Raw genomic sequence first — 88,638 nt, forward strand, 5'->3', positions numbered from 1 at the left:
TAAAGCGAAGCAGTCCCACACCCCTGCCCCTCCGGCCCGTCACCGCACCCCGACAGCCCCGCGCAGCGGCCCCGCCCGCCGCAGGCGCAACGGCGAGAAACAACCACGGCGGGACAGCCGAAAACGTGGGAAGCGGACCAAACGCAACGGCGAGAAACAACCACGGCGGGACAGCCGAAAACGTGGGAAGCGGACCAAACGCAACGGCGGGAAAGCCCCACGGCGGGAGAGCCGAAAACGTGGTGCGGGCCACCCGCCACCGCGCGCTGGCAGACTGGAACCATGCCCATTCACGAAAACCTGCTCGGGGGACCGCCCCCGACCCATCTGCCCGACGATCCCGAGCCCCGCGAGCTGCTCGCCGCGGGCACGGCACCGTCCGATGTCGCCGCGAAGTACCCGACTTCCTCCCTGGCCTGGGCGCAGCTCGCGGACGACGCGTTCGAGGGGGGCCGGGTCGTGGAGTCGTACGCCTACGCGCGCACCGGTTACCACCGCGGACTGGACTCGCTGCGCCGGGCGGGCTGGAAGGGCCACGGCCCGGTGCCTTTCGAGCACGAGCCCAACCGCGGCTTCCTCCGGGCGCTGCACGCCCTCGCCCGCGCCGCCCAGTCGATCGGTGAGCAGGACGAGTACGAGCGCTGCATGACCTTCCTGCGGGAGTCCTCGCCGACCGCGGCCGACACCCTCTCCTGACGGGCCGCCGCCGGTCCCCGTGCCGGGGCCGTCAGTGCTCCTGCCGGGGAGCGCCCAGGTCACAGGGCCGGCCGCGTGATCGCGGTCGGCCCTTGCGCGGTCGCTGCCCAGCACGGATGATTTCAGTGGGCCGGGCCATCCCGTGCCCGAGGGGACCGGGGCTCCCGAGCCGACGAGGAAGGGGCGGACCGCTACCCGGTAGTTCGCACCTGAGGAGTCCCTCATGTCGCAGCCGTCTCCCATCGAACCCCCGGACCGCGGGTCGACCGCGTCCGCCGTGGGCCCGGTACCGGCCGACGCTGCCGAGTCCGACCCGCCCTTCGCCCCGAATCTGGGCATCGGCAGCAACAGCACGACCCCGTACGAGGACTATGTCCAGGCGGGCGTCCTCACTCATCTGCAGCACCCGCTCTCCGACGACCCCGGCGAGATGGTCTTCCTGGTCACCACCCAGGTCATGGAGCTGTGGTTCACGGTCATCGTCCATGAGTGGCGCACCGCGGCCGAGGCGCTGCGGCGCGACGATCTGCCGGTGGTCATGGAGGCGCTGCGCCGTTCCACCTACGAGCTGGAGGCGCTGAACGCCGCCTGGAAGCCGCTCGCCCGGCTGACCCCGGCGCAGTTCAACGCCTACCGCAGCGCGCTCGGCGAAGGCTCCGGTTTCCAGTCGGCGATGTACCGGCGGATGGAGTTCCTGCTCGGCGAGAAGTCCGCGTCCATGCTGGTGCCGCACCGTGGTGCGCCGCGGGAGCACGCCGAGCTGGAGAAGGCCCTCCAGGAGCCCAGCCTGTGGGACGAGGTACTGCGGATGCTCGCCCGGCGCGGCTGGGCGGTCCCCGAGGCCGTGCTGGAGCGGGACCCGGCGCTGCGTTACGAACCGGACCCGGCCGTCGAGGCCGTCTGGGCCGAGATCTACGCCGGTTCGCAGGAGTCCGAGCTGGTCCGGCTCGGCGAGGTACTGACCGATGTCGGCGAGCTGATCCGCCGCTGGCGCAACGACCATCTGGTCGCGACCTGGCGGGCGATGGGAGCAAAAATGGGTACCGGCGGTTCCGCGGGAGTGGCCTGGCTGGAGAAGCGGGCCCGCAAGAGTGTCTTCCCCGAGCTGTGGACGGCGCGAAGCCATGTCTGAGACCTCCGGATTCCCCGAGGCCACCGGCCGCACCGAGCCCTCCGGGGCCCGTGAACAGGCCGTGCGCGCCGCGGAGTTGGACGCCGCCGATCCGCTCGCCGCGATCCGCGACCGCTTCGTCCTCGACCCCGCGCCCGATCACGCGTCCGGCGATGCCGATGTCTATCTCGACGGCAACTCCCTCGGCGCGCTGCCCCGCGGGGTGTCCGACCGCATAGCCGATGTCATCACCCGCGAGTGGGGCCGGCTGCGCATCCGGTCCTGGAACGAATCCGGCTGGTGGACCGCGCCCGAGCGGATCGGCGACAAGATCGCCCCGCTGATCGGGGCGGGGCCGGGCCGGGTGGTGGTCGGCGACTCGACCAGCGTCAACCTCTTCAAGGCCCTGATCGGCGGCGTCCGCATGGCCGGCAAGGGCTGCACGGAGATCCTGGTCGACGCCACGACCTTCCCGACCGACGGCTATATCGCCCGGTCCGTGGCCCGGATGACCGGTCTCGCGGTGCGGCCGGTCGAGCCCGCGCGGATCGCCGACGAGGTCACCGAGCGGACCGCGCTGGCGCTGGTCAACCACGTCGACTACCGCACCGGGCGGCTCAACGACCTGCCCGGCATCACCCACGCGCTGCACTCCGCGGGCGCGCTCGCCGTCTGGGACCTGTGCCACAGCGCCGGCGCCCTGCCGGTCGGCCTCGACGCGCACCACGTCGACCTCGCCGTCGGCTGTACGTACAAGTACCTCAACGGCGGCCCGGGTTCGCCCGCGTACCTCTACATCCGCGAGAGCCTCCAGGAGCGGTTCGAATCGCCGCTGCCGGGCTGGAACTCGCATGCCGATCCGTTCGCCATGGACCCCTCCTACGCCCCGGCCGAGGGCATTCTGCGCGGCCGGGTCGGCACCCCCGACATCCTGTCGCTGCTCGCCCTGGAGGCGGCGCTGGAGGCCTGGGACGGGGTGTCCATCGAGGAGGTCCGCACCAAGAGCCTCGCCCTGACCGACTTCTTCCTGGAGTGTGTGGCGGCCTATGTGCCGCCGGGCCGGGTGCGTTCCGTCACGCCGTCCGACCATCAGTGGCGCGGCAGCCAGGTGTCGCTGGCGTGTTCCCCCAGGCTCTCCGCCGCGGACGCGCAGGGCGGCACCCCGCTCGCCGGTGAGGTGATGGACGAGCTGATCCGGCGCGGCGTGGTCGGCGACTTCCGCCACCCCGATGTGCTGCGCTTCGGCTTCACTCCGCTCTACACCTCCTTCGCGGACGCGGAGCGGGCGGCGCGGGTGCTCGGTGAGGTGCTGGGGGCGCTGCCCGATGTGGAGTCGGGGGCGTCCGGGGCCGCCGGGTGAGGGTGGCGGACGAGGAGTCGGCGCTGCTGGGGCTCGCCCCGGTGGCGCCGGACCGGACGGTGGCGTACGGACCGCATCCGGACCAGATCGTCGACGTCTACGCGCCGCGGGCGGGTGACGGCGGGCGGGCGGCGGTCCGCGGACCGCTGGTCGTCCTGCTGCACGGCGGGTTCTGGCGGGCCGCCTACGACCGCCGCCATCTCTCGCCGCTCGCCGCCGAGCTGGCCGGGCAGGGGATGCCGGTCGCGCTCGCCGAGTACCGCAGGGTCGGCGCGGGCGGCGGGGCGCCGCAGACGTTCGAGGACGTGACGGGGGCCGTCGGGGCGGCGTACGCGGCTCTGGCGGACACCGTGGCCGACCAGGACCCCGCCGTGGTCCTGGTCGGGCACTCGGCGGGCGGTCATCTCGCGCTGCTCGCCGCCGCCCGCCCCGGCACCCCGGTGAGCCGCGTCCTCGCGGTCTCTCCGGTCGCCGACCTCGCCCGCGCCCATGAGCTGGGCCTGAGCGCCGGCGCGGTCGCCGAGCTGCTCGGCACCGGGCCCGGCTTTGCGGAACGCCTCGCCGCGGCCGATCCGGCGCGCCATCCGCCGGCCGGTATCCCGGTCACGATCCTGCACGGCACCGACGACCCGGACGTCCCCGTGGACCTCTCCCGCCGCTACGCCGCGCGGAGCCCCGGCACCACGGACCTGCGTGAGCTGCCCGGCGTCGGCCACTACGCCCCCGTCACCCCCGGCAGCCCCAGCTGTCACACACTTGTCGGTTACCTGAACCGACCATGTAGTACTTGAGGCGGAGCTCACCAGATCCTCACTGGTGGGGACGCCCGCGACGACCGCCGTTGCTTACCGTTGTCAGCGTGAACCAGAGGACCCAGAAGCAGGACTCGTTGCACTCGGAGGCACGGATAGCCCATGGCGTGCTGCACCGGCTGCGCCAGGACCTGTTCGTCGACGCCTTCGCCTTCCGCCCGATGCCCCCACTGGAAGATGCCAAGATCTCCCGGTGGGTGCCGTGGCTGCCCGAGCGGCTGCGAGGCTGGGCGCGCTGGCTGCCGCATGTGACCGTCGGCTTCTTCTCGGTTTTTGTCCTCCTGGTGGATCTGGCCAGCTCCGGCCCCGGACCGCTGCACGGCATGGTGGCCGCCGGCTTCGCCCTGCTGCTCGCCGCGCCGCCGATGCTCACCCTCTTCCGCCCGGTGGGCGCCTACTGGCTGTCGTTGGCCGCGTTCGCCGTCGGGGCGTTCGCCGAGGCGGGCACCCCGTACGCCAACCTCTTCGTGAGCGGCGCCTTCCCCACCCACGTCATGGTGATGGTTCTCGTGGTGCTGCGCACCCGGCCACGGCTGGCCATGGAGATGTGGCTGGTCACCTTTGCCACGGCGGTCGTCCTGACGGTGCTCACCGGCACGGACGCGGGTGACATGCCGCCGGTGGCGGTCTTCTGCGGAGTGGTGCTGATCTCCGCCGCCGCGATCCGTGCCTGGCGCGAGGAGCGCCAAGAGGTCGTCAAGACGCAGACCGTCACCGAGGAGGAGCGCACCCGGCGGACGCTCCTGGAGGAGCGGGCCCTGATCGCCCGCGAGCTGCACGATGTGGTGGCCCACCACATGTCCGTCATCGCCATCCAGGCCGAGGCGGCTCCCTACCGCGTCAAGGACACCCCGCCCGAGCTCGCCACGTCCTTCGCGACGATCCGGGAGAACGCCGTCGCCGCGCTCGCCGAGCTGCGCCGCATCCTCGGTGTGGTGCGCTCCGCGGACCCGGACGCCTTCGCCGAGAGCGACCCGGAGGCCCCGCAGCCGACGCTCGGCCACCTCGACTCGCTGCTCGACAGCGTCCGCAGTGCCGGGCTGACCGTCGAGGCCGTGGTCACCGGTTCGCCCCGGCCGCTGCCGCAAGGCGTCGAGCTGTCCGCGTACCGGATCGTGCAGGAGGGGCTGAGCAACGCGCTGCGGCACTCGCCGGGCGCCGATGCCCGGGTGGAGATCTCCTATGTGCTGGGCGGGCTGGGTGTGCGGATCGTCAACGGTGCGCCGAGCCGGCTGGCGAAACCGTCCCCCGGGGCGGGGCACGGTGTGCTGGGCATGCGGGAGCGGGTACAAATGCTGGGCGGCGAAATGACGGCCGACCACACCGAGGACGGCGGCTTCGAGGTCGCGGCGTTCATCCCGGTGGCGAACACGACGGGCGAGACCAAGGCGGGGGGAGCGCGCGCATGATCCGGGTATTGATCGTCGACGATCAGGTGATGGTCCGGGAGGGCTTCTCCGTCCTGCTCAACGCCATGCCGGACATCGAGGTCGTCGGGGAGGCGGTCGACGGCCGCGAGGCGGTGCGCAAGGTCGCCGTCCTCAAGCCCGATGTCGTCCTGATGGACATCCGGATGCCGGAGATGAACGGCCTGGAGGCGACCCGCGAGATCGTGGCCGCCGACGAGGCTGCCAAGGTCCTGGTGCTGACCACCTTCGATCTGGACGAGTACGTCTACCAGGCGCTGCGCTCGGGGGCCAGCGGCTTCCTCCTCAAGGACGCCTCGGCCGGCCAGCTCGCCGACGGCGTCCGCATCGTCGCCTCCGGCGAGGCGCTGCTCGCCCCGACCGTCACCAAGCGCCTGATCTCCGAGTTCTCCCGCCTCGGCACCCCCCGCGCCCCCGCCCAGGAGCGCATCGCCGATCTCACCGAGCGCGAGACCGAGGTCCTGGTGCTGGTCGCCCAGGGCCTGTCGAACGGGGAGATCGCCGAGCATCTGGTGGTCGCCGAGTCCACGGTGAAGACGCATGTCAGCCGCATCCTGGTGAAGCTGGGGCTGCGCGACCGCACTCAGGCCGCGGTGTTCGCGTACGAGGCGCGGCTGGTGACGCCGGGCGGCTGAGTGCCCGGGACGGGACGCGTGAGGGCTGCCGGCGGACGGGTCCGGCCGGCGGCCCGGCACGCCGGCCCTTACGGCTGCGGGACCTCCCGCACCAGCTGCGAGCTCCAGGGGCACCAGATCAGTCCGGGCAGGAACGGGCCGCCGGCCTCGTCCAGATGCTCTTCGACATAGGGCGTGGTGGCGTCACAGACCTCGATGGCGAAGTCGAAGAAGTCGATCGTCTCCGGGCGGAGATGGAAGCTCCAGCGCCAGTTGTACGGGGCGGGGCGCTTGTCGATCCGGCCGATGACATGGGGCTCCGAGCTGGTCGCACCGCTCAGCAGATCCCGGGCGTGCTGGATCTTGCGCGGGTCGGTGAGCTTGATGACGAATTCCTCGCGGGTGACGTCGGTCATCACGAAGTAGGCCGCCGCGTCGGCCCGGGTGCGCTGCGCCGCGTCGCTCGTCTGCTGCCCCTGGGCGGGTCCGGCCGCCGTGACGGCGAGCAGTGCCGCCGCCGCGAGAATGCCGATCTTGGTGGTGATACGTCGCATGAACCCCTCCGGTGCCGCGGGTCGTGGTCACGACCGTGCACACGGAAAGTAACGGGTGGGTCACCAAGTGCTCCAGAGTTACTGCGAGTTATTACACCGCCAGGTGAAATGGCGAACAGTTACTGGCGGTTGGTCACGTCATGTGCTGTATCCACACCCTGTGGACAGTGCGGTGCCGCCGCACCACCGCGTACGGAAGTGCGCCGCCGGAGTCCGCTACAGCTCCGACGGCGCACGTCTCCAGGGGCGGCCGGCCGTGGGGCGACGGGCCGCCGGGGTGCTCAGCCGATGTCGCGACGGCGCACGCCCACCAGGCCCACGAGGGCGAAGAGGGCGGAGAGCGCCAGCAGCCAGACGAACGGGGCGGCGGTGGCGTCGGCGCCGGGGAGCTTGGGGAGATGGCTGTACGGGGAGAGATTCATCGCCCACGCAGGGAGCTTGAGCGCGGGGCCGATCCAGCCGACGGCCAGGCAGCCGCCGACGAGCGCCCAGACGGCGGCGGTGGCCTTCGGGAACAGCCCGAAGACGAGGACCGCCAGACCGGTGAGCGTCCAGACCGCCGGGACCTGGGAGAGCGCGGCGGTCAGTACCGGGCCCAGTTGGCCGCCGACGTCGTCGACCGAGACGCCGTACGCCAGGCCCAGGGTCAGGCCGCCGAAGGCCAGGATGACGACGGTGCCCCCGTATGCGACGGCCAGATGGCTGCCGGCCCAGCGGAGCCGTCCCACCGCGCCGGCCAGCACCGGCTCCGCGCGCTCCCCGGTCTCCTCGCCGCGCAGCCGGAGCACCGCACCGGCCGCATAGAGCGACGCGACCATGCCGAGCAGCCCGGTCATCGTGGCCAGGAAGGCGTCGGTCAGGCCCTGTTGGCCGCCCATCCGCTCGACGATCTCGCGGGTCTGCTGATTGCCGCCGACCAGGTCGGAGGCGCCCTTGGCGATCCCGCCGAAGAGCGCACCGGCGCCCAGGAAGCCGCTGGTCCAGCCCAGCAGGGTGGTGCGCTGGAGCCGCCAGGCCAGGCCGAACGGGCCGCTCAGGGAGCGCGGGGCGACGGCCGGTCCGGGGCGGGCGGGCAGGAAGCTCATGCCGAGGTCGCGGCGGGCGGTCAGGGCGTAGGCGGCGGAGACGGCCAGGGCGGTTGCCGCCAGGGAGAGCAGGAGGGTCCACCAGCGTTCGCCGGCGTACGGGCGGAGGTTCTCCGACCAGCCGATCGGTGAGAGCCAGGTGAGCGGGGAGGAGGCATCGGCCGTCGCGGCGTCGCCCGCGGCGCGCAGCGCGAAGGCGAGGCCCAGGACCGCGCCGGTCAGCCCCTTGGCCAGCCGTGCGCTCTCGGTGAGTTGGGCGGCGATGGCGGCCAGGCCGGCGAAGAGCGCGCCGGTGCCGCCGATGGCCAGGCCGAGGGCGAGCGAACCGGCGGCCGGCCGGCCGGACAGGGCCGCCGCGCCCACGATCAGCACCGCGAGCAGGGCGTTGGCGGTCAGCGCGGTCAGCAGGGCCGCGGTCAGCGGCGCCCGGCGGCCCACCATGGCGGCGGAGAGCAGCTCCTGACGGCCCGTCTCCTCCTCCTCGCGGGTGTGCCGGACCACGATCAGCAGGCTCATCACCGCGGCGAGGACGGCCCCGAAGCCGGCCATCCGCCAGGCGACCAGCCCGCCGAGGGAGTCGCTGAAGACCGGTCCGTACAGCGCGCGCATCGAGCTGTTGTTGTTCATCGAGGCGGCCAGTCCGGCGCGCTCGGCGGCGGTGTCGTAGACCGCCTCGAAGGACGAGCCCGTGGCGGCGACGGTCAGGCCCAGGGCCAGCACCCAGGCCGGGATCATCATCCGGTCACGGCGCAGCGCGAGGCGCAACAGGCTGCCGGTGCCCGCCAGATGACGGGGGCGTGCGGTGCGGGCGGGAGGGGCCGCGGTCACGGCGGTCATCGTGCGACCGCCTCTTCGGTGCGGGCGCCGTCCTGGTAGTGGCGGAGAAAGAGCTCCTCCAGGGTGGGCGGGGTGCTGGTGAGGCTGCGGACGCCGGAGGTGCCGAGCGAGTGGAGTACGGCGTCGAGCTTGTCGGTGTCGACCTGGAGGCGGACGCGGTGGCCCGCACTCCCCCGGATCGGCTGGGTGGACAGGCCGTGGACGCCGGGGAGCGCGGCCAGCCCGTTGGGCGGGCCGGCGAGTTCGGCGATGACCGAGGTGCGGGTCAGATGCCGCAGCTCGCCCAGGGAGCCGGATTCGACGGTCCGTCCCTTGCGGATGATGCTGACGCGGTCGCAGAGCGCCTCGACCTCGGACAGCACATGGCTGGAGAGCAGGACCGTACGGCCGCGGTCGCGCTCCTCGGCGACGCAGTTCTGGAAGACCTCCTCCATCAGCGGGTCGAGCCCGGAGGTCGGCTCGTCGAGGATGAGCAGATCGACGTCGGAGGAGAAGGCGGCGACCAGAGCGACCTTCTGACGGTTGCCCTTGGAGTACGTCCGCCCCTTCTTGGTGGGGTCGAGTTCGAACCGCTCCAGCAACTCGGCCCGGCGCGCGGTGTCCAGTCCGCCGCGCAGCCGGCCGTAGAGGTCGATGACCTCACCGCCGGAGAGATTGCGCCACAGGGTCACATCGCCGGGGACATAGGCGATCCGGCGGTGCAGCTCGACGGCGTCCTGCCAGGGGTCCTTGCCCAGGAGCCGGGCCGTGCCGCCGTCGGCGCGCAGCAGGCCGAGCAGGACGCGGATCGTCGTGGACTTGCCGGCGCCGTTGGGCCCGAGGAAGCCGTGTACCTCACCGGCCGCCACCTGCAGATCGAGGCCGTCCAGCGCATGGGTGCGGCCGAAGGACTTGTGGAGACCGTCGACCCGGATTGCGGGGGCGGTGGAGATTGCCGTGGTCATGATTTTGAAGCTACGCTAACTTCACAAATTTGTGAAGTTAAGAAACCGTATAAACTTGGGGTGGGTGGCTCTGATCAGGGGAGATGATGCGGATATGAGCGAGCAGCCACAGCAGAGTGCGGACCGGACGGACGACACCCGCCAGGACGGCGATGACGGCCGGCGCGATGACGAAGCGGTCTCGCAGTTCGTCGAGCGGTTCGCCTCCCAGTTGGTCGACGCCGGGATGCAGCGGATGTCGGCCCGGGTCTTCGCCTGTCTGCTGGCCTCCGACTCCGGTGTGCTGACGTCCGCCGAACTCGGCGAGCGCCTCCAGGTCAGCCCGGCCGCCGTCTCCGGCGCGATCCGCTATCTCGCCCAGGTCGACATGGTCAGCCGGGAACGTGAGCCCGGTTCCCGCCGCGACCGCTACCGCGTGCACAGCGACCAGTGGTACGAGGCCATGGCGCGCCGGGACAACATGCTCACCCGCTGGGAGGGCACCCTGCGCGAGGGGGTCGAGAGCCTCGGCGAGAACTCCCCGGCGGGCCGCAGGATGGGCGAGACGCTGGTCTTCTTCGAGTTCCTGCAGGAGGAGCTCGCCGGGCTGCTGCAGCGCTGGCGCGAGCACCGCGACCAGCTGCGGGCCGAGTTCGAAAGCGCCGGCCGCTGAGCTGCCGGGCGGCGCTCAGCCCCGCGGCAGCTGCAGCCGCCAGGCCGCCGGCTGCACGGTCCACGTACGGGTCCTGACCGGCCCGCCGACCACCGCATCCGCCCGGTAGTGGAAGTCCGCGCCGGACACCGTCACCGCCCGCGCCCGGGTCCGTACCGGCCGTCCCCCGCCCGGCCAGTGCACCACGACCTCGGCCAGCTCACGGCCGTCACCGGCAGCGGCACCCGGCCGCGGCCCGTCCGTCCCGGTCTGGCCGCCGGGCACCACCGACACCCCGCGCACCGGCCGGTCCAGATCCGCCAGCAGTACGCCGTCCGCCTCGATCCGCAGCCGCTGCCCCGGCACCCGGGCCCGCCGTGCGCCCAGTCCGGCCGCCGGTGCCGCCAGCAGCGCCAGCGCCGTACGGGCGGTCCGCGCGGCCGGCCGCCACCACGGCCGGGGCCGGTCGAGGCCGTCCGCCAGGCCGCCCCGTCCGCCCAGGGCGTCGGCCGGGTCGACGGGGGCCGGTGCCGGGGCCGTCCCCGGCACGTACGCCCCGTGCCCCAGCCGGGTCGCCTCGCTCCCGCAGGGGATGCGCAGGCCGCCCAGCACAATGCCGTCGCTGTCGTCCGTGAGCAGATCCATCGGCCGCTCCCCGCCGTCCAGGACGGCCCGCGCGGCGGCCACCGTGTCCGTGGGGACGCCCAGCGCGCGGCTCAGCGCGACGGCGGCCGGGGCGCCGACCGGGACCATCGACAGCGGCACCGTGGCCAGCTCGCGTTCCTTGTGCAGCAGGCCCACGACCCGCAGCAGTGTCCGGTCGTCACCGATCACCACCGGCCGCCGGTGTCCGCGGCGGGCGAGCATCCGCGCGAATTCCTCCGGCCCCTCGGGAAGACAGATTTTCGCGCCCGCGCCCGCGCACAGGACATCCTTCGCGATCCGCACGGACTCGCCGTCCGTACTGCGGGCGACCGGGTCGATGACCACGAGCAGGGGGTACCCCCGAACGGAGTCCACGGGAGAGTGCCCAGAAGGCTGCGCCGACACCTCGGTCCTTCCTCAGGTAGCATCTCGGTGCAAGAGCCCCTTGCGCTATTGCGCCAGGGGCTTCGTCTATTCCGGGGCACCGGTCCGACGGCTCTAGCGATGACGTACGCGTGAACAGGCACGCCGACGCCATCCACGCACGTTGGACATGCCCCGCCCGGAAGGGGTGTACGCCTGTGCCCGCACTTGTGCTGCTCGGTGCTCAGTGGGGTGATGAGGGCAAGGGAAAGGCCACCGACCTGCTCGGTGGATCCGTTGACTATGTGGTGCGCTACCAGGGCGGCAACAACGCCGGCCACACGGTCGTCGTCGGCGACCAGAAGTACGCGCTGCACCTTCTCCCTTCCGGAATCCTCTCGCCGGGGTGCACCCCGGTCATCGGCAACGGTGTCGTCGTGGACCCGGCGGTCCTGCTCTCCGAGCTGAGCGGACTCAACGAGCGCGGCGTCGACACGTCCAAGCTGCTGCTCAGTGGTAACGCGCATCTGATCACGCCGTACAACATCACCGTCGACAAGGTGACGGAACGGTTCCTCGGCAAGCGGAAGATCGGCACCACCGGGCGCGGTATCGGCCCGACCTACGCCGACAAGATCAACCGCGTCGGTATCCGCGTGCAGGACCTCTATGACGAGTCGATCCTGGAGCAGAAGGTCGAGGCGGCCCTCGACGTCAAGAACCAGCTGCTCACCAAGCTCTACAACCGCCGCGCCATCGAGGCCGGCCAGGTCGTCGAGGAGCTGCTGGGCTACGCCGACAAGATCAAGGGCTATGTCGCCGACACCACCCTGATCCTCAACAAGGCGCTCGACGACGACAAGGTCGTGCTCTTCGAGGGCGGCCAGGGCACGCTGCTGGACATCGACCACGGCACGTACCCCTTCGTCACGTCCTCGAACCCGACCGCGGGCGGCGCCTGCACGGGTGCGGGCGTCGGTCCCACGAAGATCAGCCGCGTTATCGGCATCCTCAAGGCCTATACGACGCGCGTCGGCGCCGGTCCGTTCCCGACCGAGCTCTTCGACGAGGACGGCGAGGCGCTGCGCCGCATCGGCGGCGAGCGCGGCGTCACCACCGGCCGGGACCGCCGCTGCGGCTGGTTCGACGCGGTCATCGCCCGCTATGCGACGCGGGTGAACGGCCTGACCGACTTCTTCCTGACGAAGCTCGACGTGCTCACCGGCTGGGAGCAGATCCCGGTCTGTGTCGCGTACGAGATCGACGGCAAGCGCGTGGAAGAGCTGCCGTACTCGCAGACCGACTTCCACCACGCCAAGCCGGTCTACGAGATGCTCCCCGGCTGGTCCGAGGACATCACCAAGGCGAAGTCGTTCTCCGACCTCCCCAAGAACGCCCAGGCGTACGTCAAGGCGCTGGAGGAGATGTCCGGCGCCCCGATCTCCGCCATCGGCGTCGGCCCCGGCCGCGACGAGACGATCGAGATCAACTCGTTCCTGTCCTAGGGGCACCGCCCGGGGGACCTCCGCGGCCCCCGGCAAGCGCAGCAGACAGCCGCGCGGCTACTTCACCCTGGAGTAGCCGCGCGGCTGTCTGTCGTCGCCCAGGAACTCGCGGTGCAGGGTGCCGTCGCCGCCCAGACTGAGCACGGAGGTGCTGCTCGGTGTGCAGCCGGGCGCGGCCCGGTCGACGACCGACGGGCCGGCGGTCAGCTTGCCGCCCTCCACCGCGTAGAGGGCGGCGTGCGCCGTGCAGCGGCCGCCGCGGCCGACGACGACGGTGCTGAGGACCGTGCTGCCGGGCGGGGCCTGCTTGACGGTCAGCTGCTGGCTGCCGTAGCCGTCGTCGTTCGGCCGCTGCCAGGTGCCGAGGAAACCGTCCGGGACGGTGCCGTCGGCCGGGGCGACGCGGTGCAGCGTCGCGGTGCGCCCGGCCGCGGCCCAGGTCAGGGTGCCGCCACCGCCCTCCTCCAGGGTGTGCTCGCCCAGCGCGGCGCAGCGGCCGGCCGGGACGGAACGGACGACCTTGGTGTCCAGCCGCAGCGCCGGGTGCCCGTCCTGCCGGGTGACGGACACCAGCTTGCCGTCGCTGCGGCATTCGTAGGTCGCGCCGAGGCTGGTGCTGTTCGCGACCACCTCGCCGACCGTGCCGTGGGTGATCACGAACCGCCGCTGCTGCCCGGTGGGTTCCCCGTCCCGCAGCACCGGCCCCGACCAGGTGCCGACATAGCCGGCCGGGATGTCGGACGCGCTGCCCTCGGCGCCCGCGCCCTCGCTCAGCAGCGGCACCGCAGCGGCGGCCGTGGCGGCCGCGAACACGGCGGTGGCGATGACGGGAAGCCAGCGACGGCGGCGGCGCCGCTCCGTCGCGGTGGGCGGCGGGGGCGGTGCCGGGCTGGGCGAGACCCTGGTGGTCAGCAGCGTCGGCGGCTGGCCTCCGGGCGGGGTGTCGGTGTCCAGGAGGAGGACGGCGTGCTGCCCCAGGCGCGCGATCAGCTCGGCCGGCAGCCAGGGCGCGGCCGACGGGCCCCCGGGCACCGGCCCGAGACGTTCGGCGAGCTCCTCGGGGGTGGGCCGCGCCGCCGGGTCCTTGGCCAGGCAGTCCAGGATCAGACCGCGGATCCCGTCCGGTGCCGCGGCCACGTCCGGCTCCTCCTGCGCGATCTTGAACATCACCGCGTGGACGCCCGAGGCGGGATTGCCGAACGGCTGCCGCCCGGTCGCCGCGTACGCCAGCACCGAGCCCACACAGAAGACATCGCTGGCCGGGGCGACGCGCTGCCCCGTGACCTGCTCGGGCGACATGAAGCTGGGCGAGCCGAGCACCGTGCCGGCCCGGGTCTGGGTCTGTTCCCCGACCGCGTCCAGGGCCCGCGCGATACCGAAGTCGATGACCCGCGGCCCGTCGATGGTGAGCAGCACATTGGACGGCTTGAGATCGCGGTGCACCAGGCCGACCCCGTGGATGTCGCGCAGTGCGCAGGACAGTCCGTACGCCAGCCGCCGCAGCGAATGCTCCGGCAGCGGGCCGTAGCTGCCGGTACGGGTGTACGAGCCGACGACCTCGCTCAGTGTGGGGCCCGCGATATATCCGGTGGCGACCCAGGGGACCGCGGCCTCGGTGTCGGCGTCCAGCACCGGCGCGGTCCAGCGCCCGCCGACCCGCCGTGCGGCCGCGACCTCGGCGCGGAAGCGGTCCCGGAACTCTTCCTCCACGGCGAGTTCGGCCTTCACCAGCTTCACCGCGACGGTCCGGCCGCCCTCGGAACGGGCGAGGTAGACCCGCCCCATTCCACCGCTGCCGAGCCGGCTGAGCAGCCGGTAGTCCCCGATCCACTGCGGATCGTCGGCCGTCAGCCCCCGCAGGCCGTCCATCGGTGCGCATCCCCCGTCTCGTTGCTGTGCCTGTGCCGCTCTCCGGCGGCAGGCGTCCCGTCCACACGAGAGTAGGCGGCGCGGGTCGTGCAACGGACGCCAGACCGTTACGAGGGGGGAACGATCTGGGTGGCTGCATGCACGGGCCTGCGCCGTCACCCGTCTTCCGGTACGACAGCGCTGAGACCGACCGGTGGGCCCGGGCTGGTGAGCGTGGCCGCCTGTGCAAACGGCCCCCGTCAGGCAGAGACGGGGGCCGTCTATCTGACTTCTGGTCAGCCGTGAATCATCGTGCAGGCATGCTCGGAGTCTCTGGCCTTGACCCCTGCCTTTTGCAAGAGCTTTATGCATGTATTGCGGCGATTACCGTCAGCGGGGTCTCCCGCATAATCGCAAGCCTTGATGGCCTTAGGGCCTATGGGATAGCCCTTTGCTGAAAGCTTCTTTATGCACCAGTAGGCGGCGTCGGAATCCGCTGCGACGACCTTTGCTGACGTTGTCAGCGGCGTGACCTGCAGGCTTTCCGCTGCAGCGCTTCCGGCGGCCGCGACCGGAGTTGCTAGTGCGGTCAAGGTCACCGCCACTGCGGCGAGTGAGCGCTTCGCCTTTGAATTATTCATGCTGCCGCGCGCCGGAACTGGAGCTCATCGAGGGGTGACGGGGAAACGACGGACGCGTGACCAGGCGGTACGGCCGAACTGCCCGCGCCGCGGCGCCGCCGGACGCCGCGTCACCCTGCCCTGGCGGCCGTCACCCCGCCTGGCTGGCCGTCACCCCGTCTGGGTGGCCGTCACCCCGTCTGGGTGGCCGTCACCCCGTCTGGGTGGCCGTCACCCCGGTCCTGCGGTATGACAGCGCCTTCCCGTCGTCGGAGACGCGGCGCAGCTTTCCGCCCACCAGCTCCAGGGTGCTCGACTCGCCGGGGCTGCAGCCGGACGGTCCGGAGACCACCGTGGACGGGCCGAGGCGGACCGGGGGACCCGGGCTGGTCAGGGTGGCCGCGAACGTGCAGCGGTAGGCCGGCCCGGTCGCCGTCATCGTCAGCACGGTGTCACCGGTCGTGCCCTGGGTGAGCGTGAGGCGCCGGGCGTTGAGGGAGGAGCCGCCGAGGGTGGTCTCCCAGGTGCCCAGGTAGTCCGTGGGAATGCCCCCGTTCGTGGCGGGCCGCGCCGAGTCCTTGCCGGTGCCGCCCGTCGCGTCCTCCGCCCGTACGCCGTCGTCGTCGCCGTGGAGCACGGTGTACGCGGTGGCCGCACCGGCCGCGCCCAGCACCAGTGCCACCGCGGCGAACAGGGCGGCACCGGCACCACGGCGACGGCGCGACGCCGCGGCCGGGGCGGGCACCGGGGCCGCGGGGTCGTGGTGCTCGCGGGCGGCAGGTGGCGCGTACGGCGCCGGACTTGGCGCGACGGGGCGCGGGGGCGGCGTCGCCGGAGTGTGGCCCGGTGCGGGCGTGCGCGAGACGGCGGTGGGCAGCGCATGCACCCCGGGGTCCTGGGAGAAGGCCGACGGGGCCGCGGACGGTGCGCCGCTCAGGTCGCCGCCGTGCGCGTTCCCCGCACCCTGCGGGTCCTCCGCCTCCAGCAGCTCCACGGCATGCCGCCCCAGCCGGGCGATCAGCGCCCCCGGCAGCCAGGGCTCGTCGTCCGTGCCCGGCCCGTCCCCGGTGCCGCCCGCCGCCTGCGCCACCAACTCCGCGGGCGTGGGCCGCTGCCCGGGGTCCTTGGCCAGGCATCCGGAGACCAGCTCACGCAGCCCGTCAGGCAGTGCGGAGAGGTCGGGCTCCTCCTGGGCGATGCGGTACATCAGCACATGCGCGATGCTGTCCTCCGTGCCGAACGGCTGCCGTCCGGTCGCCGCGTAGGCCAGTACGGACCCGAGGCAGAAGACGTCGCAGGCCGGGGTCAGCGGCTCACCGCGCACCTGCTCCGGCGACATGAAGCCCGGCGAGCCGACCGACGTGCCGGTACGCGTCACCCCGTTGCCGGTGACCGCCTCCAGCGCCCGCGCGATACCGAAGTCGATGACCCGCGGCCCGTCGATGGTGAGCAGCACATTGGACGGCTTGAGGTCGCGGTGGATGATCCCAGCGGCATGGATCGCGCCCAGCGCACGGGCCAGCCCGGCGGCCAGGATCCGCACGCTCCGCTCGGGCAGCGGCGTGCCGCTGCCGCCGACGACCCGCTGCAGGGAGGGGCCGGCGATATAACCCGTGGCGACCCAGGGGGTCTCGGCCTCGGTGTCCGCGTCCAGTACGGGCGCCGTCCACTCTCCGCCGACCTGCTGCGCCGCCCGTACCTCCCGCCGGAAGCGGGCCCGGAACTCCTCCTCGCCGGCCAGCTCCGTGCGCACCAGTTTGACCGCGACCGTACGGCCACGGTCCGAACGGGCCAGGAACACCCGCCCCATGCCGCCCTCGCCGAGCCGCCCGAGCAGGCGGTAGTCCCCGATCCACGGCGGATCCTGCGCACCCAGCGGCCGCAGCCCTCCGGGCCGCTCCGCGCGCCCCGGCCGTCCCAGCTGCTCAGCGCGTATTGGCTGTTCCACGATCCCGTCGCCCTTTCCCCCGAAGCCGCCCCGCGGGTGCGTGGACGCCGGCGCCTCCGCACCCGGTGCTGCCCGCGCCACTCGTCCGCGGTGAGGATATCGAGCGCCCGCCGCGGCCCGGCAGGCCCGTCGGCCTCTCAAGCCTCCGTGCCCGGTGGGGCCTTCGGCGGGCCGGACAGCTCGTCCAGCGCCGCCGACAGCTCCTCCAGCGCGGTGGCGACCCGCCGGAACTCAGCTGACCCGCCGAGCTGTTCCCGCAGCCGGGCGGCGAACTCCCCATGGCCGGGGGTGATACGGGCGACGGCGGCCCGGCCCTCCTCGGTCGGGGCGAGGAGTTTGGCCCGGCGGTGCGCGGGATTCGGCCGGTATGCGGCCAGGCCGCGGGCCACCAGGAGGTCGGCGATGCGCTGCACGCTCTGGCGGGTGATGCCCATCGCGCGGGCGATACCGGCGACCGGCAGCGGCTCGGGCAGGACGGCGCCCAGGACCTGCCACCAGGCGGCGGTCAGCCCGGCCGGACCGGCGAGGCCGTCCGCGACGGAGAGGAACTGGCCGTTGAGCCGGAAGACGGCGAGGGCGGTACGGCTGAGGAGCTCCGGGGCCTGGGGGCCGTCGGTTGCCAGGGGCTCGGTGGACCGGGGCCCGCCGGGCCGGGGCGCGCTCATACGGGCCCGCCCTCGGAGCCGGCCTCGGCCCCGCCCTCGGCCTCGGAGCCGGCCGCCCCCGCCGTCATCAGCACGGGGAAGGCATCGGCGTCGGAGTGGGCGAACAGGCGGTACCAGGCGTCCAGGATCCGCGGCTCCATGACGTCGAGTTCGGCGAAGATCTCCCGGGCGAAGGCCACCGGCGCGGTCGGTCCCGCGGTGATCAGACCGCGGGCGCGCACCGCCTCGGCCTCGCGGTAGTGGTCGCCGCCCCGGTAGCCGGGCTGCGCGGCGAGGTACGGGGCGGCGCCGCTGGTGTGCGGACGGTCGTCCAGCAGACCTGCCCGGGCCAGCCCCGCGGTCGCGCCGCAGATCGCCGCGACCGGCACCCCGGCGGCCAGGAACTCCCGGGCCTTGGCGGCGAACGGCACCAACTCCTCGCCGGTGTCCCACAGTTCGGCGCCCGGGAGGATCAGCAGCGCACTGTCCTCGGGGCGCAGGGCGTCGAGCGCGAGATCGGGCACGATCCGCTGCCCGCCCATGGTCGTCACCGGCCGGCCGGTGGTGGCCGCGACGGTGACCACGTCGTATGCGCCCTGCGCCGGGCGGAAGTAACTGCCGCTGCGGAGATGGCCGATGGCGTGGCCGTACTCCCAGTCGGCGAGCGTGTCGTAGGCGGCGAGGTGCACGGTGCGCGGGGTCATGAGAACTCCTTGGCCGACAGCGAGCCGGAAACCCGGTCCGCCGTTCCCTGTGTCTCGATGACAGCATGCTGCCCTTTCGGCAGCATGCTGTCAATCAATCTCTGGATGCCGCACCGGACCGACTGTGGCCGGTATGCACCGCTGACGGATGTCCCTTTCCACGTCCCGGAACTCCCCCGGGAGGCGGAACGTAGAACGCGTACCGCGTCCCGCATACCGCGCCCCGCAGTACGCCGCACCGCCCACACACGACAGCACAGCACCCCCGTCCCGCCCGCTCCCCGTCCCGCCCGCTCCCCGCCCCCGTCCGCCCGTTCATCCGCCTGTCCATCCATCCATCCATCCGCCCGCCCGCCCGCCAAGGAGTCCGTGTGATCCCCGCCGTACGCGCCCTCGCCCGCGCCGCCATGGCCGCGCGCCCCGTGCCGCTCGCCGAGGTCCAGGCGCGCGCCGAACTCCGTACCCGCTTCGACCGCAGCTACCTCGTCCCGGTCGACGTCTTCGCCGCCTTGGCGGCCGGACTTACCGGCCACCACAGGCCGGGCGGCCCGTTCGCGGCGCTGTGCGTCAACGGACGCCGCTGGTTCCGCTATCACTCCGTCCACTACGACACCCCCGATCTGCGGTCCTTCCACGACGCCCGGCAGGGCAACCGACGGCGCTACCGGATCCGCGAGCGGCGCTACACGGACACCGGGGAGCGGCAGTTCGAGATCAAGCTGACGGGACGGCAGGGCGAAACGGTCACCCACCGCCGGCCACTGCTGCCGGATGCCGCGCCCCTCGGGGCGTCCCCGCGCGGCTTCCTCGCCTCCGTACTGGACCGCTCCTACGGCATCGCGGCCCCCACCCCGCTGCTCCGCACCATCGAGACCGAGTACCTGCGGGCCACCTTCGTCGCGGACGGGCAGCGCATCACCTGCGATGCGGCGCTGCTCTGCCGGGACCCGGCGACCGGCCGGACGCTACGGGCCGACGGCGGACTGCTCCTCGTCGGGACCCGGACCGCCGGCCGGCTGACGGAGGCCGACCGGCTGCTCGCCGGCTTCGGCATACCGGCCACCGGATTCACCAAATACTGCGGCGGGTTGGCGGCGCTGCGCCCGGACCTGGTCGGCGGCCACTGTCCGCGCACGGTACGGGCGGCGTTCCCCGCGGCCGGCTGATGAGGGTCGTCGGCAGCCCTCCGCACGGAGGCACCGCCACCGGCGCAGGAAGCCCGCGATTCCGGACAGAGTGTCCGTAAGCCGTGGGTGGAGTCACACACACTGTCGGTACCGGGCGCCGGGCGGTGATCCCTAGTCTGAGGGCGTTCGCCGCGACCGTCCCCGGCGGACCCGAGCGACCCGATCCGAGGTACTGACCGTGACCACGACGCCCTCCGCCTCCGCCGCCGACCCTGCTGCCGGGGCAGCCGTGAAGGCAGCCGACCGCGCACACGTCTTCCACTCCTGGTCCGCGCAGGGCCTGATCGACCCGCTGCCGATCGCCGGCGCCGAGGGGTCGTACTTCTGGGACTACGACGGCAACCGCTACCTCGACTTCTCCTCGCAGCTGGTCAACACCAACATCGGCCACCAGCACCCCAAGGTCGTCGCGGCGATCCAGGAGCAGGCCGGGAAGCTGTGCACCATCGCGCCCGGCTTCGCCGTGGACGTCCGGTCCGAGGCCGCCCGGCTGGTCGCCGAGCGCACCCCCGGCGACCTCGACAAGATCTTCTTCACCAACGGCGGCGCGGAGGCCGTGGAGAACGCCGTCCGGATGGCCCGGCTGCACACCGGCCGCACCAAGGTGCTGTCCGCGTACCGCTCGTACCACGGCGCCACCGCCACCGCGATCAACCTGACCGGCGACCCCCGCCGCTGGCCCTCCGACACCGCCTCGGCGGGCGTGATCCACTTCTGGGGCCCGTTCCTCTACCGCTCGGCCTTCCACGCCGAGAACGAGGCCCAGGAGTGCGAGCGCGCCCTCGCGCACCTGGAACAGACCCTCGCGTTCGAGGGCCCGCAGTCGATCGCGGCGATCATCCTGGAGACCGTCCCGGGCACCGCCGGGATCATGGTCCCGCCGGCCGGCTACCTCGCCGGGGTCCGCGAGATCTGCGACCGCCACGGCATCGTCTTCATCCTCGACGAGGTCATGGCGGGCTTCGGCCGCACCGGCCACTGGTTCGCCGCCGACCACTTCGGCGTCACCCCCGACCTGCTGACCTTCGCCAAGGGCGTCAACTCCGGCTATGTCCCGCTGGGCGGCGTCGCGATCAGCGCCGAGATCGCCGCCACCTTCGACCAGCGCCCCTACCCGGGCGGCCTGACCTACTCCGGCCACCCGCTGGCCTGCGCCTCCGCCATCGCCACCATGAACGCGATGGCCGAGGAGCGGATCGTGGAGAACGCCGCCGACATCGGCGAGCGGGTCATCGGTCCCGCGCTGCGCGAGATCGCCGACCGCCACCCGTCCGTCGGCGAGGTCCGCGGCCTGGGCGTCTTCTGGGCCCTGGACCTGGTCCGCAACAAGGAGACCCGCGAACCGCTGGTCCCCTACAACGCGTCCGGCGCCGCCAACGCTCCGATGGCCGAATTCGCGGCGGCCTGCAAGCGCGGCGGTCTGTGGCCGTTCGTGAACATGAACCGGACGCATGTCGTCCCGGCCTGCACGGTCACCGAGGCCGAGGCCAAGGAGGGCCTGGCCGCCCTCGACGAGGCCCTGACGGCGGCCGACGCCCACACCGTCTGAGCCGCCGGCCGCCCCTGGCCCGCGGTCGGAACCGCAGGTCACGGGCGGTGCGCGCGAAATGTTCAGGGCCACCTCGACCGGTCGCCCGGCGCGGTCCTCGCCTATCGTGGGCGGGGGCCGCTCCCCTTTGCGCGGTCATGGACGTCTAAGGAGACGCACACGATGGCCGCCGGCGGAGACAGCTCAGTCATACGACGCAGCACCCTGCGCCAGCAGATCGCCGATGCCCTGCGCGACGAGGTCCTGGCCGGCCGGCTGCCGTCCGGCCACCCCTTCACCGTCAAGGAGATCGCCGAGCAGTACGGCGTCTCCGCCACACCGGTGCGCGAGGCGCTGCTCGACCTGTGCGCCCAGGGCCTGCTCGACGTCGAACAGCACCGCGGCTTCAAGGTGCACGCCTTCACCGCCGAGGACTTCCGCGCCATGGTCGAGGCCCGCACCCTGATCATCGAGGGCATCTTCCGCAGCGGCGCCGACCAGGCGCTGCGCACCACCTCCGCGGGCGTGCTGATCTCCATCCGGCGCCGCGCCGACGAGGCCGAACGGGCCGCGCGGGCCGGCGACCTCGACGTCCTGATCGGCTACGACCTGCGGTTCTGGCGCGAGCTGAGCAGCATCGTGAACAACGCCTACATCAGCGACTTCCTCGACCGGATCCGCGTCCAGACCTGGATGTTCGCGGTGCCACTGCTGCGCCGCAAACCGGATCTCAAGGGGCTGCTGTGGCAGGGCCACAGCGCGCTGGCCGATGCCCTGATCCAGCATGACCTGGCCGCCGCCCAGCGGCTGATCGCCGAGTACAACGAGCACTCACTCGCTCTCGTCGGAACGCGCGGCTAGCACTACGCTGTCCCGACCATCGGCCGTAATGGGCCGTACCCGTAGCTGTACGTGCGCCGGTGTCCCTGTCCCCGACCGGAAGCGAGCCCACACTCGTGGCATGTGACCTGTGGCTGGTACCCCTCGTCGATGTGCTGTGCCACAGCCCCGACAACCCGTTCTCCGAAGAGATCGCCGCCTACGACAAGGCCCTGACGGAAGCGGGCCTGCCACCGGTCCCGGTCTTCAGCTATATGCCCGGCCTGTCCGGTGACGTCGCCCCCGTCGCCGGCTTCGACTACGACGCCCTGCACTTCCTGCGCCGCGCCTACCTGCTGCGGCTGTGCGGCCTGGAGGTGACTCCGGTCGACGAACTGGGCGGCGACTACGAGCAGTTGCTGGAGATGTTCGAGGCCACCGCGCAGCAGTCCCACCTGGTGTGGCACTACGACCACGCGGGCGCGTACGTCCCGGTCGACTTCCCGCACCCGCTCGCCAACGAGGAGCTGCTGGAGGGCGGCGGCCCGCTGGGCTCCTCGCACGGCCTGCTGCGCGACCTCGAACTGGTTGCGCCATCCCTCGGCATCGATCCGGCCAATCCACCCGCCGCCCCCGCCCCACCGGCCGGCCCCACCTCTCTGGACGAGCGGGCGGGCGCCGCACCCCTGGACGACAGCCCCTTCGCCCGGGAACGCCATGTCTGGCTAGGCCTCCACGCCGCCGCCACCAGAAGCCTGGCCCAAGGCTCCATGATCGTCTTCAGCTGACCCCCAGCACTCTCTGCCGCGCACCCGCCGCCCAGCACTCTCCGCCCAGCCCCCGCCGCCCCTCACCGACCCCACCCACGCCCCTTCCCCAACCCAGCCCCCTTCCCCAACCCAGCACCCTTTCCCCACCCACCACCGTTTCCTCGCCCACCACACCTTTCCCACCCACCACCTTTTCCCCACCCACCCACGGGAGGGGACGGGCCGGAGGGGGAGGGGTGTTGGACGTAAAGCGAAGCAGTCCAACACCCCTCCCCCGGAGGCCCGTCACCGCACCCCAACAGCCCCGCGCAGCGGCCCCGCCCGCCGCAGGCGCAACGGCGGCATAGCCGAAACGTGCCGAGGCCCACGCAGCGGCCCGGCCCGCCGCAGGCGCAACGGCGGTACAGCCGAAACGTGCTGAGGCCCGCGCAGCGGCCCGGCGCGCCGCAGGCGCAACGGCGGCGAGCCCACAAGCCCAACCGAGCCACAGCCCGCCCCGCGGACATCGCCCGCCGCAGGCGAAACGGCGAGAAGCCCCCACGGCGGGCCACCCGAAATCGTGGGAAGCAGACCAAGCGCAGCGAACCCGCGCAACGGCGAGAAGCCCCCACGGCGGGCCAGCCGAAAACGTGGGAAGCAAACTCACCGCGGCGCCTCAGGCGGCCGCTGCCGAGGCATGTTCGGCCGCGCCCGGTGCGGCACCGCAAACCGCCCCGGCACCCCCGAGCCCTCCTGCCGCGGAGCCATGGCGGCAGAGCCGCCCCCGCCCCCGTCCGCGGCGAAGCGCAGCGCATCGGCGCGGAACTCCGCCATCCAGTCGGCCGTTTCGGCCCGCACCAGCTCCCCGAGGTCCTCGTTGAACCGCCGCAGCACCCTCAGACAGCGCTCCGCCGCCTCGCCCGCCGTGCCCTCGGCCGGCCCGAGCACCTCCCGTACGCTCTCCGTCGCCCAGTCGAACTGCAGCGCCTCCAGCCGCCGGTGAATCGCCTGCGCGGTCGCCAGGTCCCGCATCCAGCCGGCGGTCACTCCGAAATACCGGTCGCCGCCCACACACACCGCCGCCAGCAGCAGCGACAGACAGCCCCAGGACGCCCCGCCCTTCCAGACCCCGGCGAGATCCAGCAGCGGCAGCGCCCCGCCCACCGTGACCCCGGCCGCGGCGCCCAGCCGGAGTGCCCGCGCGCCGCGACGCTTGGCCAGCCGGTCGTGCAGGTACCAGTCGGCGGCGCGTAGCGCGCCCTCCTCGGTCCAGAGATAGAGCGCGTCCAGGCGGTCGGCCGGTTCCCCCCAGTCGCCGAGCGGGAAGACCCGTCCCGCGAGGTCCCTCCGGCCGGGGCCCCGGCCGCGGCTCTCCCGAGTGGGGCGGCTGCTCTCCCGAGGGGGTCCCTCGGGCTGCATCTCCGGCTGACTCACCCGTGCACTCCCTCTCTCCGCTCTCTACAGATACGTGCGGTGCACGCGTGACATACGGGACGGCCGTTGCGCGCGCAGCCCCCTTCCTACCGCCGAACGGCTGGCGTCGGCCCCACGATCACGCTCTTTCCGCCCGGAAGTGGTGCGGGATCGGGTATAAGGCCGCCGGGCATCTCACCCGAAAGAGTGGCCAACGCGGTGACGCACGGTTTCCGGCCGCCCCGGCGCCGCTCGCCACCCGGGCCCGGCCGACGTCCGGGAGTCCGGGGCTCTCGTCTAGGCTGCCACCGTGAAGGTCCTCGTCATCGGCGGCGGCGCCCGCGAACACGCCCTGTGCCGCTCTCTGTCCCTCGACCCCGACGTCACCGCGCTGCACTGCGCTCCCGGCAACGCCGGCATCGCCGAGGTGGCCGAATTGCACGGGGTCAACGCCCTCGACGGCACGGCCGTCGCCGAACTCGCCGTCGGCCTGGAAGCCGATCTGGTCGTGGTCGGTCCCGAAGCCCCCCTGGTGGCGGGCGTCGCGGACGCCGTACGCGACCGCGGCATCCCGGTCTTCGGCCCCTCGGCCCAGGCCGCCCAGCTGGAGGGCTCCAAGGCCTTCGCCAAGGACGTGATGGCCACCGCGGCCGTCCCCACGGCCCGCAGCTATGTCTGCACCACCCCGGAAGAGATCGACGAGGCCCTGGACGCCTTCGGCGCGCCGTACGTCGTCAAGGACGACGGGCTGGCGGCCGGCAAGGGCGTGGTGGTCACCGAGGATGTCGCGGCCGCCCGCGCCCACGCGCTGGCCTGCGACCGCGTGGTCATCGAGGAGTTCCTGGACGGCCCCGAGGTCTCTCTCTTCGCGGTCACCGACGGCGAGACCGTCGTCCCGCTGCAGCCCGCCCAGGACTTCAAGCGGGCCTACGACGGCGACCAGGGCCCCAACACCGGCGGTATGGGTGCGTACAGCCCGCTGCCCTGGGCCGACCCCAAGCTGGTCGACGAGGTCATGGCCACCGTCCTGCAGCCCACCGTCGACGAGCTGCGCCGCCGCGGCACCCCGTTCTCCGGGCTGCTCTACGCGGGCCTGGCGATCACCTCCCGCGGGGTGCGCGTGATCGAGTTCAACGCGCGCTTCGGCGACCCGGAGACCCAGGTCGTCCTCGCCCGCCTCAAGACCCCGCTCGCCGGCCTGCTGCACGCCGCGGCCACCGGCACCCTCGCCGCCCTCCCGCCGCTGCGCTGGAGCGACGGCGCGGCGGTGACCGTCGTCATCGCCTCCCACAACTACCCGGACACCCCGCGCACCGGTGACCCGATCGACGGCCTCGCCGACGTCGTGGCGGAGGACGGCCCCAAGGCGTACGTCCTGCACGCCGGCACCAAGCGCGACGACTCCGGCGCGGTGCTCAGCGCGGGCGGCCGGGTGCTGTCCGTCACCGCCACCGGCTCCGACCTCACCACCGCCCGGCAGCGCGCCTACCGGGCCGTCGGCCGGATCTCCCTGGACGGCTCCCAGCACCGCACGGACATCGCCGCCAAGGTCGCGGACGACGCCGCGGAGGCGCAGGGCGCCTAGGTGCCCGGACAGCACCCCCAGGGCGTGCCCGATGGGCCGGCCTGAGCCCGCGGCGCCTGGCGCCGCGGGCTGATCCACGCCGGCCCATCGGACAGCTCCTGGCCGCGACGGCGCGCGCGGTGCATAGGCATGCCCGTCGCGCCCGTCGTGGTCGGTGACATCTCCCCTGGGACACATGGCACATACCGTGGCATATGCCCCAGGCCTGTGGGTGCATACCGGGCCGAATCGCCCGCGGCCCCTCCCCTTCCGGCACCGGTTCCCGGCTTTGCCCAAAGCCATTCCATCGAGTGACCGCACCAAGTAACCGGCTGACGAGACGAAAACCCCCAACTAGGGTGCCGCGCAAGCGTCCTGCGGTGGCCGTGCCGGATTCCGGCACGGCGATCACGGTGGCGTCCGGCAAGTGGCTCACCGGCATTGCGATGTCAGTGGCCGGTGCCACAGTGGGTGGGGAGTGAGCTCGCTCCACACAACGCGCAATTCTCGTACGTCCGTCCCGTGTTCTCTCCGTCCGGCTCCATCAGGACAGCAGGGGGTGTACAGGCTCGTGGCAAGTCCGGAAACAGGCGTCCTGGCGGCGCGTGCCCGCGCCCTTGCCGTGCTGCGGATCCGCAGCACGGCGCTGGCCGTGGCACTGCTGCCCGCGGCCGTGGCCGTGGTGCTGCTCGCCGGCCGGGTGACCGGCCATCTCGGCGCGGGCACCGGCTGGGACCTCGCCCGCTGGATCGCCGGCGGCCTCGCGGTGCTCAGCCTGCTGCTGGCCGCGCTGGTCGCCGTGGTCGTCGCGCGCGCCAGACCCGCCCTCAGCCCGTCCGTCCCGATCTCCGAGAAGTCGGCCCCCGATCTCTACCGCCTGGTACGTGATCTCGCCGACCGCCTGGAGGTCCCCGCGCCCTCCGCCATAGCGCTCACCCCGGACTGCGACAGCTGGCTTGAGGACCGTACGCACCGCGCCCACGGCCCGCCGCGCCGCGGTGGAGCACCGGCCGGCGGGGAGCGCCGGGCGCCCGAGGCGCCGGTCCTGGTCATCGGCTCACCGTTCCTGTGGTGGATGCGGGTCGCCGAGCTGCGCGCCCTGCTGGCCCCCGTCGTCGCCGGCACCGGCCCGTCCGCCCACCCGGACATAGCTGCCGCCCGCCGCTTCATCCGCGGCCTGGACGCCGCGGTCGCGGTCGCCGCCCGCGCCCGGGGCCCGGTGCGGGGCCTCCCGCTCCGCTTCGTCGGCCGGGTGGCGCGGCTGCTGCTGCGCGCCGGCCGCGAACACGCCACGATCATGGAGCGCGCCGTCGCGGCCGCCGCCTCCGAGCGCGCCCAGACCGTCGACTACGGCCTGCGGATCGTCGCCCAGGAGCAGGTCGGCCTCGCGTACGCGGGCTGGGACCGGCTGCTGACCCGGGTCGCGCTGCCCGCCTGGCGGATGGGCCGCTGGCCGTCCCGGCTGGACGCCGGCGTGGTCTCCGCGCTCACCGAGCTCTCGCGCCGTGACCGCCTCGCCGACGGCTTCGCCTCCCGTCTCGGCGAGCGCCCCGCCTGCGACCTCCTGGAGGAGCCGGGCGCCATCGACCGCGCCGCCTCCCTGCTCGCTGCCCGCCTCTTCCACGGCGGCCCGGCCGAGCCCGGGCCCGACTGGTCACCGGTCGGCTGGAACCAGTACCCGGAAGAGGTCGTGGACCGGAAATGGCGCCTGGAAGCCGCCCGCCTCCACCGCGTGCTCGACAACCTCCCGGCGACCGCGCTCCCGGCTGCCCCGCCCGTACCGGCGGCCCCGGCCCAGGACCCCGCCGCCGCCCCGCCCCTCTCGTACGCCCGCACCGCGGCCCGTACGCCCGGCACTCGCCCGGCCGAGCGCCCGCCCGCCGACGATCCCGCCATGGGCTTGCCTGCCGACGATCCCGGCATGGGCCCGCCCGCCGACAAGCCCGGCATGGGCCCGCCCGCCGTCGACCGCCGTGACGAGCAGCAGCCCGCACCGGCCCCCGGCCCCACGCTGGCCCGCGTCATCGACCGGCTCACCCATGACGAGCGGGCGGGCGATCTCGTCGCCGCCCGGCTGGGCGCGGAGGTCGAGCGCGAGGAGCGCGAGGAGGCGGCCCGCCAGGCCGCCCGCGGTACCTCGCAGCAGGACGCCGCCATCGGCGTGGCCTGGGGCGACGGCATGGTTGAGGGCGGCCTCCCGCTGTTCCCGCTGCAGCCGCCCCGTACGGGCCGTGAGCTGCTCGCCGACCACGTCACCGCCATGGTCTGCTGCGCCGCGGTCGACACCGCCGGTGCCGCCCCGGGTCTGGACTGGCTCGACGGCCCGGCGCTGCTGGTCGACGGTGCCCGCCGGGCCGACCTCGGCCGCCCGGTGCTCAGCCTGGTCGACGACGGCGATGCGGGGCCGCTCCGCGGCTGGCTGACGACGATCGGCGTCCGCCCGGAAAAGCCGGTCCGCTTGGTGTGACCCAGGGCCCGCGGCGGCCGGCAGGGCGCCGCCCCTCGCGGGCAGCCCGCTCGACCGGCTGAATGTTCCCTTCCAGTTCGCATTTCGGGGGCGGTTGCATCTAAATTCACGACGAAGGGTGACGGAGTGGGTGCGTAATGTGATGTGCTGGGGGACGGCCGGCCGGGTTCGCCCCGCCGGCGCAGCACCGGCCCGAGGGGCGCGGCCGATGGGGGACGCGGGAGGGGAGTGGAAGGTGGCGACCGATCAGATCAGGCGCTGGGAGTCGGGCGCCCTCGCTCACGCGGTCACGGACCCGTTCGGGCAGGGCCCGCTGCCCTGGCTGCGCGGCAGCGAGAACTACTTCGATTCCGGCCGCATCATCCCCTGGTACGTCGACCCCGCCGTCGCCCAGGGCGATCTGAGCGAGCCCGCCCCGCACAAGCACAACGGCCCGCGCACCGCCGATGACGTGCACCGCCAGATCAAGGGCTTCGCCGGCCCCGGCGCGGTGGCCCCCGGCGAGGCCATCGACTTCCGCGTCTCGGTCGATCCGCCCCAGCCGTTCAGCATCGACATCTACCGCATCGGCCACTACGGCGGCACCGGCGCCGCCAAGATCACCACCAGTCCGCGGCTGGCCGGCATCGTCCAGCCGCCCCCGCTGACCGCCGAACGCACGGTCTCCTGCCATCACTGGTGGCTGTCCTGGCGTCTCCAGGTCCCCACGTTCTGGAACCTCGGCGCCTATGTCGCGGTGCTCACCACCGCCGACGGCCGCTACCGCTCCCACATCCCCTTCACGGTCCGCGACAACGAGCCCGCCGATCTCCTCCTGCTGCTGCCCGACATCACCTGGCAGGCCTACAACCTCTACCCGGAGGACGGCCGCACCGGCGCCAGCCTCTACCACGCCTGGGACGAGAAGGGTGCCCTGCTCGGCGAAGGGGACGCCGCCACCACCGTCTCCTTCGACCGCCCCTACGCGGGCGCCGGCCTGCCCCTCCATGTCGGCCATGCTTACGACTTCATCCGCTGGGCCGAGCGCTACGGCTACGACCTCGCCTACGCCGACGCCCGCGATCTGCACGCCGGCCGGGTCGACCCGTCCCGCTACCGCGGCCTGGTCTTCCCCGGCCACGACGAATACTGGTCGGTGCCCATGCGCCGTACGGTCGAGGCCGCCCGGGACACCGGCACCTCCCTGGTCTTTCTCTCCGCCAACACCATGTACTGGCAGGTCGATCTCTCCCCGTCGCCCTCGGGCCCGGACTCCCTGCTCCACTGCCGCAAACGCCAGGGCCCCGGACGCCCCGCGCTCTGGCGGGAGAACGGCGACGCCGAACAGCGGCTGATGGGCATCCAGTACGCCGGCCGGGTCCCCGAACCGGCCCCCATGGTCGTGCGTAACGGCGGCCACTGGCTGTGGGAGGCCACCGGCGCCCACGAAGGCGATGAGCTCCACGGCCTGGTCGCCGGGGAGGCCGACCGCTACTTCCCGCGCACCAGCCTCCCCGGGCACACCGAACGCATCCTGCTCTCCCACTCCCCGTACCGCGACAGCGAGGGCACCCGCCGCCATCAGGAGACCTCCCTCTACCGCGCCCCCAGCGGCGCCTGGGTCTTCGCCTCCGGCACCTTCGCCTGGTCGCCCGCCCTCGACCGCCCCGGCCATGTCGACCAGCGCGTCCAGCGCGCCACCGCCAACCTCCTCGACCGCATCTGCAAACGCGACTGAGCCCGGCGCCGTACGTCTACCGCGCGGCGGCCGGCCCCAGCTCCCGTGCCAGCGCCACGGTCAGCGCCCGGAAGATCCGCACCTCCGGATCGGGGTCCTTGTCCCGGGTCGCCAGCACGCTGTGCGCCCATGGCGCGTCCAGCACCGGTATGTACACGGTGCCCGGCCATGGGTAGTAGCGCGCGAACGACTTCAGCGCCGAGCCCGCACCCCGCCCCGCCGCCACGCTCGTCAGACAGTCGTGCGGGGTCAACGCGTAGTCGGGACTGCGCCGTTCACCCTCGTCGAAGTACAGGTAGTCGGTGAAGGGCCGCGGGGTGTGCGGCGGCAGCCGCAGATACGGCAGGTCGATGATGTCCGCCCGCCGCACCCCCTCCCGCGCGGCGTCCGCGAGCGAGGACGCCGCGGACACCACCACGATCCGCTGCTCGGTGGTCAGCACATCGACCGTGATCCCCTCGCTCTGGAACACCGGACGCACGAACGCCACATCCACCCGGTCCTCACGCAGTGCGCTGCAGTGCTCGGTGAAGTTCAACTGCACCAGAGACAAGGGGACATCGGGCCGCGCCCGGCGGAAGGCGCTGACTGCGGCCGGGGTCACCTCGGCCGATCCGTGTCCCATGACGCCGACCCGCAGTGGCCGCCGCGGCGCCCCCTGGGCCACTTCCGCCACATCGTCCAGGGCGGCGTTGGCGGCGGCGAGCAGCGTACGGGCGTGGGAGGCGAGCCGCCGCCCGGCCGGGGTCGGCGCCACCGGGCTCCGCTCCAGCAGCGGGGTGCCGAACTCCCGCTCCAGCTGCTGAATATGTCCGGTCACCGCCGCGGGCGACAGGAACAACCGGGTCGCCGCCCGCCCGAAGTGCCCCTCCTCGACCACGGCAAGGAAGGAGGAGAGCCGCCGCAGATCCATACGCCCCACGATAATTCCGGGCCCGCGCCCGCGCCCTGGGCCGTTCACACTTCCTGAACGGGGGAGGCGCCACGGCCCGCACGGCCCGTACAAAGCCCTGCATGACCCCCACGGCACCCATGACCCCCACCGCACCCATGACGACCACGGCACCCATGACGACCACGGCACCCATGACGACCACGGCACCCATGACGACCGTGGCACCCCCCGGCGCACGCCTCCCCACCGGCCGCCCTCCGCGCCCGCCCCGCCACTGGCTGCGCACCGGATGGGTCATGACCGCGTCGGGCTGGAGCGCCAACCAGTTCTCCGCCCTGCTCGGCGCCTACCACTCCGGCCCCGGTCTGACCGCGGCCACCACCACCGCACTCTTCGGCGTCTACGTCCTCGGCCTGATCCCCGGTCTGCTCCTGGGCGGCCCGGTCGCCGACCGCCGGGGCCGCCGCCCCGTGGTGTTCAGCTCGCTCGCCCTCTCCGCGCTGGCGACCGTGCTGCTGATGGCGGGCGCGACGGCCACCGGTCTGCTGTGGCCCGGCCGCTTTCTGACCGGCATCGGCGCCGGTGCCCTGCTCAGCGCCGGCAGCGCCTGGATCAAGGAGCTGTCCTCGCCGCCGTACGACACCGTCTCCGCGGCAGGCACCGCGGCCCGCCGCTCGGGGCTCTTCCTCTCCGCGGGCTTCGCCACCGGCGGACTGGCGGCGGCACTGATCGCCCAGTGGGCCCCGGCGCCCCTGATCACGGCCTACCTCCCGCACCTCGCCCTCTCCGCGACGGCCGCCCTCCTCGCGGCCCGCACTCCGGAAACGGCCGTCACCGGCGGGAAGTTGGCGGCCACCACGACGGCGGGGCACACAACGGGAGCTACGCCGGACGAATCCGCGACGTCAGCAGCCACCACGAACGAACCGACCGCGGCAGCAGCCACCACGAACGACCCGACCACGTCGGCAGCCACCACGAACGACCCCGCCACGTCAGCAGCCCCCATAACCACCCCTACAACCGCCCCCACAACCGCCCCCGCTCCCGCCCCCGCCTTCCGCCGGCTGGTCGCCCCGGTCGCCCCCTGGGTGTTCGTCGCCCCCAGCATCGCCCTCGCCACCCTCCCCGGGCTCGTCGACGCCGGGCTCACCGGCTGGCAGACCGTGTACGCCGGCATCGTCACCGCGGTCACCCCCGGCACCGGTCTGCTCGTCACCCCGCTCGCCCGCCGCCTCGCCGCCCGGCACCGCATCGCCGCCGCCGTCGCCGGGCTCGCCGCCGTCATCCTCGGCCTGCTCCTCGCCGCCGTCGCCGTCGCCTGCGTACGGCCCGACGCCGCACTGCTCGCCGCCGCCGTCCTCGGTGCCGGATACGGACTGTGCGTCGCGTACGGCCTGACCGAGGTCGCCGCCCTGGCACCCCCGGACCGGCTGGCCCGCCTCACCGCACGCTTCTGGGCCCTGTGCTACCTGGGCTTCTGCACCCCGTACGCGATCACCCTGCTCACCCACTGGTTCGCCCCGGCCACGGTGCTGCTCGCGGCGGTCGTCCCGGCCGCGGCCACCCTTGTGCTGATCGCCCGCCGGGGCACCCGCCGCACCGTCTGACACCGGGCTCCGGGGGCGCACCCGGCCCCCGTCCGCCACCTCCGGCGCGCGTGAGGGAGAATCGACAGGACTCCTGGATCAACCTACGCGGAGGAAGCGTGCCCGGTTTTGTAGAAAAGCCTGAGCCGGTGGAGGTCCCCGGGCTCACCCACCTCCACACCGGCAAGGTGCGCGACCTCTACCAGAACGCCGCCGGCGACCTGGTCATGGTCGCCAGCGACCGGACCTCGGTCTACGACTGGGTGCTGCCCACCGAGATCCCGGACAAGGGCCGCATCCTCACCCAGCTGTCCCTGTGGTGGTTCGAGCAGCTCTCCGACCTGGTTCCGCACCACGTCCTCGCCACCGACGTCCCGGCCGGCGCCCCCGCCGACTGGGCGGGCCGCACCCTGGTCTGCAAGTCGCTGGACATGGTCCCCGTGGAGTGTGTGGCCCGCGGTTATCTCACCGGCTCCGGCCTCGCCGAATACCGGCAGACCCGTACGGTCTGCGGGCTGGCCCTCCCCGAAGGCCTCCTCGACGGCTCCGAGCTCCCCGCGCCGATCTTCACCCCGGCCACCAAGGCCGCCGTCGGCGACCACGACGAGAACGTCTCCTACGAGGAGGTCGTCCACCAGGTCGGCACCGAGGTCGCCGCCCAGCTGCGGCAGACGACCCTCGCCGTCTACGGCCGGGCCCGCGACATCGCCCGTGAGCGCGGCATCATCCTGGCGGACACCAAGTTCGAGTTCGGCTTCGACGGCGAGCAGCTGACCCTGGCCGACGAGGTCCTGACGCCCGACTCCTCGCGCTTCTGGCCGGCCGACCTGTGGCAGCCGGGCCGCGCCCAGCCGTCCTTCGACAAGCAGTTCGTCCGTGACTGGCTGACCTCTCCCGCCGCGGACTGGGACCGTACGGGCGAGGAGCCGCCGCCCGCCCTCCCGCACGAGATCGTCGAGAGCACCCGCGCCAAGTACATCGAGGCCTACCAGCGCCTCACGGGTCTCAGCTGGGCATAACGGAAAAGACCACGGTCGCCGACCGGGGTCTTTCCTTTGCCTTGAGCGGACGACGAGGCTCGAACTCGCGACCTCAACCTTGGCAAGGTTGCGCTCTACCAACTGAGCTACGTCCGCATGCTCTGCGCAAAGCTCCTGGAAAACAGTCGCCGCCGCGCGGTGCGGGGTCCACTATAGCCAACCCTGCCGTGGGCGATGCGCGCCGCCGCATGACGGCTCTCCGCGCCGGGCTTCGCGGTCGCCGGCGAGAGGTAGTTCCGCACCGTCCCCGGCGACCGTGCCGCCCGCGCCGCGATCTCCGTGACCGGCACCCCCGTCTCCGCGCATTCCCGTACCTCCGCCTCCCGGACCGTCAGCGGTGACTCCCCGGCACTTATCGCGTCCGCCGCCAACTCCGGGTCCACGCAACGGTTTCCGGCATGCACTGCACGGATGATCTCGGCCGGCCGCTGGGCCGCCACCGTCTTCGGCACAAGCCCCCGCACCCCGGCCTCCAGCGCCCGCTTCAGATGCCCTGGCCGACCACGACGCGTCACGATCACCGCCCGGCACCCCGGCACCTCACCCCGCAACGATGTGGCCACCGCCACACCGCCACACCGCCCGCCCCCGGCAGCTGCAGCTCCAGCACCGTCATATCCAGCTCATGCGCCCGAGCCAGTGGACTCCTACGCTCTGGACGCGGGACTCGAACCGTCCCACCGTTTTGCCGACTGGCGCGAGGCGCCGCATTCCGCCCGCTCCCCGATGTTCGTCGCGATCTACCGGAAGCCGAACCCTTCTCACTGACCGGCTGCGGGGGCCGTTCCGGTCGCGGGCCAGGCCGGCATCGGAGCCCTCCTCAAGCCAATGCCGCCCTAATCCAGGCATAAAGAAGGCCCCGGTCGCAATGACCGGGGCCTTCTTTATCTGAGCGGACGACGAGGCTCGAACTCGCGACCTCAACCTTGGCAAGGTTGCGCTCTACCAACTGAGCTACGTCCGCAGGCATCCACTCGGCTTTCACCGAGCGGCGCGACAGCTACTCTACCTGATCCTTTAGGAAGGTCGAGCAGTCAGAGCGGGTGACAGGGATTGCACACTGCGCCTCCCCCTTGGAAAGGGGGCGCTCTACTACTGAGCTACACCCGCGTGACTCCGTGAGGTCCGGCCTTTCGGCCTCGCCCCTCGGCGTGCTCCAGACTCTAGCTGATCAGTAGGGGTGCTGTGCAAGTCGACTGCGCGCGGGCCGAGGGATGCCGGCAACTCGGTCAGTGATTGGCGGCGTTGAAGGCCTCGTAGACCTTCTTCGGGATCCGGCCGCGCGGGGGGACGTCCATCTGGTTGGAGCGGGCCCAGGCCCGGACGGCCGCGGGATCGGGGGTCACCGCGGTCCGGTGGTAGGCCTTGCCGGACTTGGCCCGCTTGCGGCCGGCCTCGACGAACGGAGCGAGGGCACCGCGCAGTTTCTTCGCATTGGCGGGATTGAGGTCGATCTCGTACGACTTCCCGTCCAATCCGAAGGTGACCGTCTCTGCGGCTTCTCCTCCGTCGATGTCATCGGAGAGCGTTACTACTACGCGCTGCGCCACGGATATCGGTCCTTTCGGGGAGCAACCCCTTGCTGACATGGGGTGATGCTCCGGATCCGGCTGATTGGGATCAATGCTTTTTCATTTGTACAGCGATGGGCATTGCATTGTGAAGCCCAGTTAATTTTGTCAGCGTGTCTTCCCGCAATCCGGACCCCGGATCTTTTCGAGGATTTTTCCTGCGGTGCACTCCCGCCGATACCGGACCGTGATCGGGTGCACTGTATATCTATGCGCGTAGATTTTCGAACACGGTACTGTGAGGACACCGCCTTACGCACCACACCACCGGGAGTGCCAGTGGCACGCGTCGTAGTCGACGTCATGCTCAAGCCGGAGATCCTCGACCCGCAGGGGCAGGCGGTGCAGCGCGCACTGCCACGCCTGGGTTTCGAGGGGATCGCCGACGTCCGTCAGGGCAAGCGTTTCGAACTTGAGGTGGAGGGTCCGGTCGACGAGGCCGCCCTCGCTCGCATCCATGAGATGGCCGAGACCTTCCTCGCCAACACCGTCATCGAAGACTTCACCGTGCGGGTCGACTCATGACCTCGCGGATCGGAGTCGTTACCTTCCCCGGCACGCTCGACGACCGCGACACCCAGCGCGCGGTCCGGGTGGCCGGCGCCGAAGCGGTGCCGCTGTGGCACCGCGACACGGACCTCAAGCAGGTCGACGCCGTGGTGCTGCCCGGCGGCTTCTCCTACGGCGACTATCTGCGGGCTGGGGCCATCTCCCGTTTCTCGCCGCTGATGGAGACCGTTATCGAGCAGGCCAAGGCCGGTATGCCCGTCCTGGGTATCTGCAATGGCTTCCAGGTGCTCACCGAGAGCCACCTGCTGCCCGGCGCCATGCTGCGCAACAACCATCTGCACTTCATCTGCCGCGACCAGAAGCTGCGGGTGGAGAACGCGGAGACTTCCTGGACCGTGGACTACAGCTCCGGCCAGGAGATCAGCGTTCCGCTGAAGAACATCGACGGCCGGTACGTCGCCGACGAGCGCACGCTCGACATGCTCGAGGCCGAGGGCCGGGTCGCCTTCCGCTACCTGGACGGCAACCCCAACGGCTCGCTCCGCGATATCGCCGGCATCACGAATGAGGCGGGCAATGTCGTCGGCCTCATGCCGCACCCCGAGCACGCCGTGGAGCCGCTGATCGGTACGGGGCGTACCGACGGCCTCGGATTCTTCACCTCGATCCTGAAGAAGCTGGTCAACGCATGATGGCCGAGCGAAGCGAGGGCACCATTAAGCACAGCCTCGACACCGTCAAGCACGCAGCCGAGACGCCGGACACCGACCAGCCGTGGGCCGAACTCGGCCTGAAGCAGGACGAGTACCAGCGCATCCGGGAGATTCTCGGCCGCCGTCCCACCGGCGCCGAACTCGCCATGTATTCGGTCATGTGGTCCGAGCACTGCTCCTACAAGAGCAGCAAGGTCCATCTGAAGCAGTTCGGCGAGAAGGTCCCCGAGAACGACGCACTGCTCGTCGGCATCGGCGAGAACGCCGGTGTCGTCGATGTCGGCCAGGGTTACGCCGTCACCTTCAAGGTGGAGTCCCACAACCACCCCTCGTACATCGAGCCCTACCAGGGCGCGGCCACCGGCGTCGGCGGGATCGTCCGCGACATCCTCGCCATGGGTGCCCGCCCCGTCGCCGTCGTCGACCCGCTGCGGTTCGGTGCCGCCGACCACCCCGACACCAAGCGCGTCCTGCCGGGCGTGGTGGCCGGGATCGGCGGCTACGGCAACTGCCTGGGCCTGCCCAACATCGGCGGTGAGGTCGTCTTCGACGCCTGCTACCAGGGCAACCCGCTGGTCAACGCCGGCTGTATCGGCGTCATGAAGCACGAGGACATCCACCTCGCCAAGGCGTCCGGCGCCGGCAACAAGGTCATCCTCTACGGCGCCCGCACCGGCGGCGACGGTATCGGCGGCGTCTCCGTGCTGGCCTCGGAGACCTTCGACGACTCCAAGCCCACCAAGCGCCCCGCCGTCCAGGTCGGTGACCCCTTCCAGGAGAAGCTGCTCATCGAGTGCACCCTGGAGATCTTCAAGGAAGACCTGGTCGACGGCATCCAGGACCTCGGCGGCGCCGGGCTGTCCTGCGCCACCAGCGAGCTGGCCTCGGCCGGTTCCGGCGGGATGCGCGTCGAGCTGGACACCGTGCCGCTGCGCGACTCCTCCCTCTCGCCCGAGGAAATCCTCATGAGCGAGTCCCAGGAGCGCATGTGCGCGATCGTCGAGCCCGGCAAGGTCGACCGCTTCCTGGAGATCTGCGAGAAGTGGGATGTCATCGCGACCGTCATCGGTGAGGTGACGGAGGGCTCGCAGCTGGAGATCTTCTGGCACGGCGAGCAGATCGTGGACGTGCCGCCGCGCACCGTCGCCCACGAGGGCCCGGTCTACGAGCGCCCGTATGCGCGCCCCGACTGGCAGGACGCCCTCCAGGCCGACGACGCGGCCAAGCTGGCCCGCCCGGCGAACGCGGAGGAGCTGCGGGCGCAGGTCCTGAAGCTGGTGGCCTCGCCCAACCAGGCCTCCAAGGCGTGGATCACCGACCAGTACGACCGGTTCGTGCAGGGCAACACCGTCCTCGCGCAGCCGGAGGACGCCGGCATGGTCCGGATCGACGAGGACAGCAACCTCGGTGTCGCACTCGCCACGGACGGCAACGGGCGTTACGCCAAGCTCGACCCGTATGCCGGTGCGCAGCTGGCGCTGGCCGAGGCGTACCGCAATGTCGCCGCGTCCGGGGCCAAGCCGCTGGCGGTCTCCGACTGCCTGAACTTCGGTTCGCCCGAGGACCCGGCGGTGATGTGGCAGTTCGCCGAGGCCACCCGTGGTCTCGCCGACGCCTGCCAGACCCTCGGCACGCCCGTCACCGGCGGCAATGTCTCGCTCTACAACCAGACCGGCGAGGTGGCGATCCACCCGACCCCGGTCGTCGCGGTGCTCGGTGTCATCGACGATGTGAACCGCCGTACGCCGATCGCCTTCGCCGAAGAGGGCCAGCTGGTCTACCTCCTGGGCGACACCCGCGAGGAGTTCGGCGGTTCGGCGTGGTCGCAGGTCGTGCACGATCACCTCGGTGGTCTGCCGCCGAAGGTGGACCTGGAGCGTGAGCGGCTGCTGGCGGAGGTGCTGATCTCGGCCTCCCGTGACGGCATGATCGACGCCGCGCACGATCTCTCCGACGGCGGTCTGATCCAGGCCCTGGTGGAATCCTGCCTGCGCGGCGGCAAGGGTGCCCGCGTCGTCGTTCCCGACGGGCTGGACCCCTTCGTCCTGCTGTTCTCCGAGTCGGCGGGCCGTGCGGTCGTCGCCGTCCCGCGCAGCGAGGAGCTCCGCTTCACCGATATGTGCGGTGCGCGGGGGCTGCCGGCCACCCGGATCGGCGTGATCGACGGCGCGGAGATCGACGTCCAGGGGCAGTTCAGCATCCCGCTGAGCGAGCTGAAGGAGTCGCACGAGGCGACGATCCCGGGCCTGATCGCCTGAGGCCGGGCCGGGCGGTGCACTCCGCTCTCGTATGACGGTGCGACGGCCCGTCCCCACCAGGCCACCAGGGGGCGGGCCGTCGCCGCTTTTCCGTACCGGGCAGCACGGTTGCCAGGAATTACGTAGTTACGTAATCTCTCATCATGGATCTCGAACAGCGGGTGTCCGAGCTGGAGCGACGCCTGGCGGTAGTCGAGCAGGCCGCCGACCGGCCGGCGCCGCCGTCCGAGCGCGAGCCGGATGACGCGTCGTGGGCCCTGCAGGGCCTGAAGTCCCAGCTCGCCGAGCTGGGCGCCGACAACGGCGGAGTGCTTTTCGCCGGCGCCGTACGGACGCCGGCCGGAAAGCGCTACGAGTGGCACTACGGCCTGGTCACCGACACCGTGCTGGACCGCGACTGGGCCGCCGCCGCCGAGTCGTTCGCGGCGCTCGGCCAGCCCGTACGCCTGCGGCTGCTGCGCGAGATCCTCGGCGGCCGCTGCACCGCCGCCGAACTCACCGAGCTCGACGGCACGGGCACGACCGGACAGATCTACCACCATCTGCGGCAGCTGACCGCCACCGGCTGGCTGCACACGGCCGCCCGCGGCCGTTACGAGGTACCCGCCGACCGCGTCGTACCGCTGCTGGTGATGCTGACCGCCGCCGGGCCCTGACACCCGGCCGATTTCAGGGGACCAGAATGAAGTCCATATCCCTGCGGAAACTCTCCGAACACGCCGCCCGCCTCTGCTGGTTCGCCTTCTTCGCGGTGGTCGTGGCGAGCTTCTTCGCCGACATTCCGTACTGGTGCGGCTGGGTCCCGCTCGGCCTCTGGCTGCTGCTCCGATGGGGCGTGAGCCGCTGGGAGGCCGCCGCGGAGGCGAAGGGTCCGGCAGGCACCACCCCCGAGGCGGTCGAGGTCGCCGCGCCGGTCACCGGGCGTTGGAAGGCCCTCAACAGCCCCGCCAACAAGGTCCCCAGCCACGGCACCCGGTCATACGGCCAGGCCTACGCCATCGACATCGTGGCGGAACCCGAGCCCCACTCCCGCCCCGGTTTCGGCTGGTGGCCCCTGGCCCGCCGCAACGAGGCCTTCCCGGCTTTCGGCGCACCCCTGCTCGCCGTCGCCGATGCCACCGTCGTACGGGCCGACGACCGTCAGCGCGACCACCTCAGCCGCACCTCGTGGCCCGCAGCGGTCTATTTGCTCGCCGTCGAGGGGCCGGCCCGTGTGCTGGGGGGCGCCCGCCGGGTCGTCGGCAACCACGTGATCCTCGACCTGGGCGACGGTACGTACGCGCTCTACGCCCACCTCCGGCGCGGCTCGCTCACCGTCCGCCCCGGCGACCGGGTACGGGCCGGGCAGCCGCTCGGCCAGTGCGGCGACTCCGGCAACAGCTCGGAGCCGCACGTCCACTTCCAGCTCATGGACGGCGTGGGCCTGAAGACCGCCAGGGGTGTGCCCTTCACCTGGCGGGGGATCGGTGTCCCGCCCAACGGCGAGCTCTTCGACGCCGAGGCACCGGCGGAGACGCCCGCGAGCTGAGGGGCCCGCGTCCGCCGGCGTGCGGAGTGACTGAGGCCGGCAGGGACCTTGGGGGCGGCCCCGGCGCCGGAATCCCGGGCCCGTTGTCAGAGGTGCCGCCTAGGCTGATCCACATGCCTCCCGCCGCCCGGAAGTCGCGTGCCCGTCAGTACGACCCGAAGAAGACCCGCGCCGCCGTCATGGCCCAGCTCGATCATGTCCGGGACGCCGTTCGCGGCCTCACACCCGAGCAGTTGGCGCTGCCGACCCGGCTCGGCGACTGGACGGTGCGGGTGCTGGTCGCGCATCTGGCCATGACGCTGGGCGCGGTGGCGCGCAGCCTGGCACAGCCGGCCCCGCCGCAGCCGGAGGCCACCCTGCTGGAGTGGCCGTCCGCGTCCGCGCCGCTCGCCTCCGCGATCGACGAGCGCACCCGCGCCCTGGCCGCCGCCCACGAGCCCGTGGACCTGCTGGAGCGCACCGCGACGGAATACGCCGAGGCCGTCGGGCCGGAGCTGGACGACCGGGTGCTGGCCGCCCTCCCCGGTGCGATGCGGCTGACCGACTTCCTGGTCACCCGCTGCCTCGAACTCGTCGTGCACACCGACGATCTTGCGGCGGCGACCGGCCGGGAGATCCCGTACGACCGGCAGGCCCTGGCCATCACGACCCGGCTGCTGGCCGATGTGCTGGCCGCTCGCGCGCCCGGCGGCTCGGTCGAGGTCCGGGTCCCGCCGTTCGCCGTGGTGCAGTGCGTCGCGGGGCCGAAGCACACCCGCGGCACCCCGCCGAACGTCGTCGAGACCGACCCGCTGACCTGGATCCGGCTGGCCACCGGCCGTACGACCTGGACCGAGGCGCTGGGCGGGGCACACGTCAGCGCCAGTGGCGAGCGGGCCGACATCGGTGGATATCTGCCGGTCATGAGCTGATCCGGGCCGAGCTGAGCCGGCCCGGCCCGGCCGTCCCGAGCCGGGGTCCGGGCGGGGGACGGGATACGTCGCGTATCTCACACGAACGGGATGCACCGCCGAGCGACAAAGCGGATGAAAGCGCCGCTATGGCAACACGCCGGGCGAGCGGCGAGGGTGCGAGAAGCGGAGTGTCGTAATCCGCTCGGGGATGAAGGAAGTGCAGTTCAGCGGGGCGGCCGGAGTGGCGGGTACCCCAGGAGGGGGAGACGTCCCGGCCCTTCGTCCGTCGACCCGGTGGCCGTGACCACGTCAAGCCCACGCGCCGGATTCATGCACTTATCCAGTTGCGCGGCCATCCCCGGTTCGGATGAATGCGCGACCTGCCCTAGACTCGGTGCCGTGCCACGTGGTGACGGACGACTCAGCCACGACCTGCTCCCCGGCGAGAAGGGCCCCCAGGACGCTTGCGGCGTCTTCGGTGTCTGGGCTCCGGGTGAAGAGGTCGCCAAACTCACCTATTTCGGGCTGTATGCGCTGCAGCACCGTGGACAGGAGTCCGCGGGCATCGCGGTGAGCAACGGCTCCCAGATCCTCGTTTTCAAGGACATGGGCCTGGTTTCCCAGGTCTTCGACGAGACTTCGCTCGGCTCCCTCCAGGGCCATATCGCCGTGGGCCATGCCCGCTACTCCACCACCGGTGCCTCGGTGTGGGAGAACGCCCAGCCGACGTTCCGTGCGACCGCGCACGGCTCGATCGCGCTCGGCCACAACGGCAACCTGGTCAACACCGCCGAGCTGGCGGACCTGGTCGCCGCGCTGCCCCGCGAGGGCGGGCGCGCCACCCAGGTCGCGGCCACCAACGACACCGACCTGGTGACGGCCCTGCTGGCCGGCCAGGTCGACGAGGACGGCAAGCCGCTGACCGTCGAGGAGGCCGCACCGCGCGTCCTGCCGAAGGTCCAGGGCGCCTTCTCGCTCTGCTTCATGGACGAGCACACGCTCTACGCCGCCCGCGACCCGCAGGGCATCCGCCCGCTGGTCCTCGGCCGCCTGGAGCGCGGCTGGGTGGTGGCCTCCGAGACCGCCGCCCTCGACATCTGCGGCGCCAGCTTCATCCGGGAGATCGAGCCCGGCGAGATGGTCGCCATCGACGAGGACGGTCTGCGCAGCAGCCGCTTCGCCGAGGCCCGTCCCAAGGGCTGTGTCTTCGAGTACGTCTACCTCGCCCGCCCGGACACCGACATCGCCGGCCGCAATGTGTACCTCTCCCGGGTGGAGATGGGCCGCAAGCTGGCCGCCGAGGCGCCGGCCGACGCGGACCTGGTGATAGCGACCCCGGAGTCCGGCACCCCCGCCGCCGTCGGCTACGCCGAGGCCAGCGGCATCCCCTACGGCTCCGGCCTGGTCAAGAACTCCTACGTCGGCCGGACCTTCATCCAGCCCTCGCAGACCATTCGCCAGCTCGGTATCCGCCTCAAGCTCAACCCGCTCAAGGAAGTCATCCGCGGCAAGCGCCTGGTGGTCGTCGACGACTCGATCGTCCGCGGCAACACCCAGCGCGCCCTCGTCCGGATGCTGCGTGAGGCCGGCGCTCTTGAGGTCCACATCCGGATCTCGTCCCCGCCGATCAAGTGGCCGTGCTTCTTCGGCATCGACTTCGCCACCCGCGCGGAGCTGATCGCCAACGGGCTGAGCGTGGAGGAGATTGGCAAGTCGCTGGGCGCCGATTCGCTCGCGTACATCTCCATCGACGGCATGATCGAGGCGACCACGATCGCCAAGCCGAATCTGTGCCGCGCCTGCTTCGACGGTGAGTACCCGATGGAGCTGCCCGACCCGGAGCTGCTGGGCAAGCACCTCCTGGAGTCGGAGACCGCGGCCCCGGCGAAGTCCGACGTGGACGGCGTCCAGACGCTCACGGCCGGGGTCGGCGGCGCCGACGCGCTGCGTCGCCCGTAGAGCTCGTACACACACGACACGAAAGTTCTCAGCCATGCCCGAGACCACTGGTGCCAGCTACGCGAGTGCGGGCGTCGACATCGAAGCCGGCGACCGCGCCGTGGACCTGATGAAGGAGTGGGTGAAGAAGGCCACCCGCCCCGAGGTCGTCGGCGGGCTCGGCGGCTTCGCCGGCCTCTTCGACGCCTCGGCGCTGAAGCGGTACGAGCGTCCGCTGCTGGCCTCCGCCACCGACGGCGTCGGCACGAAGGTCGACATCGCCCGCAAGATGGGCGTCTACGACAGCATCGGCCACGACCTCGTCGGCATGGTCGTCGACGACCTGGTCGTCTGCGGCGCCGAACCGCTGTTCATGACCGACTACATCTGCGTGGGCAAGGTCTACCCGGAGCGGGTCGCCGCGATCGTCAAGGGCATCGCCGAGGGCTGTGTGCTGGCCGGCTGTGCACTGGTCGGCGGCGAGACCGCGGAGCACCCGGGGCTGCTGGGCGCGGACGAGTTCGATGTCGCCGGTGCCGGTACAGGCGTCGTCGAGGCGGACCGGGTACTGGGCGCGGATCGCATCCGTACGGGTGACGCGGTGATCGCCATGGCATCCTCCGGGCTTCACTCGAACGGGTACTCGCTGGTCCGCCATGTGCTGTTCGACCGGGCCGGGATGGCCCTGGACCGGGAGATCCCGGAGTTCGGCCGCACGCTGGGCGAGGAGCTCCTGGAGCCCACCAAGATCTACTCGCTGGACTGCCTGGCGCTGACCCGTACGACCGAGGTGCACGCCTTCTCGCACATCACCGGCGGCGGTCTGGCCAGCAACCTCGCCCGGGTGATCCCGGACGGTCTGCACGCCACGGTCGACCGTGCCACCTGGACCCCGGGCCCGGTCTTCGACCTTGTCGGCTCGGCCGGCTCGGTCGAGCGCCTGGAACTGGAGAAGACCCTGAACATGGGCGTCGGCATGATCGCCGTCGTCCCGCAGGGATCGGTGGAGGCCGCCCTGACCACGCTCGCCGACCGCGGTGTGGACGCCTGGGTCAGCGGCGAGATCGTCGAGCGCGGTGAGCACGCCGAGGCAGTGACCCTGACCGGTGACTACGCGAGCTGACGGACCGAGTCGTCCCCCTGGCCCGGTCCGGGCCAGGGGCGGTGCGGCCCGCTCCGGCAGGCGTCGGCTCGGCGGCCGTGCCAACGGTCATCCGGACAGTCATCTGGGCAGCACAGAACCCGGTCCGGACAATGCCCAGGACCGGGTCCGTGATGCTGTTATGGGTGCCGCGAGCGCGCAGAGAGTCAAGCGCGACGACGCTGCTGGGACGAGTCGCCCTCGTCCTCTTCGTCGTCATCGCTGTTGTACAGATCTGCGTACCGTGCGTACGGGTCGTCGTCCTCGTCCTCCTCGAACGGCTCTGCGTTCGGAGGCTGCTGGTTCGACGGTGATGCACCCAGCTCGTCGGCCAGTCGTGAGAGATCCGTCCCACCGCTGCTGTACTTCAGCTGGCGGGCGACCTTTGTCTGCTTGGCCTTGGCCCGGCCGCGCCCCATGGGTCGACCCCCTCAATGACGGGGCTCGATGGCCCCAGAGTCTTGACACGCGTTCATGGATCAGAGCGGGCTCTCGACAGAGAGACCGGCCCGTAGGGCTTTAACGGTACCTGCTTCCGCGGCCATACGGTACGTCGCCCGCATCACCCGCCGCTCGGCACAACCGGCAAGGTGCCCCGTCCCCGCTGGTCAACTGCGATTTTAACCTGTCCTGTACGGCGACCCGCCGACGGGTGGTGAGGGATGTCTCCCTGATCACCCGTGGCGGGCCGCACAAGGCTCGCTTTCCGGCCGGCAAGGCCGCGTTTCCGGCCTCGGTCAGGTGCGCCGGGCATCCGCCATACGCTGCTCGGCCAGGCGGTCGGCGGCCGCGGCGGGCGGAATGCCGTCGGCCTTCGCACGAGCGAATATCGCCAGTGTGGTGTCGAAGATCTTCGCCGCCTTGGTCTTGCAGCGGTCGAAGTCGAAGCCGTGCAGCTCGTCGGCCACCTGGATGACCCCGCCGGCGTTCACGACGTAGTCGGGGGCGTAGAGGATGCCGCGGTCGGACAGATCCTTCTCGACGCCGGGGTGGGCGAGCTGGTTGTTGGCCGCGCCGCACACCACCTTCGCGGTCAGTACCGGCAGCGACTCATCGCTCAGCGCACCGCCCAGCGCACACGGCGCGTAGACGTCCAGGCCCTCGGTGCGGATCAGCGCCTCGGTGTCCGCGACCGCGGTGACCTGCGGGAACTTGGCGCGGACCCGCTCCATCGACTCGGTGCGGACATCCGTGATCACGACCTCGGCGCCGTCCTGGAGGAGATGCTCGACGAGGAGGTGGCCGACCTTGCCGACGCCCGCGATGCCCACCTTGCGGCCGCGCAGCGTCGGGTCGCCCCAGGCGTGCTGGGCCGAGGCGCGCATGCCCTGGAAGACGCCGTAGGCGGTCAGGACGGAGGAGTCGCCGGCGCCGCCGTTGTCGGGGGAGCGGCCGGTGGTCCACTTGTTCGTACGGGCGACGACGTCCATGTCGGCGACGTAGGTACCGACGTCGCACGCGGTGACATACCGGCCCCCGAGGGAGGCCACGAACCGGCCATAGGCGAGCAGGAGTTCATCGGTCTTGATCAGATCGGGGTCACCGATGATCACGGCCTTCCCGCCGCCGTGGTCCAGCCCGGCGAGGGCGTTCTTGTAGGACATGCCGCGCGACAGGTTCAGGGCGTCCAGCACGGCCTCCTCCTCGGAGGCGTAGGCATGGAAGCGGGTGCCGCCGAGGGCGGGGCCCAGGGCGGTGCTGTGGATGGCGATCACGGCCTTGAGGCCGCTGGCGCGGTCCTGGCAGAGAACGACCTGCTCATGGCCCCCCTGCTCCGATCGGAACAGGGTGTGCAGAACGCCGCCGTCGGTGCCGGCGGAGGCCGGACGTACGTCAGTCACGGTGGTGACTCCCATAAGTCGCGAAGGATGCCCTCCGACGGGTGGGGAGGGCCGGTTGAAAAGAGCGTAAGACCTGCGGGACCGGTTGATCGGTCGGGTGCCGAGGATCACCCTCTCCCGGGGGACGGGCATGGGACGATCTGGTCGTATCGCAGGCCGGCGGGGGCCCTCGGGATCTCCCGGCGGTGGACTTCCCTTTGAAGGAGCGGGCGTGGCCCTGGCGTCGTCGGTGAAGGTCCCGTACATGGCATATCTGCGGGTCTACGAGCCGCTGGCTGCGTTCCCCGAGCCGGAACGCTCCCACTGGGCGCGCTATGCCAAGCGGGCGAAGACCCCTACCGCCCAGGATGAGCAGCGCCGGGCGCTGGCGGATCTGCTGCCGACGCCACCGGTGCCGGTGCCGGTCCACGAGAGCGCGGACGCCTTCATCGCCGTCGTGAACGAGGTGACCTGCGTCTGCCCGTGGCGCACCCGGCTGCGCGGCTGGCAGGCCCTGGAGTCGCTGGACGAGCTGCTGCCCGCATCGGTGCTGGATGCGGCGCTGCCCCCGGTGGTGCGCCGGCAGGCGGCCACTGACTACGAGCAGTGGCGGGAGCGCAACCCGGACGCCAGGCCCTGGATCCGCGGGGCGGCCTGGCACGTCCCGGTCCGCTGGTTCGTGCTGTTCGCCGACGGCGAGCGGGAGTACACGAAGGGTGAGCAGGGGCCGGTGCTGCGCTACCGGACGCCGATGGTGCAGGCGCGGCGGCGGGTCGCCCGTGGTCTGCGCACGCTGCGGGAGGCCCTGGAAGAGGGGCCCTTGATCGACGGCCTGGTAGATGTGGGGCGCTGGCTTGAGGAATTCCATCCGCGTTCGGTCGTGGAGCTGGACTACGGAGGGCTGGTGCACGCGGTGCCCGAGGGGCAGCTCGCCGAGGACCGTTCCGCCGCCGAGGTGGCGGAGGGCCTGGCGGCGCTGCGCGAAGGGGACGGCGAGCGGGCCGGGGTCGCGTACGAGAAGCTTTCCCAGCGGTGGCGTGCGGTGCGGGAACGCCAGTTCTCCAGCTGAGGCGCCGGTGCCGTGCCCAAGGCTCGTGGCGCGGAAACGCTGCGTTCGCTTTTCGGTGGTGGGGCGGTAAAGGACGTAGGTCCTGATCCGGGCGATTGCCTCAAGCGTGACCTAAAGCACTGACTTCGGGTCTTGCTCTCAAGCCATACCCTCGTGCCAAAATAGGACAAGGAGCCCGCCGCGGGCTCCTTCCGTCCAACTAAGGGCGGATAGATCGGTATTGCGTTCCTTGAGGGGTCTCGTGGCGGCTGATCACGTTGTGACTGATCGTCACGGACGGGTGACTGTCCGCTATGGCACGGTCCATCGGCTTCCGCCGAGGTTGAACACCTGAGAGGGCAATTCCATCGGTTTGGCCGACGTGGCTGGACGGATGGTGTAGTTGTAGTGCCGAGGACAAGCCGTTCGTCCTATAACCGACTCGGCCCGCGTCCGCCATTTCGGGCAACGTGGGTCAAGGTGCAGAATTTAGAGGAAAGAACCGTGATGGTTCGGTTCTCCCGAGGAGGCCGCTCATGACCGCTCGCACCCCTGACGCCGAGCCGCTGCTTACCCCCGCTGAGGTTGCCACGATGTTCCGCGTGGACCCGAAGACGGTGACCCGCTGGGCCAAGGCAGGCAAGCTCACGTCCATCCGCACGCTCGGAGGACACCGGCGTTACCGCGAGGCTGAGGTCCGCGCACTGCTCGCGGGCATTCCGCAGCAGCGCAGCGAGGCCTGAACAACCGCATAACCAGGTCGTTTTCGGGGCCCCCAACCCGAAAGCGCCCGCTTTGCGCCACATAGCTCGACCGCTCCACCCACGCTTCACACAGCTCCATACGACGCGGCGCCTGCCCCACAGGCCCCACGCCCGCTCCACTTGGGTACGTCATTGATCGCGCTGGACTCCGCCGGGTCCAGCGCGATTTTTTTGTGTGCGCCCGCTTCAGGGCCCGCCGGGGCGGTCGGGTCGGCCTGGCGCCGGCGCCGTCCCGAACGGCGGCCAGGGGGTCTTCACGGGCCCTGTGAGGGCCCTTCCGCAGGGACCCCGAGCCCCCCTTCCAGGGCCACCCCGCGGGTGGTGCAATTGCACATATTAAATTGACCGGTTGTAGGGCGGGTGTAAGTTCCGCATCGCGCCAAACTTGTTCGGTGACACCCGTCACACAACGCGGCGCTTGAAGACGATACGTCCGCTGCGATAGAGAACCTCGCCCGCCACACCCAACAGGACGACACCGCACGGTGGGTGGCACCGGCGCCGGTGGTCACGGGGCCGCGGGAGTTTCGCCCTCGTCCGCCGGCGGCTCGCGGACGGCCGCGGGCGAGGCGGGGGCGGACGAGGGCGCCGGAGGCCCGGAGCGGGCCGTGTGCGGCTCCATGGCGAGCCGTTGTAGCTGGTGGCAGATGGGGCAGTGCCGCGTCAGATGGCGGTAGCCCGTGGCGGCTGACAGATGGGCCCGTAACAGTGCCCTGGTCTCGTGCCGTACCGCAGTCGTCATTGCACATACCTCCCCGGCCCCACGCCTTCCTCAGTGATTACCGGCGGTACGTGCCGCCGTCAATACAGCGGGCGCCAATCCGGCTACCGTCCGCATCCGGCAGGGGCGGAAATGGACAGCGGCACGGCCGGCGTCCGACGGGGGCGCGGGCAGTGGCCGGCAGGCGGTCAGCGGGTGGTCAGCAGGACGGCCCGCATCGGTGCGCGATACGGGCCGTGGGGCGCGACCTGACGGGACGTGGGGTGCCCGGTGGCGGCTTCGCGCGGGGCGCGGCCTGGTCCGGACAGCAGTACGGCCCGCATCCGAAGAGGATGCGGGCCGTAAAAATGCGGTCCTGACGGGATTTGAACCCGCGGCCTCCACCTTGACAGGGTGGCGAGCACTCCAAACTGCTCCACAGGACCTTGCGTTTCGCTTTCCGCTTGCGGCGGGCTGCGAAGCAAGACTCTACAGCAGGTCAGGGGGTGCGGTCGAACTCGATACCGGCAGCCCTGATTCCTACGGCGCGGCGGCGTCCACCGCCTTCACGATGCGCTTGTCGGAGACCGGGTACGCGGTCCCCAGAGCGTGGGCGAAGTAGCTCACCCGGAGCTCCTCGATCATCCAGCGGATCTCCAGGGCCGCGGCGGGCACCGAGCGGCCCGCCGGGAACTGCTCCAGCAGCCAGGCGTATTCGTCCTGCATCTCCTTCACCTTCGCCATACGGGTGCGGTCCCGCTCGGCATTGGTGGGCAGCTGCTGCAGACGGCGGTCGGCGGCCACCAGATAGCGCATCAGGTCCGGCAGCCGCTTGGCGCCGTGCGCCGTCACGAAGCCCGGCCTGATCAGCGCCGCCAGCTGCTCCTTGAGGTCCGTGAGGGACGGCAGCAGCGAGGGGAACGTCGTCTCCTTCAGCCGGCGCTCGCACGCCTGCCAGGCGGCCAGCACCTCCTGGACCTGCTGGATGGTCTTCAGCGTGACGTCCACCAGGTCCGCACGGACCGCGTCGAACAGCTTCCGGAAGGACTCCTCGTCCCACGCCGGACCGCCCCGGGCCGCGATCAGACGGTCCGCGGCGGCGGTGACGCAGTCCTCGAAGAGCGCGCCGATGGAACCGTGCGGATTGCGGGACAGTGCGAGCTTCTGCTGATTGCTCAGCTTGCCCTGGGCGAACTTGGCCGGATTGGACGGGATGTTCAGCAGGATGAGCCGGCGAGTGCCCGCCCACATCGCCGTGAGCTGCTCGGCCTCGGTGTCGAAGAGGCGTACGGCGACGCTGCTGCCCTCGTCGACCAGCGCCGGGTAGGCCTTCAGCGGCTGGCCCGCACGCCGGGTCTCGAAGGTGCGCGGCAGCGTGCCGATCGTCCAGGACGTCAGCCCCGTCCGCTGCTCCGGGCCGGCCGCCGCCTGCCCGTCGCCCCCGCCGCTCTTGCGGTCCCTCGCGGGCCGCTCGGCGGCCTCCTCGAAGGCCTTGGAGATGGCCGCCCTGGTCTTCGGCTTGAGCTTCAGCCGCAACGCCTCCAGGTCCTTGGCCTCGGCGAGCTTGCGGCGCCGCTCGTCGACCACCCGGAACGTGATCTTGAGGTGGTCGGGCACCCGGCCCGGATCAAAGTCCGCGGCCTCGACCGGTACGCCCACCATCCGCTGCAGCCCCGCGGCCAGAGACGTCGTCAGAGCGCCCTGCAGAGGGACCGTGGAGTCCAGGAAACGGGCCGCGAAGTTCGGTGCCGGGACGTAGTTGCGCCGGATCGGCTTGGGCAGGGACCGGATCAGCTCCGTCACCAGTTGCTCGCGCAGGCCCGGGATCTGCCAGTCGAAGCCCTCGGAGGAGACCTGGTTGAGGACCTGGAGGGGGATGTGGACGGTCACGCCGTCCGCGTCCGCGCCCGGCTCGAACTGGTAGGTGACCTTGAACTTCAGCTTTCCCTGCCGCCAGGAATCCGGGTAGTCGTCCTTCGTGACGGCCTCGGCGGACTCATTGATGAGCATCGAGTGCTCGAAGTTCAGCAGCTCCGGCTCTTCGCGGTGCTGCTTCTTCCACCAGGCGTCGAAGTGCGCGCCGGAGACCACGTCCGCCGGGATGCGCTGGTCGTAGAAGTCGAAGAGCGTCTCGTCGTCCACGAGGATGTCGCGGCGCCGGGCGCGGTGCTCCAACTCCTCGACCTCGCCGAGAAGTTTGCGGTTGTCATGGAAGAACTGGTGGTGGGTGCGCCAGTCGCCCTCGACCAGGGCGTTACGGATGAACAGATCGCGCGAGGTCTCCGGATCGATCCGGCCGTAGGCGATCTTGCGCTGGGCGACGATCGGGACGCCGTAGAGCGTCACCCGCTCGTACGCCATCACCGCGGCCATCTTCTGTTCCCAGTGCGGCTCGCTGTATGTCCGCTTGACCAGGTGCTGGGCGAGCGGCTCGATCCACTCGGGCTCGATCTTCGCGTTGACCCGCGCCCACAGGCGGGACGTCTCGACCAGCTCGGCGGACATCACCCAGCGCGGGGGCTTCTTGAAGAGCGCGGAGCCGGGGAAGACCGCGAACTTGGCGCTGCGGGCGCCCAGATATTCGTTCTTGGCGTCGGTGTCCTTGATGCCGATATGCGAAAGCAAACCGGAAAGCAGGGAGGTGTGGATATGGTCCGGCGCCGCATCCTCCTCGCTGAGGTGGATGCCCATGGTCTTGGCGACCGAGCGCAGCTGGGAGTAGATGTCCTGCCACTCACGTATCCGGAGATAGTTCAGGAACTCACTCCGGCACATCCGGCGGAAGGCCGAGGAGGACAGCTCCTTCTGCTGCTCGCGGACATAGCGCCAGAGGTTGAGGAAGGCGAGGAAGTCGGAGGTCTCGTCCTTGAAGCGGGCGTGCTGCTGATCGGCCTGCTGCTGCTTGTCCGCGGGCCGCTCGCGCGGGTCCTGGATGGACAGGGCCGCCGCGATGACCATGACCTCGCGGACACAGCCGTTGCGGTCCGCCTCCAGCACCATCCGCGCCAGCCGCGGGTCGACCGGCAGCTGCGAGAGCTTGCGGCCGAGCGGGGTCAGACGCTTCTTGGGGTCCTTCTGCTTGGTGTCGAGCGCGCCGAGCTCACTGAGCAGATCGACGCCGTCCTTGATGTTGCGGCGGTCCGGCGGGTCGATGAACGGGAACTTCTCGATGTCACCGAGGCCGGCCGCGGTCATCTGCAGGATGACGGAGGCGAGGTTCGTCCGGAGGATCTCCGCGTCCGTGAACTCGGGACGGGAGAGGAAGTCGTCCTCGGAGTAGAGGCGGATGCAGATGCCGTCGCTGGTACGGCCGCAGCGGCCCTTGCGCTGATTGGCGCTGGCCTGCGAGACCGGCTCGATGGGCAGCCGCTGGACCTTGGTGCGGTAGCTGTAGCGGGAGATCCGGGCCATGCCCGGGTCAATGACGTACTTGATGCCCGGGACGGTCAGCGAGGTCTCGGCGACGTTCGTGGCCAGCACGATCCGCCGGCCCGTGTGCCGCTGGAAGACGCGGTGCTGTTCGGCGTGCGACAGCCGCGCGTACAGGGGGAGGACCTCGGTGAACGGGAGGGCCTTCTTGTTGAGCGCGTCCGCGGTGTCGCGGATCTCCCGTTCGCCGGAGAGGAAGACCAGGATGTCGCCGGGCCCGGCGGACTGCAGCTCGTCCACGGCGTCGCAGATCGCGGTGATCTGGTCGCGGTCCGCGTCCTGGCCGCCCTCCTCCAGCAGCGGGCGGTAGCGCACCTCCACCGGATACGTCCGGCCGGAGACCTCGACGATCGGTGCCCCCTCGTCGCTCCCGGAGGCGTCCCGGGCAGCCGGGGATCCGGTGCGCTCCGGCGCCGCCCCTACGGACGCGAAGCTGCCGAAGTGCCGGGCGAACCGCTCCGGGTCGATGGTCGCCGAGGTGATGACGACCTTGAGGTCCGGGCGCCGGGGCAGCAGCTGGGCCAGATAGCCGAGGATGAAGTCGATGTTGAGGCTGCGCTCGTGCGCCTCGTCGATGATGATCGTGTCGTACTGGCGCAGCTCCCGGTCCGTCTGGATCTCGGCGAGCAGGATGCCGTCCGTCATCAGTTTGACGAGGGTGTCCCCGCCGACCTGGTCCGTGAAGCGGACCTTCCAGCCGACCGCCTCGCCCAGCGGGGTCTTGAGCTCCTCGGCCACCCGCTCGGCGACCGTACGGGCCGCGATCCGGCGCGGCTGGGTGTGCCCGATCAGGCCCCGGATGCCCCGGCCGAGTTCCAGACAGATCTTGGGGATCTGCGTCGTCTTGCCGGAGCCGGTCTCACCGGCGACGATCACGACCTGGTGGTCGCGGATCGCGGCGAGGATCTCGTCCCTCTTCTGGCTGACCGGCAGCTCTTCCGGATACGTGATCGCGGGCACCGCGGCGCGCCGCTGGGCGACCCGCAGCTCCGCTTCGTCGATGCCGCCGGAGATCTCGGACAGCACCGCCGCCCGGGCTTCGGGTTTACGGATACGGCGTGCGCCGTCGAGACGGCGCCCCAGCCGCTGCTGATCGCGCAGCATCAGCTCGGGCAGCCGCTCCAGCAGGTCGGAGAGGCCGGGAGCGGGGGTGCCGGGCAGCGCGGGAGCAGAGCCGTCGGGCAGGGCGGAGGCAGGCTGACTGGACATACGTCCCCCAGGATCTCACCTCGGATAAACGACTGGCGAACGAATTGCCCGCGCGGGCGGTGCACGGTGCCGCCCGGCAACTCTCCCCGTCTCCCGGCCGCTCCTCGCGCGCACGGCCTTCCGGGCCCGGCGGCACCGCCATCCGGGTGGCCGGGAGGGCGGGCGCACAGGAGCGGACAGGCGACGGAAAAACGATTCCGACACCTGCCCGCATCCACGACAATGGCCGCATGGACAAGGGAATACGACGGTTAGCGGGCATTGTCGTGATGGCTGCCGGTATCGGGCTGGCCACCTGGCTGGTCTTCGGCGCGCCGCACAACTGGGAAGGCGATGTGCGGCTGGTGAAGGCGGCGATGGGCCTGGCTGCGACAGGGATGATCACCGGCGGTGCCGGGCTGATCTTCTGGCGGCCGGAGGGCGAGCCCGCCGAGGCCGCGGGGGAAGCCGGCGTCGGATAGCGACGAAGGGGCGACGAAAGGGCCACGAAAAAGGCCCCGATTCGAGGAATCGGGGCCTTCTCCCAATGGGTGTGGCTGGGGCCGGGGTCGAACCGGCGACCTATCGCTTTTCAGGCGATCGCTCGTACCAACTGAGCTACCCAGCCGCAGCGGTCCTGACGGGATTTGAACCCGCGGCCTCCACCTTGACAGGGTGGCGAGCACTCCAAACTGCTCCACAGGACCTTGCATTGTGCGAAAGCGGCGTGAGCCAGTCTCGCACACGGTGATGCGTGCCCCCAACGGGATTCGAACCCGTGCTACCGCCTTGAAAGGGCGGCGTCCTGGGCCACTAGACGATGAGGGCTGGTGGCCACCTTGGCGTCGTTACCGGCGCCGTCGGGGACGTGAGAAGCATATGGGATGGGAGGACCGTTCGCCAAAACGGTTCAGCGGGGGTGGTCGGAAGGGCTCCTGGCCGGGCGCGAAGAAGGGCCGGACGAGGGACGGGACGAGGGGCGGGACGAGGGGGCGGCCGAGTGGGGTGAACCGGATGGTGCGGGCGTGGCGCCGGGGTGGTTCTCGTGGGGGAGGTGGCGGCTGACCTCGGCCCGGGACAGGCCCAGTCCGCCGAGAGTGATCTCGTCCCACGCCTGCAGCCGCTTCGTCCTCCGGTCCAGATAGAGCACCGAGGCCAGGACCGGCTCGGGCTTCTTGTTCTGCACCGCACGCAGTCCGCCGCCGCCCGTCGAGCCCTCGACCATCAGCCGGGTGCCCTGGGGGAGCAGGGTGTTCTCGCGGTGGTGGACATGGCCGGCCAGCGCCAGCGGGGCCAGGCCGTCCGCCTCGGTCACGGCGGCGGGGTTGTGGGCCAGCGCGAGGTCGACGGGGGTGCCGGCCAGCCGCTGGGTGCGCAGCGCGTCGGCGAGGCGGCCGCCCGCGGTGCGCTCGGCGGGGTCGCCGGCCGCCACCACGGAGCGGTCCGGGGTGAACTGCGGGTCGCCGACGCCCGCGATGCGTAAGCCGGCGACCTGGGTGACCCTGCCGTGGTCGAGGACGGTGACGTGGCGGCGGCCGGTCAGGTACTTCTGCGTGCCGCGGGAGTCGTGGTTGCCGCGCACCCATACGTAGGGGGCGCCGAGGGTGGAGACCGGGTCCAGGAAGTGGTTCTCGGCGGCCGAGCCGTGGTCCATGGTGTCGCCGGTGTCGACGATCACGTTGATCCGGTACTGCTTCACCAGGGAGGCGATGATCCGCCAGGCGCCGGGGTTGAGGTGGATGTCGGAGACATGCAGGACGCGGAGGGTGGTGGGGTCCGGCTGGTAGGCCGGCAGCGTCGAGGCGGCGTCGTAGAGCTTGGTGACATTGGTCACCAGGCGCGCCAACTCCTTCTGGTAGACGTGGAATTCGCTGACGATGCTGCGGGCGTTGCCGACCACGGAAGGGGCCGAGGTGAGCAGTCCGGAGAACTTCGGCTCCAGTACGGACTGGGGGTTCCAGGTGGCGTATGCGGTGCCCGCGGAGGCGGCGAGCAGGGTGAGCGCCAGACCGCCGGCGGCCAGTGCGCGGCGCGGGCGGCGGTAGACGGCCAGGCCCAGCGCGGTGGCGCCGGACGCCACGGCGATACAGGAGTGCAGCGCCAGTCCCAGGGCGCCGCGGGTGACGTCGTGGGTGACCTCGGCCTGCAGACCGGCGAACCGCTCGGGGTGGTCGACCAGCGCCTGGGAGCGGACCGGGTCCAGCCGGTCGACGCCGACATCGAGCCGTACGGGCGCGTGGTGGCTGCGCAGTTCCAGGTCGCCGAGCGGCGCGACCTCGATCCGGGTGCCGCCGGTCAGTGAGGGGCGCAGCGCCATGCTGGTGTCCACCGGGCCGACGGGCACCCGGATGCTGCCGATCAGGAGCAGCCCCAGCCAGGCGCCGACGACGGTGACGGCTATCAGGCCGAGGGAGCGGGACAGCGGATGCGGTGGCTCGACGAGGCCGGCGGTGGAGTCCGTACGGCGGGAGCGGTAGTCGCGGCGGACGGCCGCCGGGAGGGCGCGTACGCCGTCGAGGCCGGTATGGAGCAGCCGGTGCAGGGGGCTTTGCGGGGTGTCGGGGTGCGGTGTCCGGGAGCGCGCTGCGCGGGCCATTGGTCCCGTATGCCCGTCCGTGGGGCCGCTAAGCGAGGAGTGACGGCTTCCGGTGGGGCTGCGGTGCGACGGGCGGACCGCGACGATCGGTGAGGAGACAGCGTGGCGGAGAATGGTGGTGTGCTGGAAATGACGCGCGAGGAGTTCGAGGAACTGGTCGCCGAAGCGCTGGACCGGATCCCGCCGGAGCTGACCCGGCTGATGGACAACGTGGCGGTCTTCGTCGAGGACGAACCCCCCGCCGGCGACCCCGAGCTGCTCGGGCTCTACGAGGGGACGCCGCTGACCGACCGGGGCGAGTGGTACGCGGGCGTGCTGCCGGACCGGATCACCGTCTACCGGGGGCCGACGCTGCGGATGTGCGAGACCCGCGAGGACGTGGTCGCGGAGACCGAAGTGACGGTCGTTCATGAGATCGCGCACCACTTCGGGATCGACGACGAGCGGCTGCACGCACTGGGCTACGGCTAAGACCTGTCCGGCCCCAGGTGTTCTGTCCGGGGCGCCCGAAGGGCCGGCTCCTACGGGCCGGTGGGCGTGCGGGCCGCCCCCGGAACGCCCGCCCGGCGCGATCGGCCGGGCGGGGTGCGTGTCCTCGGGTGGGGGGCGGGAGTTGGGCAGGGCGTCCGTGCCGCCGTCCCTGCGTTCCGGATCCGGAGGTCCCGCCGTGCGCCCGAGCCCACATCGCCAGTCGTCCCTGACGCCGACACCGTCCCCGTCGTCGTCCTCTGCCCCTGCCCCTTTGCCGCGCCCTCCGTCGGGTCGGCTGCGCTCCCGGGCCACCGCCGTGGCCGTGACCGTCTCCGCGCTGGCCGCGACGCTGGCCGGCTGTATGAGCGTGAGCGACCCGGAGGAGCCGAAACCGTCCGGCAGCACCGCGCGGCACGACGGGAAGGACGGGTGGTCCGGCCCCAACGGGGTGACCGTGGACGGCCGAGGCGACGGTCCGCGGCGGATGGGGCGCAACGGCGAGGGCCGCCCGGCCGGTGGCAAGGGCAAGAAGGGCAAGCCGTCGAAGAGCGCAACACCGGAGCCGTCCGAGCCCGGTACGCCGTCCCGGCCGGTGCGGCCGTCGGGCCCCGAACCGGGCGTGGGCGGCGGGCACGGCGGTTCCGGCGGCCAGGGCGGGCGCCCTGGACATGTGGAGCCCTCGCCGCCCCGCCCCGACCGCCCGGCCACTCCGCCGGCCTCGCCCGCGCCCAGTACGCCCCCCGCGCAGCCGACCCCGCCGCCGAGCAGCCCCCCGCCACCGCCGAGTTCCCATGCCTCCGGCCCGTCCCCCGTCTCGCCGATGGCGTCCGAGCCGGACGTCTACGACGAGGAGGCATGAGGGCTTCCGGGTGGGGCGGGTAGGTTTGTCCGGGGGAGCGGAAGGCCTGGTCAGAAGGTCATTTGCCATCCGGGGGGCGGAGTGCGTATGGTGGTAGATCGTTTGATCCCATTTGCCCGGCGCCAGAACAGAAGCGCGCCGCGTGGCGCGTTCTCTCCCTTGCCGTGGCTGACCGCATAGAGGCGGTCGTGTGAAACACACGGAGTTTGGGCGCGTGCCGAGACTCCGGAAGGTTTCGCATTTCGCATGTCCATTTCCACTGAGCAGTCCGTCATGCCCGCATCCGACGAGCAGACGGCCCCCGAGGTGACGGCGGTCGACGAGTCGCCCGAGACCGCCGCGGCGGAAGCCGCCACCGACACCGTCACCTTCGCCGACCTCGGACTGCCCGAGGGCGTCGTCCGCAAGCTCGCGCAGAACGGCGTCACCACCCCCTTCCCGATCCAGGCCGCGACCATCCCGGACGCGCTGGCCGGCAAGGACATCCTCGGCCGTGGCCGCACCGGCTCCGGCAAGACGCTCTCCTTCGGTTTGCCGACCCTGGCCACGCTGGCCGGCGGCCACACCGAGAAGAAGAAGCCGCGCGCCGTCATCCTCACCCCGACCCGTGAGCTCGCGATGCAGGTCGCGGACGCGCTCCAGCCCTACGGCGACGTCCTCGGCCTGAAGATGAAGGTCGTCTGCGGCGGTACGTCCATGGGCAACCAGATCTACGCCCTGGAGCGCGGCGTCGACGTCCTCGTCGCCACCCCGGGCCGGCTGCGCGACATCATCAACCGTGGCGCCTGCTCCCTGGAGAACGTCCAGGTCGCCGTCCTCGACGAGGCCGACCAGATGTCCGACCTGGGCTTCCTGCCCGAGGTCACCGAGCTGCTCGACCAGGTGCCGTCCGGCGGTCAGCGGATGCTCTTCTCCGCCACGATGGAGAACGAGATCGGCACGCTGGTCAAGCGCTACCTGACCAACCCGGTCAGCCACGAGGTCGACAGCGCCCAGGGCAACGTCACCACCATGACCCACCACGTCCTGGTCGTGAAGCCGAAGGACAAGGCGCCGGTCACCGCCGCCATCGCCGCCCGCAAGGGCCGCACCATCATCTTCGTCCGCACCCAGCTGGGCGCCGACCGCATCGCCGAGCAGCTCGTCGAGTCCGGTGTGAAGGCGGACGCGCTGCACGGCGGTATGACGCAGGGCGCGCGCACCCGGGTGCTCGCGGACTTCAAGGACGGCTACGTCAACGCGCTGGTCGCCACCGACGTCGCCGCCCGCGGTATCCACGTCGACGGCATCGACCTGGTCCTGAACGTCGACCCGGCCGGTGACCACAAGGACTACCTGCACCGCTCGGGCCGTACCGCCCGCGCCGGCCAGTCCGGCACCGTCGTCTCGCTGTCGCTGCCGCACCAGCGCCGGCAGATCTTCCGGCTGATGGAGGACGCGGGCGTGGACGCCTCGCGCCACATCGTCGGCGGCTCCGGCGCCTTCGACGAGGACGTCGCCAAGATCACCGGTGCGCGCTCGCTCACCGAGGTCCAGGCCGACGGCGCCAACAACTCCGCCAAGCAGGCCGAGCGCGAGGTGGCCGAGCTGACCCGCGAGCTGGAGCGCCTTCAGCGCCGCGCCACCGAGCTGCGCGAGGAGGCCGACCGGCTGACCGCCCGTGCCGCCCGTGAGCGTGGCGAGGACCCGGCCGAGGCGCTTGCCGCCGCGGCCGTCACCGCCGAGGCCGAGGCCGCCGCCGAGGCCGCCGTACCGGCCCAGGCCGGCGCGTCGGACGAGCGCCGCGACGACCGGGGCAACTTCGAGCGCCGCGACCGTCGTGACGACCGTTCCGGCGGCCGTCCCTTCGACCGTGACCGTCGTGATGACCGTTCCGGTGGCGGTTTCAACCGTGACCGTCGTGATGACCGTTCCGGTGGTGGCTTCAACCGTGACCGTCGTGATGACCGTTCCGGTGGTGGCTTCAACCGTGACCGTCGTGATGACCGTTCCGGTGGCGGTTTCAACCGTGACCGTCGTGACGACCGTTCCGGTGGCCGTTCTTTCGACCGTCGTGATGACCGTTCCGGTGGCGGCTTCAACCGCGACCGCGGCGACCGTCCGAGCCGCCCGTTCAACCGTGACGACCGTTCCGGCGGCCGTCCGTCCGCCGGTGGCTACCGCTCCGGTGGCGGCGACCGTCCGTTCAACCGTGACGACCGTTCCGGCGGCCGTCCGCCCGCCGGTGGCCACCGCTCCGGTGGCGACCGCCCGTACGGCCGTCGTGACGACCACCGTGGCGCCCCGACCGGCTCCTTCGGCCGTCGCGAGGACAAGCCGCGCTGGAAGCGCAACGGCTGATCACCGACGCTGATCCGCAGGGCCCGTACGGACGCAAGTGCCGTACGGGCCCTGCGTGTTGTACGGCACACGGCAGGCCCCGCCGGGCCCGCCGACCGGCCCCGCGGCACCCCGCCGGATGGCTTGATCCGTAATGGCTTCGGGCTGCGGCACCTCCTCGGGCTATGCTGCTCGGTGCGGGCCATTAGCTCAATTGGCAGAGCAGTGGACTTTTAATCCATTGGTTCAGGGTTCGAGCCCCTGATGGCCCACCAGACGCGGACGGGGAGACCGTCCGGCCGGTGTGCAGTGGCCCGAGGGCCCGGACCGTACGCGGTCCGGGCCCTCGGGCGTGACCGGTGGCCCGGGCGGGGTCCAAGTGCCGTGGAGCGGAACGGCCTTGGGCGCGCGAACCGGGCGGCGCGAGGCGCCCGGAGAGGCCACTGTTTCTTTCCCCTTCTTCCCCCTTCTTTCCCGTCCTTTCCCGTTATTCCCCGGCGGCCTTCGCCTTCGCCTTCGCCTTCGCCCGCCCCTCGCCTCCGCCCCCGCCTCCTCCCCTTGTGACGCGGCCGGTCTTGTGACCCGTCCGGCCCCCGACGAGTCGCCGTGCCGCCCCGTACCGGCAAGCCTGGGGACGTCGAGGCGACCGGCACGACGGTGCCCGTACGGACGGGCGGGAGTGGGAAGAGGCCGGTGCGGATGCTCCGAGGTGAGGCGCCCCCCGAGGGCGACGGGGCGCGCGGGGAGCGCCGCTCCTGGATGTCGTGGTTCGGCCGACTGCTGGTGCGCCGACTTCCCGCCATCCTGATCGTCGGCGGGGTCGTCTTCGACATGGGGACGCCGGCCGCCTACACGGCCGCCCCCTTCTTCTCTGCCGCCCCGCTGGTCGCCGCGCCGCTCTCCTCCCTGCGCGGCACCGCTCTCACGGCCCTGGCCGCCCTGCTCGGCGAGATCTGGGTCGTCACCTACCGCAGCGCCGGGCAGGACCACAGCGAGTCGGTGACGGAGATCGTCACGGTCCTTGTCGTCGCCCTGCTGGCCCTCGGCATCAACCGGGTCGTCCGGACGGCCGACGCCCGCCTGGCCTCCGTACGGGACGTCTCGGAGGCCGCCCAGCGAGCCGTACTGCCCATGCCTCCCGGACAGCTCGCCGGGCTCGCCATCGCCGCCCGCTATGTGGGGGCGCGGGCGGATGCCCGGATCGGCGGCGACCTCTATGCCGTGCAGGACACCCCGCACGGCGTACGGCTGATCGTCGCCGACGTCCGGGGCAAGGGGCTGGCGGCGGTGGAGACCGCGGTGATCGTCATCGGCGCCTTTCGCGAGGCGGCGGAACAGGAGAGCACCTTAGGGGCGGTGGCGGGCCGGCTGGAGCGGGCGCTGCAGCGGGAGGGCGGGCGGCGCAAGGGGGTGGAGCAGACCGAGGGGTTCACCACTGCCGTACTGGCCGAGATCCCCGCCGACGGGCAGTCCGTCCTGCGGGTGCTCAACCGGGGCCACCCGTCCCCGCTGCTGCTCACCCCGGACGGCGGTCTGCGCGAGCTGGCTCCCGCGGCGCCGGCGCTGCCGCTCGGGCTGGGCGGGATGGTGAGCCGGCCGGACCGGCCGGACGAGACGTTCTTCCCGGCCGGGGCCCTGCTGCTCTTCTTCACCGACGGGGTGACCGAGGCCCGGGACCTGCTAGGCCGCTTCTACAACCCGTCGAGCAAACTGCGCGGCTGCCGCTTCCCCGGCCCGGACGTCCTCCTGGACACCGTCGTCGAGGACGTCGCACGCCATACGGGCGGCGCGCCGGCCGACGATATGGCCCTGCTGGCGGTGCAGCGGCCGATGGGGGTGTAGACGCCGATGGATGCGGGCTGTGTGGGCGGTTGCCCGGCAGGCCCTGTGTACGGGGATCGGGCCGCGCTCAGGTTCCCGGGGTGTCCGCCGGCCCGGGGAGGCGGTGCAGGCTCTGGCCGTGCGGGCCGGTGAGTGCGACCGGGCGTCCGTCGAGCGCGAGGGTCAGCAGCAGCGCGTCGTCCGGGCGGGGCGAGCGGTGTGCGGGGCCGGTGATCCACGGCAGCACGGAGTGGTGCTCGTCGGAGATCCAGTGGCCGCCGCCCGGCCGGCCGTCGAGCAGCGACCGGACGAGACGTGTGAACTCCTGACGGCGGGCGGGCGGGAGGTAGGCCAGCACCGAGCTGTGGAAGATGACCAGCGTCGCCTCGGGCGGTGCCTCGGCGGCGAGCGCGGGCAGCTCGTCGATCAGATCGCCGCGCACCATCCGCGGCCGCGGCGCCGACCGCACCGCTTCGACGGCCGCGGACAGCCGCGCCGCACGCTCCCCGTCGCCCGGCCATACGAGCGCCTGCAGCCAGCGCAGATCGTCCGGTTCGGCCACCGGGTCGAGCGGGTCCAGGTCGATGCCGGCCCGCCAGACGATCTGCGGCAGCCGGTCGGGCAGTTCGGCGGGCAGCTCGCCGGGCGTCCCTTCCGTACGGCAGGTGAGCACCAGTGGGCTCTCCGGCGCCCCCACCTCGGTCCGGAGGGCGCCCGCCCGGCCGCCGTCCCCGCCCTCGCCCACGTACCGGTAGCGATAGCGGTCGGGGTGCAGACACAGCCCCGCGGACGTACCGACCTCCAGCAGCGCCAGCGGCTGCGGCAGACGGGCAAGCAGCGGCAACAGGGTGGCGCAGCGGGCCGGTTCATTGGTCTGGGTGGCGCGCTGCATGATCACCGCGCGTACCTCGTCCCAGTGCCGGATCGTCCACTCGCGCCAGCGCCCGTACGCGGCTTCACCGCGCGGGCCCATTTCGGCGTGCGGGCCGTCGAGATAGCGGACGGCGGCGAGCAGGAGGTTCGGCTGCTGTTTGTTGCCGGCGGGCAGCGACCCCGACAGCAGATCGCAGAGCTCCGCGTCCTGGCTGATCCGCGCGCTCAGCTCCTCGTGCGCATCCGACCGGCCCCGCACCTCCCGCCAGGAGAACCCCCGGTACCGCTCCGCCACTCCCCACGCGTAACCGGCAGCACTTCCGGCGTTCCCGGTGTTCCCGACGTTGACGACCATGATCCGACGTTACTGCTCTCACCCTCCGTAACTGAGGGCCACCCCTCCGCATAACGACTGGTGCACAATCCGCGCGAGATCGTTTAGCGCCGGGTGGTCAACTCGCCCGGTTTGTGGGCGTGGTGGCCGAAAAGGCGCCGCCACAGGTTGTGCTGACCCGATAAGGATTCGAGAGAAGGCTTGGAATTCGGTCGCGATCTCTATTACTGTCCGATAACGCAGCGCGGTCGTCCCAGCCGTCGCAAGAGGCGGCACCGCGCGCCGACGCCGAATCCCGCACGCGCTTTTCACGCACCCCCAAGCACTTCGAACTGCACCAAGGGAACCGGGGAACCACTTCCTTGGGGTGAATCGGACGCCCTCCGCCAGCGGGCGCCCGTAGGAGACCTTCCTGCTCCGAACCCGTCAGCTAACCCGGTAGGCGAGAAGGAAGGAAAGGAGTGCGCCCCCGTGGCGTCCAACAGGCCTGCCCCCGATTCTCCGTCGGCTTACGAGCTCGATGACCGAGGTGCCTTCCCTGGGCCCGGTGCCGGCGACGGCGACGGACCGTGGGAGGAGTGGAATCCCACCGACGAATCCACGCGCTTCGTCCGCGGCAAACACCGGGTGGCCAAGCAGCGTGGCGGCGGACTCGCCCGCAGCGGCACCGTCCTGGGTGTCGGCGTCATCGCGGCGGTCGGCGCGAGCGGAATGGCCTCGGCCGAGGACCGTCCGCCGGTTCCGATCTCGATGCCCGACATCGGCGGGATGGCCGACGACCTCTCCGAAAAGATGCCGGACGCCAAGTCGCTCCCCGGCATCGGCGACCTGATATCCGACGAGGACTCCGCAGCCGCCGACGCCGCCTCGGCTCCCGTCGGCGACGCGGCTCCTGCCTCCTCCGGGCCGCTCACCCGGGCCACCCAGACGAGCGCGGACACGGCTAACGGCACCGGCGCCGGTGAGGCGCTGCGCAGCCGCATCCTCCAGCAGGCCGACGCGCAGCAGGGCGCCGCCGAGCAGGAGAGCCGCGACGCCGCCGAACAGGCCGCTGTCCAGCAGGCCGCAACGCAAGCCGCCGCCCACCAGAAGTCGGCCGAAAAGGCCGCTGCAGCCAAGAAGGCGGCCGAGATGGAGGCCAAGCGCAAGGCTGAGGAAGCGGCCCGTCAGAAGGCGGAGGCCGAACGCCTCGCCAAACTGGCGAAGAGCTTCATCGCTCCCGTGTCCTCCTACACGCTCACCGCCAGCTTCGGCCAGGCAGGCGACCGCTGGGCCGCGGACCACACCGGACAGGACTTCGCCGCGCCGACCGGCACTCCCGTCAAAGCGGTGCACTCCGGCACCATCACCCAGGCAGGCTGGGCCGGCTCGTACGGCTACCGCATCGTCCTCACCCTCGACGACGGCACCGAACTCTGGTTCTGCCACCTGTCCTCGATGGTGAAGACCTCCGGCAAGGTCAACACCGGCGATGTCATCGGCCGCGTCGGCGCCACCGGCAACGTCACCGGCCCCCACCTCCACCTGGAGGTGCGCCCCGACGCCGGCGACCCGGTCGACCCGATGCCGTGGCTGCGCGATCATGGGATCAATGTGTGACCGGCGGGGTCGGCGTGTGATCGACGGGGGCGAGGTGTGATCGACGGGGGCGAGGTGTGCCTGACGGGGTCAACGCGTGACCGACGGGATCAACGTGTGGCCGACGGCTTCGGCGCCTGGCCGGCGCCCTCGGTGCAGGAACAGGCAGCTCAACCCGTGGGCGTCTGACGGGAGTTACCGTGGGGGAAGAGGAAGGAATAACTCCTCTTCCCCCGACGCTCCCCTGGATATGACCGCGACACACAAGCCCCTCGGCTCGCTCTCCGTCTCCCCCCTGTCCCTCGGGGGCAACGTCTTCGGGTGGACGGCCGACGAAGCCCAGTCCTTCGCCGTGCTCGACGCGTACGTGGCGGGCGGTGGCAACTTCATCGACACCGCCGACGTCTACTCGGCGTGGATCCCTGGTAACAAGGGCGGCGAATCCGAGACCGTCATCGGCAACTGGCTGGCCTCCCGCGGCAATCGCTCCGATGTCGTCATCGCCACCAAGGTCGGCGCCCACCCGGACCTCAAGGGCCTGTCCCCCGCCACCATCAAGTCCGCGGTCGACGCATCCCTCGCCCGTCTGCGCACGGACTACATAGACCTCTACTACACCCACTACGACGACGAGTCGGTCGAGGTGCCGGAGTTCCTCGTCGCCCTCGACGACCTCGTGCGGGCCGGCAAGGTCCGCGAGATCGCCGCGTCCAACATCTCGGCGAAGCGCCTGGAGGAGTCCCTGGCCTTCTCCGCCCGCGAGGGCCTGGCCCGCTATGTCGCCCTCCAGCCCCACTACAACCTGGTCTCCCGCGACACCTACGAGGGCGAACTCGCCGAGGTGGCCGCCCGCCACGGCCTGGCCGCCGTGCCGTACTTCGCCCTCGCCTCCGGCTTCCTGACCGGCAAGTACCGCCCAGGCACCCATGTCGACAGCGCTCGCTCCGGGGGCGCCGTCAAGTACGTGGACACCGACCGCGGCCGCCGCGTCCTCCAGGCCCTCGACACCGTCGCTGCCGCCCACCAGGCCGAACCCGCCACCATCGCCCTCGCCTGGCTCGCCGCCCAGCCCACCGTCGTGGCCCCCATCGCCAGCGCCCGCACGGTGGAACAGCTGCCGGCGCTGCTGGCGGTGTCCGAACTGACCCTGACGGATGCGGAACTGGCGCTCCTGAACGAGGCGTCTGCCTGAACCACGGAGGACGGGGAGGGACGAGGGAGGGGCGGGGCCGCCAAGGCCCCGCCCCTCCTTCGCGTTCCGCTCCTGCTCTACCCCTGCTCCTGCTCTGCTTTCGCTCTACTTCCGGCGGTCCACTGCCACCCACGATGCGAGCGCCACGCCACCCGCCACCGCAAACACCGAAGGCCAGGCCCCGATCTTCTTCGCCAACGGATGCGACCCGGCAAACGCGGCCACGTACGCCCCACTCAACGCCGCCGCCGTCGCATTCCCCGCCTTCTGCTGCCACCCCTTGGCCGCCACGGCCCCGGCCGCAGCGAGCGCCACCCCACCGAGCGGCCGCTTCTTGGTCCAGCGGGCGGTGGCATAGCCGCCTACCAGGCCGGTTGCTGCGATCACACTCGTCGGTACGCCGGCCATCACGGAAACCTCCACATCAGGGGACAACTGCGACGACCTTACGTGGAGAGTCCGTGGGACCCGCACGATGCTCTGTATTAGGCGCGGACGCTCCAGTCCGGGCGCTGCACGCAGGTGACGAATTCCTGCCACGCCTCGCAGGTGAAGTTGAGTATCTGGCCCCCGGGAACTTTCGTGTCTCGGACCAGGAGGGTGGACCCGTCGGGCGTCGCCGTCGCTATGCAGTTGCCGCCGGAGCCGTTGCTGTAGCTGCTCTTGTGCCAGACGAGAGGCGCTGTGTGAGTCATCAGGTGAGTCCTTGCATCGCTTCGGTAATGAGGGCACTGGACTGTTGCGGACTCAAGGACAGTGCCCGCAAGTTGTCGAATGCCTTTGCATACTGCGCGATGTCGCTGGGTTGCTCCAGATAGACAGCATCTGTCAGGCCATCGCGATACACGATGTCCGGGTCCTCTTGCTCAGGGAACCCCAACATCGTGTACGCCCCCGTTGCGGGGTAGCTACCTGAGTTGAACGGCAGCACCTGGACGGTGACGTTCTTCAACTGCGCCATCTTCAGCAAGCGTTCGAACTGGGCCTGCATCACATCCCTGTTCCCGATGGCATGCCGCAAGACGCTTTCGTGCAGGATCGCCCACAAATCTGGTGCATGGGGACCGGTGAGGAGCGCCTGTCGCTCCATGCGCACGGCGATCATCTGCTCGACGTCGTCTGGGCTTGGCTGGGCCGTGGCTCGGTGGAGCTCCCTGGCGTAATCCGCGGTTTGCAGCAGCCCAGGGACGAACTCAGCCTCGTACGTACGCAGACTGCACGCCGCCTGTTCAAGGCCGACGTACACGGAGAACCACGTGGGTACGGCACTGCCGTACGCGTGCCACCAACCCCGCATCTTGGAGTGCTTGGCAAGGCTCTTGAGGAGTTCGCGTAGCTCGTCGGTGGTGTTGTAGAAGCGGCACAGCGCATCAACGTCTGACGGTTGGACGCGGCCTTGGCCCGTCTCCATGCGGTTGACCTTGGAGCCGCTCCAGTCCAGTGACTCGCCCACCTGGTTGCAGGTGAGTCCGTGGTCCTCGCGAAGCTTCTTCAGCTCGATCGCAAGTCGACGACGACGAGCGGTGGGCGAACCGGCCACGGCAACTCTCCTTGTATTGGCGGGCGTTCATTCTTGCCGTGAGAGCAGGTACGGGCCAATCACTCGATAGAGCGAATCCCGCTGTGCACATTGCACGAAGGGATGCGCGCTGCCACTATCGCTCTCAGGGAACCGAGAGTCATCACGCGATGGCCAGGCGTGACGTCGGGGTCGTGGGCAAGCAAAGGAGCTGGGCCAGATGAATGCCACCCACCACATGCCGAGTACGGAGTGGGTCCATCCCTTCATCGCGAGGCCAGCAGGGGTGGCTGAGTTACGCCGCCTGACGAGCCTCTACCTCGAACTGTGGGGGCTTGCGGGAGTGGGTGATGCGGCACAGCTCTGCGTCAGCGAACTGGCCACCAACGTCGTCAACCATGTCGGCGAAGGGGCTGCTGCGGTCCTGTCGGTCATGGTGAGGGATGCGCATCTCCGCATTTCAGTTCGAGACGCGGAAAGTGGACGGTTCCCAAGGCTCCTTGGGGTCGCGCCTACCTCGGAAACTGGGCGAGGGCTGAGCCTCGTGGCGGCCATGGCGGACCGTTGGGGAGTGACGGTTGCCGCGCACGGCAAAACCACCTGGTGTGAGATCAGCGCATCGTGCACGACTCGCATCCGAGACGCGGACGGCCCGCAATCGGCGGGAGCGGAGGGGCCCCTCTCCTCTGGTCAGGGCTTGCCGGGTCGGGCACCCCAAGGAAGGCCACTGCACTTCGTTGCTCAGGAGGCGGCGGCTGTCGGCCTCATTGCTGAAGTTCTTCGTTGGCTTCAGGCGCAGGGGCGTGATCCAGATACGGTTCTCGACTATGCGCAAATGCGCTTCGAGGGGGAGTGTGGAGTCGCGGGTTAGGGATGATGCTGGGTTCGCACCCCCTCTCTCGCAAATCGACGCCGAAGAGGGGGTGCGGAAGGCTAATCTGTAGCGCCGTTTATGTGTTCGTGGTGGTCTCGGTGATACGTGAGGTATTTGGTGTTTATGGTATGCCCGCGAATCTCGCGCAGTTGGTAGGTTCGAGGTTCGGAACCTCTTTGCGTAACGGTCCGATCATCGTTAATGATCAGCATTCCGAAGTCGAAGGCTGTGTGGTGATTTGGGCACAGGCATAGAACGTTATCGATCTCATCGGGGCCGTTATGCGGGTGGCCGAGTGGCTTAATGTGTGCCGCTTCGGCGTAGGCACCCGTGGGGGTTTCAATGCGCAGTCCGCATACTTGGCAGGCGTATGCGTGCATCTTTTTTACGTAGTCGGCCACCTTAGTGCTTCGGATGATGCGCTGAGTGGAGGTTTCCTTGCGCCCGGGGCTCGAATTGCCAGCCGGGAATGAGTGAGTGATGTTCGTGGCGGCCTGTTTGTCGACGGTGTCGATAGAGCGGAGCCGATAGCGCCATACGAGGAAGTTCGATTCGCCGCGTTGGGACCAATATTCCTCCACTCGGTAGAGGCCGTCGTACCGGAGCCCAGCCGTTGGTGAGTATTGCCGGTCACCGCCTGAGCCGCGAATCACGCGCACGGGCGTCCCAGTGGAGTAGCTGGTGACCAACGCTGCATTCCCTAGGGTCAGCTCTTGATCTTTGCATTGCTTCTTCGTTTTCTCGTCCCGCCCTCCTTGCCCGGTGTAAATTATTTCCTCGCCATGGTCTTCATCGTCTTCGTAGCCTCCGGATACGACGATGGACTCGGCGCCGCTGGCTCCCGTTCCACAAATGCCGGCCATGATGGGCCGGTGGACCCTTGCTCGTGCTAGTGTCCGCCGCCTCTTGAAAGTATCCCCCACTCGTACATGTGGAGGGTGGCCGAATCCATCAAATTCTGCCCCAGGGATTCCTGCCTCCAGAAGTAGTAGATCAAGGCGATAGTCCTGGAAGTATCGTTCGTGTAGCAGTTTTACTGCATTCCGGCATAGATCCTCATCCGAGGTGAGCTGTTCGTGCAGAGAGGTCTCCAGCCCGCCCTCGGGTGTTTGCTGGGAAAGCCATGCCAGTGCGTCGGTATCCGCGAAGTCCGGCGACTCGCCATTCGTGCCAAGAATCTCCCAGAAAGGGAACTGGCGCAGCTCCAGAAAAGTGCTCTCGGGTGTTGGGCTTGAATCTACTTTTTCGTATTCCGTAAGCATGGCCCGAAGGTCGGCCTTTGCCTTGTTCCATGAGGTGAGACGGCCTGCACCTTCGACCGCACGGCTGATCGCCCATAGGAGTGCGATGGGCTGATCCCTCGATGGTTCACCTGACGGTCGATGGAGGGGCAGGGAGGCAAGAGCCTCCAGGAAGCGAGTAGCACGTTCCTGCTGGGTCTCGGACAACTTGGTGTTTCCCTCGATCTCAGGTGCGGGTGGACTAGCCATAAACCAGGGCTAGTTGCCCAGTAAAGGTGGCCCGTACACCACTGTCGACGGAGATAGGGGCCCGCTGGAGACGAGCGGAGTGTGGCGAGCGGCCGCTGTTACGCGAGTCAGGGCAGGCGTTAACTGCTGCGGCTACGCGAGTCGTCGGAGCCGTATGGCTGCTCCCTGGCCACCCACGCATCCACCAACGCCGCCCGCCCCCAAGCCTGGTAATGCCGCAAATGCTGCAACAAGTGCTGCTCTCTGGTCATGAAGTCCGGGGAGGGGCCCAAGAGGCAAGCCCGGCGGCGGTGGAAGGACAGGGTGGTGGCGACGGTGGTGTATTCGGTGACGGCGCGGGCGGCGGCGGGGCCCTGGGTGCGGCGGGCCAGGTCGCGGGCCAGGGCGCGGGTTTTGAGGGAGGAGAGGGCGGTGGGTTCGGCGGGGGCGAGCCAGCCGGCGGTGATGTAGGGGGCGAGGTAGCCGCGCAGGGAGAGCAGTTCCTGGGTGCGGGCCCAGATGGCCAGCCAGGTCAGGGCGATGAGGACGGGGACCATGAAGAGGCCGTAGACGATGAGGAAGCCGAGGTCGCCCAGGGTGGACGCGCCGTTCCAGATGGCGTGCAGGAGGACGGCGGTGAGCAGGCCGAGGAGGGCGAGCGCGATACGGGCGGCGCGGCGGCGGGGGTAGCGGGTGGCGGCGATGCCGAACGCGAGGCCGGTGAGGATGGTGAAGAGCGGGTGGGCGAAGGGGGAGACGATGATGCGGAGGAAGAAGGTGCCGGCGGTGAGTGAGTCCAGTCCGGAGTGGCCCAGGGACTGATCCTCGCCGAAGGCGTTGCCCAGGTAGAGGACGTTCTCGGTGAAGGCGAAGCCGGTGGCCGTGATACCGGCGAGGACGATGCCGTCCGTGATGCCGTCGAAGTCACGCCGTCGGAAGCGGTAGAGGAGGAGCACGGCGGCGGCCTTGACCACCTCCTCGACGACCGGGGCGATCACCGTGGCGCCCCAGGCCTCGGCCTCGGAGGGTGAGGTGGAGGCGATGTTGGCGGCCAGCCAGTCGGTCGCGAAGCCGTTGGCGAGGAGCGCGACCAGGGTCGCGGCACAGGCGCCCCAGGTGAAGGCGAACGCGAGGTTGCGCCAGGGCTCGGGTTCGACGCGGTCGAGCCAGCAGAACGCCGCCACGAGAAGCGGTACCGGGAAGACGGCCAGACCGAGGCCGACCAGGAAGCCCTCGGTGCCGGTCTCCTGGCGCACCATGCCGATGATGATCACGCCGGAGAGCGCGAACATCGACACCAGGGCGACCGCGCGGAGGGTCTTGCTGCGCCAGGGCGCCGTCCGGCGGCGGGCAGGCGCGGCGCAGGGCTCGTACGCGTAGGTGTGAGGTGTGTACGGGGGAGGGGCAGGCGCGTGGGGCGGGTGCGGGGGCGGCTGGGACAGGTACACCCATCGACCCTAGCGAGGGGCGTTCGCCCTATGTGTCGCGGCGCCGGAAGAGGAGGTCATGGACGACATGCCCCTTGTCCAGGCCCTGGCCCTCGAACTTGGTGAGGGGGCGGAAGTCCGGACGCGGCGCATAGCCGGGGTGGAGGTTCTCCAGCGTCGGCTCGGCGGAGAGCACCTCCAGCATCTGCTCGGCGTACGGCTCCCAGTCGGTCGCACAGTGGACGAGGGCACCGGGCGCGAGCCGGGTGGTCGCCAGGGCGATGAACTCCGGCTGGACGAGGCGGCGCTTGTGGTGGCGCTTCTTCGGCCAGGGGTCGGGGAAGTAGATGCGCAGGCCGGCGAGGGAGGCGGGGGCCAGCATCTCGCGCAGCAGGATGATCGCGTCACCATTGGCCACCCGGATGTTGGACAGGCCGTTCCGCTCCGCGAGACCGAGCAGATTGCCCTGCCCGGGGGTGTGGACATCGCAGGCGAGGATGCCGGTGTCCGGGTCGGCGGCGGCCATCTGTGCCGTGGCCTCGCCCATGCCGAAGCCGATCTCCAGGACGACCGGACGTCCGTCGAAGAAGGCGTCCAGATCGATCCGGGAGAGCCCGTCGATGTCCAGTCCCCAGGTCGGCCACCGGCGGCGCAGCGCATCGGCCTGGCTGGGCGAGACCCGGCTGCGGCGGGGCTGGAAGGAGCGGATCCGCCGCTCGTGATGGGAACCCGCGGGGTCGGCCGCGGGGCCCGTCCCGTCGGGGAACATGGGCTCCCCGCGCCGGGGGGTGGCGGCCGAGACGGCGGTGGAGCCGAGGCTCCGGGCTTCCTGCGCGCCGGATTGCTGCGCGTCGGCTTCCCGGGAGATGGCTTCCCGGGCGGGAGAAGCCAGGGGAGCGGCTACCGGAGCGTCTGGTTTCGCGGCGGCGGTGGCGGGGGTGGTGGGGTTCTCGGACACAGTGCGTCGATTCTACGGGGGCGCAGGTCCGGGGGCGGAGGGACCGGGGCACACCCGGTGCTTTCGGGGCACCGGCCGGGGCGGGCGGGACGGAACCCTTTGTGAAAAGGGAGGTTGGCGTGGCGTGGAGCGGCGTGCATACGATGCAGGGCTGACGTGAGCAAAACAAACAGGGGGGTTGGTCCATCGTGTCGCAGGGCGGCCAGGGGTACGCCGGGAATCCGCAGGGGCCACAGCCGCCCGGCCAGGGTGCTCCGGGAGCGCCGCCGGCCGGCCCGCCGGCACCGGGCCAGGCCGCACCGCCGCCCGGCCCTCCCCAGGGGCAGCAGCCCGGGCCACACGAGGGAGCTCCCGGATACCCGCCCCAGGGGCAGCCCGGCCAGCCGCCGGCCGGTGCGGGAGCGTACGGCGCCCCCGGCCAGCCGCCCGCCGGTGCGGGCCAGCCGCCCGGCGGCCCCGGTCCGTACGGTGCTCCGCCCGCGCAGCCCGGGCCCGGGGGCGGGCAGTTCCCCCCGCCCATGGGCCAGCCCCAGGGGCCGCCCCAGCAGGGCTACCCCGCCCCGCCCGGACCGCAGGGCGGCCAGCAGCCGCCCCCGCCGTACGCCCAGAATCAGGGTCAGGCGCCCGGCCAGGCGCCGTTTCCCGGGGGGCCCATGGCGCCGCAGTTCCAGGGCGGGCCCGGCGGGCCCCCTGCGCCTGGGCGCAGCGGTGCGCCCGTGGCGCTCATCCTGGCGATCGTGATGGTCGTGCTGGTGGGCTGCGGAGTGGGTGGGTACTTCCTCCTCTCGGGGGACGACTCTGCCGATACGGCCTCCGACCGGCCCGCGAACGCCATTCCGCGGCTGTGGGAGGCAGCGTCGCCCGCGTCCGACCGCGAGGGACAGGACGAGAACAACCTGCGGTCGATGTGGTTCAACAATGACGATGTCGTCTACGGAGACAGCTCGGGCGTGCGGGCCTACAACCGCAAGACCGGCAAGAAGCAGTGGACGGTCAAGACCCCCAAGGGCGCGGGCGAGGTCTGCGCCATGTCCAAGGACGCGAGCGACGACGGCGTCGGCGCCGTGGTCTTCGACGCGGGCGGTGACGACTGCTCCTTCCTGTCCGTCGTGGACACGGATACCGGGCGCACGCTCTGGTCGAAGAACCTCAAGGGCGGCGGGAGCGAGGACAGCCCGCAGATGGTGGTGAACTCGAAGGTCGTTGCCGTCGCGATCGGGGACACGTACGCCGGTTTCACCATCACCGGTGGTGCGAAGGTCTGGGAACTGACCGCGCGCGGCCACGAGTGCACCACCACGGTGGGGCTGAGCCCGCAGTACCGGGCCGTGGGCAGTGACTGTCCCGACGCGAAGCCGAAGAAGCAGCTGGCCCTCCAGGACCTGGAGTACAGCGGCATCCATTCGACGGTGACGGGCGACGGCCGGGCGGTCGGGGAGATTCTGTCCGACCGGCCCCTGACGATCCGCATGAGCGCCGAGGCCAATGTGATCGATGCCGAAGGCACCCTTTCCACCTACACCAAGGACGGGGCGCCGGCCAAGACGTTCGAGCTCTCGGGCGAACTGAAGGACCTGAGCCTCAAGCCCCGCGACACCATCGTCGACGAGGAGGAGCAGGTGCTGGTGTCCGGCTACGGCTCGGGTGGCATGGCGGCCATGGACCTGAAGACCGGGGAGCTGCTGTGGAAGAAGCGGGCCTCGGCGCCCGTCGCTCTGGACACCGACGGGCTGATCGCGGTGATGAGTGCGCCTGCCGCCGGTCCCGTCGGCCAGGATCCGGTGCTGGTGTCGATCGGTGTGCGGGACGGCAAGGAGAAGGTGCTGGGCACGCTCTACGACCCGAAGCACAGCCTGGGATCCCCGGAACTCATGTCGCTGGCCTGGGACGGACACACCAACACGCTCTTCCTCCAGGGCGAGGGGCTCAGCCACGACAAGTCGAGCGTGCAGGCCTTCAAGGCACCGGTCGGCTGACGGCCCCCGACGCGTCGGCTCTCCCGGCTCCCGTCCCTCCGCCCCCGGATTTCCGGGACACGCGGAAGGCCGGGAGCCGGTCGCGTTATGCGCGCTCCGCTCCCACCACCCCCAGCACCCGCCGTGCCACCTCCCGCCCGATGGGCAGCGAGGCCGTGGCGGCCGGTGACGGGGCGTTGAGGACGTGGACCATGCCGGGGGACTCGGCGATGAGGAAGTCGTCGACGAGGGTGCCGTCGGGGAGGACGGCCTGGGCGCGGACGCCGGCCGGGGACGGGACCAGGTCCTCCTCGCGGGCGGCCGGGAGCAGGCGGCGGACCGCGTCGGCGAAGGCACGCCGGGACAGCGACCGGTGCAGCTCACCGGCGCCGTAGCGCCAGTGGCGGCGGGCTATCCGCCAGGAGCCGGGGTACGCGAGGGTGCCGGCCAGCTCGGCGGGGTGCAGAGTGCGCCAGTCGTAGCCCTCGCGGGCCAGCGCGGGGACGGCGTTCGGGCCGATGTGCACGGCACCGTCGATGCCGCGGGTCAGATGCACGCCGAGGAACGGGAAGGCCGGGTCGGGGACCGGGTAGACCAGTCCGTGGACCAGAGAGGCGCGGTCCGGGGCGAGGGTGAAGTACTCGCCGCGGAACGCGACGATCCGCATGCCCGGCGCGTCACCGGCCAGCCGGGCGATCCGGTCGCAGTGCAGACCGGCGCAGTTGACCAGGGCGCGGGCGCGGTGGACCGTGCCGTCGGCCGTACGGACCGCCACCCGGCCGGGGCGGCGGCCGATGGCCGTCACCTCGGAGCCGTACCGGATCCGGGCACCGGCGTCCTCGGCGAGGTGGGCGAAGCGGCGGGCGACCGCGCCGAAATCGCAGATGCCGGTCGTGCCGACATGGATGGCGGCCAGGCCGCGCACCTCGGGTTCGTACTCGGCTATCTGGGCGGGGCCCAGCTCGCGCACCGGCAGGCCGTGCTCGCGGCCGCGCTGGATGAGGCCGTGCAGCCGCGGCAGCTCGCTGCGGTCGGTGGCGACGATCAGCTTGCCGGTGACCTCATGAGGGAGGTTGTGCTCGGTGCAGAACTTCACCATCTCCGCCGAGCCCTGGAGGGCGAAGCGGGCCTTGAGCGAACCGGGCGGGTAATAGATGCCGCTGTGGATCACGCCGCTGTTGCGCCCGGTCTGATGGCGGGCCGGACCTGGCTCCTTCTCCAGGACCACCACGCGCGTACCGGGCGCGGCACGCGTGATCGCGTACGCCGTAGAGAGCCCGACGATGCCGGCACCGATCACCAGCACCTCGCAGTCGTACGCCGCCACTGCACCTCCCCAACCGCATGACCGCAGGCCGACCCGTCGCCATGGACCTGCGCATCATCGCCGACGACGTATCCCATCATGACGGTCGGCACTGACAATGCCGATCGGACGGCTCCGCGGCGCACGCACCCGGCCGGGCCGCGCACGGATCGCGCGGCCGGGCGGGCAGCTCCGTCCGGGCCGGCCCGCCGCTAAGCGGGCGCCGCCAGCAGTGGTCGCGCCCGCTCCCGCAGCTCGACCACCCGGGGTTCGTCGCCGTACGGCTCCAGGCGGTGCAGCAGATCGCGGACGTACTCGGTGGTGCGGGCGGAGGAGATCCGCCCGGCCACCTCGACCGCGCGGGTACCCGCCGCGCAGGCCGCATCCAGATTGCCGGACTCCAGTTCGGCGACCGCGGACACGACCAGGCGCAGACCGTGGGAGCGGACGAATTCCTCGGTGGGCCGGGAGAGCGCCTGCTCGGTGAAGCGGCGGACCTGGCGGGGCAGCCGCAGATCGCGGTAGCACTCGGCGGCATCGGCCGCGAAGCGTTCGTACGAGTAGAAGTCCAGCCACGAGGGGTCGGGGTCGCCGCTGCGGGAGCGCTCCAGCCAGCCTTCGGAGGCCTTCAGCGCCACCTCACAGGCGCGCGCCTCGCCGGCCTTGGCCTGCGCCCGCGCCTCCACCAGGCGGAAGAAGCTCATGGTCCGGGCGGTGGCCAGTCCGCGGTTGCGTTCCAGGGCGGCCTGGGCGAGGTCGACGCCCTCGTCGGCGAAGCCGCGGTAGGTCGCCTGGAGGGACATCGAGGCCAGGACATAGCCGCCCAGCGGGACGTCGGCGGCCGCCCGGGCGAGCCGCAGCGCCTGGATGTAGTACCGCTGTGCGGCCTCCTGCTGGCCCGTGTCGAAGGCCATCCACCCCGCGAGCCGGGTGAGTTCGGAGGTCGCACCGAACAACGCACGGCCCACTTCGTCGCTGTACGAGGCGAGCAGCAACGGCGCCGCGTCCACCCGGAGGCACTCCGGCACCATGGACGAACGCCAGTCCCCGCCGCCGTACTTGGAGTCCCAGCGGCGCGCGTCCTCGGCCGCCTCACGCAGTTTGCTGACGTCGCTGTGGCCGACGTGCTGCGGAATCCCGGCGTCGCCGGCCGCCGCGGCATCCTTGTCCCGGGCCTCGGCCGCCTCCCGCGCCACCGAACTGTCGGCCGGGGATATCAGCCAGCGCGAGGCGGGGGTGGCGTACGCGCTGACGGCGAAGGATCCGGCCAGGCTCTGCCAGATGCCGCCACCGCCGGCCCGCCGTCCGGCCAGATCGAGACGGTAGAGCTCGGTCGCGGAGCGCACCGCGGCGCCCACATCGCGGGGAAATGCCAGGCCTACCTCGGGGGCCGGGTCCGCGTCGGCCAGCCCGATCTCGTGCAGCGGGACCGGCCGGCCGAGCTTGCTGCCGATCGCGGACGCGATCAGATGGGGAGCGGCGCCCTGGGGCACCATGCCCTTGGAGACCCACCGCGCCACCGACGTCTTGTCATAACGAAGCGTCAGTCCGCGCTGCGCACCGAGGTCGTTGACCCGGCGCGCCAGTCCGGCATTGCTGATACCCGCGAGGGCGAGAACGGTGCCAAGCTTTTCGTTCGGCCCGCGTATATCCCTGGACATGCGCACCCCTCGACACAGCGACGGCCGCCCCGGTACCCCGGGGCATGCGTCCACCCAGAGTAGTTCGCCGGATCCCGACCGTTAAGAGTCGGTGTCCCGGATGGCGAGATTCATGTTCAAACAGGGGTACGGGAATTGGCATGTGCTCCGGGTACGTGTGCCCGTGCGCCCGTCCGTGCGCGCTGGCCGCCCGCTTTTGCGAGCGCTTCCATGGCTTCTGCGTGGGTCGGCCCGCTGCACTGGATCCAGTGGGCTGGGGGATACCGTCACCCCATTCCCCGCGGGTGACGGTCCGGTCCGGGGGGCGCAGCCCGCCTCCCGGACCGTCGCGAGGACCGGACGCCGGCCGGTCGAGTCGCCGGTTGACACAGTGCCGGAATGCGTCAACTGGGCTGTATGGAACGGACTTTGGCCGAAAATCGACGGGTGATGATTTCGCGCCGCCGCACGCACGGAGCTGCCTCGGGGGCCACACGGGGGGCCTTCCGGGGCCGATGCGGCGGAGCACACGCGCCCGTCACGAGGGTGTGCCGCCGGGCCGGCTCGCGCGGCCGTCCCGCCGGCACTCCGCCGCGTCCGCACCACCGCCCGCGGGCCGCCCCCACGGTAAGCCCGCAACGCCCCCGCGGGCCCGCCGGCGGTCCCTGATGGCCGCCGCCCCGCGAACTGCCCGTATACAGGCCCGCTCCAGCACCTCTCCCGCGCCGCTGTCATGGCAGCATGGTCCGCACAACAGCTCGGTAAGGGCCGGGCGATCCGTTGTACGGGGCGGCCGTTGGCCCCGGCGCACGGGGAATCGGGTGGAGGCGGCGATGCGCTGGTTGGTGGGGTGGAGCAGTGCCGCCACGGGGCCGGCGGCCGGCGACGAGAACCACACGGTCCTCCCCGTGGGCGCCCAGCTCCTCTGGGGCGGCCCGGATCCCCTCTGGGCGGTCGGCGACTGGCGGCCGGACGAGGTCCGGGTCGTCCAGGCCGACCCCGAGACCCGGCTCGCGGTCTTCGGCGTCTGCGGAGCCACCGACGACCAGCTGAAAGTGGGCCTGTTCGCGGCGCGCGGGGGCGCACTGCGGCATCTCACCGCCTGGCCCGGCAGCTACACCGCCGTCGTCCAGGTAGGGCGGCGGATCACCGTCACCGGCGACCTGGCCGGCGCCCGCCCCGTCTTCCACACCCCCTGGGCCGGCGGCACGGCCTACGCCACCGCCGCCCTCCCGCTCGCCGACCTCGTCGAGGCCGGCCTCGACATCGGCCACCTCGCCGCACTGCTGGCCTGCCCGGAACTCCCCGAGGCGCTCGGCGCCGGCACGCCGTACGAAGGCGTCCGCCGGATCCCGCCCGGCCACGCCCTGGTGCTGCGCGGCGGCGCCGGCGACATCACCTCCTTCGAACCGACCGCCTCGCTCGCCGTCGCCGCGCCCCAACTCGCCCCGGAACAAGCCGTCGACGGCGTCCGCGACGCCCTGGTCGAAGCCGTCCGCGCCCGGCTTGCCGGAATCCGGCACGCCCCCGATCCGGAGGGGCTCGACGGCCTCGACCCCGGCCCGGTGCCCGGTATGGGACCCGCCGAGCGGCGCGCGGCACGCGGTGCACCGGCTCCCGGCGTCGGCGCCGACCTCTCCGGAGGCAGCGCCTCCGGAACCCTCGCCCTGCTGGCCGCCGGCCTTCCCGGCCGGCCAGGAAGGCTCAACGGCCACGGCGAACGCCTCCTGGCCGTCACCTTCAACGACCGCGCCACCCATGACGGCGAGGCCGACCGCGACGCCGAGTTGGAGCGTGCCCGCACCCTCGCCGACAACCCGCGGCTGCACCACGTCGTCGTCGCGGCCGGCGAAGAGGCCCTCCCGTACGCGGACCTCGGAAGCGGCCCGCTCACGGACGAGCCGGGCCCCTCCCTCACCACCGCGAGCCGCCACCGCCGGCGGCTGCTGGCCGGCAGCGCGGACCACTTCGTCGGACACGGCGCCCGCCAGGTCCTCGACGCCCACCCGGCCCGGCTCGCCGACCTCCTCATGGACCGCCGCCGACGCCATCTGCTGCGCCCGGTCACCGCGCTGGCCAAGGCGGACGGCGCCTTCGCGCAGTCCGTCCTCGTGCCCTTCACCGTCTACCGCGCGGCCCGCAGGCTCGCCCGTATGCCGTACACGGCGGGTCTCGCCGAGGCGGCGCGCCGCCTCCTGGAGCGGCAGTTCGCCGACGAGCCGGTGGCCGGCGGGGCCGTGGACGCCTCCCTGGCCGCGCTCGCCTGGTGCCGGCCGGGGCCCGCGGCGCGCTGGCTGACGGGGGAGGCGCTGGCTGAAGTATCGGTTCGGCTCAGCGACGCGGCGCACCGCTCGCCCGCGGTGAGCCGCCCCGGCGAGCGGCGCGCCCGTGCCGCGCTGGCCCGTCAGGCCGCTGACCACCGCGTCTTCGAGCAGGCCGCCGAGGTCCGCAACCAGCGGCTGCACGCCCCGTTCCTCGACAACCAGGTGGTGCTCGCCTGCCGCGCCCTGCCGGACACCCTGCGGGTGCAGCCCGGGGCACGGGCGGCGGTGCTGCGCTCCGTACTCGCCGGCGCCGGGGTCCGGGATCTGCCACCCGGATGGGGCGCCACCTCGCAGCTCACCCAGGCGGCGGCGGTACGCGCCGGGCTGCGCGGCGCCGTCGGCGACCTGGTGCGGCTCTTCGACACACCGCTGCTGGCCGATGCGGGGCTGGTGGAGGCACGGGTGGTCCGCAAGGCACTGCGCTCGGCGGCCGAGGGCGCGGCACTGCCCCTGGACGGGCTGGCCGAACTCGTCTCCACGGAACTGTGGCTGCGACGGCTGGTGGCGCGCCGGGGGAGTTGCTGGACGGGGGCGGGGGCGCCGCGTCAGAAGGCGGTCGCGGGTGGCGTGGTGCCACGGGCGCGGTTGGGGTGAGCCCGGAGGCCCCCACCCTTCCGTGCCGGCGCGGCCACCCCGGCGCCGGTGAGGAGAGCGGGCCGCCTCGGCGCCTCAGCGGCAAGTGATCGTCGACTGTGCCCAGTCCGCCAGCGCCGCCGCACCCACGGGGTTCGCCGTATGGGTCACCAGCCGCAGGGTCTTCCGGCCGGCCAGCGGGACGTGCACCGGTACGGCCGGTTCCCCGCCGCGCACCACCGGCGACTGCCACAGCCGCACGCCGTCCGCGTAGACGGAGAAACGCAGCGCGCCCAGTCCCAGACTGACGTCGTCGACGCCCGCAACGGCGTCATAGGCGGTGCACCGGCGGTTGAGGTCGATGGTCACCGAGGACTGCGCATGGACGCTCACCCCGTGCGCATACGTCGTCCCGGCGATCTGCGGTGCCTGCCGCTGCCACAGCCAGCTGCTCTCCAGGGTGCGTACCTCCGGCTTGCTGCCGTCGCCCAGGAAGTCGTGGGCGAGCGCATTGACCCGGTACGAGGCCGGGGCGGGCAGCGGCGGCTTCGGGGTGGGCTTCGGCGGCGTGGGCTGCGGTGGGTTGGGCTCGGGTGGCGTGGGCTTGGATGGCGTGGGCCGGTGGGGCGGCTTCGGGGCGGGCGTCGGCTCCTGCGGGGCCGCCGTCGGCGTGCGCGTCGGCGCGGCGGCAGGCGTGCGCTTCGGATCCGGCGTGCTCTTCGGATCTGGCTTGTGTGCCGGGTCCGGCTTGTGTGCCGGGTCCGGCTTCGGGGCGGGGGCGGCGCCGCCCGCCGGTGGCAGCGCGGGGTGCGACGGTCCGGGCGCCGGATGCTGCGGTGCGGACGGAGCCGGCCGAGGGGACTGGGCCCGCGGTTCCGGCGCCGGCTTTGGGGAGGCGGTCAGCGCCAGCGAAAGCGTCGCGCCCGCCACCACCGCCGCACCGATCCCGATCCCGGCCTTGACCGTGCCGCCCAGGCCCTTGCCCACGGCGGCACCACCAGCACCTCCCGGCGCACCGGAACCGCCGCTCCCGGCGGCCGCGGCCGCACCGGCCGTCACCCCCGCGGCACCCGCCACCGCGGTCTTGACGGCGTACCCGGCGGCGAGCCAGCCGATGAACGCGACCGGCAGCAGCGCACCGATCCGCTGATTGACGTCCGCGACCTCCAGCGCGGCCAGCCGGCACCGGGGACAGCCGTCCAGGTGCTTGCGCAGCCCCCGCTCGGCCCGCATCCGCAGCCCGCCGCGGGCATAGGCGCCGAGCCGGTCGGCGTACCGGGCGCAGTCGCCGCCGGCGGTCAGCGACTGGCTGACATGCGCCTGCAGATACGCCTGCTTGAGGCCCTCGCGGGCGCGGTGCGCCAGTACGGCGGTGGCGTTCGCGGTCAGCCCGAGCAGCGGCGCGACCTCGCTCGGCGACTCCTCCTCGACCGTGGTGTGCCACAGCACCGTCTGATAGCGCTCCGGCAGACTGCGGAACGCCCGCACCGCCATCGACCGCTCGGCCTCCTGCATGGCACGTACATCCGCGCCCAGGTCCAGGGTGCCGTCATCCCCCGCCACATCGGCCGAGGCCACCGCGAACACCGCGAAGTCCTCCACCAGTTGCTCCCGCCGCGCGGTCTGCGCCCAGGACGCGGCCACCCGGCGGACGGTCGTCAGCAGATAGGCACGCACCGCGGATTCCGGGCCCGCCCCGCCGCGCACCGCCTGCAGCGTGCGGGCGAAGACCTCGCCGGTCAGATCCTCCGCGGTGTGCACGTCCCGGCAGCAGCTCCGGGCGTAGCGCCGGACCGCCGCGGCGTGCCTGCGGTACATCTCCTCGTACGCGCTGTCGTCGCCGGCCCGCAGATCGGAGAGCAACTGGGCATCGGACGGCGGGAGGTCGCCGTTCTCAGGGCCGGTGGCCGGACCCGCGCCGCGGGAGGTCTCCCGCTGCGGCGGCACGCTGTGCCCCGCGCCCGCCCGGCCATCGGCGCGATCGTGCCGTCCGGCCGGGGGAGTCATCCCCAACGGCCCGCCCTGGCCGGGGACTTGCCCGGCCCGCGTCGCCTCCTGCTCGCCCACCCCGGCCTCACCGTCGTGCCGCTCGTCCCGCCCGTCAACACCCATCGCCGAGGCTCCCGAAGCCGCTGTCCCAACGGAATACCGCGCAAGCGTGCCACACCGGACCCCGGCGGTTGAGGGTCCTGACGGCCATCCACTCATCCGGGGAGCACGGGCGGACGACCGCACGGGCGTTCACCCTTACGGGCCATGCCGCCCAGACGGCCCCTACCGTGCGAGGCCCTCGTACGGGCCCTGCCGTACGCGGCGGCCGGACGTGCTCCCCGGCACCGGGACACCGGACGTGCTCCCCGGAACCCGGACACCGGACGTGCTCCCCGGCCCCCGGACAGGAGGCCGCGCCGCAGTCCGCGGACGGCGCCGTCCCGCGGTCCGGCCCCGCCCCGTGGACCCGGCGGTCGGGTCCACCCGGACGGAGCCGGCCGCCGGACCTCACCGGGCCGGGCGCGAGCGCAGCCCCTCCAGCAGTATCTCCAGCAGCCGCGCGGACGCGGCCTGCTGCTGGCCGGGATCGGGCAGCGTGGGCGCGCCCGTGGCGATCACTAAAAGGATGTCCGAAACTGTCACATCGGCGCGCAGCTCACCGGCGGCCTTGGCGCGCTCGACGAGCCGCCCCACGACGTCCAGCAGCGCGTCGGCGCCGGTCGCCTCCTCGGCAGCGGTGGGCGGCGCGGCCGCGGCCGGCTCGCCCTCCCGGAGGTCGTGCCGCTCGGCCGGCCGGAGATCGGCGGGCGCCCCGTCCGCGCCGGGCGCCGTGCGCTGCTGCGGCACCCGTGCCTCGGTCAGACCGTCCGGTACCCGGGGCCCGTCCGCGCCCTCCGCCGCCGGCCCCGCGGACCGGTCGGCAGCCGCGCTCACCCGCAGAACGCCCGGCGGCAGCAGCCGTCCGGCACCCGAGGCGACCGACGTCCGCAGAAAGCGGGACAGCGCCGACCACGGGTCGTCCTCCTGCCCCAGTGCCGCCCGCGCCTGGTCCGTCAGCCGTGAGGTCTCCTCCTCGGCTATCCGGCGGACCAGGACGTCCTTGCTCGGGAACCGGCGGTAGACCGTGCCGACCCCGACGCGGGCCCGCCGCGCCACGTCCTCCATGGGCGCGCCGTACCCCAGCTCGCCGAACACCTCGCGTGCGGCGCGCAGTACGTGCTCCAGATTGCGCTGGGCGTCCACCCGCAGCGGTGTGCTGCGGCCGCCCGTACCCGTGCCGGCACCGTTGGTCACCGCGGTGCCGTTGCTGTGGGGTCTGTTGTTCTCGCTACTGCTCCCGGCGCCGTCGGAGGCATGTGCCACAGCGACAGTGGCCGGCCATTGAGAGCCCTGAATGTGCATAGTGATCCCCCGGTAATGACGTCTCCCCCCGGAGACTCCCCGCCCTGACAGTCAGGGCGTACCGACGAGAGGGTGCACCCCAACGAGATACGAACATAGTTGAGCTCGGGTCAAGAATGAAGGGGGCGTTCCGCACAATGCGCCCCCCGATCGGCCCAAGGCACCTTTTCCGGCCCGATTACGCCCCCGCTCTTCCTTTGCCACCCACCCCCTGACCAGCGCACCTCGCCCCGGACACGCGGAATGCGCCGTTCCGTCCCCAGGGCCGCGCCCGGTCATACATTTCGACGAGCCTGTGGACAAAGGCGCTCCGGGGGTGCGTCATGGAACAGTGCTGTGCTTTCCCGGGGGTGCAGCTCCCGAAGCAGGCCGCGCCGCCGGCCGGCTTTCGGATCGGTGCTGCCCCGGGGCCTGGTCGACACCGCGAGGAGAACCTCTGTGAAGACTGTGTCTTCGAAAGACGTGACGCGCATTCTCGTTGTCGGCGGTGGCTACGTGGGGATGTATACCGCCCTGCGATTGCAACGGAAGCTCAAGCAGGAACTGCGGCAGGGCACCGTCGAAGTCATCGTGGTCGACCCCGAGCCCTATATGACGTACCAGCCGTTCCTGCCCGAGGCCGCGGCCGGTTCGATCTCCCCGCGCCATGTCGTCGTACCGCTGCGCCGGGTGCTGCCGCAGTGCAAGGTCGTCATCGGCGAGGTCACCGCCATCGACCACCACGACCGCAGGGCGACCATCACCACCCTGGCCGCGGAGGAGACCGGCACCGGCGCCATCGAGGTGGCGTACGACGAACTGGTCCTCGCGCCGGGCTCGGTCTCGCGCACCCTCCCCGTCCCGGGCCTGGCCGACGTCGGCATCGGCTTCAAGACGGTCGAGGAGGCCATCGGCCTGCGCAACCACGTCCTCGGACAGCTCGACATCGCCTCCTCCACCCGCGACCCCGCGATCCGCGACGCCGCGCTGACCTTCGTCTTCGTCGGCGGCGGCTACGCGGGCGTGGAGGCACTGGCCGAACTGGAGGACATGGCCCGCTACGCCGTCCGCTACTACCACAACATCAAGCCCGAGGACATGAAGTGGATCCTGGTCGAGGCGACGAACCGGATCCTGCCCGAAGTGGGCCCGGACATGGGCGGCTACGCCGTCCGTGAGCTGCGGGCCCGCAATATCGACGTACGGCTGGAGACCCGGCTGGAGTCCTGTGAGAAGCGGATCGCCCAGCTCAGCGACGGCTCCCGCTTCCCGACCCGGACCCTGGTGTGGACCGCGGGCGTCAAACCGCACCCCATCCTGGCCGCGACCCAACTGCCGCTGAACGCACACGGCCGCCTCAAGTGCACCCCCGCGCTCCAGGTGGACGGTGTCGAACACGCCTGGTCCGCCGGGGACGCGGCCGCGGTCCCCGACCTGACGGCCGAGCCGCCCGCCAAGCCCGACGAGCCCCGCGCCCTGTGCGCCCCCAACGCCCAGCACGCCGTCCGCCAGTCCAAGGTCCTCGCCGAGAACCTCGCGGCGGCGGTGCGCGGCGGCCCGATCGTGGACTACGCGCACAAATACGTCGGCTCGGTGGCCTCGCTCGGCCTGCACAAGGGCGTCGCACATGTCTACGGGCGCAAGCTGAAGGGCTACCCGGCGTGGTTCATGCACCGCGCCTACCACCTCAGCCGGGTGCCGACCTTCAACCGCAAGGCGCGGGTGCTCGCCGAATGGACCCTCGCGGGCCTGTTCAAACGCGAGATCGTCTCGCTCGGCTCGCTGGAGAACCCGCGCGCCGAGTTCGAACTCGCCGCGGGAACCGGACGGCACAACGAAGCGAGTTGACGCGCCGTACCCCCACAAGAGTTGACGTGCCGTCTTCCCTGGGACCGCCGGATGTTCCGGAGTGCGGAACTCCACAGCGGCACCCCGGCGTCTGACGGATGTCCGTCCGGTCGGCCACACTGGACGTGTGACCATGGGTGGGCTCGTATCTGCAAAGAGTGACAATCACGAGGATTCTGGACGTTTGCTGCATTCCGCAAGAGGGCGCCGAGAGTGTCCCCAGCCGACCGTCCCCCGGCCACCGGCCGGGAGATCCCGCCATGCCGACGGCCCGATCCCGCGCGACGACGCGAAGTAAGAGGTACCCCTCCGTGATCTTCACGCGCTGGAGCGCCAAACTCCCCGGCACACAGCGGCGCGCCGCCGCGCGGTCCGACCGCGCCGCACCCCGCCCCGCCCCCGGCACGCCGGCCGCCCCGCCCGCCGCGGCCCCGGCGCCGCCCGCCGAGCCCGCGGCGGCGGACGGCGCACCGTCCGCCCCGACGGCCGCCACCACCCGCTCCGTCCCCGCGGCCCGCGCCGGGCACACCGATCCGGCCCCCTCCCAGGACCGCGTCCCCGCGACCCTGCCGCCCACCGTCGACGCCCTGTCCGTCCACGACATCCTGGGCACCATCCCCGCCCTGGTAGCCGTCGCCTACGGCCCCGAGCACCGCCTCGCCTACGTCAACGGCGCCTACGCCGCCGTCTTCGGCCCGCGCCCGGCCGGCCACACCGCCCGCGAAGCCCTCCCCGAGCTCGACGCACTCGGCCTGCTCCCCCTGATGGACCAGGTCCTGCGCAGCGGCAAACCGCGGACGGTCAAGTCCCGCAAGGTCCCCGGCGGCGATCGCACCCGCGACGGCTACTACACCTTCACCTGCACCCCCATCGAGGTCGGCGCGAGCGGCCCGGCCCCCGACCCCGAGGTCGCCTGCGTCGCCCCGCACAAGGGCGTCCTGGTCTTCGGCGCCGAGGTCACCGACCAGATCGAGTCCGCCGAGCGGCTGCGGGCCAGCGAAGCCCTTCAGCGCGAGGCCGCGGTCACCCTCCAGCGCTCCCTCCTGCCCCAGGAACTGGAGCAGCCCGACGACCTCTGCGTCGCCGCCACGTACCAGCCCGGCGGCACCGACGCCGCGGTCGGCGGCGACTGGTACGACGTCATCACCCTCGGCGCCGGCCGTACGGCCCTGGTCATCGGCGATGTCATGGGCCGCGGGGTGCGCGCCGCCGCCGTCATGGGCCAGCTGCGCACCGCGGTCCGCGCCTACGCCCGCCTCGACCTCCCGCCGCACGAGGTCCTGCAGCTCCTGGACGGCCTGGCCGCCGAGATCGACGCCAGCCAGATCGCCACCTGCGTCTACGCCGTCCACGACCCGAACGAGGGCCGCCTGGTCTACGCCTCGGCCGGCCATCTGCCCATCCTCGTCCGCGACCCCGACGGCACGGTCCGCCGCGCCGCCGAGCCGACCGGCCCGCCCCTGGGGACCGGCGGCTGGCTGCACACCTCCGGATCCGTCCCGCTCGGCCCCGGCAGCAGCGCCGTCCTCTACACGGACGGCCTCGTCGAGCGCCGCGACAAGGACATCGACCACGGCGTCGAGGCCCTGGAGCGCGCCTTCGCCGGCGCGGCCGGCGCCCCCGACATCGTCTGCGACCGCCTGCTGCGTTCTCTGGGCATCACGGCCACCCACGACGACGACGTCGCGATCCTCGTCCTCCAGCACCCCGCCCGCACCGGCCATGACGCCGAGCTGTTCCACAACGCCGCACTCGAACTCCACGGCGGCACCGAAGCGGCCCCGCGCGCCCGCGCCTTCGCCTCCGGCGTCCTCGCCTCCTGGCGCTTCTCCCCCGAACTCCACGACCTCGGCGTCCTGGCCGCCAGCGAACTGGTCGCCAACTCCCTCCAGCACGGCACCCCGCCGATGCGCCTCCGCCTGCGCCGTACGGACCGCCGGCTGATCGTCGAGGTCACCGACGGCGACGACCACCTCCCGCGCCGCCGCCGCGCCGAGCCTGCCGACGAGGCCGGCCGGGGCATCTCCATCGTCGCCACCATCGCCTCGTCCTGGGGCTCCCGCCGCACCCCGGGCGGCGGCAAGGCCGTCTGGTGCGAATTCGCGCTGCCACGGGGGTAGCCGTACGACACCGGCCCCCGGCCCGGTCCGCTCGGACCGGGCCGGGGGCCGGGAAGCACCGTGGACCGGGCGCTCGTACGGCGCCGGCCAGGGCCGCCCGAAGCCGACGCCCGGGCACAGCCTTCAGGTGCTTGAGGTCCTTGAGGTCCCTCAGGCCTCGCAGGTCCCGCAGGTCCCTCAGGCGCCGCAGGCGACGGCTTCCGCCTCCGCCGGCACCCGTGCCGCGGGCACCGCCGCCACCGCACGGTGCGGATTGTCCTGAGCCGGCCGCAGCATCCGCCCCAGCCACCACGACAACCCCGTGATCCCCAGCGAACAGACCACCAGCATCCCGATGTACGCCGCGTACATCCCATGCCCGACCATCAGCGCCCCCACGGCCGGACCAACCGCCAGCGCCAGCTGCTTGACCAGGGCGAACGCCGAGTTGTACTGGCCGATCAGCGAAGCCGGCGCCAGATCGGCCACCAGCGGAGCCACCGTCGGCGACAACATCGACTCACCGATGCCGAACAGCGCATACGTCGAGATCAGCAGCGCCGTCGCCACCACCTGCGCGCCATGCACCAGCCCGGAGAGACCGGCGGCTAGCCACGCCACCGTCCAGACCATCCCGACCAGCGCCATCACCCGGCTGCGCCGCCGCCCCTCGACCAGCCTGAGCACCACGAACTGCGCCACCACAATCGCCGCCGTATTGGCCGCGAGCGCAATGCCCAGGCTCGCCGGCGCGATCCGGGTGACCTCGGTGGCGTACGCCGCCAGCCCCGACTCGAACTGCCCGTAGCAGGCGAAGAACAGCACAAACCCCAGCACGCACAGCCACACCATCCGCCGGTCGGCGAACATCGACCGCCAGGCACCCTTGGCCCGCTCCTCGGTCGGCACCGCGTCCTCGACCTTCGGCGCCCGCGGCAGCCGTACGGTCGCCACCGCCGCGCCGAGCACCAGGAACATCACGGCCTCGATGGCGAACAGCCGCACAAAGCTCGACGCCTGAGTCTCGTCGACCAGCAGCCCGCCGACCAGCCCACCGACGCCCAGCCCCAGGTTGTTCAGGAAGAACTGGGTGGCGAACGCCCGCGACCTGGTCAGCGTCGTCGAGCACCACACGATCATCGTCGCGAGCGCCGGCTGAATGACCGCGATCCCGGCACCGAGCGCGATGGCCGACGCGATGACCAGCGGCTCCGTGGCGGACAGCCCCAGCCCCAGCGCACCGACGGCGGCGGAGATCGTACCGATGACGGCCACCGGCAGCGGTCCGCGCCGGTCGATCGCCCGACCGGTCAGCGGCAGGACGACCAGTGCGGCCACCGCCAGCATCGCCAGCACCACACCGGCTGTGCTCGCACCGAGATCCCGCACCTTCGCCACATAGACGTACAGATACGGAACGGTGAAGCCGTTCCCGAACGCACTCAGCGCGTTCCCGAGCTGGATCCGGCGCAACGCGGCGCCCATCGCGGTGGTCACACTCACCTACCTAGGTCAAGTCGTCAGACGAACAAGGGGAGAACCAAGGAGCCTGGACAGACACCAGGGCGAGACCGGTCCGAGGACGGACAGTCTCACCCTGAAGACTTCAACTCTAAAGTTCGAAGTTAAAGAGTACACATCGAAGAACTTCAACGCCAATGACTTCCATGTCATACTGCGCCGCATGCCTGAGCCCTCAGATGCGGCCGCCGATGCTGCCGAGCCGAGCCTTGAGGAACAGATCGCTGCCTACCAGCGTGAATTCCAGGACCTCGACCCCCAGGTGGAGCAGGTCGTCTCCGCACTGCAGCGCCTCAACCGGCGGATGAACGTCGCCTACGGGCGACAGACCGCCACCCTCGGCCTGAGCAACGCCGAATGGGAGGTCCTCAAGGCCCTCGTCGTCTCCGGCGCTCCCTATCAACTGGGACCAGGCGAACTCGCCAAGCGCCTCGGCCTCACACCGGCGGCCATGACCCACCGCATCGACCGTATGGCGAGCGAGGGCCTGGTCACCCGGGAGCGCGACGAGAACAACCGCGTCCGTGTCATCGTCGAGCTGACCCACGAGGGCCGCGAGAAGTGGCTTGAGGCGATGCGTCTGGCATCGGTCTTCGAGGAGGACCTCCTCCAGGACCTCTCCGGCGAGGAGCGCCAGCTCCTCGGCCAGGTGCTGACCCGTCTCCTGCGCCGTGTCGAGGACGCCCAGCCGGACGCCGACGGGCGTCTGAGTGACCTTGACTGACGCGAGTTGACACGCCCCTGCCCCATCCGTAGTGTTCTCCGAGTTGCCACAGAGCCGGAAAGGTTCTGGGACAACCATCCCGCCGCTTCGCGGCACACCACTACTGCACGGCCCCTCAACGGGAACAATTTCGGCATGCCGAAATTCGGACCGCGACGTGATTATGCGT

70 protein-coding genes, 8 tRNA genes, 1 pseudogene and 1 riboswitch are annotated in these 88,638 nt (G+C 71.6%); of the genes and pseudogenes, 41 read left to right on the top strand and 38 right to left on the bottom strand.

All coding sequences use genetic code 11. From position 1 onward, the window contains the following. Window positions 1–282 precede the first annotated feature (282 nt). The 6 genes from AB0C46_RS33020 to AB0C46_RS33045 all read left to right on the top strand — a co-directional run bounded on the left by AB0C46_RS33020 (window position 283) and on the right by AB0C46_RS33045 (window position 6,041). The gene (locus AB0C46_RS33020) at window positions 283–696 is read left to right on the top strand and encodes a DUF3151 domain-containing protein (RefSeq protein WP_362832379.1); all 414 of its coding nucleotides are present in this window, start codon (window positions 283–285) and stop codon (window positions 694–696) included. 223 nt (window positions 697–919) lie between these two features. Beyond that, window positions 920–1,828 carry a tryptophan 2,3-dioxygenase family protein gene (locus tag AB0C46_RS33025; protein ID WP_362832380.1) on the top strand — a complete coding sequence of 303 codons (909 nt, stop codon included), beginning with the start codon at window positions 920–922 and terminating at the stop codon, window positions 1,826–1,828. Then, on the top strand, window positions 1,821–3,167 hold the full coding sequence (gene kynU, locus AB0C46_RS33030; protein ID WP_362832381.1) for a kynureninase: 1,347 nt from the start codon (window positions 1,821–1,823) through the stop codon (window positions 3,165–3,167). The genes AB0C46_RS33025 and kynU overlap by 8 nt, the downstream gene beginning before the upstream one ends. Next, on the top strand, window positions 3,164–3,958 hold the full coding sequence (locus tag AB0C46_RS33035; RefSeq protein ID WP_362832382.1) for an alpha/beta hydrolase: 795 nt from the start codon (window positions 3,164–3,166) through the stop codon (window positions 3,956–3,958). Before kynU ends, AB0C46_RS33035 begins: the two co-directional genes overlap by 4 nt. A gap of 68 nt (window positions 3,959–4,026) precedes the next feature. After that, the gene (locus AB0C46_RS33040) at window positions 4,027–5,388 is read left to right on the top strand and encodes a histidine kinase (RefSeq protein ID WP_362832383.1); all 1,362 of its coding nucleotides are present in this window, start codon (window positions 4,027–4,029) and stop codon (window positions 5,386–5,388) included. Then, the gene (locus tag AB0C46_RS33045) at window positions 5,385–6,041 is read left to right on the top strand and encodes a response regulator transcription factor (protein ID WP_362832384.1); all 657 of its coding nucleotides are present in this window, start codon (window positions 5,385–5,387) and stop codon (window positions 6,039–6,041) included. The genes AB0C46_RS33040 and AB0C46_RS33045 overlap by 4 nt, the downstream gene beginning before the upstream one ends. A 68-nt stretch (window positions 6,042–6,109) precedes the next feature. Here AB0C46_RS33045 and AB0C46_RS33050 read toward each other — a convergent pair whose 3' ends face one another. From AB0C46_RS33050 to AB0C46_RS33060, 3 genes are all read right to left on the bottom strand, one after another. Then, window positions 6,110–6,574, bottom strand: a complete 465-nt coding sequence (locus tag AB0C46_RS33050; protein ID WP_362832385.1) for a calmodulin-binding protein — start codon at window positions 6,572–6,574, stop codon at window positions 6,110–6,112. Window positions 6,575–6,855: 281 nt separating this feature from the next. Further along, window positions 6,856–8,496, bottom strand: a complete 1,641-nt coding sequence (locus AB0C46_RS33055) for an ABC transporter permease (protein ID WP_362832386.1) — start codon at window positions 8,494–8,496, stop codon at window positions 6,856–6,858. Next, window positions 8,493–9,440 (bottom strand): ABC transporter ATP-binding protein, encoded by a 948-nt coding sequence (locus AB0C46_RS33060; protein WP_362832388.1) that lies wholly within the window; start codon window positions 9,438–9,440, stop codon window positions 8,493–8,495. Before AB0C46_RS33060 ends, AB0C46_RS33055 begins: the two co-directional genes overlap by 4 nt. A 94-nt stretch (window positions 9,441–9,534) precedes the next feature. On the opposite strand from AB0C46_RS33060, the gene AB0C46_RS33065 reads away from it, so the two are divergent. Beyond that, window positions 9,535–10,092, top strand: a complete 558-nt coding sequence (locus AB0C46_RS33065) for a MarR family transcriptional regulator (RefSeq protein ID WP_362832390.1) — start codon at window positions 9,535–9,537, stop codon at window positions 10,090–10,092. A 15-nt stretch (window positions 10,093–10,107) separates the two neighbouring features. Here AB0C46_RS33065 and AB0C46_RS33070 read toward each other — a convergent pair whose 3' ends face one another. Continuing rightward, window positions 10,108–11,061: a diacylglycerol kinase family protein gene (locus tag AB0C46_RS33070; RefSeq protein WP_362832391.1), complete on the bottom strand. Its 954-nt coding sequence runs from the start codon at window positions 11,059–11,061 to the stop codon at window positions 10,108–10,110. 236 nt (window positions 11,062–11,297) lie between these two features. Between AB0C46_RS33070 and AB0C46_RS33075 the strand changes: the two genes are divergently transcribed. Further along, window positions 11,298–12,584: an adenylosuccinate synthase gene (locus AB0C46_RS33075; protein ID WP_026170160.1), complete on the top strand. Its 1,287-nt coding sequence runs from the start codon at window positions 11,298–11,300 to the stop codon at window positions 12,582–12,584. Window positions 12,585–12,641: 57 nt separating this feature from the next. Here AB0C46_RS33075 and AB0C46_RS33080 read toward each other — a convergent pair whose 3' ends face one another. The 5 genes from AB0C46_RS33080 to AB0C46_RS33100 form a co-directional block, all read right to left on the bottom strand. Next, window positions 12,642–14,453, bottom strand: a complete 1,812-nt coding sequence (locus tag AB0C46_RS33080) for a serine/threonine-protein kinase (RefSeq protein WP_362832393.1) — start codon at window positions 14,451–14,453, stop codon at window positions 12,642–12,644. A 275-nt stretch (window positions 14,454–14,728) separates the two neighbouring features. Beyond that, window positions 14,729–15,037 (bottom strand): hypothetical protein, encoded by a 309-nt coding sequence (locus AB0C46_RS33085; RefSeq protein ID WP_362832394.1) that lies wholly within the window; start codon window positions 15,035–15,037, stop codon window positions 14,729–14,731. A 226-nt stretch (window positions 15,038–15,263) separates the two neighbouring features. Beyond that, window positions 15,264–17,000 (bottom strand): serine/threonine-protein kinase, encoded by a 1,737-nt coding sequence (locus AB0C46_RS33090; protein ID WP_362832395.1) that lies wholly within the window; start codon window positions 16,998–17,000, stop codon window positions 15,264–15,266. Between the two features lie 137 nt (window positions 17,001–17,137). Further along, window positions 17,138–17,665, bottom strand: a complete 528-nt coding sequence (locus AB0C46_RS33095) for a MarR family transcriptional regulator (RefSeq protein WP_362832397.1) — start codon at window positions 17,663–17,665, stop codon at window positions 17,138–17,140. Further along, a complete protein-coding gene (locus tag AB0C46_RS33100; protein ID WP_362832399.1) occupies window positions 17,662–18,348 on the bottom strand; it encodes a DJ-1/PfpI family protein in 687 nt (228 codons plus the stop codon). Before AB0C46_RS33100 ends, AB0C46_RS33095 begins: the two co-directional genes overlap by 4 nt. A 371-nt stretch (window positions 18,349–18,719) precedes the next feature. Here AB0C46_RS33100 and AB0C46_RS33105 point away from each other — a divergent pair, with 371 nt between their 5' ends. The 4 genes from AB0C46_RS33105 to AB0C46_RS33120 all read left to right on the top strand — a co-directional run bounded on the left by AB0C46_RS33105 (window position 18,720) and on the right by AB0C46_RS33120 (window position 22,670). Continuing rightward, the gene (locus AB0C46_RS33105; protein ID WP_362832400.1) at window positions 18,720–19,514 is read left to right on the top strand and encodes a VTC domain-containing protein; all 795 of its coding nucleotides are present in this window, start codon (window positions 18,720–18,722) and stop codon (window positions 19,512–19,514) included. A 199-nt stretch (window positions 19,515–19,713) separates the two neighbouring features. Then, window positions 19,714–21,084: an aspartate aminotransferase family protein gene (locus tag AB0C46_RS33110; protein ID WP_362832401.1), complete on the top strand. Its 1,371-nt coding sequence runs from the start codon at window positions 19,714–19,716 to the stop codon at window positions 21,082–21,084. Between the two features lie 162 nt (window positions 21,085–21,246). Then, entirely contained in the window at window positions 21,247–21,924 is a 678-nt protein-coding gene (locus tag AB0C46_RS33115; RefSeq protein ID WP_362832402.1) for a GntR family transcriptional regulator, read from the top strand. 95 nt (window positions 21,925–22,019) lie between these two features. Then, window positions 22,020–22,670: a hypothetical protein gene (locus AB0C46_RS33120; protein WP_362832403.1), complete on the top strand. Its 651-nt coding sequence runs from the start codon at window positions 22,020–22,022 to the stop codon at window positions 22,668–22,670. 624 nt (window positions 22,671–23,294) lie between these two features. Here AB0C46_RS33120 and AB0C46_RS33125 read toward each other — a convergent pair. Then, window positions 23,295–24,065: an SLATT domain-containing protein gene (locus AB0C46_RS33125; RefSeq protein WP_362832405.1), complete on the bottom strand. Its 771-nt coding sequence runs from the start codon at window positions 24,063–24,065 to the stop codon at window positions 23,295–23,297. 289 nt (window positions 24,066–24,354) lie between these two features. On the opposite strand from AB0C46_RS33125, the gene purD reads away from it, so the two are divergent. The 3 genes from purD (at window position 24,355) to AB0C46_RS33140 (ending at window position 29,792) form a co-directional block, all read left to right on the top strand. Next, complete coding sequence (purD, locus tag AB0C46_RS33130) at window positions 24,355–25,629, top strand: phosphoribosylamine--glycine ligase (RefSeq protein ID WP_362832406.1); 1,275 nt, start codon at window positions 24,355–24,357, stop codon at window positions 25,627–25,629. Between the two features lie 550 nt (window positions 25,630–26,179). Continuing rightward, the gene (locus AB0C46_RS33135; protein WP_362832408.1) at window positions 26,180–28,075 is read left to right on the top strand and encodes a hypothetical protein; all 1,896 of its coding nucleotides are present in this window, start codon (window positions 26,180–26,182) and stop codon (window positions 28,073–28,075) included. A 235-nt stretch (window positions 28,076–28,310) separates the two neighbouring features. Further along, window positions 28,311–29,792, top strand: a complete 1,482-nt coding sequence (locus tag AB0C46_RS33140) for a N,N-dimethylformamidase beta subunit family domain-containing protein (protein ID WP_362832409.1) — start codon at window positions 28,311–28,313, stop codon at window positions 29,790–29,792. Between the two features lie 16 nt (window positions 29,793–29,808). Here AB0C46_RS33140 and AB0C46_RS33145 read toward each other — a convergent pair whose 3' ends face one another. Beyond that, the gene (locus AB0C46_RS33145; RefSeq protein WP_362832410.1) at window positions 29,809–30,705 is read right to left on the bottom strand and encodes a LysR family transcriptional regulator; all 897 of its coding nucleotides are present in this window, start codon (window positions 30,703–30,705) and stop codon (window positions 29,809–29,811) included. Between the two features lie 101 nt (window positions 30,706–30,806). Between AB0C46_RS33145 and AB0C46_RS33150 the strand changes: the two genes are divergently transcribed. Both AB0C46_RS33150 and AB0C46_RS33155 read left to right on the top strand, forming a co-directional pair. Next, a complete protein-coding gene (locus tag AB0C46_RS33150) occupies window positions 30,807–32,297 on the top strand; it encodes an MFS transporter (RefSeq protein ID WP_362832411.1) in 1,491 nt (496 codons plus the stop codon). 98 nt (window positions 32,298–32,395) lie between these two features. Next, window positions 32,396–33,295 carry a phosphoribosylaminoimidazolesuccinocarboxamide synthase gene (locus tag AB0C46_RS33155; protein ID WP_362832412.1) on the top strand — a complete coding sequence of 300 codons (900 nt, stop codon included), beginning with the start codon at window positions 32,396–32,398 and terminating at the stop codon, window positions 33,293–33,295. 44 nt (window positions 33,296–33,339) lie between these two features. Here the strand turns inward: AB0C46_RS33155 and AB0C46_RS33160 are convergent. From AB0C46_RS33160 to AB0C46_RS33180, 5 genes and pseudogenes are all read right to left on the bottom strand, one after another. Next, window positions 33,340–33,412 (bottom strand) — tRNA-Gly (locus AB0C46_RS33160). Window positions 33,413–33,477: 65 nt separating this feature from the next. Further along, window positions 33,478–33,974 (bottom strand): annotated as a pseudogene (locus AB0C46_RS33165) (LuxR C-terminal-related transcriptional regulator); the annotation flags it as partial. A 233-nt stretch (window positions 33,975–34,207) separates the two neighbouring features. After that, window positions 34,208–34,280, bottom strand: a tRNA-Gly gene (locus AB0C46_RS33170). A 74-nt stretch (window positions 34,281–34,354) separates the two neighbouring features. Beyond that, window positions 34,355–34,426: transfer RNA gene (locus AB0C46_RS33175), tRNA-Gly, on the bottom strand. Window positions 34,427–34,545: 119 nt separating this feature from the next. Beyond that, window positions 34,546–34,866 (bottom strand): Lsr2 family protein, encoded by a 321-nt coding sequence (locus AB0C46_RS33180; protein ID WP_362832413.1) that lies wholly within the window; start codon window positions 34,864–34,866, stop codon window positions 34,546–34,548. 300 nt (window positions 34,867–35,166) lie between these two features. Between AB0C46_RS33180 and purS the strand changes: the two genes are divergently transcribed. The 8 genes from purS to purM all read left to right on the top strand — a co-directional run bounded on the left by purS (window position 35,167) and on the right by purM (window position 43,850). After that, window positions 35,167–35,412, top strand: a complete 246-nt coding sequence (purS, locus tag AB0C46_RS33185; protein WP_042151546.1) for a phosphoribosylformylglycinamidine synthase subunit PurS — start codon at window positions 35,167–35,169, stop codon at window positions 35,410–35,412. Next, window positions 35,409–36,089 (top strand): phosphoribosylformylglycinamidine synthase subunit PurQ, encoded by a 681-nt coding sequence (purQ, locus tag AB0C46_RS33190; protein ID WP_362832414.1) that lies wholly within the window; start codon window positions 35,409–35,411, stop codon window positions 36,087–36,089. Before purS ends, purQ begins: the two co-directional genes overlap by 4 nt. After that, window positions 36,089–38,368, top strand: a complete 2,280-nt coding sequence (gene purL, locus AB0C46_RS33195; RefSeq protein WP_362832449.1) for a phosphoribosylformylglycinamidine synthase subunit PurL — start codon at window positions 36,089–36,091, stop codon at window positions 38,366–38,368. Before purQ ends, purL begins: the two co-directional genes overlap by 1 nt. 143 nt (window positions 38,369–38,511) lie before the next feature. Beyond that, on the top strand, window positions 38,512–39,024 hold the full coding sequence (locus AB0C46_RS33200; protein ID WP_362832415.1) for a winged helix-turn-helix domain-containing protein: 513 nt from the start codon (window positions 38,512–38,514) through the stop codon (window positions 39,022–39,024). A gap of 35 nt (window positions 39,025–39,059) precedes the next feature. Continuing rightward, window positions 39,060–39,896 (top strand): M23 family metallopeptidase, encoded by an 837-nt coding sequence (locus AB0C46_RS33205; RefSeq protein ID WP_362832450.1) that lies wholly within the window; start codon window positions 39,060–39,062, stop codon window positions 39,894–39,896. A gap of 113 nt (window positions 39,897–40,009) precedes the next feature. Next, window positions 40,010–40,807 carry a sterol carrier family protein gene (locus tag AB0C46_RS33210; RefSeq protein WP_362832416.1) on the top strand — a complete coding sequence of 266 codons (798 nt, stop codon included), beginning with the start codon at window positions 40,010–40,012 and terminating at the stop codon, window positions 40,805–40,807. 381 nt (window positions 40,808–41,188) lie between these two features. Further along, window positions 41,189–42,748 (top strand): amidophosphoribosyltransferase, encoded by a 1,560-nt coding sequence (gene purF, locus AB0C46_RS33215; protein ID WP_362832417.1) that lies wholly within the window; start codon window positions 41,189–41,191, stop codon window positions 42,746–42,748. Window positions 42,749–42,782: 34 nt separating this feature from the next. Continuing rightward, window positions 42,783–43,850 carry a phosphoribosylformylglycinamidine cyclo-ligase gene (gene purM, locus AB0C46_RS33220; RefSeq protein WP_362832418.1) on the top strand — a complete coding sequence of 356 codons (1,068 nt, stop codon included), beginning with the start codon at window positions 42,783–42,785 and terminating at the stop codon, window positions 43,848–43,850. A 185-nt stretch (window positions 43,851–44,035) separates the two neighbouring features. On the opposite strand, the gene AB0C46_RS33225 is transcribed toward purM, so the two are convergent. Then, a complete protein-coding gene (locus AB0C46_RS33225) occupies window positions 44,036–44,287 on the bottom strand; it encodes a DUF3073 domain-containing protein (protein ID WP_030086208.1) in 252 nt (83 codons plus the stop codon). A 318-nt stretch (window positions 44,288–44,605) separates the two neighbouring features. Next, the gene (locus AB0C46_RS33230; RefSeq protein ID WP_362832419.1) at window positions 44,606–45,724 is read right to left on the bottom strand and encodes a Glu/Leu/Phe/Val dehydrogenase dimerization domain-containing protein; all 1,119 of its coding nucleotides are present in this window, start codon (window positions 45,722–45,724) and stop codon (window positions 44,606–44,608) included. A 196-nt stretch (window positions 45,725–45,920) separates the two neighbouring features. Here AB0C46_RS33230 and AB0C46_RS33235 point away from each other — a divergent pair, with 196 nt between their 5' ends. Together AB0C46_RS33235 and bldC are read left to right on the top strand one after the other, a co-directional pair. After that, window positions 45,921–46,757: a hypothetical protein gene (locus tag AB0C46_RS33235; RefSeq protein ID WP_362832421.1), complete on the top strand. Its 837-nt coding sequence runs from the start codon at window positions 45,921–45,923 to the stop codon at window positions 46,755–46,757. A 515-nt stretch (window positions 46,758–47,272) separates the two neighbouring features. Then, on the top strand, window positions 47,273–47,479 hold the full coding sequence (gene bldC, locus AB0C46_RS33240) for a developmental transcriptional regulator BldC (protein ID WP_003949541.1): 207 nt from the start codon (window positions 47,273–47,275) through the stop codon (window positions 47,477–47,479). Window positions 47,480–48,008: 529 nt separating this feature from the next. On the opposite strand, the gene AB0C46_RS33245 is transcribed toward bldC, so the two are convergent. From AB0C46_RS33245 to hrpA, 4 genes are all read right to left on the bottom strand, one after another. Further along, complete coding sequence (locus tag AB0C46_RS33245; protein WP_362832422.1) at window positions 48,009–48,242, bottom strand: DUF6274 family protein; 234 nt, start codon at window positions 48,240–48,242, stop codon at window positions 48,009–48,011. Window positions 48,243–48,409: 167 nt separating this feature from the next. Continuing rightward, window positions 48,410–48,544, bottom strand: a complete 135-nt coding sequence (locus tag AB0C46_RS33250) for a hypothetical protein (protein WP_362832423.1) — start codon at window positions 48,542–48,544, stop codon at window positions 48,410–48,412. 27 nt (window positions 48,545–48,571) lie between these two features. Continuing rightward, a tRNA-Asp gene (locus tag AB0C46_RS33255) sits at window positions 48,572–48,646 on the bottom strand. A 94-nt stretch (window positions 48,647–48,740) separates the two neighbouring features. Beyond that, a complete protein-coding gene (hrpA, locus tag AB0C46_RS33260) occupies window positions 48,741–52,838 on the bottom strand; it encodes an ATP-dependent RNA helicase HrpA (protein WP_362832424.1) in 4,098 nt (1,365 codons plus the stop codon). Window positions 52,839–53,068: 230 nt separating this feature from the next. On the opposite strand from hrpA, the gene AB0C46_RS33265 reads away from it, so the two are divergent. Then, window positions 53,069–53,299: a hypothetical protein gene (locus tag AB0C46_RS33265; RefSeq protein WP_362832425.1), complete on the top strand. Its 231-nt coding sequence runs from the start codon at window positions 53,069–53,071 to the stop codon at window positions 53,297–53,299. Between the two features lie 72 nt (window positions 53,300–53,371). Here AB0C46_RS33265 and AB0C46_RS33270 read toward each other — a convergent pair. The 4 genes from AB0C46_RS33270 to AB0C46_RS33285 form a co-directional block, all read right to left on the bottom strand. Next, window positions 53,372–53,445 (bottom strand) — tRNA-Phe (locus AB0C46_RS33270). A 4-nt stretch (window positions 53,446–53,449) separates the two neighbouring features. Continuing rightward, a tRNA-Asp gene (locus AB0C46_RS33275) sits at window positions 53,450–53,524 on the bottom strand. Window positions 53,525–53,572: 48 nt separating this feature from the next. Then, window positions 53,573–53,645 (bottom strand) — tRNA-Glu (locus AB0C46_RS33280). An 82-nt stretch (window positions 53,646–53,727) separates the two neighbouring features. Next, a complete protein-coding gene (locus AB0C46_RS33285) occupies window positions 53,728–55,413 on the bottom strand; it encodes a metallophosphoesterase (RefSeq protein ID WP_362832426.1) in 1,686 nt (561 codons plus the stop codon). 120 nt (window positions 55,414–55,533) lie between these two features. Between AB0C46_RS33285 and AB0C46_RS33290 the strand changes: the two genes are divergently transcribed. The 5 genes from AB0C46_RS33290 (at window position 55,534) to AB0C46_RS33310 (ending at window position 60,904) form a co-directional block, all read left to right on the top strand. Then, a complete protein-coding gene (locus AB0C46_RS33290; protein ID WP_362832452.1) occupies window positions 55,534–55,884 on the top strand; it encodes a metallopeptidase family protein in 351 nt (116 codons plus the stop codon). Window positions 55,885–56,206: 322 nt separating this feature from the next. Continuing rightward, the gene (locus AB0C46_RS33295) at window positions 56,207–56,743 is read left to right on the top strand and encodes a hypothetical protein (protein WP_362832427.1); all 537 of its coding nucleotides are present in this window, start codon (window positions 56,207–56,209) and stop codon (window positions 56,741–56,743) included. A gap of 246 nt (window positions 56,744–56,989) precedes the next feature. After that, window positions 56,990–59,083: a DEAD/DEAH box helicase gene (locus AB0C46_RS33300; RefSeq protein ID WP_362832429.1), complete on the top strand. Its 2,094-nt coding sequence runs from the start codon at window positions 56,990–56,992 to the stop codon at window positions 59,081–59,083. 178 nt (window positions 59,084–59,261) lie between these two features. Continuing rightward, window positions 59,262–59,337 (top strand) — tRNA-Lys (locus AB0C46_RS33305). Between the two features lie 484 nt (window positions 59,338–59,821). Next, window positions 59,822–60,904: a PP2C family protein-serine/threonine phosphatase gene (locus tag AB0C46_RS33310; RefSeq protein WP_362832453.1), complete on the top strand. Its 1,083-nt coding sequence runs from the start codon at window positions 59,822–59,824 to the stop codon at window positions 60,902–60,904. Window positions 60,905–60,971: 67 nt separating this feature from the next. Here the strand turns inward: AB0C46_RS33310 and AB0C46_RS33315 are convergent, their stop codons facing one another. Continuing rightward, a complete protein-coding gene (locus tag AB0C46_RS33315) occupies window positions 60,972–62,111 on the bottom strand; it encodes a DUF2332 domain-containing protein (protein WP_362832430.1) in 1,140 nt (379 codons plus the stop codon). Between the two features lie 284 nt (window positions 62,112–62,395). Further along, a riboswitch (cyclic di-AMP (ydaO/yuaA leader) is annotated at window positions 62,396–62,550 on the top strand. Between the two features lie 11 nt (window positions 62,551–62,561). Here AB0C46_RS33315 and AB0C46_RS33320 point away from each other — a divergent pair. Continuing rightward, window positions 62,562–63,689 carry a M23 family metallopeptidase gene (locus AB0C46_RS33320; RefSeq protein ID WP_362832431.1) on the top strand — a complete coding sequence of 376 codons (1,128 nt, stop codon included), beginning with the start codon at window positions 62,562–62,564 and terminating at the stop codon, window positions 63,687–63,689. Window positions 63,690–63,918: 229 nt separating this feature from the next. Beyond that, window positions 63,919–64,860, top strand: coding sequence for an aldo/keto reductase (locus AB0C46_RS33325; protein ID WP_362832432.1), 942 nt, complete (start codon window positions 63,919–63,921; stop codon window positions 64,858–64,860). Between the two features lie 105 nt (window positions 64,861–64,965). On the opposite strand, the gene AB0C46_RS33330 is transcribed toward AB0C46_RS33325, so the two are convergent. The 3 genes from AB0C46_RS33330 to AB0C46_RS33340 form a co-directional block, all read right to left on the bottom strand. After that, window positions 64,966–65,268 carry a hypothetical protein gene (locus AB0C46_RS33330; protein ID WP_362832433.1) on the bottom strand — a complete coding sequence of 101 codons (303 nt, stop codon included), beginning with the start codon at window positions 65,266–65,268 and terminating at the stop codon, window positions 64,966–64,968. Window positions 65,269–65,345: 77 nt separating this feature from the next. Further along, on the bottom strand, window positions 65,346–65,555 hold the full coding sequence (locus AB0C46_RS33335) for a DUF397 domain-containing protein (protein WP_362832434.1): 210 nt from the start codon (window positions 65,553–65,555) through the stop codon (window positions 65,346–65,348). Continuing rightward, window positions 65,555–66,400, bottom strand: a complete 846-nt coding sequence (locus tag AB0C46_RS33340; RefSeq protein WP_362832435.1) for a helix-turn-helix transcriptional regulator — start codon at window positions 66,398–66,400, stop codon at window positions 65,555–65,557. The genes AB0C46_RS33335 and AB0C46_RS33340 overlap by 1 nt, the downstream gene beginning before the upstream one ends. Before the next feature lie 217 nt (window positions 66,401–66,617). On the opposite strand from AB0C46_RS33340, the gene AB0C46_RS33345 reads away from it, so the two are divergent. Next, complete coding sequence (locus AB0C46_RS33345) at window positions 66,618–67,250, top strand: ATP-binding protein (RefSeq protein ID WP_362832455.1); 633 nt, start codon at window positions 66,618–66,620, stop codon at window positions 67,248–67,250. Between the two features lie 62 nt (window positions 67,251–67,312). Here the strand turns inward: AB0C46_RS33345 and AB0C46_RS33350 are convergent, their stop codons facing one another. From AB0C46_RS33350 to trmB, 3 genes are all read right to left on the bottom strand, one after another. Continuing rightward, window positions 67,313–68,701, bottom strand: coding sequence for a YDG/SRA domain-containing protein (locus AB0C46_RS33350; protein ID WP_362832436.1), 1,389 nt, complete (start codon window positions 68,699–68,701; stop codon window positions 67,313–67,315). A 161-nt stretch (window positions 68,702–68,862) separates the two neighbouring features. After that, on the bottom strand, window positions 68,863–70,170 hold the full coding sequence (locus tag AB0C46_RS33355; RefSeq protein ID WP_362832437.1) for a PrsW family intramembrane metalloprotease: 1,308 nt from the start codon (window positions 70,168–70,170) through the stop codon (window positions 68,863–68,865). Between the two features lie 28 nt (window positions 70,171–70,198). Next, the gene (trmB, locus tag AB0C46_RS33360) at window positions 70,199–71,107 is read right to left on the bottom strand and encodes a tRNA (guanosine(46)-N7)-methyltransferase TrmB (protein ID WP_362832438.1); all 909 of its coding nucleotides are present in this window, start codon (window positions 71,105–71,107) and stop codon (window positions 70,199–70,201) included. Window positions 71,108–71,823: 716 nt separating this feature from the next. Between trmB and AB0C46_RS33365 the strand changes: the two genes are divergently transcribed. Continuing rightward, window positions 71,824–73,083 carry a PQQ-binding-like beta-propeller repeat protein gene (locus AB0C46_RS33365; RefSeq protein WP_362832439.1) on the top strand — a complete coding sequence of 420 codons (1,260 nt, stop codon included), beginning with the start codon at window positions 71,824–71,826 and terminating at the stop codon, window positions 73,081–73,083. Window positions 73,084–73,168: 85 nt separating this feature from the next. Here AB0C46_RS33365 and lhgO read toward each other — a convergent pair whose 3' ends face one another. After that, window positions 73,169–74,389 carry an L-2-hydroxyglutarate oxidase gene (lhgO, locus tag AB0C46_RS33370; RefSeq protein ID WP_362832441.1) on the bottom strand — a complete coding sequence of 407 codons (1,221 nt, stop codon included), beginning with the start codon at window positions 74,387–74,389 and terminating at the stop codon, window positions 73,169–73,171. A 191-nt stretch (window positions 74,390–74,580) separates the two neighbouring features. Then, on the bottom strand, window positions 74,581–76,029 hold the full coding sequence (locus tag AB0C46_RS33375) for a hypothetical protein (protein ID WP_006604728.1): 1,449 nt from the start codon (window positions 76,027–76,029) through the stop codon (window positions 74,581–74,583). Window positions 76,030–76,841: 812 nt separating this feature from the next. Between AB0C46_RS33375 and AB0C46_RS33380 the strand changes: the two genes are divergently transcribed. After that, the gene (locus AB0C46_RS33380; RefSeq protein WP_362832443.1) at window positions 76,842–78,926 is read left to right on the top strand and encodes an asparagine synthase-related protein; all 2,085 of its coding nucleotides are present in this window, start codon (window positions 76,842–76,844) and stop codon (window positions 78,924–78,926) included. A 75-nt stretch (window positions 78,927–79,001) separates the two neighbouring features. Here AB0C46_RS33380 and AB0C46_RS33385 read toward each other — a convergent pair whose 3' ends face one another. Then, the gene (locus AB0C46_RS33385; protein WP_362832444.1) at window positions 79,002–81,017 is read right to left on the bottom strand and encodes a sigma-70 family RNA polymerase sigma factor; all 2,016 of its coding nucleotides are present in this window, start codon (window positions 81,015–81,017) and stop codon (window positions 79,002–79,004) included. Window positions 81,018–81,404: 387 nt separating this feature from the next. Next, window positions 81,405–82,298 (bottom strand): helix-turn-helix domain-containing protein, encoded by an 894-nt coding sequence (locus AB0C46_RS33390; protein ID WP_362832445.1) that lies wholly within the window; start codon window positions 82,296–82,298, stop codon window positions 81,405–81,407. A 447-nt stretch (window positions 82,299–82,745) separates the two neighbouring features. Here AB0C46_RS33390 and AB0C46_RS33395 point away from each other — a divergent pair, with 447 nt between their 5' ends. Beyond that, window positions 82,746–84,125 (top strand): NAD(P)/FAD-dependent oxidoreductase, encoded by a 1,380-nt coding sequence (locus tag AB0C46_RS33395; protein WP_362832457.1) that lies wholly within the window; start codon window positions 82,746–82,748, stop codon window positions 84,123–84,125. Between the two features lie 311 nt (window positions 84,126–84,436). Next, complete coding sequence (locus tag AB0C46_RS33400; RefSeq protein ID WP_362832446.1) at window positions 84,437–86,245, top strand: SpoIIE family protein phosphatase; 1,809 nt, start codon at window positions 84,437–84,439, stop codon at window positions 86,243–86,245. 177 nt (window positions 86,246–86,422) lie between these two features. Here AB0C46_RS33400 and AB0C46_RS33405 read toward each other — a convergent pair whose 3' ends face one another. Continuing rightward, on the bottom strand, window positions 86,423–87,721 hold the full coding sequence (locus AB0C46_RS33405) for an MFS transporter (protein ID WP_362832458.1): 1,299 nt from the start codon (window positions 87,719–87,721) through the stop codon (window positions 86,423–86,425). Window positions 87,722–87,908: 187 nt separating this feature from the next. Here AB0C46_RS33405 and AB0C46_RS33410 point away from each other — a divergent pair, with 187 nt between their 5' ends. Next, window positions 87,909–88,469 carry a MarR family transcriptional regulator gene (locus tag AB0C46_RS33410; RefSeq protein ID WP_362832448.1) on the top strand — a complete coding sequence of 187 codons (561 nt, stop codon included), beginning with the start codon at window positions 87,909–87,911 and terminating at the stop codon, window positions 88,467–88,469. The last annotated feature ends 169 nt before the right edge of the window (window positions 88,470–88,638 follow it).

Source organism: Streptomyces sp. NPDC048637 (assembly GCF_040650675.1).
GTDB lineage: Bacteria > Actinomycetota > Actinomycetes > Streptomycetales > Streptomycetaceae > Streptomyces.

Coding starts and splice junctions, on each gene's coding strand:
- AB0C46_RS33020 (WP_362832379.1), top strand. CDS start 283: ATGCCCATTCACGAAAACCTGCTCGGGGGACCGCCCCCGACCCATCTG.
- AB0C46_RS33025 (WP_362832380.1), top strand. CDS start 920: ATGTCGCAGCCGTCTCCCATCGAACCCCCGGACCGCGGGTCGACCGCG.
- kynU (WP_362832381.1), top strand. CDS start 1,821: ATGTCTGAGACCTCCGGATTCCCCGAGGCCACCGGCCGCACCGAGCCC.
- AB0C46_RS33045 (WP_362832384.1), top strand. CDS start 5,385: ATGATCCGGGTATTGATCGTCGACGATCAGGTGATGGTCCGGGAGGGC.
- AB0C46_RS33050 (WP_362832385.1), bottom strand. CDS start 6,574: ATGCGACGTATCACCACCAAGATCGGCATTCTCGCGGCGGCGGCACTG.
- AB0C46_RS33055 (WP_362832386.1), bottom strand. CDS start 8,496: ATGACCGCCGTGACCGCGGCCCCTCCCGCCCGCACCGCACGCCCCCGT.
- AB0C46_RS33060 (WP_362832388.1), bottom strand. CDS start 9,440: ATGACCACGGCAATCTCCACCGCCCCCGCAATCCGGGTCGACGGTCTC.
- AB0C46_RS33065 (WP_362832390.1), top strand. CDS start 9,535: ATGAGCGAGCAGCCACAGCAGAGTGCGGACCGGACGGACGACACCCGC.
- AB0C46_RS33080 (WP_362832393.1), bottom strand. CDS start 14,453: ATGGACGGCCTGCGGGGGCTGACGGCCGACGATCCGCAGTGGATCGGG.
- AB0C46_RS33095 (WP_362832397.1), bottom strand. CDS start 17,665: ATGAGCGCGCCCCGGCCCGGCGGGCCCCGGTCCACCGAGCCCCTGGCA.
- AB0C46_RS33100 (WP_362832399.1), bottom strand. CDS start 18,348: ATGACCCCGCGCACCGTGCACCTCGCCGCCTACGACACGCTCGCCGAC.
- AB0C46_RS33115 (WP_362832402.1), top strand. CDS start 21,247: ATGGCCGCCGGCGGAGACAGCTCAGTCATACGACGCAGCACCCTGCGC.
- AB0C46_RS33145 (WP_362832410.1), bottom strand. CDS start 30,705: ATGGATCTGCGGCGGCTCTCCTCCTTCCTTGCCGTGGTCGAGGAGGGG.
- AB0C46_RS33150 (WP_362832411.1), top strand. CDS start 30,807: ATGACCCCCACGGCACCCATGACCCCCACCGCACCCATGACGACCACG.
- purQ (WP_362832414.1), top strand. CDS start 35,409: ATGACCTCGCGGATCGGAGTCGTTACCTTCCCCGGCACGCTCGACGAC.
- purL (WP_362832449.1), top strand. CDS start 36,089: ATGGCCGAGCGAAGCGAGGGCACCATTAAGCACAGCCTCGACACCGTC.
- AB0C46_RS33200 (WP_362832415.1), top strand. CDS start 38,512: ATGGATCTCGAACAGCGGGTGTCCGAGCTGGAGCGACGCCTGGCGGTA.
- AB0C46_RS33210 (WP_362832416.1), top strand. CDS start 40,010: ATGCCTCCCGCCGCCCGGAAGTCGCGTGCCCGTCAGTACGACCCGAAG.
- purM (WP_362832418.1), top strand. CDS start 42,783: ATGCCCGAGACCACTGGTGCCAGCTACGCGAGTGCGGGCGTCGACATC.
- AB0C46_RS33225 (WP_030086208.1), bottom strand. CDS start 44,287: ATGGGGCGCGGCCGGGCCAAGGCCAAGCAGACAAAGGTCGCCCGCCAG.
- AB0C46_RS33230 (WP_362832419.1), bottom strand. CDS start 45,724: ATGGGAGTCACCACCGTGACTGACGTACGTCCGGCCTCCGCCGGCACC.
- bldC (WP_003949541.1), top strand. CDS start 47,273: ATGACCGCTCGCACCCCTGACGCCGAGCCGCTGCTTACCCCCGCTGAG.
- AB0C46_RS33245 (WP_362832422.1), bottom strand. CDS start 48,242: ATGACGACTGCGGTACGGCACGAGACCAGGGCACTGTTACGGGCCCAT.
- AB0C46_RS33250 (WP_362832423.1), bottom strand. CDS start 48,544: ATGCGGGCCGTACTGCTGTCCGGACCAGGCCGCGCCCCGCGCGAAGCC.
- hrpA (WP_362832424.1), bottom strand. CDS start 52,838: ATGTCCAGTCAGCCTGCCTCCGCCCTGCCCGACGGCTCTGCTCCCGCG.
- AB0C46_RS33265 (WP_362832425.1), top strand. CDS start 53,069: ATGGACAAGGGAATACGACGGTTAGCGGGCATTGTCGTGATGGCTGCC.
- AB0C46_RS33285 (WP_362832426.1), bottom strand. CDS start 55,413: ATGGCCCGCGCAGCGCGCTCCCGGACACCGCACCCCGACACCCCGCAA.
- AB0C46_RS33300 (WP_362832429.1), top strand. CDS start 56,990: ATGTCCATTTCCACTGAGCAGTCCGTCATGCCCGCATCCGACGAGCAG.
- AB0C46_RS33310 (WP_362832453.1), top strand. CDS start 59,822: ATGTCGTGGTTCGGCCGACTGCTGGTGCGCCGACTTCCCGCCATCCTG.
- AB0C46_RS33315 (WP_362832430.1), bottom strand. CDS start 62,111: ATGGTCGTCAACGTCGGGAACACCGGGAACGCCGGAAGTGCTGCCGGT.
- AB0C46_RS33325 (WP_362832432.1), top strand. CDS start 63,919: ATGACCGCGACACACAAGCCCCTCGGCTCGCTCTCCGTCTCCCCCCTG.
- AB0C46_RS33330 (WP_362832433.1), bottom strand. CDS start 65,268: ATGGCCGGCGTACCGACGAGTGTGATCGCAGCAACCGGCCTGGTAGGC.
- AB0C46_RS33335 (WP_362832434.1), bottom strand. CDS start 65,555: ATGACTCACACAGCGCCTCTCGTCTGGCACAAGAGCAGCTACAGCAAC.
- AB0C46_RS33345 (WP_362832455.1), top strand. CDS start 66,618: ATGCCGAGTACGGAGTGGGTCCATCCCTTCATCGCGAGGCCAGCAGGG.
- AB0C46_RS33375 (WP_006604728.1), bottom strand. CDS start 76,029: ATGTCCAGGGATATACGCGGGCCGAACGAAAAGCTTGGCACCGTTCTC.
- AB0C46_RS33380 (WP_362832443.1), top strand. CDS start 76,842: ATGCGCTGGTTGGTGGGGTGGAGCAGTGCCGCCACGGGGCCGGCGGCC.
- AB0C46_RS33385 (WP_362832444.1), bottom strand. CDS start 81,017: ATGGGTGTTGACGGGCGGGACGAGCGGCACGACGGTGAGGCCGGGGTG.
- AB0C46_RS33390 (WP_362832445.1), bottom strand. CDS start 82,298: ATGCACATTCAGGGCTCTCAATGGCCGGCCACTGTCGCTGTGGCACAT.
- AB0C46_RS33410 (WP_362832448.1), top strand. CDS start 87,909: ATGCCTGAGCCCTCAGATGCGGCCGCCGATGCTGCCGAGCCGAGCCTT.